This window comes from Pseudovibrio denitrificans JCM 12308 (genome assembly GCF_001310815.1).
GTDB classification, from domain to species: Bacteria; Pseudomonadota; Alphaproteobacteria; order Rhizobiales; family Stappiaceae; genus Pseudovibrio; species Pseudovibrio denitrificans.
In genome coordinates this window covers 113631-228003 of the sequence record NZ_BAZK01000003.1, presented here as the reverse complement: position 1 = coordinate 228003, position 114373 = coordinate 113631, and the positions used below count along the sequence as shown (strand labels likewise).

General features: G+C 52.5%; 104 protein-coding genes, 3 tRNA genes and 12 pseudogenes (2 of these 119 only partly in view). 55 read left to right on the top strand and 64 right to left on the bottom strand.

What is annotated here, in order from left to right; translation table 11 throughout:
• On the top strand, positions 1–186 hold the 3' portion of the coding sequence (locus tag JCM12308_RS04620; RefSeq protein WP_054782983.1) for a GNAT family N-acetyltransferase. 366 nt of this gene lie to the left of the window's left edge; the window shows 186 of its 552 coding nt (coding positions 367–552); the start codon falls outside the window, past its left edge; the stop codon is at positions 184–186.
• A 49-nt stretch (positions 187–235) separates the two neighbouring features.
• On the opposite strand, the gene JCM12308_RS04615 is transcribed toward JCM12308_RS04620, so the two are convergent.
• The 4 genes from JCM12308_RS04615 to JCM12308_RS04600 form a co-directional block, all read right to left on the bottom strand.
• Positions 236–961, bottom strand: a complete 726-nt coding sequence (locus JCM12308_RS04615; protein ID WP_083416877.1) for a hypothetical protein — start codon at positions 959–961, stop codon at positions 236–238.
• A 109-nt stretch (positions 962–1070) separates the two neighbouring features.
• Entirely contained in the window at positions 1071–1658 is a 588-nt protein-coding gene (locus JCM12308_RS04610) for an OsmC family protein (protein ID WP_054782981.1), read from the bottom strand.
• Positions 1659–1759: 101 nt separating this feature from the next.
• The gene (locus JCM12308_RS04605) at positions 1760–2392 is read right to left on the bottom strand and encodes a TetR/AcrR family transcriptional regulator (RefSeq protein WP_054782980.1); all 633 of its coding nucleotides are present in this window, start codon (positions 2390–2392) and stop codon (positions 1760–1762) included.
• Positions 2393–2602: 210 nt separating this feature from the next.
• Positions 2603–2809: a cold-shock protein gene (locus JCM12308_RS04600; protein ID WP_008548532.1), complete on the bottom strand. Its 207-nt coding sequence runs from the start codon at positions 2807–2809 to the stop codon at positions 2603–2605.
• Between the two features lie 492 nt (positions 2810–3301).
• On the opposite strand from JCM12308_RS04600, the gene JCM12308_RS32125 reads away from it, so the two are divergent.
• From JCM12308_RS32125 to JCM12308_RS04540, 14 genes and pseudogenes are all read left to right on the top strand, one after another.
• On the top strand, positions 3302–3430 hold the full coding sequence (locus JCM12308_RS32125; RefSeq protein ID WP_280138355.1) for a hypothetical protein: 129 nt from the start codon (positions 3302–3304) through the stop codon (positions 3428–3430).
• Between the two features lie 246 nt (positions 3431–3676).
• Complete coding sequence (locus JCM12308_RS04595; protein ID WP_008548525.1) at positions 3677–4222, top strand: GNAT family N-acetyltransferase; 546 nt, start codon at positions 3677–3679, stop codon at positions 4220–4222.
• A gap of 301 nt (positions 4223–4523) precedes the next feature.
• Entirely contained in the window at positions 4524–5570 is a 1047-nt protein-coding gene (gene obgE / locus JCM12308_RS04590) for a GTPase ObgE (protein ID WP_008548573.1), read from the top strand.
• Positions 5570–6699: pseudogene (proB, locus tag JCM12308_RS04585) on the top strand (glutamate 5-kinase). The gene obgE and the pseudogene proB overlap by 1 nt, the downstream one beginning before the upstream one ends.
• Positions 6700–6745: 46 nt before the next feature.
• Positions 6746–8047, top strand: a complete 1302-nt coding sequence (locus JCM12308_RS04580) for a glutamate-5-semialdehyde dehydrogenase (protein WP_373282327.1) — start codon at positions 6746–6748, stop codon at positions 8045–8047.
• Positions 8044–8721 (top strand): nicotinate-nucleotide adenylyltransferase, encoded by a 678-nt coding sequence (locus JCM12308_RS04575; RefSeq protein WP_014283580.1) that lies wholly within the window; start codon positions 8044–8046, stop codon positions 8719–8721. Before JCM12308_RS04580 ends, JCM12308_RS04575 begins: the two co-directional genes overlap by 4 nt.
• Before the next feature lie 151 nt (positions 8722–8872).
• Entirely contained in the window at positions 8873–9280 is a 408-nt protein-coding gene (gene rsfS, locus JCM12308_RS04570; protein ID WP_014283579.1) for a ribosome silencing factor, read from the top strand.
• 155 nt (positions 9281–9435) lie between these two features.
• Positions 9436–9917 (top strand): annotated as a pseudogene (gene rlmH / locus JCM12308_RS04565) (23S rRNA (pseudouridine(1915)-N(3))-methyltransferase RlmH).
• 184 nt (positions 9918–10101) lie between these two features.
• Positions 10102–11283, top strand: a complete 1182-nt coding sequence (locus JCM12308_RS04560) for a hypothetical protein (RefSeq protein WP_054782978.1) — start codon at positions 10102–10104, stop codon at positions 11281–11283.
• Positions 11284–11721: 438 nt separating this feature from the next.
• Complete coding sequence (locus JCM12308_RS29010) at positions 11722–12459, top strand: murein hydrolase activator EnvC family protein (RefSeq protein WP_208978253.1); 738 nt, start codon at positions 11722–11724, stop codon at positions 12457–12459.
• Positions 12456–13046 (top strand): murein hydrolase activator EnvC family protein, encoded by a 591-nt coding sequence (locus JCM12308_RS29005; protein ID WP_208978252.1) that lies wholly within the window; start codon positions 12456–12458, stop codon positions 13044–13046. Before JCM12308_RS29010 ends, JCM12308_RS29005 begins: the two co-directional genes overlap by 4 nt.
• Positions 13043–14376: pseudogene (locus tag JCM12308_RS04550) on the top strand (S41 family peptidase). The gene JCM12308_RS29005 and the pseudogene JCM12308_RS04550 overlap by 4 nt, the downstream one beginning before the upstream one ends.
• A 175-nt stretch (positions 14377–14551) precedes the next feature.
• On the top strand, positions 14552–15775 hold the full coding sequence (locus JCM12308_RS04545) for a divergent polysaccharide deacetylase family protein (protein ID WP_208608927.1): 1224 nt from the start codon (positions 14552–14554) through the stop codon (positions 15773–15775).
• A gap of 204 nt (positions 15776–15979) precedes the next feature.
• Positions 15980–16480, top strand: a complete 501-nt coding sequence (locus JCM12308_RS04540; protein ID WP_054782977.1) for an RNA pyrophosphohydrolase — start codon at positions 15980–15982, stop codon at positions 16478–16480.
• A 27-nt stretch (positions 16481–16507) separates the two neighbouring features.
• Here the strand turns inward: JCM12308_RS04540 and JCM12308_RS04535 are convergent, their stop codons facing one another.
• A complete protein-coding gene (locus JCM12308_RS04535; protein WP_054782976.1) occupies positions 16508–16825 on the bottom strand; it encodes a DnaJ family domain-containing protein in 318 nt (105 codons plus the stop codon).
• Positions 16826–16941: 116 nt separating this feature from the next.
• Between JCM12308_RS04535 and JCM12308_RS04530 the strand changes: the two genes are divergently transcribed.
• The 3 genes from JCM12308_RS04530 to JCM12308_RS04520 all read left to right on the top strand — a co-directional run bounded on the left by JCM12308_RS04530 (position 16942) and on the right by JCM12308_RS04520 (position 19118).
• Positions 16942–17289, top strand: a complete 348-nt coding sequence (locus JCM12308_RS04530; RefSeq protein WP_208978251.1) for a MarR family winged helix-turn-helix transcriptional regulator — start codon at positions 16942–16944, stop codon at positions 17287–17289.
• 157 nt (positions 17290–17446) lie between these two features.
• Positions 17447–18502 (top strand): histidinol-phosphate transaminase, encoded by a 1056-nt coding sequence (gene hisC / locus JCM12308_RS04525; protein ID WP_054782975.1) that lies wholly within the window; start codon positions 17447–17449, stop codon positions 18500–18502.
• A gap of 133 nt (positions 18503–18635) precedes the next feature.
• Complete coding sequence (locus tag JCM12308_RS04520) at positions 18636–19118, top strand: helix-turn-helix domain-containing protein (protein ID WP_054783075.1); 483 nt, start codon at positions 18636–18638, stop codon at positions 19116–19118.
• Between the two features lie 9 nt (positions 19119–19127).
• Here the strand turns inward: JCM12308_RS04520 and JCM12308_RS04515 are convergent, their stop codons facing one another.
• Positions 19128–19817, bottom strand: a complete 690-nt coding sequence (locus JCM12308_RS04515) for a TetR/AcrR family transcriptional regulator (protein WP_054782974.1) — start codon at positions 19815–19817, stop codon at positions 19128–19130.
• A 118-nt stretch (positions 19818–19935) separates the two neighbouring features.
• On the opposite strand from JCM12308_RS04515, the gene JCM12308_RS04510 reads away from it, so the two are divergent.
• The gene (locus JCM12308_RS04510) at positions 19936–20850 is read left to right on the top strand and encodes an oxidoreductase (RefSeq protein ID WP_054782973.1); all 915 of its coding nucleotides are present in this window, start codon (positions 19936–19938) and stop codon (positions 20848–20850) included.
• A gap of 12 nt (positions 20851–20862) precedes the next feature.
• Here the strand turns inward: JCM12308_RS04510 and queG are convergent, their stop codons facing one another.
• Both queG and JCM12308_RS04500 read right to left on the bottom strand, forming a co-directional pair.
• Complete coding sequence (gene queG, locus JCM12308_RS04505; RefSeq protein WP_054782972.1) at positions 20863–21999, bottom strand: tRNA epoxyqueuosine(34) reductase QueG; 1137 nt, start codon at positions 21997–21999, stop codon at positions 20863–20865.
• Positions 22000–22019: 20 nt separating this feature from the next.
• Entirely contained in the window at positions 22020–22712 is a 693-nt protein-coding gene (locus JCM12308_RS04500) for a glutathione S-transferase family protein (protein ID WP_037036498.1), read from the bottom strand.
• A gap of 149 nt (positions 22713–22861) precedes the next feature.
• Between JCM12308_RS04500 and JCM12308_RS04495 the strand changes: the two are divergent.
• A pseudogene (locus JCM12308_RS04495) lies at positions 22862–23670 on the top strand (undecaprenyl-diphosphate phosphatase).
• Between the two features lie 52 nt (positions 23671–23722).
• Here JCM12308_RS04495 and JCM12308_RS04490 read toward each other — a convergent pair.
• The 3 genes from JCM12308_RS04490 to JCM12308_RS04485 form a co-directional block, all read right to left on the bottom strand.
• Positions 23723–24751: a DUF8038 domain-containing protein gene (locus JCM12308_RS04490; RefSeq protein WP_208978250.1), complete on the bottom strand. Its 1029-nt coding sequence runs from the start codon at positions 24749–24751 to the stop codon at positions 23723–23725.
• Positions 24741–25001, bottom strand: a complete 261-nt coding sequence (locus JCM12308_RS29000) for a hypothetical protein (RefSeq protein ID WP_208978249.1) — start codon at positions 24999–25001, stop codon at positions 24741–24743. The genes JCM12308_RS04490 and JCM12308_RS29000 overlap by 11 nt, the downstream gene beginning before the upstream one ends.
• Positions 25002–25191: 190 nt before the next feature.
• Complete coding sequence (locus JCM12308_RS04485) at positions 25192–26178, bottom strand: complex I NDUFA9 subunit family protein (protein WP_083416871.1); 987 nt, start codon at positions 26176–26178, stop codon at positions 25192–25194.
• 233 nt (positions 26179–26411) lie between these two features.
• Between JCM12308_RS04485 and JCM12308_RS04480 the strand changes: the two genes are divergently transcribed.
• The 8 genes from JCM12308_RS04480 to ptsN all read left to right on the top strand — a co-directional run bounded on the left by JCM12308_RS04480 (position 26412) and on the right by ptsN (position 32496).
• Positions 26412–26498: transfer RNA gene (locus JCM12308_RS04480), tRNA-Leu, on the top strand.
• Between the two features lie 115 nt (positions 26499–26613).
• The gene (locus JCM12308_RS04475; protein WP_008548393.1) at positions 26614–27234 is read left to right on the top strand and encodes a ribonuclease D; all 621 of its coding nucleotides are present in this window, start codon (positions 26614–26616) and stop codon (positions 27232–27234) included.
• 254 nt (positions 27235–27488) lie between these two features.
• Positions 27489–28151: an LPS export ABC transporter periplasmic protein LptC gene (gene lptC, locus JCM12308_RS04470; RefSeq protein ID WP_128647333.1), complete on the top strand. Its 663-nt coding sequence runs from the start codon at positions 27489–27491 to the stop codon at positions 28149–28151.
• 56 nt (positions 28152–28207) lie between these two features.
• Positions 28208–28717, top strand: a complete 510-nt coding sequence (lptA, locus tag JCM12308_RS04465; RefSeq protein ID WP_208608925.1) for a lipopolysaccharide transport periplasmic protein LptA — start codon at positions 28208–28210, stop codon at positions 28715–28717.
• 70 nt (positions 28718–28787) lie between these two features.
• Positions 28788–29531, top strand: a complete 744-nt coding sequence (gene lptB / locus JCM12308_RS04460) for an LPS export ABC transporter ATP-binding protein (RefSeq protein ID WP_235861774.1) — start codon at positions 28788–28790, stop codon at positions 29529–29531.
• A 74-nt stretch (positions 29532–29605) separates the two neighbouring features.
• The gene (gene rpoN / locus JCM12308_RS04455; protein WP_054782970.1) at positions 29606–31144 is read left to right on the top strand and encodes an RNA polymerase factor sigma-54; all 1539 of its coding nucleotides are present in this window, start codon (positions 29606–29608) and stop codon (positions 31142–31144) included.
• Between the two features lie 218 nt (positions 31145–31362).
• Complete coding sequence (gene hpf, locus JCM12308_RS04450; RefSeq protein WP_083416869.1) at positions 31363–31953, top strand: ribosome hibernation-promoting factor, HPF/YfiA family; 591 nt, start codon at positions 31363–31365, stop codon at positions 31951–31953.
• Positions 31954–32028: 75 nt separating this feature from the next.
• On the top strand, positions 32029–32496 hold the full coding sequence (gene ptsN, locus JCM12308_RS04445) for a PTS IIA-like nitrogen regulatory protein PtsN (RefSeq protein ID WP_008548629.1): 468 nt from the start codon (positions 32029–32031) through the stop codon (positions 32494–32496).
• Positions 32497–32664: 168 nt separating this feature from the next.
• On the opposite strand, the gene JCM12308_RS04440 is transcribed toward ptsN, so the two are convergent.
• Both JCM12308_RS04440 and JCM12308_RS04435 read right to left on the bottom strand, forming a co-directional pair.
• Complete coding sequence (locus tag JCM12308_RS04440; protein ID WP_008548441.1) at positions 32665–32925, bottom strand: BQ00720 family protein; 261 nt, start codon at positions 32923–32925, stop codon at positions 32665–32667.
• A gap of 167 nt (positions 32926–33092) precedes the next feature.
• A complete protein-coding gene (locus tag JCM12308_RS04435) occupies positions 33093–33521 on the bottom strand; it encodes an Hsp20 family protein (protein WP_008548831.1) in 429 nt (142 codons plus the stop codon).
• Between the two features lie 335 nt (positions 33522–33856).
• Between JCM12308_RS04435 and JCM12308_RS04430 the strand changes: the two genes are divergently transcribed.
• Positions 33857–34423, top strand: coding sequence for an MAPEG family protein (locus JCM12308_RS04430; protein ID WP_054782969.1), 567 nt, complete (start codon positions 33857–33859; stop codon positions 34421–34423).
• Between the two features lie 91 nt (positions 34424–34514).
• On the opposite strand, the gene hutX is transcribed toward JCM12308_RS04430, so the two are convergent.
• The 11 genes and pseudogenes from hutX to JCM12308_RS04375 all read right to left on the bottom strand — a co-directional run bounded on the left by hutX (position 34515) and on the right by JCM12308_RS04375 (position 44497).
• A complete protein-coding gene (gene hutX / locus JCM12308_RS04425) occupies positions 34515–35009 on the bottom strand; it encodes a heme utilization cystosolic carrier protein HutX (protein WP_008548800.1) in 495 nt (164 codons plus the stop codon).
• A gap of 20 nt (positions 35010–35029) precedes the next feature.
• Positions 35030–36379, bottom strand: a complete 1350-nt coding sequence (gene hutW, locus JCM12308_RS04420) for a heme anaerobic degradation radical SAM methyltransferase ChuW/HutW (RefSeq protein WP_054782968.1) — start codon at positions 36377–36379, stop codon at positions 35030–35032.
• Between the two features lie 198 nt (positions 36380–36577).
• On the bottom strand, positions 36578–37681 hold the full coding sequence (locus JCM12308_RS04415; RefSeq protein ID WP_014283556.1) for a sn-glycerol-3-phosphate import ATP-binding protein UgpC: 1104 nt from the start codon (positions 37679–37681) through the stop codon (positions 36578–36580).
• Positions 37682–37683: 2 nt separating this feature from the next.
• Positions 37684–38525 (bottom strand): annotated as a pseudogene (gene ugpE, locus JCM12308_RS04410) (sn-glycerol-3-phosphate ABC transporter permease UgpE).
• A 10-nt stretch (positions 38526–38535) separates the two neighbouring features.
• Positions 38536–39415 (bottom strand): annotated as a pseudogene (locus JCM12308_RS04405) (ABC transporter permease subunit).
• Positions 39416–39593: 178 nt separating this feature from the next.
• Entirely contained in the window at positions 39594–40901 is a 1308-nt protein-coding gene (locus JCM12308_RS04400) for an extracellular solute-binding protein (protein ID WP_008548196.1), read from the bottom strand.
• A 685-nt stretch (positions 40902–41586) separates the two neighbouring features.
• Positions 41587–42075, bottom strand: coding sequence for a fasciclin domain-containing protein (locus JCM12308_RS04395; RefSeq protein WP_054782967.1), 489 nt, complete (start codon positions 42073–42075; stop codon positions 41587–41589).
• Positions 42076–42195: 120 nt separating this feature from the next.
• Positions 42196–43611, bottom strand: coding sequence for a cryptochrome/photolyase family protein (locus JCM12308_RS04390; protein WP_054782966.1), 1416 nt, complete (start codon positions 43609–43611; stop codon positions 42196–42198).
• Positions 43612–43776: 165 nt separating this feature from the next.
• Positions 43777–43851, bottom strand: a tRNA-Ala gene (locus tag JCM12308_RS04385).
• Positions 43852–43916: 65 nt separating this feature from the next.
• A tRNA-Ala gene (locus JCM12308_RS04380) sits at positions 43917–43992 on the bottom strand.
• A 129-nt stretch (positions 43993–44121) separates the two neighbouring features.
• Positions 44122–44497 (bottom strand): annotated as a pseudogene (locus tag JCM12308_RS04375) (TIGR02300 family protein).
• 205 nt (positions 44498–44702) lie between these two features.
• On the opposite strand from JCM12308_RS04375, the gene aroA reads away from it, so the two are divergent.
• The 3 genes from aroA (at position 44703) to rpsA (ending at position 48580) form a co-directional block, all read left to right on the top strand.
• Complete coding sequence (aroA, locus tag JCM12308_RS04370) at positions 44703–46058, top strand: 3-phosphoshikimate 1-carboxyvinyltransferase (RefSeq protein ID WP_054783073.1); 1356 nt, start codon at positions 44703–44705, stop codon at positions 46056–46058.
• Entirely contained in the window at positions 46055–46690 is a 636-nt protein-coding gene (gene cmk / locus JCM12308_RS04365) for a (d)CMP kinase (RefSeq protein ID WP_054782965.1), read from the top strand. Before aroA ends, cmk begins: the two co-directional genes overlap by 4 nt.
• Before the next feature lie 195 nt (positions 46691–46885).
• Positions 46886–48580: a 30S ribosomal protein S1 gene (rpsA, locus tag JCM12308_RS04360; RefSeq protein WP_008548461.1), complete on the top strand. Its 1695-nt coding sequence runs from the start codon at positions 46886–46888 to the stop codon at positions 48578–48580.
• A 138-nt stretch (positions 48581–48718) separates the two neighbouring features.
• Here the strand turns inward: rpsA and JCM12308_RS04355 are convergent, their stop codons facing one another.
• Together JCM12308_RS04355 and JCM12308_RS04350 are read right to left on the bottom strand one after the other, a co-directional pair.
• Positions 48719–49084, bottom strand: a complete 366-nt coding sequence (locus tag JCM12308_RS04355; protein ID WP_054783072.1) for a hypothetical protein — start codon at positions 49082–49084, stop codon at positions 48719–48721.
• 94 nt (positions 49085–49178) lie between these two features.
• Complete coding sequence (locus JCM12308_RS04350; protein WP_208608924.1) at positions 49179–50381, bottom strand: GNAT family N-acetyltransferase; 1203 nt, start codon at positions 50379–50381, stop codon at positions 49179–49181.
• A 343-nt stretch (positions 50382–50724) separates the two neighbouring features.
• Here JCM12308_RS04350 and JCM12308_RS04345 point away from each other — a divergent pair, with 343 nt between their 5' ends.
• The 6 genes and pseudogenes from JCM12308_RS04345 to lhpI all read left to right on the top strand — a co-directional run bounded on the left by JCM12308_RS04345 (position 50725) and on the right by lhpI (position 55504).
• Positions 50725–51429, top strand: a complete 705-nt coding sequence (locus JCM12308_RS04345; protein WP_014283545.1) for an SDR family oxidoreductase — start codon at positions 50725–50727, stop codon at positions 51427–51429.
• Positions 51430–52298: 869 nt separating this feature from the next.
• Positions 52299–52610: a chorismate mutase gene (locus JCM12308_RS04340; RefSeq protein ID WP_008548209.1), complete on the top strand. Its 312-nt coding sequence runs from the start codon at positions 52299–52301 to the stop codon at positions 52608–52610.
• 222 nt (positions 52611–52832) lie between these two features.
• Positions 52833–53837 (top strand): signal peptide peptidase SppA, encoded by a 1005-nt coding sequence (sppA, locus tag JCM12308_RS04335; RefSeq protein WP_054782963.1) that lies wholly within the window; start codon positions 52833–52835, stop codon positions 53835–53837.
• Positions 53834–54133 (top strand): integration host factor subunit beta, encoded by a 300-nt coding sequence (locus tag JCM12308_RS04330; RefSeq protein WP_008548293.1) that lies wholly within the window; start codon positions 53834–53836, stop codon positions 54131–54133. The genes sppA and JCM12308_RS04330 overlap by 4 nt, the downstream gene beginning before the upstream one ends.
• Positions 54134–54148: 15 nt before the next feature.
• Entirely contained in the window at positions 54149–54499 is a 351-nt protein-coding gene (locus tag JCM12308_RS04325; protein ID WP_208608922.1) for a lipopolysaccharide assembly protein LapA domain-containing protein, read from the top strand.
• Between the two features lie 43 nt (positions 54500–54542).
• Positions 54543–55504 (top strand): annotated as a pseudogene (lhpI, locus tag JCM12308_RS04320) (bifunctional Delta(1)-pyrroline-2-carboxylate/Delta(1)-piperideine-2-carboxylate reductase).
• Between the two features lie 21 nt (positions 55505–55525).
• On the opposite strand, the gene JCM12308_RS04315 reads toward lhpI, so the two are convergent.
• Both JCM12308_RS04315 and JCM12308_RS04310 read right to left on the bottom strand, forming a co-directional pair.
• Complete coding sequence (locus tag JCM12308_RS04315; protein ID WP_054782962.1) at positions 55526–56164, bottom strand: trimeric intracellular cation channel family protein; 639 nt, start codon at positions 56162–56164, stop codon at positions 55526–55528.
• A gap of 86 nt (positions 56165–56250) precedes the next feature.
• The gene (locus tag JCM12308_RS04310) at positions 56251–56904 is read right to left on the bottom strand and encodes a TetR/AcrR family transcriptional regulator (protein WP_208978247.1); all 654 of its coding nucleotides are present in this window, start codon (positions 56902–56904) and stop codon (positions 56251–56253) included.
• Positions 56905–57062: 158 nt separating this feature from the next.
• Between JCM12308_RS04310 and JCM12308_RS28990 the strand changes: the two genes are divergently transcribed.
• On the top strand, positions 57063–57479 hold the full coding sequence (locus tag JCM12308_RS28990) for an alpha/beta hydrolase (protein ID WP_208978246.1): 417 nt from the start codon (positions 57063–57065) through the stop codon (positions 57477–57479).
• Complete coding sequence (locus tag JCM12308_RS28985; RefSeq protein ID WP_208978245.1) at positions 57428–58006, top strand: alpha/beta hydrolase family protein; 579 nt, start codon at positions 57428–57430, stop codon at positions 58004–58006. The genes JCM12308_RS28990 and JCM12308_RS28985 overlap by 52 nt, the downstream gene beginning before the upstream one ends.
• Before the next feature lie 93 nt (positions 58007–58099).
• Here the strand turns inward: JCM12308_RS28985 and grpE are convergent, their stop codons facing one another.
• The 7 genes from grpE to JCM12308_RS04265 all read right to left on the bottom strand — a co-directional run bounded on the left by grpE (position 58100) and on the right by JCM12308_RS04265 (position 68668).
• Complete coding sequence (grpE, locus tag JCM12308_RS04300; protein WP_037036490.1) at positions 58100–58744, bottom strand: nucleotide exchange factor GrpE; 645 nt, start codon at positions 58742–58744, stop codon at positions 58100–58102.
• A gap of 198 nt (positions 58745–58942) precedes the next feature.
• Positions 58943–59263: a thioredoxin gene (gene trxA, locus JCM12308_RS04295; protein ID WP_008548703.1), complete on the bottom strand. Its 321-nt coding sequence runs from the start codon at positions 59261–59263 to the stop codon at positions 58943–58945.
• Between the two features lie 113 nt (positions 59264–59376).
• Positions 59377–62847: a double-strand break repair helicase AddA gene (gene addA, locus JCM12308_RS04290; RefSeq protein ID WP_054782961.1), complete on the bottom strand. Its 3471-nt coding sequence runs from the start codon at positions 62845–62847 to the stop codon at positions 59377–59379.
• Positions 62847–65969 (bottom strand): double-strand break repair protein AddB, encoded by a 3123-nt coding sequence (gene addB / locus JCM12308_RS04285; protein WP_054782960.1) that lies wholly within the window; start codon positions 65967–65969, stop codon positions 62847–62849. The genes addA and addB overlap by 1 nt, the downstream gene beginning before the upstream one ends.
• Positions 65970–66119: 150 nt before the next feature.
• Positions 66120–66566, bottom strand: a complete 447-nt coding sequence (locus JCM12308_RS04280) for a GNAT family N-acetyltransferase (RefSeq protein WP_054782959.1) — start codon at positions 66564–66566, stop codon at positions 66120–66122.
• Positions 66567–66639: 73 nt separating this feature from the next.
• A complete protein-coding gene (locus tag JCM12308_RS04275) occupies positions 66640–67305 on the bottom strand; it encodes a hypothetical protein (RefSeq protein ID WP_164845259.1) in 666 nt (221 codons plus the stop codon).
• Positions 67306–68131: 826 nt separating this feature from the next.
• Positions 68132–68668 (bottom strand): winged helix-turn-helix transcriptional regulator, encoded by a 537-nt coding sequence (locus JCM12308_RS04265; protein WP_054782956.1) that lies wholly within the window; start codon positions 68666–68668, stop codon positions 68132–68134.
• Positions 68669–68708: 40 nt separating this feature from the next.
• Between JCM12308_RS04265 and JCM12308_RS04260 the strand changes: the two genes are divergently transcribed.
• Positions 68709–69086 carry a VOC family protein gene (locus tag JCM12308_RS04260; RefSeq protein WP_174519175.1) on the top strand — a complete coding sequence of 126 codons (378 nt, stop codon included), beginning with the start codon at positions 68709–68711 and terminating at the stop codon, positions 69084–69086.
• Between the two features lie 212 nt (positions 69087–69298).
• On the opposite strand, the pseudogene JCM12308_RS04255 reads toward JCM12308_RS04260, so the two are convergent.
• From JCM12308_RS04255 to JCM12308_RS04210, 12 genes and pseudogenes are all read right to left on the bottom strand, one after another.
• Positions 69299–70032, bottom strand: a pseudogene (locus JCM12308_RS04255) (nucleotidyltransferase family protein).
• Positions 70033–70063: 31 nt separating this feature from the next.
• Positions 70064–71575, bottom strand: coding sequence for a tRNA (adenosine(37)-N6)-threonylcarbamoyltransferase complex ATPase subunit type 1 TsaE (gene tsaE, locus JCM12308_RS04250; protein WP_054782955.1), 1512 nt, complete (start codon positions 71573–71575; stop codon positions 70064–70066).
• A 250-nt stretch (positions 71576–71825) separates the two neighbouring features.
• Positions 71826–73481 (bottom strand): sensor histidine kinase, encoded by a 1656-nt coding sequence (locus tag JCM12308_RS04245; RefSeq protein ID WP_208978244.1) that lies wholly within the window; start codon positions 73479–73481, stop codon positions 71826–71828.
• Positions 73481–73837: a hypothetical protein gene (locus JCM12308_RS28980; protein ID WP_208978243.1), complete on the bottom strand. Its 357-nt coding sequence runs from the start codon at positions 73835–73837 to the stop codon at positions 73481–73483. The genes JCM12308_RS04245 and JCM12308_RS28980 overlap by 1 nt, the downstream gene beginning before the upstream one ends.
• Complete coding sequence (locus tag JCM12308_RS28975) at positions 73807–74340, bottom strand: hypothetical protein (RefSeq protein WP_208978242.1); 534 nt, start codon at positions 74338–74340, stop codon at positions 73807–73809. The genes JCM12308_RS28980 and JCM12308_RS28975 overlap by 31 nt, the downstream gene beginning before the upstream one ends.
• 317 nt (positions 74341–74657) lie before the next feature.
• A pseudogene (ahcY, locus tag JCM12308_RS04240) lies at positions 74658–76057 on the bottom strand (adenosylhomocysteinase).
• 177 nt (positions 76058–76234) lie between these two features.
• Positions 76235–76687, bottom strand: coding sequence for an NUDIX hydrolase (locus tag JCM12308_RS04235; protein WP_054782954.1), 453 nt, complete (start codon positions 76685–76687; stop codon positions 76235–76237).
• Between the two features lie 25 nt (positions 76688–76712).
• The gene (locus tag JCM12308_RS04230; RefSeq protein ID WP_014283527.1) at positions 76713–76997 is read right to left on the bottom strand and encodes an HPr family phosphocarrier protein; all 285 of its coding nucleotides are present in this window, start codon (positions 76995–76997) and stop codon (positions 76713–76715) included.
• Between the two features lie 6 nt (positions 76998–77003).
• Complete coding sequence (locus JCM12308_RS04225; protein WP_008548522.1) at positions 77004–77408, bottom strand: PTS sugar transporter subunit IIA; 405 nt, start codon at positions 77406–77408, stop codon at positions 77004–77006.
• A gap of 108 nt (positions 77409–77516) precedes the next feature.
• Positions 77517–78011, bottom strand: a complete 495-nt coding sequence (locus JCM12308_RS04220) for an HPr kinase/phosphorylase (protein ID WP_008548390.1) — start codon at positions 78009–78011, stop codon at positions 77517–77519.
• On the bottom strand, positions 78008–79837 hold the full coding sequence (locus tag JCM12308_RS04215; protein ID WP_008548424.1) for a sensor histidine kinase: 1830 nt from the start codon (positions 79835–79837) through the stop codon (positions 78008–78010). Before JCM12308_RS04215 ends, JCM12308_RS04220 begins: the two co-directional genes overlap by 4 nt.
• A gap of 82 nt (positions 79838–79919) precedes the next feature.
• A complete protein-coding gene (locus JCM12308_RS04210) occupies positions 79920–80618 on the bottom strand; it encodes a response regulator transcription factor (protein ID WP_037036395.1) in 699 nt (232 codons plus the stop codon).
• A gap of 424 nt (positions 80619–81042) precedes the next feature.
• On the opposite strand from JCM12308_RS04210, the gene JCM12308_RS04205 reads away from it, so the two are divergent.
• From JCM12308_RS04205 to JCM12308_RS04190, 5 genes are all read left to right on the top strand, one after another.
• On the top strand, positions 81043–82653 hold the full coding sequence (locus JCM12308_RS04205) for a phosphoenolpyruvate carboxykinase (protein WP_054782953.1): 1611 nt from the start codon (positions 81043–81045) through the stop codon (positions 82651–82653).
• Positions 82654–82848: 195 nt separating this feature from the next.
• Complete coding sequence (locus JCM12308_RS04200; protein WP_054782952.1) at positions 82849–83907, top strand: XdhC family protein; 1059 nt, start codon at positions 82849–82851, stop codon at positions 83905–83907.
• Position 83908: 1 nt separating this feature from the next.
• The gene (locus JCM12308_RS04195) at positions 83909–85000 is read left to right on the top strand and encodes a molybdopterin-binding protein (RefSeq protein WP_208978241.1); all 1092 of its coding nucleotides are present in this window, start codon (positions 83909–83911) and stop codon (positions 84998–85000) included.
• Positions 84970–85536 (top strand): nucleotidyltransferase family protein, encoded by a 567-nt coding sequence (locus tag JCM12308_RS28970; RefSeq protein WP_208978240.1) that lies wholly within the window; start codon positions 84970–84972, stop codon positions 85534–85536. Before JCM12308_RS04195 ends, JCM12308_RS28970 begins: the two co-directional genes overlap by 31 nt.
• A gap of 381 nt (positions 85537–85917) precedes the next feature.
• Complete coding sequence (locus JCM12308_RS04190; RefSeq protein ID WP_014283520.1) at positions 85918–86133, top strand: hypothetical protein; 216 nt, start codon at positions 85918–85920, stop codon at positions 86131–86133.
• A 137-nt stretch (positions 86134–86270) separates the two neighbouring features.
• On the opposite strand, the gene JCM12308_RS04185 is transcribed toward JCM12308_RS04190, so the two are convergent.
• The 6 genes and pseudogenes from JCM12308_RS04185 to JCM12308_RS04160 all read right to left on the bottom strand — a co-directional run bounded on the left by JCM12308_RS04185 (position 86271) and on the right by JCM12308_RS04160 (position 93611).
• A complete protein-coding gene (locus JCM12308_RS04185) occupies positions 86271–86678 on the bottom strand; it encodes a F0F1 ATP synthase subunit epsilon (RefSeq protein ID WP_008548358.1) in 408 nt (135 codons plus the stop codon).
• 81 nt (positions 86679–86759) lie between these two features.
• Positions 86760–88183 (bottom strand): annotated as a pseudogene (gene atpD, locus JCM12308_RS04180) (F0F1 ATP synthase subunit beta).
• Between the two features lie 25 nt (positions 88184–88208).
• Positions 88209–89096, bottom strand: coding sequence for a F0F1 ATP synthase subunit gamma (locus tag JCM12308_RS04175; protein ID WP_054782951.1), 888 nt, complete (start codon positions 89094–89096; stop codon positions 88209–88211).
• Between the two features lie 33 nt (positions 89097–89129).
• On the bottom strand, positions 89130–90659 hold the full coding sequence (atpA, locus tag JCM12308_RS04170; RefSeq protein WP_008548515.1) for a F0F1 ATP synthase subunit alpha: 1530 nt from the start codon (positions 90657–90659) through the stop codon (positions 89130–89132).
• The gene (locus JCM12308_RS04165) at positions 90659–91219 is read right to left on the bottom strand and encodes a F0F1 ATP synthase subunit delta (RefSeq protein WP_008548376.1); all 561 of its coding nucleotides are present in this window, start codon (positions 91217–91219) and stop codon (positions 90659–90661) included. The genes atpA and JCM12308_RS04165 overlap by 1 nt, the downstream gene beginning before the upstream one ends.
• A gap of 214 nt (positions 91220–91433) precedes the next feature.
• Positions 91434–93611: a primosomal protein N' gene (locus JCM12308_RS04160; RefSeq protein WP_054782950.1), complete on the bottom strand. Its 2178-nt coding sequence runs from the start codon at positions 93609–93611 to the stop codon at positions 91434–91436.
• 238 nt (positions 93612–93849) lie between these two features.
• On the opposite strand from JCM12308_RS04160, the pseudogene fsa reads away from it, so the two are divergent.
• Positions 93850–94502 (top strand): annotated as a pseudogene (gene fsa, locus JCM12308_RS04155) (fructose-6-phosphate aldolase).
• A gap of 119 nt (positions 94503–94621) precedes the next feature.
• Complete coding sequence (locus tag JCM12308_RS04150) at positions 94622–95110, top strand: 2-thiouracil desulfurase family protein (RefSeq protein WP_054782949.1); 489 nt, start codon at positions 94622–94624, stop codon at positions 95108–95110.
• A gap of 49 nt (positions 95111–95159) precedes the next feature.
• Here the strand turns inward: JCM12308_RS04150 and JCM12308_RS04145 are convergent, their stop codons facing one another.
• On the bottom strand, positions 95160–95714 hold the full coding sequence (locus tag JCM12308_RS04145) for a transglutaminase domain-containing protein (RefSeq protein ID WP_054782948.1): 555 nt from the start codon (positions 95712–95714) through the stop codon (positions 95160–95162).
• Between the two features lie 341 nt (positions 95715–96055).
• On the opposite strand from JCM12308_RS04145, the gene JCM12308_RS04140 reads away from it, so the two are divergent.
• The 6 genes from JCM12308_RS04140 (at position 96056) to JCM12308_RS04115 (ending at position 101280) form a co-directional block, all read left to right on the top strand.
• Positions 96056–96790 (top strand): endonuclease, encoded by a 735-nt coding sequence (locus JCM12308_RS04140; RefSeq protein WP_054782947.1) that lies wholly within the window; start codon positions 96056–96058, stop codon positions 96788–96790.
• Between the two features lie 90 nt (positions 96791–96880).
• Positions 96881–97966 (top strand): phospholipase D-like domain-containing protein, encoded by a 1086-nt coding sequence (locus JCM12308_RS04135; RefSeq protein WP_054782946.1) that lies wholly within the window; start codon positions 96881–96883, stop codon positions 97964–97966.
• A gap of 81 nt (positions 97967–98047) precedes the next feature.
• The gene (locus JCM12308_RS04130) at positions 98048–99007 is read left to right on the top strand and encodes a tyrosine recombinase XerC (protein ID WP_008548504.1); all 960 of its coding nucleotides are present in this window, start codon (positions 98048–98050) and stop codon (positions 99005–99007) included.
• A 91-nt stretch (positions 99008–99098) separates the two neighbouring features.
• Positions 99099–100055, top strand: a complete 957-nt coding sequence (thiM, locus tag JCM12308_RS04125) for a hydroxyethylthiazole kinase (RefSeq protein ID WP_425287920.1) — start codon at positions 99099–99101, stop codon at positions 100053–100055.
• Positions 100039–100680 carry a thiamine phosphate synthase gene (thiE, locus tag JCM12308_RS04120; protein ID WP_054782945.1) on the top strand — a complete coding sequence of 214 codons (642 nt, stop codon included), beginning with the start codon at positions 100039–100041 and terminating at the stop codon, positions 100678–100680. The genes thiM and thiE overlap by 17 nt, the downstream gene beginning before the upstream one ends.
• Before the next feature lie 168 nt (positions 100681–100848).
• Positions 100849–101280, top strand: a complete 432-nt coding sequence (locus JCM12308_RS04115) for a hypothetical protein (protein ID WP_008548639.1) — start codon at positions 100849–100851, stop codon at positions 101278–101280.
• Positions 101281–101357: 77 nt separating this feature from the next.
• Here the strand turns inward: JCM12308_RS04115 and lpdA are convergent, their stop codons facing one another.
• The 9 genes from lpdA to JCM12308_RS04070 all read right to left on the bottom strand — a co-directional run bounded on the left by lpdA (position 101358) and on the right by JCM12308_RS04070 (position 113544).
• A complete protein-coding gene (gene lpdA, locus JCM12308_RS04110) occupies positions 101358–102761 on the bottom strand; it encodes a dihydrolipoyl dehydrogenase (RefSeq protein ID WP_054782944.1) in 1404 nt (467 codons plus the stop codon).
• A 101-nt stretch (positions 102762–102862) separates the two neighbouring features.
• Positions 102863–104380, bottom strand: a complete 1518-nt coding sequence (gene odhB / locus JCM12308_RS04105; protein ID WP_014283508.1) for a 2-oxoglutarate dehydrogenase complex dihydrolipoyllysine-residue succinyltransferase — start codon at positions 104378–104380, stop codon at positions 102863–102865.
• A gap of 67 nt (positions 104381–104447) precedes the next feature.
• Positions 104448–107417 carry a 2-oxoglutarate dehydrogenase E1 component gene (locus tag JCM12308_RS04100; protein ID WP_008548523.1) on the bottom strand — a complete coding sequence of 990 codons (2970 nt, stop codon included), beginning with the start codon at positions 107415–107417 and terminating at the stop codon, positions 104448–104450.
• A 184-nt stretch (positions 107418–107601) separates the two neighbouring features.
• A complete protein-coding gene (gene sucD / locus JCM12308_RS04095; RefSeq protein ID WP_014283507.1) occupies positions 107602–108525 on the bottom strand; it encodes a succinate--CoA ligase subunit alpha in 924 nt (307 codons plus the stop codon).
• Positions 108525–109724, bottom strand: a complete 1200-nt coding sequence (sucC, locus tag JCM12308_RS04090) for an ADP-forming succinate--CoA ligase subunit beta (RefSeq protein WP_054782943.1) — start codon at positions 109722–109724, stop codon at positions 108525–108527. Before sucC ends, sucD begins: the two co-directional genes overlap by 1 nt.
• Before the next feature lie 92 nt (positions 109725–109816).
• Complete coding sequence (gene mdh / locus JCM12308_RS04085) at positions 109817–110779, bottom strand: malate dehydrogenase (protein WP_008548788.1); 963 nt, start codon at positions 110777–110779, stop codon at positions 109817–109819.
• A gap of 194 nt (positions 110780–110973) precedes the next feature.
• A complete protein-coding gene (gene zapE, locus JCM12308_RS04080; RefSeq protein WP_054783069.1) occupies positions 110974–112125 on the bottom strand; it encodes a cell division protein ZapE in 1152 nt (383 codons plus the stop codon).
• A 232-nt stretch (positions 112126–112357) separates the two neighbouring features.
• Positions 112358–112897 (bottom strand): AprI/Inh family metalloprotease inhibitor, encoded by a 540-nt coding sequence (locus tag JCM12308_RS04075; RefSeq protein WP_008548619.1) that lies wholly within the window; start codon positions 112895–112897, stop codon positions 112358–112360.
• Positions 112898–113085: 188 nt separating this feature from the next.
• Positions 113086–113544, bottom strand: coding sequence for an arsenate-mycothiol transferase ArsC (locus JCM12308_RS04070; protein WP_054782942.1), 459 nt, complete (start codon positions 113542–113544; stop codon positions 113086–113088).
• A gap of 263 nt (positions 113545–113807) precedes the next feature.
• On the opposite strand from JCM12308_RS04070, the gene JCM12308_RS04065 reads away from it, so the two are divergent.
• The gene (locus JCM12308_RS04065; RefSeq protein WP_054782941.1) at positions 113808–114185 is read left to right on the top strand and encodes an MAPEG family protein; all 378 of its coding nucleotides are present in this window, start codon (positions 113808–113810) and stop codon (positions 114183–114185) included.
• Positions 114186–114327: 142 nt separating this feature from the next.
• Here the strand turns inward: JCM12308_RS04065 and JCM12308_RS28965 are convergent, their stop codons facing one another.
• Positions 114328–114373 carry the 3' portion of a hypothetical protein gene (locus tag JCM12308_RS28965; RefSeq protein WP_208978239.1) on the bottom strand. It continues 203 nt past the right edge of the window, so only the last 46 of its 249 coding nucleotides appear in the window; its start codon lies beyond the right edge, outside the window; its stop codon occupies positions 114328–114330.

Here is a 114373-nt window from a genome sequence, read left to right as displayed (position 1 = left end):
GAGCGGATCACTTGTGGGGCCTTCGACGAAAATCATGGCTCTCTTCGCGTACAAGAAAAGAATGGTTTTCAACGCACCGGTTTGCGACGAGATAAGTGTCGTGCACGTGGAAATGAAGCAGTGACCTTGATTGAGACGGAGCTCACCCGCTACCTCTGGGAAGCCAAGCGGGCGGTGGCTGTTTGAGGCAAGTTGCGTGTCGCGTGCCGACGGCCGCACGCGACACGTTTTGTGATCAGTTAAACAGCAGCGGTATCATTATGTGCATTGAGGCATGCATAAAAATGACGAAACCCGGCCCAAGGAGGAAAAACAGGCTGCCCATTATCAGCCCCGGCACAAGCATGCGGGTGGCTATCAAGTTCCACATCAGTGTGTGGTCAGTTTCGCCCAGCTCGTGAAAGATAACAAAGGCAATCGCAGCGATGAGAACCGCAGTTAATGCCGACCAAAACACACGATAGGTGTGCTTTACTCCTGCCAGCAGCCTGAACATGCCGAAAAAGACAGGCGCACTGATTAGCATGCGGAACAATAGTTCCTCACCGTATCCGGCAACCATACCAAAGAGAAAGCCAGGGCGAGAGCTTTCTTCGGCTGGAACAAAGTCCGGCAGTTTGCTTCCGAAGATGCTCCAAATTATGCAGGTCACGATGACCGCTGTACCTGCCCCGGCAATGATCTGCGTGACAGGTGTATGCCTTTTCAAACCTGTGCAGCCAAGCTTTTTGAAGCAATACCAGCCCAAGAGCAGAGACGTGAGAATGACAAGCCAGGTCGAGGCATAGATTGGTATGATCTTGATGAATGGATCAGCCCAGAACACATGACTTTCATTCTGCGTGCTGAAGGCCAGAAGCGTGATGCAATAGAGAACGAAGAGCTGGGCCCAGACAATTGTCGCCATCAGCTGGTTACAGAATATGGTGGGATAGTAGGTGGGATTTTTCGAGGACATCATTGTGTTTCCCCCGCCCTTCTCTGCTTCAAGTTTAAGAAGGTGAGTTGGAGAAGAGGGCTGCCTCTTAAACTATTTCATTTTACAGACAGCCCAGCGCATCAGGTCTGGCTCAGAGTTTCTGGCCATTGTTGATGATTGTGGTCGATGACGGAATTGCATTTACGACGGTTTGAAGCGCCATGCAGGCCTTCTCACTTGCCTCCACGAGTAAAGCGATCAGCGATGGGTCTTCTTGCGACTCGATAATGATGACGGTCTCAATGCCTTTTGAGACACCAAGCATTTCCGAGCCCTCTTCAGCCGTCATTCCCGGAATTTTGGATTGGAACTTCATCTTCTGCTCCAGCTTGATGGAGGAGATGTTCAGCTTCCGGGACTGGGCCAGCCCATGCACATGGGTCAGCAGGCAGAAGCCAATACCAGCTGCGAGGTAGGACAGTGGAGCTGGGGCGGTATCTGCTCCGCCAATGGATGAGCCTTCATCGCAAAGGAGTTCAAAAGCACCGAAACCGGGAACGTTGGGCTGCACCACGCCACTCTTGACCAGGCCATCGCCTGTGAGTTCAGCGATCAAATCAACCTCAAGCTCCAGACCGTCTTTTGACTTTCTGATTTTGTTCAGGCTGATGTGCTGCGGCGTTGGCATGACCTCGGCGCGGGTTACGATGGAATGTGCAACAGTGTTATTGTCAAGCATCTCTACCTCCATAAGTGTACGATACTGTACCGTACACTTATCAGATAAAAATTGCTTTCGTCAAGCTTCACAGGTTTCGTACTGTCTCCAAGTGAGTGCAGCTAGGCCCTGTGAGCTTTCATGAAGTCGCATACGCATTGGCGAACATGAGAAGAAATCTCTTCCTCACTGGGTGCTGACTGAACGCCCAATAGCAACGCAAGATGCGTGTCTTCGCGCAGCATGCCCATAAAAATGCTCGCTGCCTTTTCGGCGTGCTCAACTGAGATAATTCCAAGCTCATTGGCGAGTTGCAGTTGCTGTGCGATGCTGGAGCTGGCGCGCTTGGGGCCGAGCTGGAAGAAAGACTTCGTGATATGCTGCGCGCGACAGCCCTCTCCGATAAGCATGCGCCAAAGTCCTAAGGTTCTGTCATCATAGATGAGGGTCAACACCGCTTTGCCAAAGACAAAGAGTGTCTCTTCCAGCTCCTGAAGAGATCCGCCGTCAGCATGAGAATCCAGAGGCTTGATCGAGAGAACTGGCCCTTCGGACAGGTTGCTGACAATCTCTGCCAGCATTGCTTCTTTGTTTTTGAAATGTCTATAGACCGTGGTTTTGGAGGCGCGGGCACGCCTGACGATCTCATCCATCGAGGTGTTGGCATAGCCAAGCTCGATAATCGTGTCAGTTGCTATTTCCAGAAGCTCATTTCTGCGCTTTTCGCCACGTGACACCTTTTTTTCCGTTTCCATGCAATGCTTCCAACTCTCAGGCAAGTACGATACCGTACCTTACACTAGCTTCTGAGTGGATTGGCAAGAAGAAACGAAGTGGGCTGGTTGGGATCCCATGAGCAACTCAATTGATGCTCTCAAGATTGGCGCGTAAAGTTCGGAGTGAACTCCAAACAAAAAAAGAGAGCGTATTGCTACGCTCTCTTTTTAGAAACTGTGTCGCTCGAATTATACGGTTTCGAGGTTTACAGCGCTCTGGCGGCCGTCGCGGCCTGTTTCCAGTTCAAAAGTCACTTCCTGGCCGTCTGCCAGAGTGGAAAGACCGGAGCGCTCTACAGCTGAGATGTGAACGAATACGTCTTTGCTTCCATCTTCAGGTGCGATGAAACCGAAACCTTTGGTGGTGTTGAACCATTTCACGGTGCCTTTAGCCATCGTGATATCTCCTGTTGGATATGCTGTTGCGACATGCAAGCAGCTTTAGCGTCAGGGCAAAATCGAGTGCACTGACGCCATAAGGAGACAGGGAGTCGATAGTCTTAACGTACAGAGGGCATTCCATATATTTACCCTCAAGTAAAGCCCGGCATTTCATAAAGAGCGAAGCTCACGCATTTTTCATACGCACAATGTGGGTGTGCTGAACTCTTTCCTAAGATTTTCTTTGGGGTTTTCACTAAGGTCTTGATCTTCACACACAAGGCCTGTAGGCGGTTTCTCTTCTTTGAGAGATGCAGGGATGCGCATCGTCATACTCAAATAATCCTCACTCAGTGAAAAAATTTCCAAAAACGCGCTCTAAGAGCTTGCAATCAGGTTCTGTCCGAGATACTGACCGCCCCCAAGCTTTTAAAGTTCCTCTCGGATTTTGAAATCTCCAAGATACTGTTACCTGGCCGGTTTCCTTCAGTTTGAAGTGAAGCGCAGGTGTTGATCACCTTCAGTTTCCTGCTGTTTCCTTATGGATCAGAGAGATTGAAGATGGGTCTTGCTCTTTCTGTACTGGCTGGCGCGACAGTTTATGCGTTCCGCGACTTTCGGCAGATGGCAGGATAAGGGTCTTGAGCAAGGTTGCGGCAACAGCCTTTTGCTCCCTCGTCCATCTGGTTGATCATCCACCAGTTTTTTGGCTGTGTATCGCACTCAGAGATTTGAAGTTCAGGAACTTGAAGCGTGGTTTGGATAGCACCGGCGCGTTGCAGGCATGTGGACTGACGGGCTTGACGCTATCTTCGTGTACTTGAATTAAGAGCGCCAGCAAAAATAAGCCAAGCGCTCCAAGAAGAATAAGAAGAGTTTGTCATGTTCCCGGAGTTGCAATCCGAGCGCTTGATCCTACGCGATTTTCGCGAGGGTGATTTTGATATTCATAACGAGTTTCTGAACGATTTCGACGTGAGCAAGATGCTGACCGTGGTTCCGCATCCTTACACCAAGGATGATGGTGATTGGTGGTTTGACCACTGCCGCACCACGCCGCATAGCGAAGAAATCAACTGGGTCATCGACAACGGTGAAGGTCTGGTCGGCGTGATCGGCATTCGCAATGTATCGACAGTGCCTCACCTCGGTTACTGGTTGGCAAAGTCTCACTGGGGCAAGGGCTACGCCAGTGAAGCAACCAATCTGGTTTGTGATTATGTGTTCAACCAGCTGAAAGCAGGTGCAATGAACACCGGTCTGTTCACCATCAACCCGAAGTCTCTGAATGTGCTTCAGAAGAACGGGTTTGAGGTTACCGGAGAGACCAAAGAAAAGAACCGCGCACGCGGCGACATCGAAATGGATTATACGACGGTCACACTGACCCGGGACAGATGGGCATCCATGCAGGCGATTGCAGCCTAAAACTCTCCCATCTCAGCTTATCTTCATTTCGAAAGGCTCGTGAATTGATGTTCGCGAGCCTTTTGGCTGTTTCAGCGCGTACTTTGAAACACCCAGCGTACTCTTGTCCGAAAACCGCAAAACACTTTTCGGGAGTACGCTTTTTCAAGTTGCGTACCCTTGTCCGAAAACCTCATGGCACTTTTCGGGGGTACGCAGAGCAACAAAATTAGCCAGATTTGCTGTTCCACCCTTGGCGGGAGCGCAATAGGGCTTTATGACGTCCTCCAAAGAACGTCACAGGTGGACGAAAGAGAATAAAATGAAATTCCTCGATCAGGCAAAGATCTTTGTAAAGTCTGGCGATGGTGGCGCGGGTAGCGTCAGCTTCCGCCGAGAGAAATATGTTGCCGAAGGTGGTCCCGACGGTGGTGATGGTGGCCGTGGTGGTGATGTGTGGGTTGAGTGCGTTGAAGGCCTCAACACGCTGATCGACTATCGCTATGCGCAGCACTACAAAGCGAAAATCGGCATGCATGGCATGGGCCGCAACAGAACCGGCGCTAAAGGCGACGATGTTGTGCTGCGCGTGCCAGTGGGCACCCAAATTCTGGAAGAAGACAACGAAACCGTTGTTGCTGATCTGACCGAAAAAGGTCAGCGCCTGCTGCTGATGCGCGGCGGTAACGGTGGCTTTGGTAACGCGCACTTCAAAACCTCTACCAACCAGGCACCGCGTCACGCGAACCCTGGTCAGGAAGGTGAAGAGAAATGGATCTGGCTGCGCCTGAAGCTGATTGCGGATGCTGGCCTTGTTGGTCTGCCAAACGCAGGTAAGTCTACCTTCCTTTCTGCTGTATCTGCGGCACGTCCGAAGATTGCGGACTATCCGTTCACCACACTGCATCCAAACCTTGGTGTTTGTGAGCTGGACGGTCGTGGCTTTGTGCTGGCTGACATTCCAGGTCTTATCCGTGGTGCTCATGAAGGGCATGGTCTGGGTGACCGCTTCCTTGGTCACGTAGAGCGTACCCGTGTGCTGCTGCATCTGGTGGACGGCTCTGGCGAGGAAGATCCGGGCGATGCATACCGCACCATTCGTGGTGAGCTGGAAGCTTACGGCCATGGTCTGGACGAAAAGCCTGAAATTGTTTGCCTTTCCAAAGCAGATGCTTTGACGGATGAGCTGCGTGAAGAGCGCTTTAAGTCACTGGAAGAGGCTTGCGGGCAGAAACCATTGATTATTTCTTCGGCCAGTGGTGAGAACATCGACACTGCGCAGCGAATGATCATTCGTGCCATTGACAAGGATAAGCAAGAAGAGGCTAATTCCGTTCCTTCTGATGGAATCGAGGAGTGGCGCCCATAATGGCCCGAAGTCTGAGCGACTATAAGCGCATCACCGTAAAAATCGGCTCTGCCCTGCTGGTGGAAAATGGCCGGTTGAAGCGGGAGTGGCTGGAATCTCTGGCGGATGATCTGCAGGCTCTTTCCGAAGCTGGGAAAGAGGTTCTGGTGGTCTCCTCCGGTTCTATTGCTCTTGGTCGTGGTGTTCTTGGTTTGCCCGCTGGCCCCTTGAAGCTGGAGCAGGCGCAAGCCGCCGCTTCCGTGGGCCAGATTGCACTTGCTCAGGCTTACTCTGAAATTCTCGGTGCGCGTGGTCTGACGGCGGGTCAGATTCTGCTGACCCTTGGCGATACCGAAGAGCGCCGCCGTTATCTCAACGCGCGCGAGACAATCAGCACCCTGCTCAAGATGGGTGCTGTGCCGATCATCAACGAGAACGACAGCGTCGCGACCTCTGAAATCCGGTATGGTGACAACGACCGTCTGGGCGCCCGTGTGGCGACCATGGCAAGTGCGGACCTGCTGGTGCTGCTTTCTGACGTGGACGGGCTTTACACTGCCGCTCCGCAGACCGATCCGAAGGCGATCTTCCTGCCTGAGGTTCCTCAGGTCACGCAAGAGATTGAGGCGATGGCTGGTGCACCTGGCTCAGCGTTCTCATCCGGCGGCATGAAGACCAAGATCGATGCGGCCAAAATTGCGCAAAGCGCTGGCACCACGATGATCATCGCCAGCGGCAAGACGTTGAACCCGCTGGACGCGATTGAGAACGGCGCACGGGCCACTTGGTTCCCTGCCCCCTCTTCTCCATCCCGCGCCCGCAAAACGTGGATCAGCGGCCATCTGAAACCGCATGGCACCATCCAACTGGATGCAGGTGCGCTGAAGGCCGTGAAGGCTGGCAAGAGCTTATTGCCAGCTGGTGTGACTAAGGTGGACGGCACTTTCACCCGTGGTGATGCGGTGCGCATTGTTGATGCGGACGGCCATGATGTGGGACGCGGTCTTGTTGCCTATGATTATGGTGAGGCCTCTCTCATCATCGGACGCAACAGCAAGGAAATTGAAGCCATTGTTGCTACCCGGGACGCGCCGAGATGATACATACGGACGACCTTGTGCTCTCTACATCTGATTTGGACAATTCATAGAAACTGTTTAGGTTGAGCAAGTTCAACCAGTGATGACTTAAGGGTTTTGCAGATGCTGAATACTTCTGAAGTGGCAAATGCGGACAACACCGATGTTCGCGACCTGATGGCAACCATTGGCAAGAAAGCGCGCGCTGCTGCACGTGTTCTTGCAATTGCCCCCACAAGCCAGAAGAACAAAGGCCTGGAAGCGATGGCTGCTGCCGTTCGCGCTGCAACCCCGGACATCCTGAAAGCGAATGCTGTCGATCTGGAGACCATGAAAGCCAACGGCCAGCTGGCTTCCTTCATTGATCGCGGTACGCTGAATGAAGAGCGCATTGAGGCAATCGCCTGCGCACTGGAAGACATTGCAAAGCTAGACGATCCTGTTGGCTCCACCATTGCTGAGTGGAAGCGTCCGAATGGTCTGGACATTTCCCGCGTGCGCACGCCACTTGGTGTGATAGGCGTGATTTATGAAAGCCGCCCAAACGTGACAGCAGATGCTGGTGCCCTGTGCTTGAAGGCTGGCAATGCGGTTGTACTACGTGGCGGTTCTGACACCATCAACTCCAATCTTGCGATCTACAAAGCCTTGCAGGCTGGCCTCGCTGATGCAGGATTACCAGTTGATGCAATCCAGATTGTGCCAGTGAAAGACCGTGCGGCTGTTGGTGAGATGCTGAAGGGTTTGGATGGTAATCTGGACGTGATCATTCCACGTGGTGGCAAGAGCCTTGTTGCCCGCGTTCAGGATGAAGCCCGCGTGCCGGTGTTTGCGCACCTTGAAGGTCTGGTTCACATCTTCATCGACAAGAAGGCCGATCTGGACAAGGCGATCGACATTGTCGTCAATTCCAAGATGCGCCGAACAGGTATCTGCGGCGCTGCTGAGACCCTTCTTGTTGACGAAGCTGTCGCGGCAACCATTCTGCCGCCAATTCTAGCGGCGCTTCAGGAGAAGCGCTGTCAGATCCGCGGTGATGAAGAAGTCATGATGCTTTGTCCAACCGCTTCTGAGGCAACAGAGGACGATTGGTCAACCGAATATCTGGACGCAATCATCTCCGTGAAGATTGTTGGTGGTCTGGAAGAAGCGATCGAGCATATCGGTACCTATGGTTCCAACCACACCGACTGCATCATCACTGAAGATCAGATTGCAGCCCGCAAATTCTTTGCTCAGGTGGACTCAGCGATTGTTCTTCACAATGCATCCACACAGTTTGCGGATGGCGGTGAGTTTGGCATGGGTGCTGAAATTGGCATCGCAACAGGCCGCATGCATGCACGCGGCCCAGTTGGTGTTGAGCAGCTGACCAGCTTCAAATACGTTGTGCGCGGGAACGGCCAAACACGTCCATGACGAACACCAAACCGCACGCGATAGAAAATCACGGTAAGCTTTGGGGCAAGTTGGGGAACGTGCAGCCGGACTGGATGCGCCTTCCCTATGCGGCTGATGGAAATCGCATTGGTTTGTTTGGGGGATCATTCAATCCCCCGCATCCCGGCCACTTGCTTGTGGCAGAAACAGCTCTGCGGCGCTTGAAGCTGCATCAGGTCTGGTGGCTGGTTACTCCGGGCAACCCGCTCAAATCTCATCGTGATTTGGCACCCTTGGAAGAGCGCGTTGCTGCGGTTAAAGACCTTGCGCGGCACCCACAGATGAAGGTGACCGCCTTTGAAAAAGTGCTGGGCACCTCCTACACTGCAAGTACGGTACAGCAACTGCAGGTGCGGCGGCCGCATCTCAAGTTTGTCTGGTTGATGGGTGCGGACAATCTCTCCAATTTTCACCATTGGCAAAACTGGCAGAGCATTATAGAAGGGGTGCCGGTGGCAATTGTTGACCGGCCCAAAGCGACCCTTTCGTCGCTTTCCGCTCAAGTTTGCCAACGGTATGCCTTTGCTCAACTAAAAGAAAAAAGTGCAGACCAACTGCCTGAGTGCAAAGCCCCGTGCTGGACCATTTTACGCGGTCCGCTGGACGAAACCTCTTCCACTCTACTGAGGAATAGAGGACACACCCCAGGGTAACTTTGCGCTTTTTGCGGAAACTAGTGTCTTGAAAATGCCATAGGGACCTGAGTATTCTTCTTGACGGAAGGCTTGAGTTTGTGCATTTCAAGCTTTCTCTAACAGCAGGCTACTGCTTTCTCTAACCATGGCGAGGGCTCTTAAGCTGACCATGACAACTCAACATGAAGGGACGGACACCATCGCTCCTCTTCAATCGCACGATCCCACCAAGGATGGGGATGTGCTTGCACTGATCCTCAACAGTCTGGAAGATTCCAAGGCTGAGGACATCGTATCACTCGATCTTGCTGGCAAGTCTGCATTGGCTGATCACATGGTTGTGGCTTCTGGCCGCTCTCACCGCCATGTGGGCGCTGTTGCTGACCACTTGCTCCGTGATCTGAAAAATGCTGGCTACGGTAACGCTCGCGTAGAGGGTATGCCGCATTGTGACTGGGTGCTCATCGATATCGGTGATGCAATCATTCACATTTTCCGCCCAGAAGTCCGCAGTTTCTACAATGTAGAAAAGATGTGGTCTGCGGATAGCTCTGCACCAACGCAGTTCATCGGATAGTATCAGTGCTTCTTTGAAGCACTGAGTATTGCAGTATTCAGTTTCTCTGCCCTTTCAGGGAATGAGGGAGTCTGGACAATTGCCGCTGATGCAGGTGTTGAACCATCTGCATGAGATCTTCTTGCGGGCAACTCTGAACTAAACCCGGAGACTTTATGAAAGTCACGATTGCCTGCGTCGGCAAAATGAAAGCTGGCGCGGAAAAGGACATGTACGAACGCTATCTGGACCGGGCTCGCAAAGCTGGCCGTTCTGTTGGCATCACCTCTGTGTCCGTGGTTGAATTTTCAGAGAGCCGGGCTTCCCGCACGCAAGACAGAAAAGACGAAGAGGCGCAACTTCTGCTCAATGCGCTTCCTTCCGGCGCGATCCTTATCGCACTGGATGAGCACGGCAAGACACTTTCCAGTGAGGCCTTTGCCAAAAAGGTTGGCGGCTGGGCTGATCAGGCATCTCCGACGTGGTTCTCGCCATTGGTGGTGCAGACGGGCACGGACAGGCGCTGCTGCAGCGTGCAGACCTGAAGCTGGCCCTCGGCTCCATGACATGGCCCCACCAGCTGGTCCGCATTATGTGCGGCGAACAAATCTACCGCGCCATCACAATTTTAACTGGACATCCCTACCACCGCGCCTGATTGGCGTGGAGCGCTTCAAATAGGCTGATAAGCATCTTTCAGCTGTGAGGCTTGCAATAGTGTCACAGTTTTTTTCTTAGTGCCTGAATCCCCATGTGCCTGACAGGATTTTTCTACCGACTGTGACGAAGCACAGTTAGAAGTGAGCAACTTCAAACTCGCTTATAGATTTAAAGATTTCTCTATGTTGACTTACCTGACTGACTGCGTTGTGCAGCTGGAAGCCTTCGGCCTAAAACGTATCTTTCCAACACATAAAAAACATAGAGAAGAAGATTTCAAAGACAAATTTGATGCTTCGACCTTGTTTTACGATGTCTTCCGCTCCTTTGATGGCGCTCATATCATTCTCATCGGTCCAAAACCTTTAGGATATGAAGCAGAACTTGCGAAAGCATCATTTGCAATCGGATCTCAGAAGCTAAAGGCCAAGCATCGTAAGTTAAAGCAAATTCACGAGATCTGGATCCGAGTTTCTCCAGATCAGGCAATCGATAAGATCGACATGACGCTGAATGGCGTTCAAGTTCAGATCAATGTTAGCCCAAGCGCATGCAAGCGTTTCAAAGGCAAATACGCACTTTCGACTTTATGTAAGGACACCCCAGTTCCATGGATTTTGGATTGGGTGCGGTTTAATGTTGTAAACCATGGGGTAGATGCTCTGGTTCTCTTCGAGAACAGCGAAAGTCCAAAGCGTGCGCAAGACATTCACGATGCACTTGAGCAATCAGGCCTCGATATCGAATTTGAGGTGGTGCATGCACCGTTTAAGTACGGACCGCCAAAGATGCGTGAAATCAAGTTCCTTCAGCGCTCCATTCTCCAGTTGCTACGCTGGAAGTATGTTCAAACAACTGAAGCGCTGCTGTTCTGTGACGTTGATGAGTTTGTTGTCTGCGAGAAAGGTGTATCTGTATTCTCCGGTTTGAAAGATAGTTTTCTGGGCTACTTTCTCATTCCGGGTATCTGGGTTGAGCCAGTTACCAATGCTGACCTAAGTAAGCTTAAGTCTCTCGACGAGCGCCGGCACCATATGTTTCAACACACAACCAACCCACCAGCTGTAACGCATCGCAAATGGGTGGCAGTTCCTTCGCGCATTCCAAAAAACATCCAGTTCAAAGCTCATGGTGTCCGGCCTGAGCCGAAGCATGCTGCGTGGCTGCATCCTTTCTTTACCCGCATGAAGCCATTTTTGCGCAGTGCAACGCTCTGTCACTTCAATGCCATCAGCACAAGCTGGAAAACAGATCGGGATGAGATCAAGCAAGTAGACACAAGCGAGCACATTGTTCACGAAGAGCTTCAGAATGCGTGTGCAGCAGCTTTCTCTCATAAAATCAGAGAAACTGAGCTCTCATAGCTGTTGAACAACACTGCCAAATCTGTAACTGCCTTGTTTCTTCCTCTTTTGGCTTCTTCACTGCAACGCGTTCGATAGATGTGCCTGAACATTACAATTTAGGCGCAGATATTGATGTTTTTACTGGAAGTCGCTAAGCCTGCAACGTGGTTGACACTTCCTTAACGCTGTGTGGAGCATTATCCTCGGCGTTAACTTTGAGGCCGTGTGCCTGTTTTCTGCAGGATTGGTCTGCGTCGACGTTTAGAGCGAGCTGCGCTCGTGCATCATGCTCTAACACTTTGTTAAAGCGTATTCTTGCCCGAAAACCGGGACTACTTTTCGGGAATACGCCATAGTATTGAAGAAAGTCAGCGTTTTGCTCGGCGCTGCACTTTGGGAGTTCAGTTGTTGCGTTTTAGGGGAAATCTGCTCCTCCAATTGCTGACAAGCTTTGCCTTGTTTTTTGTGGCTGCCTTTGCGTTGCCGCTGCAAAGTACTGCGCAAAAACTGACGAACGTCTCCTTTAAAATTGAGAAGGATGCGATTGATCCTGAAGATCCGGCTGCTGAGGCATTGCGTCAGAAGCAGGCACGGGAGAAAGAGCTTCGTGATCTGAACCAGAATATCTCGCTTTCCAAAGAAAAGCGGGAGGAGATTCAGCGGTCTATTCGTGCGTTGGAGCGGGATGGTGAGAGCCTGAGTGGTGAGTTGATCCGCACTGGTGAGCGCATGAAGAAGCTTGAAAACCAGCTGGAAGCTACTGAAGCCCGGCTGGGTCGTCACAGAAAAAACGAACAATCTGTACGTGCGTCATTGAATGAACGTAAAGATGTTTTAGCTGAAGTTTTAAGTGCTTTGCAAAGGATCGGGCATCGCCCGCCGCCAGCCATGGTCGTGCGTCCGCAGGATGCTCTTGGCGCGGTACGCAGTGCGATCCTGCTGAACTCAATCATGCCGGAAGTGCGGATTGAAGCGGAAGCACTGGCAAGTGATCTTGCTGAATTGTCTCGGCTTCGAGCAAAAATTGAAGCAGAGCGGAACAGGGTTCGAAGTGGTGCAATACAGATGGCGGAGGAGCGCCATCGTGTTGAATTGCTTTTAGAAAAGAAGAAGGCAGCACGGCAGGAGAGCCTTGCAGCGCTGGAAGCCGAGAAGCTCGCGCCAGGGAACTTGCTGAAAAGGCAACCTCTTTGAAAGAGTTGCTTGCTAACCTTGAGCGAGAAGTGGAAAGCAGCCGCCGGGCAGCAGAAGCAGCGCGGCTTGCGGACATTGAGCGGCAGAACCGGATTGCTTCCGGGGATCCGTTTGCTGATCCGAGCCGGTTGAAACCGGCTGTTGCTTTTTCGGAGACTCTTGGGCTGTTGCCTGATCCGGTTTCCGGCACGCTCCTGCAAGACTTTGGGGTTGCAGATGGATTTGGTAACGTAACCACTGGCCAATCCATTGCGACACGCCCGAATGCCCAGGTCACCTCCCCCACTGATGGTTGGGTGGTGTATGCAGGGGATTTCCGCTCATACGGGCAGATGGTAATTGTTAATGCAGGCGGCGGATACCATGTGCTTTTGTCCGGTCTGGACAACGTCATGGTGGAGTTAGGGCAGTTTATTCTAGCTGGAGAGCCAATCGCTAAAATGGGAGAAACGCGCCTTGCAAGCGCTAATAACCTTAATTTTAGTTTGGACCAGCCGGTTTTATATGTAGAATTCAGGAAAGACGGCACTGCAATCGACCCCAACCCATGGTGGTCACGCGCCGAAAACGAAAAGGTTCGCGGATGATACGGAAAGCATCGCTTTTGCTGGTTGGCGTGGTCATGGGGGCTACGGCGGTCGTAACATACTCTCAGGCCCCATTCAGATTTACTGAACCAGCTTCAGCTGCGTCTGCTGATACGTACAATCAGCTTAATCTGTTTGGCGATGTGTTTGAGCGTGTACGCTCTGATTATGTTGAGGAGCCAGCAGACTCCAAACTGATCGAAACCGCCATCAACGGCATGCTCACAAGCCTTGATCCGCATTCCAGCTATCTGCCACCAAAGAGCTTCCGCGATATGCAGGTGCAGACTCGCGGTGAGTTTGGCGGGCTTGGCATTGAAGTGACCATGGAAGACGGCCTCGTGAAGGTTGTCGCTCCAATTGATGACACTCCGGCATTTAAAGCTGGCGTTCAGGCAGGTGACCTGATTACCCATCTTGATGGGGAACAGGTTATGGGCCTTACCTTGAACGAAGCTGTCGAGAAGATGCGCGGGCTGGTTAATACAGACATTACCATCACCGTACGTCGTGAAGGCTTGAATGAGCCTACCGATATTACAATCACTCGTGATGTGATCCGCATTCGCTCTGTTCGCTGGAACAAAGAGGAAGACATCGGTTACATCCGCATCACCCAGTTCAACGAACAGACCTTTGATGGTCTGGAAACCGCTGTTGATGAGCTGACCGCTGAAATCGGCGAGGACAACCTGAAGGGCTTTGTGCTGGATCTGCGCAACAACCCGGGTGGTCTGCTGGATCAGGCGATTGCTGTTTCTGACGCGTTCCTGAACCGTGGTGAAATCGTTTCTACCGTGGCCGTAATGCCGAGGAAACCCAGCGCTACAACGCTCGCAATGGTGACCTGACAGAAGGTGCGCCTGTGATCGTTCTGGTCAACGGCGGTTCTGCTTCAGCCTCCGAGATTGTGGCTGGTGCACTGCAGGATCATCGCCGCGCAACCATTCTGGGCACCCGTTCCTTCGGTAAGGGTTCCGTTCAGACCATTATTCCACTGGGTGCAAATGGCGCTATCCGCCTGACAACTGCACGCTACTACACGCCTTCCGGCAACTCTATTCAGGCGAAGGGTATCCGCCCTGACATCGTCTCCTTGCAGGAACTGCCAGACGAGCTGAAGGGCCGTGCAGAAACCAAAGGCGAAGCTGGTCTTCGTGGTCACCTTCAGGCTGAAGAAGGTGATGAAGGCTCTGGTAGCCAGGCTTACGTGCCGCAGGACAAAGACAAAGACGTGCAGCTGAACCTGGCGAAAGCCCTGCTCCGCGGTGAGAAGACTGATGCAGCCTTCCCACCAAGTGCAGACAGTGCAGCAAACACATCTAAATGATTTAGGACCCCGGGCAGTTCATCTGGATTGCCCGGGGCCTAACTGTTTGTTCTCAGGCATATGACGCTCCGAAAACCGGTAGCTACATTTCAGGGATATGCTATAAAGTGATATTGTACGCCGCGCTGAACCTTCGTTTGGCGCGGCGGAATTTTATGACAGGGTGGGGGCACCAATGGTTAGGAGCGATTTGACAGCTCCGCTTGGAATGAACAAGCGTCGGAGCATCGGGCGGCTGCCGCTCGGCCTGATTGGCGTCGCCATCATGACTGTCATTTTCACCACCGGCTTCATCTGGATTGGCATTGTTGATGATCCCAATGGCGGCGAGCCAATGGCAACTATCGAGCTTTCCAGCGCACTTGACGGCGTTGCTCCCAGCGACATTGAAATTGTTGATCTTCCTGATGGCTCTCAGCTGGATCTGATTGAAGCTGAACAATTTGATGCCAACGGTGTTGGTCCTGACGGCAGCTATCGCCCTTCCCGCCAGCTTGGATCTGCACTGAAAGATCAGGCCAGTGGGCCGACATCTCTCGTCGATCTGGCACGTCGTGTTGATTATGAGGGGCTGGATGGCGGTTTCTCCAGCGAGTCTCTGTCTACCGAACCAATTGAGCAGCTTCTTGAGCCGAATAAGTTCGGATCTCTTCCAAAGATCTCCCCTGAAGGGGTGCGTCCGCTGGATGCTTATGCGCGGCGGCCTAATCCGGCGACGCTGACGCAGGCGCGGATTGCTATTCTGATCAACGGTATCGGCCTCAATTCCGATATGACAATCAAGGCCATTGAGGATCTTCCTGCTGACATTTCGCTGGGGCTCTCTCCTTATGGGGACGACGTTAACAGCTGGATGGAATCTGCACGCCTTTCCGGCCATGAAGTGCTGCTTCAGGCACCGATGGAGCCCTTTGATTACCCGGATAATGATGCCGGACCGCAGAGTCTGTTGACCAATCTGGACCAGAAGCAGAATGATGAGCGCCTTTCCTGGGTTCTTGGGCAGACCAGCAACTATGTTGGGCTTGTGAACTTCATGGGCGATCGCTTCACCTCAAATGAGACCCGCATGAGCGAGTTTTTGAGCAAGGTGCGGGACCGTGGTCTGATGTATGTTGACGATGGCTCCTCCCCTCGTTCCAAAGCTGGCCAAGTGGCTGGAACGCAGAAAGTGCCGTTTGTGCAGGCTGATCTGGTGTTGGACCAAAACCTGAGCGCTGAAGCCATTGGTACGCAGCTGCTGGAGTTGGAAACCATTGCACGCCAGCGCGGCATTGCTGTTGCGACTGCGACAGCCTTTCCGGTGACACTGAACGCTTTGGAAGCGTGGTCTCAGCGACTGGAAGAGCGAGGACTTTCTCTCGTTCCGGTTAGCTCTGCCATCAATTCAACACGTTAAGTCTGCAGCGTTGTAGCTCACTCAAACACAGCTTTGAGTGAACACTGCACAGCAAACCAAGATCACTTTTCGGGGATACACCAACGAGCGGGCTGCGCTGAGGCCTGAACGTGGTTTATGCTCATTCCTCATCTATCCGCCTCTCTTTGCTTGCACTGTTTGCATCTGGAGACGGCCCAAAGATATTCGCATATTGGACCGGACATGACTGATTATAGTTCTCTTCCTTTTCGCCCTTGCGTTGGCATTATGCTTATCAACCGGGATGGGCTTGTCTGGGCCGGCAAACGTTATGGCGACAAACAGCCTATTCCTGAAGAGTATGCCTGGCAGATGCCGCAGGGTGGACTGGATAAGGGAGAAGACCCTTTAGAGGCTGCCAAACGCGAGCTTTTTGAAGAAACTTCCGTCAACTCCATCAGCCTCCTTGCAGAAGCGCCGGATTGGTTCTCCTATGACTTTCCCGATGAGATTCAGCGCAAGGTGCGCAAGGCGAAATATCGCGGCCAGACCCAGCGCTGGTTTGCTTTCCGCTTTGATGGTGATGACAGTGAGATCAACATTCTTACTCCTCCGGATGGCCATGCCCAGGAGTTTTGTGAATGGCGCTGGGAGAAGGCAGAAAACTTGCCAGGACTGGTGATCCCCTTCAAGCATCAGGTTTATGTTGATGTGGTTGAGGCGTTTGCTGAGTTTACGGCTTAACGCAGGTTTTCGCGGTTGCAGTCGCAATCAGGTGAAGAACCGCTTTCTAGCTTCTTGCTCAACGGCGTGGCGGAGTTGCAAGTCTGCAAGCTTCGCCATTTCTTTTTTCCAGTTCGGCGTGCCTTCAGCTTCCTTAACCACCTTACGCTGAATGTCGATTTCCTTCTTCAGCTCAATCTCTTTCGGAACAGCGCCAGCGTCTGCCATGATCCGCATGCCGGCTGCCGTGTCATAGGCCCCCGGTGCATGGGCTGGAAGAGGTTTGCCTTCCCCTTCCAGATTGCTCATCTGCCCTTCAGCTTGTGCTTTCAGGATCTGGCGCTCAGCAAGACTTTTAAAACTCATCGTTCTCACCCTATTTTTCTGTCGGGCTGTCTGAAAAAGTGTAGGTTAGGCCTAAATCATGACCTCTAATTTGTCAACATAATTGACAAATACAGATATTAAGCAAGATAAATCATATGCTTAAGAAACCAGAATCAAAGACCGAGCTGCTCTATGCAGGCATTCAGATGACACGGCCGTTGCTGCGGACAATCAGCATGTGTGTGGAGGCGGATCTGGAAGGCACGGATCTTACACTCGGGCAACGGGCTGTGATGGAAGCAGCTTTGGTGCTTGAACAGGCAACGGCGCCTGAACTGACCGACTTTCTGCAGTTGAAGCGGCAGTTTGTGGCCAAGATGCTCAAAGAATTGCTGGACAAGAAGATGGTGGAGCAGCTGAGCAACCCTCGACATAAACGCTCGGTGTTTTATCGCCTGACACCTGATGGCAAAGCGCTGATTAAAAAAGTTACGCACCGCTGAGATGAACAAGGTAGAAGAGTTCGCACAGTCATTTTCTGACGAAGAAGTTGAGACTTACTACCGTATGCAATGCGTGCTGAATGACGCATTGGCTAAACGGTCTTAGGTTTGCTCTTTAGCGATTGCCGTTGTTTTTTGCATGAGATTGGATTGAGAAATGAGCAGGTTTTGGAGCCCTATTGTCCACGCGTTGGAGCCATACACACCGGGTGAGCAGCCAAAGCATCAATCCTTTATCAAGCTGAATACCAATGAGAACCCATGGGGGCCTTCTCCACGCGCGCTGGAAGCGATCAAGGATGCTTCGGGTGATGCCCTGCGGCTCTATCCGGACCCTATTGCTTCTGATCTTCGGGAAAGCATTGCTTCTACCTTTCAGCTGAGTGCGGACCACATCTTTGCGGGCAATGGCAGTGATGAGGTGCTGGCGCATGCGTTTAATGCGTTTTTCTGCGGCAAAGACCCGGTGCTGTTTCCCGAGATCACCTATGCGTTCTACCCAACCTACTGCAAGCTCTATTCTATTGAGCATCGGATGGTGGCGCTGACAGATGATTTCCGTATCAATCTTGATCAGCTTCAGGGGCCATGCGGTGGTGTTATCATTGCCAACCCGAATGCACCGACAGGCATCGCGCTGCCGCTTGAGGATATTGAGCGCGTTCTGAAAGCCAACCCCGATGTGGTGGTTCTGGTTGATGAGGCTTATGTCGACTTTGGCGCTGAAAGTGCCGTTGCACTGGTGCCACAATACGACAACTTGCTGGTGGTGCAGACCTTTTCTAAATCCCGTAGTCTCGCCGGGATGCGTGTTGGCTTTGCCGTTGGGCAGCCGCATCTGATTGAAGGGCTGAACCGGGTCAAAGACAGTTTCAACTCCTACCCGCTTGGGCGCCTCTCTTTGGTTGGTGCCTTAGCTGCTTGGGACGATACAGCCTGGTTTGAGAAAACACGCAATCAGATTGTGGCGGATCGAGAACGCCTTACTGAAAGGATGCAGGGACTTGGGTTTACGGTACTGCCGTCCTCTACCAACTTCATCTTTGCCTCTCATGAGAGTGTTCCTGCAGAGCAACTGTTGGCTGGGCTTCGGGAGAAAGGCATTCTGGTTCGGCATTTCAAGAAAGAGCGCATCCGCAACTGGCTGCGTATTTCCATCGGGACCACTGAAGAGTGCGATGCTTTGCTAAACACGCTAGAGGCGCTACTCTGACTGAAACTCCGGCGTTTATCCGGTTGATTGGCTGGCCTGTCACGGCGATGTCGTGCAGGTGTCGGCTTGCTGTCGTGGTGTTTAGTTTAAGAAACTTCCAGATTGCTTCCTATTGAAAAACAGGAATTTGTCCGTGATTGTCAGAAAACTACGCATTGAAAAAGGGCTTTCTCAAGAGCAGCTCGCGCATATGGCTGGGATCAGCACACGCACATTGCAGCGCATTGAACGTGGTGCGAATGCCAGCCCTGAAACTCTGAAATGCATTGCCTCTGCTCTGGACACGGATTTTGGTGATCTCAGGAAGGACCAGAACATGCCATCAGGAACACACGGGATTTTGCCCCAACTCTCTCAAAAGGAGCAGGAAGCCATGGAGTACGTGCGGGACATCCGCTCGTTCTATATGCACCTGATCCAGTATGCCGTCATGATTTCAGCTTTGGCGGTGCTGAACCTTTTCACCTCGCCGGGGTATCTTTGGTTTCTCTGGGTCGCCGCGGGCTGGGGTATTGGTGTCGTTGGCCATGGCCTGAGCGTGTTTGAGATATTCAATCCGTTTGGTGATGACTGGGAGAAACGTCAGATCGAAAAGCGGATGAGCAGACGGCACTAACTGCCGCTGCTATTTCAGCTCAGGCACCCAGTTCTGCTCTTTTGCCAGAACACCCAGCAGGCAGAGCTCGATTGAGCCTGCCAGACTGTCCTCAAAGTTCACCTTCAGATGGCTGAGATCAGGATGTTCCAGAGCTGCCAGCGTGTTTTTTCTTTCCGCCTTCATCGGCCAAAGCCCGGCAACCACCGTGAACACGAACTGAACGGCTGTAAGCGCGCCAGTTTCGCTTAGCTTGGGTAACACAGCGCCCAATATCCCTGCCATTTTTCGGTGACGGCGCAAAAACTCCTGCTTGGCCTCAACAATGCGTTCGGTTGAGAGGTTATGTTCCAGAATAGGTGAGAGCTGACTGACCAAAAGGCAGAGGCGCGGATGATCGCAACAGACCTTTGCCCAGATGCCTGCAATAGTCTTCAAGTCTGTGTCGCCGTTCAGTGTGCCCAAAGCTTTCTGGAGGCTTGCGAGCATGTGGTCAGAATCTTCCAGCAGCAAAGCGACTAAGATTTGCTCCCGGCTTTCGTAGTAACGGTAGAGGCTGGATTTTGCGAGGCCAACTTCGCGCGCGACGGCGGAAAGACTCGTGTTTTCAATACCTTCCCTATCCATCAGTGTTCGCGTGGCGGTCAGGATCATCTTTTCGCGCTCCGCAAAATGTTCTGCGGTTCTCGCACGCTGATAAGCTTTTGTTTTTTCGCTCATATCTCTTCTCACCTTTCCGCGCACCACATAAACGACCATCAGTCGGTTATTGACTCTCCAGAAGCCTGCAAATAAGCTACCGTCGTTCTGTTATTTTGACAATCTCAGGAGAGATGCTTTGCAACAGCAGCCAAATAATAAAAACAGTCAAGACCTTGCAGGAAAAACGGCTGTGGTTACAGGCGGAAACATAGGCCTTGGTTTTCAATCCACGCTGGAACTGGCCCAGCGTGGCGCGCACGTGGTGATTGCCTGCCGATCCGTCGAGAAGGGTGAAGCCGCGATGGCACGTGTGCGCCAACAGGCCAGCTCTGCGTCGTTGGAAGTACTCCCGCTGGATCTGACTGACCGCGATAGTATTCATCAGTTTGCTCAGAGCTTTGCGGCAAAGCATCAGCGACTGGATATTCTTCTCAGCAATGCAGGTGTGGTGAACCTGAAGGAGCTGGCACGCACCAAAGAGGGTTGGGAAATGCATATGGCGACCAACCATCTGGGGCATTTTCTTTTGACCGGCCTCCTGTTTGAAACACTGCTGGCAACGCCAGACGCTCGTGTGGTGACGGTTTCCAGTGGTGCTTACAAAGCTGCTAAGATGAACTTTGATGACTTGCACTGGGAAAAGCGCCCGTATGCCCGCGTTGGCAGCTATGCGGAGAGTAAGCTTGCAAACCTGCTGTTTATGTTCGCCTTGCAGCGCAGGTTTGATGCTGCCGGCTCTTCTGCAAAATCCATGTCCGCTCATCCCGGTCTTGCGGCGACGGAGCGGCAGCAGTCTATCGGCATTGGTGGCTGGCTGTCTCGCGCGATGGCACGACCGGTCGAGTTTGGTGCCCGCCCACAGATGATGGCAGCGACAGATACAAGCCTGCCGGCCTGCTCCTTCCTGGGGCCACGCTTTGGCATTTGGGGCAATCCAAGCCCGATCAAACTTTCCGGGTTGGCAGTTGATGAGGGCGTTCAGGAGAAGCTTTGGGCTGTTTCTGAAGAGCTGACTGGCTTTCAGTATCCGCAGACAGAAAAAGCAGCCTGATTTGCGGGCACCTTAAGATGAGGTGCCCTGCTCCCATTCCGCTCTAACCACCTCACTTGGCTCATCTGCGATTACCGCTGATTTGTGCATTTCGAAGTCAGCTTCAGAGACGAGCTGAGCCAAGGCCCAAACGGCGGTTGCACGGACGGTTTCATCTTCATCTTGCAAGTGTTCCAGCACACGAGGAATAAGTTTTTCTTCTGCACTGTTGCCTGCTGCGATGAGGCAGTTGCGGATGAAGCGGTTGCGGCCAATGCGTTTGACTGGTGAACCTGAGAAGAACTTGCGGAAAGATGGATCATCCATTTGCAACAGATCTGCAAGGGCTGGTTCCATCAGATCTTCCCGCGCCTGCAGCTTGGCTTCACTGGCAGATTGGGCAAACTTGTTCCATGGGCACACGGAGAGGCAATCATCACAGCCATAGATGCGATTGCCGATAGGCTTGCGGAACTCAAGCGGAATTGGACCATGATGCTCAATGGTCAAGTAGGAGATGCAGCGGTTTGCATCCACTTGATAGGGTGCGGGAAACGCTTTGGTTGGGCAAACCGTGAGGCAACGTTTGCAGTTGCCACAGTGATCAACTTCCGGCTCATCCAGCGGCAGGTCCAGTGTAGAGAAGATTGCAGCAAGAAAGAACCAGGACCCCAGCTCCCGTGAAACGAGATTGGAGTGTTTGCCCTGCCAACCAAGCCCAGCGGAATATGCCAATGGCTTTTCCATAACCGGCGCGGTGTCGACAAACACCTTTACATCCCCGCCGCCTTTAGAAACCAATAGGCTGGCAAGTTCCTTCATCTTGCCTTTCATGATGTCGTGGTAGTCACGATTGCGGGCATAGACGGAGATATGCGCCTTGTCTGGTTTTTCCCGCATCTCCATTGGGTCAATATCTGGCCCGTAGTTCATCGCCAACATGATGACAGATCGTGCTTCCGGCCAGAGTTCAAGCGGACTGGAACGTCGAAGTTCGGTTTCCGGCATCCACTCCATGGTGGCGTGGTAACCTTGTTCGATAAAGTGGTGTAGGCGTTCGGGTGCCAGCGGGATTGCATCCGCTGTGGTGATGCGGATGTCATCAAACCCAATTGCACGCGCGCGTTTGATCAGATCTGCCTTAACGCGCGCAGCCTGTTTTTCCGTCAACTGTGTGTCTGAGTGAAGTTTTAGAAGTCGAGATCCGCGTAGGTCTTCGCTGCTGGCATGCCGAGCATCTTGTCCGTCAGAATTGGGCGGAAGCTCGGACGAGATTTCATCCGCGCGTACCAGCTCTTCACGTTTTCGTCCTCGGACCATGGAACTTCACCAAGATAGTCTGCACAGGAGAGAAGACTTGCCGCGGCCAGATCAGCGAATGTGAGCCGATCACCAGCCAGCCACTTTCGTGTGGCAGCAAGGTATCCGATGTAGCGCATGTGGTTCAGCATATTGGCACGAGCGACCCGAAGGATGCTTGAGTCTGGTTGTCCGCCACCCTGGCTATCCGGCATCTCCTGTTTGTAAATGCGTTCTTGCACGATGTAGCCAATAACCTCAGAGAGGAATTTTTGCAAAAACCAAGAGACGAGACGACGAGTTTCTGCACGTGCTTCGGGATGATCCGGTAGCAAACGGTTGTTGGGGATCGCATAGCCGCGAGTTTCGTCCAAGTATTCCATGATAACGGTGGCTCCGCACACAGCAGGGCCATCATTTTCCTTCAGAACGGGAAGTGTGCCCGCTGGGTTCATCATAAGGAAGTCATGGCGGCGTGCCCAAGGGTACTCCGTCTGGGTTTCAAACGGAGTTCCATATTCTCCGAGCGCCAAGCGAACGAAGCGCGATTCAGGAGAGAAAGGATGATGATAGAGCTTGAGCATTGTTCTGATTTATGAGCAAACCTGTAACCAAAAGGTTGCTATAGGAATGTAATTTGTCTCAAAAGAGTCTTGAGACCGTAAACCATACGAAAACACGGGGACAACCTCACCAATGACATCTGGGGAAAATTCGTGGAGACAACTGTTTAATGACAACTGATAGTATCGTCGGCGCTCTCGTGCTCGGCATCATTGAAGGCCTGACTGAATTTATTCCAGTTTCCTCAACGGGCCACCTGCTGCTAATCGGGCATTTCATCGGGTTTAAAAGTGAGGGTCGCGCCTTTGAGGTGATGATCCAGCTTGGAGCTATTGCCGCGATCCTGAGTGTCTACTTCACACGGCTCACCAGAATTGCGGTCGCACTTCCCACAAGTGCAAAAGCGCGGCATTTCACGATTGGCGTTTTGCTTGCCTTCCTGCCTGCAGCAGCGATTGGCGCACTGGCCTATGATTTCATCAAGGCTGTGTTGTTTGAAACCCCAGCCCTCGTTTGTGTCACGCTCATCTTTGGCGGCATCATTATGCTGCTGGTTGATAAAATGCCGTTGCAGGCACGCTACACCAACGTGGAAGACTATCCGCTGTCGCTTTACATCAAGATCGGCTTTGCCCAGTGCATGGCGATGATCCCGGGTGTTTCCCGCAGCGGGGCAACAATCGTTGCTTCTTTGCTGATGGGAACAGACAAGAGATCTGCAGCGGAGTTCTCATTCTTCCTTGCCATGCCAACCATGGTTGGGGCGTTTGTTTTTGACTTTCTGAAGAACAAAGATGCTTTGGGGCAGGATGACTGGACCTGATCATCATCGGGCTGGTGTCTTCCTTCATTGCGGGCTTCTTTGTGGTGCGCAGCTTGCTGGATTACGTCTCCAAACACGGCTTTGCCTTGTTTGGTTGGTGGCGCATCATTGTTGGCGGGCTTGGGCTGCTGGGCCTCATCCTGACACAGAGCTAATCAACCTAAAGCACAGATTACCTTTGAAGCGTCGCAGCCATGCGGCGCTTTTTTATTTCAGGTCAGAGGCCGGGGTGTGCTTGAAGCTAAATCCCTGATCAAGCCATCCTTGGAACCGGCTTTGCGTGTCAGGGTCACTCAATTCGTAATGGGTCACCAAACCAACCTTTGGTATATTTTGACCTTTAGCAAGTAATGCCAAGTCCAAGGTCTGGCAGTTCGCGTGATAAATTTCCAAAGTGTTTTTGTCAGTTTTTTGCAGATACGCAGTATGTGAAATCTGACCTGTTGCATCATCAACGAAGTTAAGAATGCCAGATTCCTCTATCTTGGAATGATCAAACTTCTTTTCTACCGTTTCCGCAGTTACTCCCATAAGCTTCTTAAAACCGGCAGGGTACCCGTTGACCTTCTTCTCTTTGATGAGACTTTGGCGCATAAACTCTGGAAGGTTTCCCTCAATAACACCAACTTTCATGGCTGCATTGTAGCAAACTTGTGGCTGCCAGCTTTCCTTTTTCTTGCTATAGTCAGACGTTAAGCCTTCGTGTAGTTTTTCATCCGATAACCGCTTTGCTGCAGGCTTAGTAGACACAGCGTCTTCCAACTTATCCACTTCCTGCCTTAGTCGCTGCAGATTCTTAGTCCCTGCCTTCAACACCTGTTGCAAAAGATCAATTTTCTTTTGACGAATGCAAGAGTCAGCATTGTTCAAATCCTTACCAAGGGCTTCGCAAACAGCGACGAACTTATTTAGTTTCTTTGCTGCCGCTTTACTAAAATAGCATCGCCGTACAAAATCTTCTCGCCGATCTGCAAGGACTGCCCATTCATCTCTCACACCTACAACCTCCGAGCTTAACTCTTGCAGGATTCGTTCTCCGTCATTAATCAGATTAGAGAATTCAGAAATGCATCTTTGAAGAATATTCATAGCAGAAGCCATAGTTTCTTCATTTCTGTCATGGATTGCAGCGACGACAGTTTTCAGAGAAGACTGAATGGCCTTGTCGATTTTTTTGTAATTCGAACTCAAACTCTTATCATTTTTGACCACTTCACTTTTTGAGTTAAAGTTCATCAATCTGATCTTCTAGCCTCTCAAATCCGGGTGGATAAGTAACTTCGAGTTCTCCACTTCCTTCCTGCGTAACCTCTCCGCCCTCAGTTGGGGCTTCGCTGCCTACATTAATGTGCAGGAGTTTGAACATTTCCTCCGTCCATTGATGCTCTTCCGGCGTCAATTCAAAAATTGGCAAGTCAATCAAAGGCATGGTCTCATTCCAATCTTGAAGGCTCAGCTTCCACGGGGACGCCTCATTATCGAGCATTATGCGTTACTCTTATGAAGGCAGGCGGGCTTTTAAAACTGGTGGTGAACATATGCTTATGCAAAGCAACTGAGCTTAGATCAAACTTGAACGAGCTTTTCCGACAATCCGTTTCGCCGGATTGCAAAGGAGCTATAATTACAAAAAACCCCGCCAAAAGCGGGGCTTTGTCTCTCAAAACGCGAAGAAATTATGACTTCGCTGCGTTTTGGGAATCGTATTGTCCGCGCGGGCGGAACTTATCGAGGTAAGTTGGCAGGATTGCTTCCATTGAATGCGGCTCGATGCCCAGTCCCTCAAATGTCCGCTTTTCAGCCTGAGCTTCCTTGCTCACCACGTTGTCGCTCTTGAGCAAGTTTACCTGATCGACAGTCAGCATTGGCTTAGGCAGCATCTGCAGGAACTTAGCCTGAATGCGAGCCATCAAGAATGGTAGAGAAACCAGCATACGCTTGCGGAGAATGACATTCATCATCAGCTGCAAACATTCTTTAAAGGTCGCAACCTGCGGTCCGCCGAGCTCGTAGATTTTGCCGGTTTCAACCTTGTTTTCAGCGGCATTTGCAATAGCAAGTGCAACATCACCAACATAGACTGGCTGGAACCTGGTGTGACCACCACCGATGAGCGGCAGAGCCGGGAAGAGCTGAGCCATGCTGCCGAAGCGGTTGAAGAAATCATCTTCAGGACCGAATACGATGGATGGGCGGAAGATCACTGCGTTTGGCATCGCTTCCAGAACAGCTTTTTCACCAGCAGCTTTGGTTTTTGCGTAAACAGCCGGGCTGTTTTCATCTGCGCCAATTGCAGAAACATGCACAAATGTGTCGATGCCCTGCTCTTTACAGACTTCAGCAACAACACCAGGGCCTTTTGCCTGCACGCTATCAAACTTCTGGGCGCCAGTTTCGTAAAGAATACCCACAAGGTTGATGACTGCACATGCGCCTTCCACAGCACGCTCTACAGATTTTTTGTTTCGCACGCTTGCTGCCACAGGCATGATCTGGCCCACAGCCCCCAGCGGCTGCAAATGCTCTGCAAGTTCAGGACGACGCACAGCTGCGCGGATGCTGTATCCACGTTCTGCTAAGATCCTGATGACGTGACGACCAATAAATCCTGACCCGCCGAAAACGGTTATAAGTTTCCCGTTAAGCGCTTGCGCCATTTTCATCCACCTTTGCCAAATTTTTGCAGGTACGCGTATTAGTGCGCATAACCCTCAAAAAAGCTATAATTCATGGGACGTTAATACGCCCAAGGTTTGGGGTTGTGAAGGCGCTCTGTGGAGAAATTAAAACTCTTTGCAAATGTGTGATTGACAATCCCCGTCCAGATCACTAGAACCCCTCCTCACAGAGCGGCGCTGCCAAGCAGCAACCCTCTGAAAGAAAAAGATGAATATGTGCCCAGATGGCGGAATTGGTAGACGCGCTAGCTTCAGGTGCTAGTGCCCGCATGGGCGTGGAGGTTCGAGTCCTCTTCTGGGCACCATCTTTTCTTCACAAAGCTCTCCCTAAAAATTGCAGAGTAACTTGACCGGTTGGTGTAGACGCGACAAAACACGTCTCATATACCAAACCGCGCGTATACTTCTTCGAGAGCAACAATGACAATCAGATATCACAAAAACGATCTTCCAGACCTTTCCAACTACTCCTCTGCGGATGCAGTTGCAGTGGACACTGAAACTTTAGGTCTGAACCCACACCGTGATCGGTTGTGTGTTGTACAGCTTTCTTCCGGTGATGGTTCTGCTGATGTTGTGCAGATTGAACGCGGCCAGCTGGCTGCTCCTAACCTGCAAGCGCTGTTTGAAGATGCAAGCAAGCCAAAGATTTTTCACTTTGCCCGCTTTGATGTTGCCATATTGAAAGAGTATCTGGACATTTCCGTTTCGCCGGTCTGGTGCACTAAAATTGCGTCCAAGCTTGTGCGCACTTATACGGATCGTCACGGACTTAAAGATATTTGCCGCGAGTTGATTGGTGTTGACCTTTCCAAGCAGCAGCAAAGCTCTGATTGGGCAGCTGAAAAACTGACAGATGCACAGCTTGCCTATGCTGCATCAGATGTTCTTCATCTTCATAAGCTTAAAGAGCGTCTTGAATTTATGCTTGAGCGTGAAGAACGCACAGAGATTGCACAGAAGTGCTTCGATTTTCTGCCGACACGTGCGCAGCTTGACCTTGCAGGATGGCCCGAAACTGACATTTTCGCACATTCTTAAGCGAAAACTCGAGTTTTCTACCAGTATTTGCGGTTTATTGTACTTCAACATTTGTAATTTGTTGAAGCACCCCCATTTAGGCAGCTAGTGTGTGCTTACCGCTTCCTTTTCAGGTTTTACCTGAAAATTTGCGTATCAACGGAAGCGGTTTGTGCCTTTAAGATACTGGTTACTCACTGTGAGACAGACCGGAAAATGGCAACCGGATTGCGATCCCCCATGTGTATCGCTTCCAGAATGTTCCAGGACTACGAATGACAACAATGGAGAACATGCCAAAAGAGTTTGCGAGTGAAGCGCAAACACGGCTGGAGAAAGCGCGTAAAGCTGCGCGTCGACATTCCATTCTTGTTCGTTTGCTCCGGTTTGCACTTCCAGCCGGCGGATTGCTGATCGCTGCCGGCGTGATTGCCATGGTCGTTTTCCAGAATATTCTTGCCGGACTGAGCATCGGGGATATCAGCCTGACCACTGAAGGGCTTGTGATGTCCAACCCGCACCTGTCGGGTAACGATGGTGATCGTTCATACAACGTTCAGGCAGACCGGGCTATTCAGCGCATTACGAACCCGCAAGTGATTGATTTGGAGAATATTGTGGCCGAGATCACAATAGCTCCCGGGGAAACTGTTAGTATCACCTCCCGAAACGGGACGTTTGATACCGAGATGGAAACCCTGAATCTGACCAACGGGATCACGGTCGCATACAGCAAAGGTTATTCCGCAGAATTTGAGTATCTCGATATCGATATGAAGACAGGTACAATCCAGACCAACGATACAGTTGATGTCACATCTGAAGGTGGCTATATCGATGCTGGATCTATGGAATTTGATCAGAAAAACAATGTTTTGAATTTTCGCCGGGGCGTAAAGATGAAGCTTCTGCCCTGGGCACTGGAGAACGGTCAATGATTAACCGGATGAGGATATTCTCTCTATCTTGTATTATGGCACTCGGGCTGGCTGGAATGGCCCATGCGCAAACGTTCTCCGATTCATTTGCAGGTTTCGGTTCTGACAATAAAGAACCTATCGAGATTGAAGCTGCTAACCTTCAGGTTCGTGACAAAGACAAAAGCGCTATTTTCAGCGGCAATGTTGTCGTCACCCAGGGTGAAGCGAAGTTGGAAGCTCAGCGTTTGATCGTGTTTTACAGCGGCTCTATGGCCAATGGCAACGCAGACGGACAGCCTGTTCAGCAGTCTATCTCCCGCCTTGAAGCTAAAGGCGATGTGCTTGTTTCCTCCAAGGATCAGGTTGCCACTGGTGATGATGCCAGCTTTGACATGGAAAAGCAGGTCGTTGTAATGACCGGCAAGCGCGTGACCCTGAGCCAGGGACCGAACGTGATTGTGGGCAAGCGCCTTGTGATCAATCTGGAAACTGGCAAAGCAAATCTGGATTCCAGTGGAACCGGTAGCAACACCGGTCGTGTGCGGATGCTTTTGCAGCCAAACAGCCTTGAAAATAAGAACTAAAGCAAAATAGGCCACGCCCTTGAGTGCACACCCAATTGATCCTCAGATCCCAACGCATCAGCCAGAAGGCATCAAGTATGCTGATCCTTCCGAAGCGGTGCTGGAAGTTGATGGCATCGGTAAGAGTTATGGACGTCGTCAGGTTGTAAAACACGTTAGCCTGAATGTGCGTCGCGGCGAAGCTGTTGGACTGCTGGGACCAAACGGTGCTGGTAAGACCACCTGCTTTTACATGATCACAGGCCTTATCCGCCCGGATCACGGCGCTATTCGTCTCGATAACTTCGATATGACACAGCTGCCGATGTATCGTCGTGCACGATTGGGCGTTGGCTATCTTCCTCAGGAAGCTTCTATTTTCCGCGGACTGTCTGTTGAAGACAACATTCGTGCTGTGCTGGAAGTGGTGGAGCCGAACAAGAAGCGCCGCGAAGAGGATCTGGATTCTCTGCTGACTGAGTTTGGTGTTACGCACCTGCGCAAATCACCAAGTATCGCGCTCAGTGGTGGTGAACGTCGCCGCGTGGAGATTGCGCGTGCGCTTGCCTCTCGTCCTTCCTTTATGCTGCTTGATGAGCCATTTGCGGGTATTGACCCGATTGCTGTGGGCGACATCCAGCAGCTTGTGCGCCACCTGACACAGCGTGGCATTGGTGTCCTCATCACAGACCATAATGTGCGTGAAACACTTGGCCTGATTGACCGCGCTTACATTATCGCGGCGGGTGAAGTTCTGACGGAAGGCAAACCGCATCAGATCGTTGCAGATCCGGATGTAAGGCGTTTGTATCTCGGGGAACAGTTCACTCTTTGATTTCCAACCTATGCCGAATTGCGTAGAAGAGTGTTGCAAGTTAGCTTGCGACACTTGGAGGATGAAATAACTCTATGGCAATCGGTCCAAAATTAGAATTCAGACAAAGCCAACAGCTTGTCATGACGCCGCAACTGATGCAGGCGATCAAGCTGTTGCAGCTGTCGAATGTGGACCTCATTGCACATATCAATAGTGAGTTGGAAAGTAACCCGTTTTTGGAACGGGATGACAGCCCGGATGGAGCTGGTCCAACTACTGAAACCTCCACCCCTGAAAGCTCTTCTGATAACGAGGCTGGTTCTGCTGAAATGCAGGAAGGTGATTGGCTCAACAATGAGCTTGAGACAACACCTGAAGCCATTTCAAGCAATCTGGACTCCGAGCTCTCAAACGTCTTTCCTGATGACAATGGCGAGAGCCAGTCCGTTGATCCTGTGCAGCAGAAGGCCGACAACTGGCAGGCACCTAGCCACAATGCATCCTCAGGCGCTTCTGACTACAATCTGGAAGCCTTTGTTGCTGCAGAAGTTTCGCTCAGTGAGCACTTACAGGAGCAGCTGGGTTTTGCTGTTTCCAACCCTACTGACATTCTGATTGCGCAACAGCTTATCGATTGCCTTGATGAGAGCGGATATCTGCGCATTGATGCTGATGAAATGTCTGCGCGTCTGGGTGTGACTGAGCAAGATCTGGAACGGGTTATTCTTGCACTGCAGGGTCTTGATCCTGTTGGGGTATTTGCACGCGACCTTTCTGAGTGTCTGAAACTGCAGCTCAAAGAAAAAGACCGGTATGATCCTGCCATGCAGGCTCTGGTCGAGAACATCGAGTTGCTGGCACTACATGATCTGACAAAGCTGAAGCGGCTTTGTAGGGTAGATGATGAGGATCTCAAGGACATGATCCTTGAGATTAAAGAGCTCAATCCCAAACCCGGTGCAGCGTTCAACACTGAAGTTGCACAGCCAATTGTTCCTGATGCGTTTGTTCGCCCCGCTTCTGATGGCGGCTGGACTGTTGAGCTTAACACTGAAAGTTTGCCGAAGGTTCTGGTGAACCAGAGTTATTACTCCGAGATCTCCCAGAGCTCCAAGAAGGATAAGGAGCTGGCATACTTCACGGATAGCCTGCAGACCGCGAACTGGCTTGTGAAGAGCCTGGATCAGCGCGCACGGACAATCCTGAAGGTCTCTTCGGAAATTGTGCGGCAGCAGGATGGTTTTCTCACTTATGGTGTACAACATCTGCGTCCGATGAATCTGCGTGTGGTCGCAGACGCCATTGGTATGCATGAATCCACTGTGAGCCGTGTGACCTCCAATAAATACATCGCCACACCGCGCGGAATTTTTGAGCTTAAGTACTTCTTTTCTGCCGCAATTGCGTCTTCTGAAGGTGGTGAATCGCACTCAGCGGAATCAGTACGCTACCGGATAAAGCAGCTGATTGATGCCGAAGATCCTAAGAAGATTCTCTCAGATGACGCTCTTGTGAAAATTCTGAAAGATGACGGTGTGGATATAGCGCGACGAACTGTAGCTAAGTATCGGGAAGCATTAAGGATTCCCAGCTCCGTGCAGCGACGCAGAGAAAAGAAAAGCCTCACCTAAACCACTGATATTTCTCATAGTTTCAAAGAGAGATAATAGGGTCTGTATCGGTTAATAACCTCTATAGGATGTTTTTCTGTTCTCATAGATTTTTCTAAGAACTCGAAAACAGTAGCACTTTAAACTTAGCTGGTCCAAACTACATGTGTTGAAGGGTTCTTTGCTCTTTAGCTGAAGAACCTGTCAGCGATTAAGTCGACACAACATAAGAGGTTCCCATGACAATTAGAATTTCGGGGAGGAACGTGGACATTGGTGATGCAACCAGAACTCACGTTGAAGACCGGATTTCCGATGCACTGGATAAATATTTCCCAGGCGCATATACGGGTCATGTGACAATCGCGCGCGAAGGCTCTGGCTTCCGTTCCGAATGCACAGTCCACCTCAGTACAGGTGTGGTGCTTCAGGTTTCGGGTGATAGCCAGGATCCACGCCAAAGTTTCGACAAAGCAGCCGAACGCATTGAGAAAAGGCTAAGGCGCTATAACAGAAAGTTAAACGACCACCACACAAATGGTCTCCCTGCAGAGTGGGAAACGTACGGTGCAACATCGTATGTTCTTGCTGATCCTGAGCAGGAAGAAGAGGTACCCGCCGATTACAGCCCACTTGTGGTTGCAGAAACCGAAGCGAAGGTGAAAACACTGACTGTTGGTATGGCAGTTATGGAGCTAGATTTAAGTGAAGCTCCCGTTGTAGTGTTCCGCAACGCTGGTAATGGTGAGGTAAATGTCGTATTCCGTCGTCACGATGGAAACGTTGGCTGGATTGATCCAAATCTTTCCAACGGGGCTGCCCCTAACTAATAATCATGGTCATCGTGACCCTGTACAAAGCCGGTGTTAACCGGCTTTGTATTTTGCATGAACACGGATCAAGGAATGGATCTGAACGAACTTCTTCGTCCTGAAGCTGTCATTGCCAATCTCAAGGCAAACAGCAAGAAACAAGCCCTGCAGGAACTTGCAGAACGGGCCTCTGAGATTTGCGGAGAAACTGAGCGCGATATCTTTGATACGCTGCTGCAACGCGAACGTCTCGGCTCTACAGGTGTCGGAAACGGCATTGCAATTCCGCATGGAAAAATCGTGAACCTGGACGGGTTGCACGGTTTGTTTGCGCGACTGGACAAACCGATCGAGTTCGACAGCTTGGATGACCAGCCTGTTGATCTGATCTTTGTATTGCTGGCACCAGAAGGCGCTGGAGCGGACCATCTGAAAGCTCTGGCACGTGTTGCGCGACTTCTGAGAGATGCTGATGTTGCGAGCAAGCTGCGCGCGACCACAGATGCTGCTGCAATTTACTCTATTCTGACCCACCCACAGGCTTCGCCAAGCGCAGCTTGAGGCCGGTTGGCTCATAAAAACAGAAAAGCCTGGATCGGACGCATTCCAATCCAGGCTTTTTCTTTGCCTAATTCACTGGTTTTGAAGAGTATTTCTATGCGCCGCAGCAGCTTTTCTGCGCGTATACCTCTCTTTTAACCTCACCCTTCGGTGAGTGCAGGAACAGGGTTAGTGGACGCTCAGAGCTTCCAGATCGTTCTCAATCGCGTTTGCAATTGCAGCGTTGCGGGTGTCTGTCAGAACCAGCGGTGTTCCATCAGCAGCGAGTAGTGCCCATGCTGGCAAATCAGCATCCTGCAGCTCAGCATCCGGGAACATCTTCTTAAGGTCATTTGGAGAAACGCGCCTTACATAAGCGACTTCACCAGCTCCAAGTTCTTCAAAATTTTCGTACGGGTCGTCGGCCAGCACAGAAGGGGCGCGTGTCATCGCCTTCTCCTTGGAAGTTATCAGAGCATGTCACGGTCTTTTGCAATCACATGTCAGGCTCTAAGTCTTTATTTTATCACGCATCTTTACCCGAAAGCTGAGAGGTCAGATTTCAGCGATACGCTTCAATATTCAGATCAGCGCGAAGGTAGGAATGTTCCTTTACCTCAGTCCCCCGCCGAGATTTCAATTCGGCGAACGATGCGCTCTGGCTCTGGACGAGCAAGATCAATAGACAACAGACCATCACGCAGGTCTGCCCCCAAAATCTCAATGCCCTCAGCCAAAACAAAAGCGCGTTGGAACTGACGTGCAGCTATACCCCTGTGAAGGTATTGGCGAGTTTTGTCTTCTTGTTGGCGACCACGAATTACCAGTTGGCTTTCCTCAACAGAAACATCCAGTTGGTCACGTGTGAAACCCGCTACGGCGAGCGTAATGCGGATAACTTCACCTTTTTCGTCGGTGGCAGCTAAGCGTTCGATATTGTAGGGCGGATAGCCATCGTTGGCTGCTTTGCTCACCCTATCCAATACACGCTCGATATCGTCGAAACCCAACATAAATGGGCTCGAAAACGCAGATACTCGCGTCATAATCCAAGTCCTTCTTCAAAGCGACCCAGCTCCAGACCCTCAATAGGCATCCGGTGGGAGGGCATCTCGCCCTCGGTCTTTCCTCTGGAATATGGCGGTTAGCGGCGAAGGTTTCAAGTTAACTTAATGATACTCAATTAATTCTCTCGGGTACTGACAAGTTTTGCAGACCTCAAAACAAGCAGGGGTGGTAAACCCGCAGAATTTTCAACAGTCCCCCATTACAGTCCAGCTCATTACCACATGTTGGGAATGACAGGTTTACGGTTTCCCTCAAAAATCGTAGCGTTTACCCTAGGGTAACTTTCAGGGAATGCGCTAGGGGGAGCGGTACTATGGACATTGCTGAGGTGAATAACTCGCGAGCAACGTTGATGGTGAAAGCCTATCCCTTTTCATTGGTCGGTTTCAGTTTGCTCATCAATCTACTCGTTTTTGGCGTTGAGCCGCTTGTCATTGCGCTGCCCTCCCCTGAAGTCGTTGATGCAGTGATCATTGCTGCGGTGCTGCTTCTCGGTAATCACAGTTGGCTGATGACTATGACCGAACTTACGCGAGCCAAGCATGATCTGGCGGCGACACCTGAAGAGTGGGAGGAGAAAGGTGGGCGTCCTCAGTCTATTGCTCAGGAAGCTCGTGATGCGTTGGAGCGGCGGCACAATGCGCATCGAAACACGACCGAGAACTCCATCTACTTCGCGCTTCTGGCTGTAATTATTGCAGTGGTTTCACCAGTCGCGCTGATGGCACAGGTCTGGATTATTGGCTTTGCAGTTTCACGCCTTGGCTACACCTACAGCTATCTTTCAGCACAAACCGGATTGCGCGGCCTGTTCATGAGCCTGAGTTTGCTGTGCTTGTATGGAATGGCGAGTTATCTGATTGTCGCAATGTTTGTGTAAACAGAAAAGCCGGAGCGATGCCCCGGCTTCTGTTTTTCATAGGCTCACAGTGAGAGAGGTCGTGGACCTATGATTTGGATGTCTCGCAGGTTCACCAGCTCGCGAGTTCATCGAATTTTTCAAGCTGATCTTCTTTGATCTGACCTTCCTCATCACGGCCAAGGAAGATCTTCAGGTAGCAATCGCCATCTGCATTCAGGAAGTTGATGGATACTGCCAGCTTGGAGAAGAATGGGCGCTTTAGGAACAGGATGGAATGGCACGCATCGGCTTTGATGTGACCAGAGAATCCACCTTCTGTCTGCTTGAGATTATAGAAACCACGCGCGTAAGAACCTTCCGGGAATGGCCCCTTCACTTCGAAGATCATGTCGCCAGTGTTTGCGATGCTGGTGACGTTGCCCCATGATGGGATCGCTTTGATCACCTCATCAAAACGCTCACCAGAATGCTCACGCCACATTTCTTCCGGCAGGCAACGGATTGTGTCAGCCATTGAGAGACCATGCTCCTTGGCAATGCTCTCCAGAATGCCAGCTGGGTTTTCTGCAAGTTTCTCTTTCAGCTCTGTGATTTGTGCGGTCATGCTGTCTCTTCTTGATGGTTTCAGGTTACTGGCTGCAAGCTGGCGGAGTGCAACTTAAAAGCAGCCTTGAGATAAGTGAGAAGGGTCTGGTGCCAGAAACGGCCTGCCGTTGTGAGCGAGATGATCTCCTCACCCGCAATCAGGCCCGTGCTGCGCCAGTTGCTCAACAGTGGGTCGATTGAACTACGGAATCCGTTAGCTTTGGGATCTGCACGCTCCAGACGAGCAAAGTCGAGGCGCATCTCCTCAATGCCGGCTGCCAGGAAATTGAGGGGAGAAGACAATGGGTCGGTTCTGTGTAACCGCGACAGAGGCTTCTCCCCATCCTCCAGACACCTCATGTAGTCCACGATTCCTCCATGGATGCCGTAGGAATAACCATTGATGTTTCCACCTGCCCCAGATCCAAAGGCCAGACAGTCTGCGCCGGACTTAATTAGCGTGTTGTAAAGATTACGCTCGCGGGTTTGTCGGCCCCAGTGACTGGAAGAGATCTGTTTCCAGCCATACTGACGCATGTACTCCAATCCCTCGCCATACATACCTCCTTGTTGCGGAAGCGGCGCTGCGGGGTCGCAGGAGCCTTTTGCGATAGCTTTTGAGAGGAGACTGCCGGGAAACACGGCGAGCGTGTAAAGATCGACGCCATCGAGCTCCAGATCCACCACGGTTTTGAGATCCTGCCGCCAGACGTCTTCGCTTTGATACGGCAGACCCAATATCAGATCACAAACGATAGCAGCGCGATTTCTATCTCGGAGCCCCTCAAAGAAGCGAATGGCTTCTTCACCGGTTGCTTTGCGCCCCTGCCGTTTGCGGACCTTGGTGTTGAAGGACTGGACACCGGTTGAAAAGCGGTTCGCTCCGGCATCCAGACAGGCATCAATCTTTTCATCATCAAAATGGAAGATGCGGCCTTCGACAGTGATCTCGCAATCAGCTGAGAGCGGATATAGCTCGCGGATGCGACGGATGACGCGGGCAAGGTCGTTTGCGTGAAGCGCTGTTGGAGTTCCTCCGCCAAAATAGACTGCATTGATTGGTGCACTTTGGGAAGCAGGGGAGGACGCTTCCAGCTCCAGCTCTTTGATCAACGCATCGGCATAAGGAGCGGAGTGCTCTTCTTGCCACTTGTTGCGATAGAAGCCGCAGAACAGGCAATGATTGGCGCAGAATGGCACATGCAAGTACATGACCGCCATGCCTGAACGACTGGAGCGCTGGATTTCGTGCCAGACTTGCTGTTGAGCATCTTCAGCAACGGCTTCTCCGGCTGATCCGGGCATATGTGCACCCCGTCGCTGGAAAGCGTAACGGAGGGGATCATCTGTTTCCTGAGCGAAGAATTGCTCCAGCGCTGCTGCTTGCATCGGTCAACCTAGTTTTGAATTCGTGGTTGGCTTGCTGGCGCTGGCTAAATATGAGTATTTACATCAAGTTTAAATCTTAGGAAGGGCTGATTGCGTAGCTGCGATAAAATGGCACAGCTTTTGGACTGCATCCGTGCACAGTTCCAACAAAAAAGGCCCGGCAATGCCGGGCCCTCTAAAGCTTTGTCAGAGCAGGCTTTAAGCTGCTTCGAGTGCGCCCTGCACTTCAATACGCTTGCCGGTTTTGGTGTCAAACGTATGCAGTTTCTCAGGCTTTGCAGTCACTTTCAGGATCTGGCCTGGTTCGAAGTGCAGCTTGCCAGGCGCGCGCACAACAACGTCTACGCTGCCTTCACCAATAGTGCCGTGAACATAACTCTCAGCACCAACAGGCTCCACGACATTTACGGTCAGAGCGGTGTGAAGGCCGGTGTCGAACTTCTCGCTGAGCTCTTCGATCACCAGATCTTCCGGACGGACGCCGAGGATCAGGTCAGACAGATCGGTGTTTAGCTTCACGTCAACAGTTGCGCCGTTGTCGAGTTTCCAGTCGCTGCCCTGTTTGGTCAGTGGCAGCAGGTTCATTGCTGGAGAACCGATGAAGGTTGCAACGAAGGTGGATGCTGGCTTCTCATAGACGTCGATCGGAGAACCGATCTGCTCTACTTCACCACCGCTGAGAACAACCAGGCGGTCTGCCAGTGTCATCGCTTCCAGCTGATCGTGGGTCACGTAAAGGCTGGTGGTGCCCAGTTCTTTCTGAAGCTTCTTAATCTCCATGCGCATCTGCACACGCAGTTTTGCATCAAGGTTGGATAGAGGCTCATCGAACAGGAACGCAGCAGGTTCGCGAACGATCGCACGACCCATTGCAACACGCTGACGCTGACCACCGGACAGCTGACGTGGCTTACGGTCGAGGAAGTCGCCGATCTCAAGGATCTCAGCAGCTTTGCGAACACGCTTTTCGATCTCATCCTTAGGGATGTTGCGGTTCTTCAAGCCGTACGCGAGGTTGTTGTAAACACTCATGTGCGGGTAGAGCGCGTAGTTCTGGAACACCATTGCGATGTCACGGTCTGCTGGCTCTACGTTGTTTACAAGGCGGTCGCCGATGAACAGCTCACCGTCGGTGATGGTTTCGAGACCAGCCACCATGCGCAGCAGAGTAGACTTACCGCAACCGGAAGGGCCGACGAGAACAATGAACTCACCATCCTGAATGTCGATGGAGATGCCTTTAACCGCTTCTACGTTGCCCGCGTAGATCTTGCGAAGGGTGTTAAGTTTAATGCCTGCCATTTTTATTTCTCGCTTTCCACGAGCCCTTTTACAAACCAAGACTGGAAGATCACCACGATGAGAACCGGTGGAAGCATTGCGAGAACCGCAAGCGCCATTGCCTGGTTCGTATCCGGGATCTGAGCACCAATCCACACCTGAAGAATCTGCTTCATACCACGCACCAGCGTGAAGAGGCTTTCATCTGTGGTGATGAGTGTTGGCCAGAGGTATTGGTTCCAACCGAAAACAAACATGATGATGAAGATTGCAGCAATCATGGTTTTGGAGAGTGGAACAAGAATGTCGATGAAGAACTTCAGCGGTCCTGCACCATCGATACGCGCTGCTTCAACCAGTTCATCCGGTACGGACTTGAAGAACTGACGGAAGTAGAAAGTGCCTGTTGCAGACGCAATCAGCGGAACGATCAAACCGGTGTAGGTGTTCGCCATGCCCAGTCCCTGCACGATCTCGTAGGATGGCAGAATACGCACTTCCAGAGGAAGCAGGAGCGTGGAGAAGATGATCCAGAAGAAGAACGTTCCAAGTGGGAAGCGGAAGTACACGATCGCGTAAGCCGCCAACATGGAAATTACGATCTTACCAATGGCGAAGCCAAGGCCGAGGATCAAGGAGTTCCACAGCATGGTCAGGCCAGTCACGGACTTCGTGAAACCACCAGCTTCAGTCAGAACCTGCTTATAGGTGTCTGTGAAGTGACCGCCCGGGGTCAACTGTAGACCATGCTTGTAAATGGACACCGCATCATACTGGAGGTCATGAGAGCGTAAACGACTGGCACCAGCATAAAGAGAGCGCCGAGGACGAGGATCGTATGATCCCAAAACTGTGAGCGTTTCATTGATCCCTCCTTAACTGTAGTGCACACGACGTTCAATCATACGGAACTGGAAGACCGTAAGAGCGAACACGAGGATCATAAGGATCACAGACTGTGCTGAAGACCCACCAAGGTCGTTTCCGCGGAAGCCATCGAGGAACACCTTGTAAACGAGCGTTACAGGGTTGTTGCCTGGCTCACCCTTAAGCACCAGATCGATAATACCGAAGGTATCGAAGAGCGCATAAGTGATGTTGATGATCAGCAGGAAGAAGCTGGTTGGAGCCAGCAGTGGGAACGTTACAGTCCAGAAACGACGGGATGAAGATTTACAATCGACCGCAGCTGCTTCCTGAACGGATTTCGGAACACTCTGGAGACCAGAGAGGAAGAAGATGAAGTTGATTGGGATTTGCTTCCAGACCGCGATCACGGTCATAGCAAATGCAGTATCAAAGTAGTTCACACCGATCTGCATATTCCAGCCGAGGGCATGCGCCAGATCGTTGAGTGGACCAATGTGCTGGTCAAACAGCATAACGCCTACGAGCCTGCGACGGGAGGGGCAATCGCATAAACCCACATCAGCAAGGTGCGGTAAGTGGAGGCACCTTTGATGACGTTATCGGCTTTTACTGCCAGCAGAAGAGCGATGCTGAGAGAAAAGAAAGTAACTGCAGCGGAGAAGATGAGCGTGAACCAGGCAGTTCTGCCGTATTCACTCGCAGTGACAACATCTTTGAAGTTATCTAGCCAACAAATGTCGAGCCGAAACCAAACGGGTCTTCAAGGTAGAAAGACGCTCTGATTGCTTCTGCCGCTGGCCACAGAAAGAAGACGCCAACAATCAGCAGCTGCGGGAGCAGCAGCATGTAGGGCATCAATGGATGTGAGAATTGAACTCGTTTCATGGACTGGCCTAGTCGCTGTTTTCGTTGTGGTGGCCGGTTGCCTAGCAAGCCTGACCGCTTGTTTTAAAAATGCTGCTCGAACAAACTGCCGTTCGGGAACATTTTATTTCTAAAACAACCTGAGACCGGAGGCACTTGATAGCGTCTCCGGCCCTAGCGAAAATCTAAGTGCTAAGTCTTAGTTAGCGGTCTTAGCAAAACGAGCCAGAAGCTTGTTTGCTTCGTCTTCGATGGTCTGGAACGCGTCGTCTACAGACTTTTCACCGGAGAAGATTTTGCCGTATTCACGGTTCATTACGTCACGCACCTGAACGTAGAAGCCCATGCGGTAACCTTTGGTGTTGTCGCCACCTGGCAGTGTCAGCTGCTTAATTCCAACTTCAGCTGCTGGAAGACGGTCGTAGTGGCCATCTTTCTTCGCAAGGTCGTATGCAGCGTTGGTGATTGGCACATAACCAGTTTCTTTGTGCCAGTAGTACTGCATCTCAGAGGAAGTCAGGAAGGAGTAGAAGTTTGCAACACAGTCGTTTTCGCCTTTTGGCTTGCCAGCCATTGCGAAGAGCGCTGCACCACCGATGAAGGTGTTGGTACCGGTTTCGTTAACAGAAGCCCAGTAAGGCAGGTTGGTTGCGGAGAATTTGAAGTCTGTGGACTTCATCAGACCGCCGAAGGAACCTGAAGAACCGAGCCACATTGCAGCGGAACCGTCCTGGAATACCTTCTGGTTGTCACCCCAGCCAGTGCCGTAGTAGCCGAACAGCTCAGCATCAAGCCAGCCTTTAACCTTTGTGAAGTGCATTTTGATCGCATCGTTGTTTACGAGGATCTTGGTGCCTTTCGCGCCGTCGTAACCGTTGTTGTTGGTTGCGAATGGCAGGTTGTGGCGGGACATGAAGTTTTCGGTGAAGATCCATGGCAGGTGAGACTGTGCCAGAGGAACGTAACCAGCTGCTTTCAGCTTAGGAGCGATTGCTTCAAACTCTTCCCAAGTCTTAGGAGCTTCAACGCCTGCTTTCGCCAGTGCTTCTACGTTGTAGTAGAGGATTGGAGTAGAGGAGTTGAACGGCATGCCGATCATTTTGCCAGCTGCATCTGCGTAGAAGTAGCGTACGCCAGCAATGTAGTCTTCGATGTTGAACTCAACACCTGCATCTTTCAGAAGGTCTTCAGCTGGAACAACTGCGCCCTTTGCACCGATGATGGTAGCGGAACCTGCATCAAATACCTGCAAGATGTTTGGCTGTTCGCCAGCGCGGAATGCTGCGATACCTGCGGTCAAGGTTTCTTCGTAGTTACCTTTGTAAACCGGGGTCAGGTTACAGACATCCTGAGATGCATTGTATTTGGTGGAGATTTCGTTGACAACTTCACCCAGACGGCCGCCCATTGCGTGCCACCAGTTGATTTCTGTCGCAGCGAAAGACGCTGTTGAAGACATTGCGAGTGCTGCAAAGGTTGCTACACCAGCTGCTTTACGAAGAGTCATTTTTGTTGCCCCCCAGTGGGAAAGTTGAAAAAATCTAACATGCGAAGCGGAGTGAACACCTGATCCATCGCCTTGGCGATCCATCCCCTACGCCTCATCTGCGATATCACTTAGGTGTTTCACACTAGGATGACAGTTTCTTGAAGTTTCGATGAATTGCAATTGGATCTTCGTTTTTTTTCATAATTATCATGAGATTGTCATGTTTCGGAAAAACGAAACCCACCTAAGCAGACTGTTTTTTATGCCAAATTTTCGACCTTTCAGCATGGTTGAAGTGTCTAAAATTGGAAGTTTTGTTTCGGAAAAATTCGATACGAAATAATACGAACATTGAGATTTACAGAAAGATTTGGCGGCTAATCACTTGATATATCGGGGAAATACCTAGACGGCGAACAAATTCAAATTTTGCACCTTGCACGTTTATGCCGATGAGCTGTCTTAATGCTTGCACGCGCAAATTTTCGAAGACAAAACAGGCCTGAACTTATCCACAGGCGCACTGTGTGCAACTCTCGAAATACAACTTCTAATGCAAAAACTTGCATTCTTGAGCAGGTGAAATGCATTCATTTCAATCAAATAGAGTCACCCGACTCCGTTTTATGACAGTTCAAAGGGCGCAGATCGGATGCTCCACGCCCTCTGGCAGAAACTCATAATGAGCTATGTCGCTCCCCGTTTAGTTTGAGGGCAGCAACACTTTATCGACGACATGAATGATCCCGTTGTCAGCTGGAATGTCCGCGCTGATGACGTTTGCATTATCTACAGTCACGCCAGACGTATTTTTCGAAACGGAGAGTGTCTTATCTCCTGATCCCTTAATCGTCTTCACGTGAATGGTGCGGCCTGGCAGATCAGTGGACGCCAGTTTGCGTGGGAGCACGTGGTAGCTAAGTACCGCAACGAGTTGATCTTTGTTCTCTGGCTTCAGAAGCGTTTCAATCGTTCCGTCCGGAAGCTCCGCAAAGGCTTCATCAGTCGGAGCGAACACGGTGAGGTTCTCACCATTGGCCAGTGCTCCATCCAAGCCCGCAGCCTGAGCGGCAGCAATAAGGGTGTTAAACTGCCCTGCCCCTTGAGCTACTTCTACAATAGTTCCTGCATTTGCATTTACTGAACCAGCAAGAACCAGTGAACTTACAAGTGAAATCATAGATAAACGCATAGAAGCCTCCACTCCCCAGAGATGTAACGAGGGAATTACATAAGGATTGACTGCGACAGACTGCCGCGCACAAAGCCTTATACTGATCAGGTCTGAAGGCAGATCACCTGAGTGCGAATTTTATTTCATCTCCTCAAAAGCACGCAGCGCTTCATCTCGAGATTTCTTGAGATCCACGATTGGAAGCGGGTAGTTTTCTCCCAGCGTGACACAAGCACTCTGCAGGATGTCCTTAGGCGCTTCCCAAGGCTTGAAGAGATACTTATCCGGCAGATCCTTTAGTTCAGGCAGGAACCGGCGTGTGTAATCGCCATGAGCATCAAACTTTTCGCCCTGCAGGATTGGATTGAAGATGCGGAAGTAAGGAGCTGCATCTGCACCGCATCCGGCGATCCATTGCCAACTGGCGCTGTTGTTGGCGAGATCAGCATCAACCAGACAATCCCAAAACCATTCTTCTCCCAACCGCCAATCCAGCAGCAAGTTTTTGACGAGAAACGACCCGACAATCATGCGCAGGCGATTGTGCATGTAACCGGTCTGCCAGAGCTCTCGCATGCCAGCATCGACAATCGGAATGCCTGTTTGACCTTTCTGCCATGCAAAAAGGCGCTGATCATCTGAGAGCCACGGGAAGTTGTCGAACTTTTCGTTCAGATTACTCTTTGGAAGAGTCGGGTTATTGAATAGCAGAGAATAAGAGAACTCACGCCAGCCCAGCTCACTGCGGAAATGGTCTATGTCTCGTGTTTCCTCATGTGAGCCTAATGCCCTCCAGATTTGGTTGGGAGAGATCTCACCAAAGTGCAGATGAGGCGACAGGCGGGAAGTATGGGTCAGAGCCGGGAAGTTTCGGCCATCTTTGTAATCGGAGAGCCCATCTTCAAAAAATGCATAGAGACGGTTTTGGGCAGCTTTTTCGCCATGCTCCCAGTGACTGCTCACTTGAGCTGACCACGGCCGTTCTTCGAGCAAGTTGAGCTCATCGATTGAGAGAGCCCCTTCTGTATTCAAAGGATGAATGCGCAATTGGCCAGGAACAGGCAAGGGCTTTCTGGGTTCCTGCGCCTGAAGGCAGCCTTTGCGATAGAAGGGAGTGAACACCTTATAAGGGCTGCCGTCCGGTTTACCTACCTGCCAGGGTTCCCAGAGGAGTGAGCCGTTGAAGCTCTTGGCTGTTACACCGTTTTCTTCAAGGTCAGATTTCAGCTGCGCATCGTGCTCTACTCGCCATGGCTCATAGCATCGGTTCCAGAAAACACCAGCTGCACCAGTCTCCTGAATGAGCGAGTTGATGATTACTGCCGGATCACCGCGCATTATCAACAGTTGCTCATTCAAGCTTTCATTGAGAGCTTTTAAAGAATAGTGCAGCCAGTTTTTGGTCGCGCCGCCGAGTTCTCGAGCACCGTACTCTTTATCATTCAGAACATAGAGAGGGATAACCTCTCCTGCATCGCAAGCCGCAGAGAGCGCAGGATTGTCGCTCAGGCGAAGATCCTGACGGAACCAATGGATTACGATGGATGCTGACATCGACGACCTCTGCACAAAAGAAACAGTTGCGGCAGATGTATAGCAATTTCCTTGCGTATCAATGGCTGCAGAACTTCAATTCTCTCATAGCATGAGATGCTGGAGACGAAGCTTCTGAAATAGATGATTTTGGGAGAAGTCAGCTATTTCTAGCTAAAGGGTAATTGGTGGAGCTAGGGGGATCGAACCCCTGACCTCTTCGCTGCCAGCGAAGCGCTCTCCCAGCTGAGCTAAGGCCCCATCTTTATCAGACAAATGGCATGTCCAATTTGGGAAGAAGATAGCCATTTCTTGCAAAATGGTTTTGGTGGAGCCTAGGGGGATCGAACCCCTGACCTCTTCGCTGCCAGCGAAGCGCTCTCCCAGCTGAGCTAAGGCCCCGTTCTTCTTCTAAGCACCGATACTTCAATGAAGTTTTTGTGCTGATGGAGGCGGAACATAGATGGGCCGCCCCCACATTTCAAGAGAATACTCTCATAACAGCCTGCGGTTTCACAGGCTGTGGAAATTTTAGCTTTCGTCGTCGTCGCGGCTCACAACGATGCCCGGAACGGAAGAGTCTTCGTCGTCTTCATCATCCAGGAATACGTCGGAGTCATCGCCACCGATGTCATCGCTGATGCCATCTTCGTCCAGATCAGGAATATCTTCACCAGCTGCTTCTGCATCAGCTTCTTCCAGAGATACCAATTCTGCATCGTCTTTTACCAATGCGTCCTCAGCTTCTTCTTTCTGAACAGCTTTTACAGCTTTTGCAGTCTTCGCTGTCATGCCCAGATCAAACATATCGCCACACTTAGCAGATGATTGGGTCACGGTTCAAATCATAGTATTTAGCGCCACACGCCGCGCACAGGCGCTTGGTTCCGAGTTCCGGTCTTGCCACGGTTCTCACCTTTGTTTGTATCTCGTTGACGGCCCCCTTAGCCTCAGGTTGGCCATCATGTCAAAGATAAATCTTAGAAATCTACCCGAAGTCGTACATTCACTGCCGAAATTTCGCAATAGTTCAATGCGCCCTAGGGTGACTGTCTTTTTCTTCCGTGTTAGGAGGAACTAGTTTTTTCAGTCTCGCAACCCCGGAAATGAACATGTCCCATAATTCGTCACCGCAAATTGTGACCGCTCACAGTGGCTCTCCGCTTAACGGCCAGATCAAAGTTCCAGGTGACAAGTCTATCTCCCACCGTTCCCTCATGTTTGGTGCATTGGCACTCGGCAAAACCACCATCTCTGGTCTGCTCGAATCAGAAGATGTGATTGGTACTGCAAACGCAATGAATGCAGTCGGTGCCAAGTGTGTTCGCCAGGAAGATGGTACGTGGACGGTTGATGGCGTTGGACTGGGTAGCCTGTTGGAGCCGGAAGCTCCAATCGACTTCGGAAATGCGGGTACTGGTGTACGTTTGGCAATGGGCATCTTTGCGAGCCATCCTATTGCCGTCACCATGACTGGTGATGCCTCCCTGTCTGGACGCCCAATGGGCCGCGTCCTTAACCCACTGCGCGAGATGGGTGTTCAGGTTGTGGCACGTAATGGCGATCGCCTGCCAGCGTCTATCCGCGGCAGCGACACTCCTATTCCGATCACGTATCGTGTGCCAATGGCCTCTGCACAGGTTAAGTCTGCAGTGCTGCTGGCTGGTTTGAACACTGCTGGTACAACAACCGTTATCGAGCCTGTGGCAACTCGTGACCACACTGAAAAGATGCTGATTGGTTTTGGTGCAGAGCTGAACGTTGAGATCAACGAAAGTGGTGAGCGCGTGATCACCCTGCAGGGTCAGCCAAAGCTGCAGCCGCAGGACATCACTGTTCCTGGTGATCCATCCTCAGCTGCCTTCCCGATTGTTGCTGCGTTGATCACACCGGGTTCTGATGTGACCGTTGAAGGCGTGCTTCTGAACGAGCATCGTATTGGACTTATTACTAGTCTGCTTGAAATGGGCGCTGATATTACCATCTCGAATGAACGGGAAAGTGGTGGAGAGAAGATTGGTGACATTCGCGCCAAGTATTCGAAACTGAAGGGTATTACGGTTCCAGCGGACCGCGCGCCTTCCATGATTGATGAATATCCAATTCTGTCTGTTGCCGCTGCCTTTGCTCAGGGTGAGACCGTTATGCTCGGTCTTGAAGAGCTGCGCGTGAAGGAGTCAGATCGTCTGGCTGCTGTTGCTCGTGGTTTGGAAGCAAACGGTATTCCGTGCGTCGAAAAACAGGACAGTCTGACTGTCACTGGTGGTGCTAACAATATTGGCGGTGGTACTGTTGCTACACATCTGGATCACCGGATCGCAATGAGCTTCCTTATTCTGGGGCTCGCTGCTCACAAGCCGGTTCAAGTTGATGATGCAGCACCAATCGCAACAAGCTTCCCGACCTTCCTCTCCATGTTTGGTGAGCTGGGTGGCAAGCTTGAAAATAAGAATGAGGAAGCTGCATGATTATTGCTCTGGATGGACCAGCGGCATCTGGCAAGGGAACACTCGCACGCCAGCTCGCTGAGCATTTTGGACTTCGCCATCTGGATACCGGTTTGACGTATCGTGCTGTTGCCGCTGCGCTGCTTGCGCGCGGCCTACCACTTGGTGATGAAGCTGTTGCTATCTCCGTTGCTCAGAACCTTGATCTGGGCAATCTGGATCGCAATCAGCTCTCCGCTCATGAGATTGGAGAAGCGGCGTCTCGCATTGCTGTTCTTTCTGGTCTTCGTGAGGAACTGGTGCGCCTTCAGCGTGCGTTTGCTGAGCAGGAGCCAGGTGCTGTTCTGGATGGCCGTGACATCGGCACTGTTGTGTGCCCGGATGCGACTGCAAAACTGTTTGTAACAGCCTCTCCGGCAGCGCGAGCAAAGCGCCGTACGGACGAGTTGAACAGCAAGGGAATTCCAGCTGATTTTAATGAAATCCTAGTGGATCTGGAGCGCCGCGACGAGCGTGACAGCACCCGCAAAGACAGCCCATTAAAACCCGCTGAAAATGCACACTTGCTTGATACGACAGAAATGGATATAGACTCCGCATTTCGTGCGGCTGTGGATATCGTCGAACGCGCCCGGAAAACGGCTGTTTCATAACAGCCATCGGAGTTCGCGTTTGTCGTTTCTAGCGACTGTCATGATACCGAATTTGGACAAGTGCGACCGCTTTCGCCGGCCCACTTACTTGTAAGTGGTTGTTTTTCAACGCGAGTTGAGAACCGGAAGCTCTTGTCCTTTAGTGTTAACACAAACCCGCCGGCGAGCGCCATTCTTATGGCACCAGGAGATTTCATGGAAAATCAGAACTTTGCTGCTGAAGACTTTGCAGCTCTGTTGGAAGAATCTTTTGCGACTTCCGACCTTTACGAAGGCACCGTTGTAAAAGGCACCGTTGTTGCTATCGAAAAAGACCTCGCAGTAATCGACGTAGGTCTGAAGGTTGAAGGTCGCGTTCCTCTGAAGGAATTCGGCGCTAAAGGCCGTGACGGCGAAATGTCCGTTGGTGACGAAGTAGAAGTTTACCTTGAGCGCGTTGAAAACGCGATGGGTGAAGCTGTTCTGTCCCGCGACAAAGCACGCCGCGAAGAAAGCTGGGTTCGCTTGGAAGTTGCTTTCGAAGCTGGCGAAAAAGTTACTGGTCAGATCTTCAACCAGGTCAAAGGTGGTTTCACCGTCGATCTGGATGGCGCAGTAGCATTCCTGCCACGCTCTCAGGTAGACATCCGTCCAGTACGCGACGTTACTCCTCTGATGCACACTCCACAGCCTTTCCAGATCCTGAAAATGGACAAGCGCCGTGGCAACATCGTTGTATCTCGCCGTACCGTTCTGGAAGAAACACGCGCAGAACAGCGTTCTGAACTCGTTCAGAGCCTGGAAGAAGGTCAGACCGTTGAGGGTGTTGTTAAGAACATCACCGACTACGGTGCATTCGTTGACCTGGGCGGCATCGACGGCCTCCTGCACGTTACCGACATTGCATGGCGTCGTATCAACCACCCAAGCGAAGTACTGACCATCGGTCAGACCGTGAAGGTGCAGATCGTTCGTGTGAACCAGGAAACACACCGCATCAGCCTCGGCATGAAGCAGCTGGAAACCGATCCATGGGATGGCATCGAAGCCAAATACCCACTGGACGCGAAGTTCTCCGGTCGTGTTACCAACATCACCGACTACGGTGCATTCGTAGAACTGGAGCCAGGTATCGAAGGCCTGATCCACGTCTCCGAAATGTCCTGGACCAAGAAGAACGTACACCCAGGCAAGATCGTTTCTACTTCTCAGGAAGTTGAAGTGGTTATCCTGGAAGTTGACGCTTCTAAGCGCCGTATCTCCCTGGGCCTCAAGCAGACTCTGCAGAACCCATGGGAAGCATTCGCTCAGCAGTACCCAATTAACGCAACCGTTGAAGGTGAAGTTAAGAACAAGACCGAATTCGGTCTGTTCATCGGTCTCGAAGGCGATGTTGACGGCATGGTTCACCTGTCCGATCTGGACTGGAACCGTCCGGGCGAGCAGGTCATCGAAGAGTACAAGAAGGGCGACGTTGTTAAAGCAGTCGTTCTTGACGTTGACGTTGAGAAAGAGCGCATCTCTCTCGGCATCAAACAGCTCGACGCTGATCCGTTCGAATCCGCTGGCGACGTTCGCAAGGGCGCAATCGTTAAGTGTGAAGTGACTGAAATCAAAGACGGTGGTCTCGACGTTAAACTCGTAGACGGCGACCTCTCTGCATTCATCCGTCGCGCTGACCTGTCCCGTGAACGTGGTGAGCAGGATCCAACACGCTTTAACGTTGGCGACGTAATCGAAGCTCGCGTTACTCAGTTCGACAAGAAGACCCGCCGCGTTGGTGTATCCATCAAGGCACTGGAAATTGCTGAAGAAAAAGAAGCAGTTGCACAGTACGGCTCTTCCGACGCTTCCTCTTCTCTCGGCGACATCCTCGCTGCAGCTATGAAGAAGCAGTCCGACGACGAATAAGATCTAGCAATAGATTTTGCGAAAAAGCCCGCTCATTTGAGCGGGCTTTTTTGTTGCGCTGATGAATGCGTTCGTTTGCGTTACTTCGTGTTTTTTTTTGCGCGCTTATGTCAGAGAAGCACCCTAAACCTGCTCAGATTACGGGAGCGGTGCATATTTGGGCTTCTCTGCCTGTTTGGCGCGAATGGCGTCCACCTTGGTCCAGATTTCATCCAGCTCCACTTCACCGCAATCGTGCATGTCGATGTGATGGGCGAGGCAGAGGGCGGCGAGTGTTACCATGACACCACCGGCTTCCTGTTTGAGCTCTCCAGCTTCCCGATTGAAAACGAAGTCGACAAGCTGATGTGCTTCGCTGGCAGTGCAGCCTGCGGACTGGACCAGTTCGAGAGCCTCTTCCAAAAAGCGATGGTTGCGTTCTGTCTTATCCGTGGCAATTTCCTTGCCGAAGCACTCCAATAGCCATGGGGCTACTCGTTCCTGAAAGCTTTCAGTCTTGCTCACGTTCAAATCTCCAGCCTGCGAGGATAATCCGGCTTTGCATTATCACAGGTCTTGGGAAATTGAGAGTGGAGACCAGCGACGGATCCCGACTGCGTTAGCCGATGATTTTCTTGACGGTGCTCATCAGGAGGGCTCGTGGGCCTTTTGGCAGGGCGAGGACGATGCGTTTTGCCAGAGGGCGCAGGTTCTTGAGCCAGAGGCTGGCATAGAGTTGGCCTTTGAAAGAGAGCGGACTGACGGCATCGAAGACGCTGGCGACTTCTGAGGTCCATGTCATCTTGTAGCGGGACGCTGGCTTGAGGAAGTCGATCCTATCAATCCCAAGCGCAAAGCAGGCTTCAACGACATCCATCTGATGGAGTTTGCCGGGGCTGGATTGCTCGTAGTCCGGGTTCCAGTCTGCCATGTAGGCGGAGTAACAGCCTTCAAAGAGGAAACCCCATTCGGTTGAAATCGGGAGATCACCATGTTTCAGCTCGAATGCAATGAGTTCGCAGCCTTTTGCGGGGCCTTTGCCCAAAGCCAGCAGGAGTTGCTGCAGGCCGTCACCTTCCAGAGCGCGGGAGGCGTATCCCATGGCTTCCACCCAGTTCTCACGGCCTTTCATAGTGCGCAGAACCATGGTCTCCAGCTCTGAGTCTCCCTGACGGATCACGCGGTGCGTCAGGCCTGCTGATTTGTGCAGGCGGTTGCGCTGGTTGCGGATGGTTTTGCGGGACCGGGTGGAGATGGACTTGAGATACTCCTCGAAGCTGTCCCAGTGGTTCAGCTCCAGCCATGGCGCGCCGTCTGTTTCTCCAACTTCCGTAAACTGAGCGCTGGCGTAATCGTAGAGAGCGCCGCCTTCTCTGATCTGGCGCAGGTGGATAATATCCGCTCCGGCCTTTTGCAGATGTGGCTTCAGGAGGTTGAGCACTTCGGCTGGTTTGTAGCCGGGTTCCAGCAGCATCTCGGAGTACTGTTGGAAGGGTTCTCCCAGGCCTGTTAGCGCTTTCAGGGATTTTTGCTTTTCAATGCGCAGCGGCAAAATCGCAATCAGGTTTTGCTGATCATAGACCGCGAAGATCTTGGTGGATTGGACCACTGAAGGATTTTCAAGCATCGCCATGGTCCAGGCATAACTTTGGAAGACCGGATTGCCCTTGGCGGATTGCTCCAGCTTGCGCCAGTGCTGCTGGATGTCAGCGACTTCTACAGGAGACTGCAGCACGCGCACCGATGGGTTCTGGAGTGCTTTTGTTGCTGAGCTTTGCTTTACAGCACCAAGCTCTTCCGATGTGACAACATCTGCCTGCAACAAATTTCTCCCTTACCGATGCTTTAAACGACTTTAACTCAAGCAGTTTGCGTAGCTTCATCCGAAAACCGGTGTCCTGTTTTCGGCGATAGGCTTTAAATCACTGAATCTCACGGCATGTGCCTGTACTCGCGATTTTTATACATAGTTATTTTCAACCAGTTAAAAGTAGAAGTATTTTATTGAAATCAGAGCAATTGAGTTCCTCACGTTTCCGTTAGGAACGCAAATGACAGAATTACTATGCCCTTCGCCCGGTTTCTCTCAGGGTGATGACAAATCGTCACTTGATTTCTTGCCCCGCAGAAAATGGAATGGTCCTGAATAATTTCAGGAGGGTTTCATGAGTGATTTGAAAGTCGCGCTTGTTGTTGCTGGTGGCAGTGGCATGGGTGCAGCAGCTGCACGCAAGCTGGCAGAGGACGGATACAAGGTTGCTATCCTCTCTTCCTCAGGCAAAGGCGAGAAGCTGGCTGAAGAGCTGGGCGGCGTTGGCGTGACCGGCTCCAACCTTGAAACAGCCGACCTGCAGCGCCTTGTTGATGCGGCCATGGAAAAATGGGGCCGCATCGATACTGTTGTGAGCAGTGCTGGCCATGGCCCTAAAGGACCGATCCTTGAGCTGACAGATGAAGACTGGGCTAGAGGCATGGACTTCTATCTGATGAACGTTGTCCGCATCACCCGCCTTGTAACGCCAATCATGGAAGCGCAGGGCAAAGGCAGTTTTGTCAACATTTCCACCTATGCGCTGTTTGAGCCTGAAGAACTGTTCCCTACCTCTGGCGTGTTCAGAGCGGGCCTCGCCGCTTTCACGAAGCTGTTTGCGGACAAATATGCGGCTTCAAACATCCGCATGAATAACGTGCTGCCGGGCTTCATTGATAGTTTGCCGGAGAAAGAAGAGCGCCGAAATCGCATTCCAATGGGCCGCTATGGCACCTCTCAGGAAGTGGCTGATCTGATTTCGTTCCTTGCCGGAGACACCTCCAGCTACATGACAGGGCAAAATATCCGCATAGATGGCGGTATTACGCGTTCAATCTAGGTTGGATAATTCTGTCAGGGTTGGCTTCGCATTTTGCGGAGACTGACTTTGTGATGATTAAGCAGGAAGGTCTTAAAGTAGCGAGACCTAAAAGGGGCGGAAATGCCCCTTTTTTAATGCAGCAACGCATTCCCCTAAGGTAAGAATAAAGCAAATTCTGTGATCCACAGCATTTACATGCCTTCAATTTTAATTAATGTAAATATGAATTCACTTTAATCAAAATAAATATAATAGATAAGCAATAGTAAATTGATGGTTATTTTTAGTATCAACTTTTAATTTGCTATATACCACCTAAGATCGAGTCATATTTCGAAATTTTCTATTTCTGATTTCTATTTATTTTCAAGTAACGTCTGTATATTACTTTACACAGCGAGCAAGAGAGTATCCCATTCTCTCAAACTCTACTGTGCTGTTTGTCTTGGAACACGAGCGAGACCAATAACAATAATAAGGTCCGTTCTGGTTCAGGACTTCGGAATGCCCTCGCGGTCCGCCCGAAACCGCAGGGCTAACTGGAAACCCGTTTTACGCCGTCCTTGCAGCAATCGGCTTTGGGTTTCCAACAGCGCGCGATGAACTATGCCCCTAGTTCTCGCGTCAAGAATTAAGATCACTGAACCTGTCGGTTTTCAGAGCAACCGATGAAACAGTGGCCCAAAAAAGACGAAAAGTCCAACTGGCCCCATGGCCGATAAGATCCCGTTCCGTTCTCAGCTCCCCCCCACCTCCTGATGAACGGAACGGATTTTTTATGCGATAATCATATGCCGGTTGCGACCCGGTAATTATTTCGGGTATGACATTTCAAAAGGTGGCATTTCCCAGCCGCTTCATTCAATTCGATAGGCAGCAAAAAACTAATGAAAACCTCTGCTCGTGAATGTCAGAACATGGCTCAGATCCGCGCTGAAATTGATCGCCTGGATTCCGAGCTTATCACCCTGTTTGCAGAGCGCTGGACGTACATTACCCGCGCTGCGGAAATCAAAAAACCGATTGGCCTTGCTGCCCGCATTGAAAGCCGCGTTGAAGAGGTGGCCAGCAATGTGAAGGCGCATGCCCGCGAAGCCGGACTGAACGAGAAAACCTACGAGACGATGTGGCGGCACCTGATGGAAAGTGCAATTGCGCACGAAGAAGACCTGATGGAAGCAGAGGAAAACGTAAAATAACATAGTATCGCCATTTTCTCTGGCATCTTAGTCGATTAGCATTGCAACCAGAAATTTCGGAGATTTGACAGGCTGTGTCCCCCAAATTAACCGTTTGGCAGTGACAAAGCCTAATTTATGGTCGTGTTTTTACCGCCTGCAGAGAAAGAACACTTGGCTTATTCAAAAGCTTAGGTATTGTTTCCCTATAGTCGCTTAATTGAGTTTGACCGGGAAGACCCCATGAGTCTAGACAGTGACGTTCTTATTGATCGTAGGCGCCTGAGACGTAAAGTTTCATTCTGGCGTGTCGTTAGTTTTTTAGCACTGGCAGCATTGCTGTTGTGGGGTGGCGCTGAGGCAACCGGCCTTGGAGAGCTCGCCCGATCCGAAAATCATATTGCTCGCATCGAAATCAGCGGACCGATCACCTATGATCGCCGCCAGCTGGAAATGCTTGAAGCAATTGCCAAGGATGACACCGTGCAGGGCGTCATCGTTTCCATTAATTCCCCAGGTGGCACTACATCCGGCGGTGAAGCGCTGTACAATGCGCTGCGCAAGATTGCCGAGAAGAAGCCTGTGACAGCGTCCATCACGACGCTTGGCGCTTCCGCTGCTTATCTTTCTGCTATCGCCAGTGACCACCTTGTTGCTCAATACACCTCTTTGACCGGCTCAATTGGTGTTCTCTTCCAATACGGTAACGCGAAGGGCCTGCTCGACAAGATTGGTGTTGAGATGGATGCGATCAAAAGCGCGCCATTGAAAGCTGAACCAAACTTTTATGAGCCAGCCACACCTGAAGTGAAGGAAGCCTTGCAAGACATCATCGACGATACCTATATGTGGTTCGTTGGGCTGGTTGCAGAACGCAGAGGCCTTTCCCAGGAGCGTGCGCTTCAGCTTGCCAATGGTCAGGTTTATACCGGACATCAGGCAAAAGGGCTGGAGCTGATCGACGAGATTGGTGGCGAACAGGCTGCGCATCAGTGGCTTATTGAGAAAAAAGGGCTTTCCAGTGATTTGAAAATTATCGACTGGAAACCAGAATCAGACGAACGGACACTCCCGTTCCCTGCAAATTTATTAGGCTTTTTGGGTAGTGAGAACCAGAATTTGATACACTCACTTCTCAAAACAGCAAAAAGTGTCGTAGATTCAAGCCTACCGCTTGACGGTCTCGTGTCTGTTTGGCAGGCTCCGGATGCGGCAACAGTCTCAGCACGTTGGGGGGGCAAAGCATGATTAAATCGGAATTAGTTCAGACTATCGCGGAGCGTAATCCGCATCTCTATCAGCGTGATGTAGAGAATATCGTAAACGCCATTCTTGATGAAGTTACCGAAGCGCTGATGCGCGGTGACCGCGTTGAGCTGCGTGGCTTTGGTGCGTTCTCCGTGAAGAACCGCCCTGCTCGCGTAGGACGCAACCCAAGAACTGGCCAGAAAGTTGAAGTTGGCGAAAAGTTCGTTCCGTTCTTCAAAACCGGCAAAGAAATGCGCGAACGGCTGAACGACGGCACGGATCACGGCGAAGACTGATCCTGGAGTAATAAATTGGCTCGTTTCCTTCGGAACCTGCTGCTTATCCCTATAGCAGCTCTACTTGTTGTACTCGCGGTTGCGAACCGGCATTCCACGCTGATTTCGCTTAACCCCTTTAATCCAGAGGATCCGATGTTGACCTTCAACATCCCGGTGTTCTGGTTACTGTTTGGCGCTGTTGGACTGGGCGTGGTGCTCGGCGGTGTGGCGACCTGGATGCGACAAGGCCGTTTCCGCAAGGAAGCTCGCGTACAGCGGCGGGAAGCGAACCAGCTTAAACATGAAGCGGATTCACTGCGTAAGGTGGCACAGGGTGACATTGCACCTGGCTTGCCATCACCAGACCATAAAAAGGCAGCCTAACCGCTTTATTACTCTGCCTGAACGCTGAAAACGGGGATTGCGAATGCGGATCATCACTGCTCAGGAAATTGAGGAGGTGATGAACTTTCGTGATCTTCTTGAAACGCTGAGACGTGCTTTTCGTGTTGGTGCGGTGGCCCCTTCCCCGCTCACACAAAGAATTGCACGTCCTACCGGCCTCGATGACGGCTCTCTCACCATTTCCTCCGCATGGCATGACTTTGCAGCTCAGGACACCATTGAGCGCGGGTTTATCGGGACGCGGATCGAAAGCTCGCTTCCGGGCTCTCAGGAACATCAATCCCCCAGTGTTGCAGGTGTTTACCTCTTGCAGTCCGGCAAGACCGGGACGCCGCTTGCATTGCTCGATGGCAAAGCACTGGTGAACTGGCGCACGGCGGCCACATCGGCGCTGGCTTCCTCCTACCTGTCCCGAGAAGATTCCTCCCGCCTGCTGATGGTGGGGGCTGGCAGTCTTGCGCCGTATCTGATTGAAGCGCATGCCTCTGTGCGGCCTATCAAGGAGGTTCTCGTGTGGAACCGGAGCCTGCCGGGGCTCAGCAGCTGGTGGAGGCCATGCAGGGCCAGGCCTTTACGATTTCGGCCACAACGGATCTGGGCGGGGCTGTTCGTGGGGCGGATATCGTTTGCTGCGCCACGAGTACGCATAGGCCGCTCATCAAAGGCGAATGGCTTCAGGAAGGCACGCATCTGGATCTGGTGGGCTCGACCCATGCGGATCAACGTGAGTGCGATAATGAGGTGATTTCGCAGGCGCGGCTGTTTCTCGACAGCTATGACACGACGCCGACGACTGCTGGAGAGCTGAAGGAGCCGCTGGCGGATGGGGTGTTGAGCCTGCAGGACATTGCGTCTGATCTGGCAGAGCTGTGTCAGGGAGACCGGGCAGGCCGTCGGTTTTACGAGCAGATCACGCTGTTCAAGTCCACGGGCACCGCACTGGCTGATCTGGCCGCTGCGGGGCACGTTTATCTTCGCGTTTAACTCGGCTTTTCCGGCTGAGGCCTAGTCGAGGTCCTCAAGATCTTTCTTTCTTGGCGGTGCGTAGCTCGGCAGGTGCCAGTCTTTCGCGATAGCACCACCGCGCAGTATCATCGCAACAGCAAAGCCAAGAGCTGCTGCAAGGTTGCTGCCTCCTGTTACCATGAGCACAGCGGTGTACGTGGTCGCGCCTGCCAGAGCAGCTGCGAGATAAATCTCTCTTTGCAGGAGGGCAGATGGTTGGCCGGCGATGATATCTCGCAAAATTCCGCCGAATGTGGCGCTCGCAACCCCCATGAGAACAGCGATAGCAGCCGTATCACCCAGTGAGATTGCCTTCGCAGCACCCATCACAGAGTAGGCAGCAACGCCAACCGCATCGAGCCAACGCAAAGGGCGGCCCCATGCTTCAACTCTATGAGCAAAGAACCACATGCCGATGGAGACGATAAGGCAGACATAGAGGTAGCTCTCATCTTCGATCCAGAATACTGGCACATCAAGCAGGGTATCGCGCAGGGTTCCGCCACCGATGCCCGTTAAGGAGCAGAAGAACAGAAACGCGATAAAATCCTGACGCAGACGTGCAGCGACCAGTCCGCCCGTCACGGCAAACACGGCCACGCCCAAAAAGTCCAGATACTGCCAGATCTCAGAATGCATCTACGTCATGCCCGCAAATTCGTTGGTTTCAAGATTGGTGGTTTTAGTCAGCCATCTTAAAAAAGCAACCGGAGAACTACACTACTTCATTTGTTGGATTTAAATAGCCCAAGATCCTGTGAAGGTTTTGGGGACAGTGACAAGAACCTCAGATCAGCCTGCGTTTCTTGCAGAGCTTCCGGCAGCATCAGGCCTTCCAGCGTCTCCTTGATCAGCTTCTCCATGGCCTGCTTTTCGTCCTTCTCTTCGGGAGAGAGATGCATCACGCGCATCATGGCATCAAGGCCAAACAGGAAGGCGATGACAAGGATCGAGCGGAGTTTCGCATCATCACCTTTGATGCTGTCGCTGAGTTCATCCACCACCTTATTGCCCAGAGCCTCGCGGATCATGGGGGCCACCGTCTCGTTACCCATAGACCGCAGGATCGCCTGCGTCGGGTCCAGCGTCATCGGACCATCGAGGTTCTTGGTGGTCATGTAGTGTGCGATGCGGGCGGGGATGTTTTCCATATCCCCGATCATCAGCGGCGCCATGGTCATGCCCGGCAGCACGGCTTCGCGGAACAGGTTTTCCTTGGAGCCGAAGTAACGTGTCACCAAAGCGATGTTGGCTTCGGCGAGATCTGCGATCTCTCTCGTTCCCGCACTATCATAGCCTTTTTGGGAGAACTTGGCGCCCGCCGCTTGCAGGATGCGGTCTTTGGTTTGCGCGGCATCTCGTTGTTTATTCTGGGACATTCAGGTTGCTCCGGCACTTGTAAGCTACCGCTTACATTTATTCTTGACTCTAAAGTAATCCATCGCTTACTTTTCTGTCAACAATGTAAGCGACTGCTTACTAAAACCAAGTACGTCCCGACAGATCGTCATGAACCACGTTAGAATGGAGAGACCAGATGATCACGATTGACCAGAGCACATTCAAGCCCGGCAAGAACTCAATCAGCTTCACAACAAAGGGCTACCGGATTGCCGCAGATCTGTACCTGCCAGAGGGTTTTGAGACTGCCCCTTGCCCTGCCATCATCTTTGCCCGTCCGGCAACGCAGGTGAAGGAGCAGGCCAGCGTTGTCTATGGTGAGAAGGTATCCGCCCGTGGCTATGCTCTGCTGGCCGTGGATCACATTGGCTTTGGTGAGAGTGAAGGTGAGATCCGCAATTACGAGAACACTGAGAACATCATCGCTGTGCTGACAGACGGCATCACCGTACTGCGTCATCTGGATTGCATTGATGAAAACCGGGTTTACGGCATGGGGCTTTGCATGGGCGGTGCTACATCACCCGTCTTGCCTTCCTTGATAAGCGCCTGAAAGCCATCGCCACCATGTCTGCATACTTTGACTGCGCGACAGCCTTTGCACAGATGATGGATGAGGAAACACGCGGCCAAGCGATCCTTGGAGCAAATCTGGCGATGGAGAAATACCTGCAGACTGGTGAAGTGGATCGGTATCCCGTCCTCGGCGCCATGAAACCGGGTGAGATTCCAGAGGGTACACCTCGTTATTACGCTGATGCCGTTGATTATTACATGACATCCCGCGGCGCGCTGGAGCATGCACCAAACTACTCCAACATGCTGCCAGCCTTCCAGCTGCCAATCGACCCGGCCCTGAACCACTCCCCTTATGGAGACCAGCTGACCTTGCCAAAGCTCTTCATTCGCGGATCAGATGCAGCTATCACCGGTCCACTGACTGATCTGTTCTACCCAAATGCAGCAGAACCTAAGGAACTGATGGTGGTGGAAGGTGCCGAGCACTTCGACCTTTACGACATTGACCAGTACGTCGATCAGGTCATTGACCGCGTTGATACCTTCTTCCAGGCCAACTGAGCTGTCACTGACACAACAAAAACGGAGGCCATGTAACGGCCTCAGTTTTGGAATTCTTTTGAGAAGCCCTCATTTGTGTGAGGGCTTTCTTTTTTAGGCTTCTTTGTCGATTGTGGAGCCTGGCTCTGCTGCTTTGTCGGCAACTGGGGCTACTTTTGGGCCACCTTTGGAAACGCCGACCATTGCAGGGCGCAGGACGCGCTCGCCGATGACGTAGCCAGCCTGAACAACCTGAACAACGGTGTTGTTTGGAACTTCAGTGTTCGGCACTTCAAACATCGCCTGATGGAAGTGTGGGTTGAACTTTTCACCTTCTGGAGACAGGCGCTTCACGCCGTGCTTTTCCAGGTGGTTGAGCATTTCACGCTCGACCAATTCAACGCCTTCAACCAGCGCCTTCAGGTTATCGTCGTTCTCACGCGCATCATCAGGCAGTGCTTCGATTGCACGGCCAAGGTTGTCGTTTACAACCAGCATGTCGCGGGCAAAGCTTGCCACTGCGTATGCTTTTGCGTCTTTGACTTCTTTTTCGGTCCGGCGGCGCAGGTTTTCCATTTCCGCCATGGTGCGCAGAGCGCGGTCTTTCAGGGCAGCGTTTTCAGCCTGCAGTGCTTCGATTGGATCTACTTCCACAGCAGCTTCTGCCTGCTCAGCGCCATTGGCACTCGCAGCTTCCTCAACCACAGCTTCCGGATTCATCTGCTCTTCTGCCTGCGGAGTTTTGTCTTGATCGCTCATCGTCATCCCGTCTTTCAAACTTGCTCTTATTCACCGAAGAGCAAAGCAGGGCTGCCAACAGGCGCCCGTGCCAAAACTTTATTCGGTCCTTATTTAGTCACTGTTTGCCAAAAACAAAAGACCTCCGGCCACTTCCGTGACCGGAGATCCTCAGAATGCCCGATTTTACTCAGCATTTCGTTGCAGATACCCTCAAAATTATGAGTACTGCTTGATCCAATCAGCAATTTTGCCCTTTGGCTGTGCACCAACGAGGGTCGCAGCAGGCTGACCATCCTTGAAAAGGATCATGGTTGGGATTGAACGAACGCCGTAGTTCATTGCGCTCTGCTGGTTGCTGTCGATGTCCAGCTTAGCAATCTTAACCTGACCAGCCATTTCCTCGGAGATTTCTTCCAGAGAAGGCGCAATCATCTTACAAGGACCGCACCAGGTCGCCCAGAAGTCTACGAGAACAGGGGTAGAGCTCTGGAGTACTTCAGCTTCGAAGTTACCGTCTTCAACATTCACAGTGGCCATTTTTGCCTCTTTTCATAATCCAGTTTGAGTCGCCCCCAACTGAGCAAACTCTGTTGTCCTGAAAGTAAGAACGCAAGTGCCGAGCGTCAAGCGAACGAATTCTCAACATTCGGCTAGAATTTAAAAGATTTCATCAGTTCCACTGGTATTTCTATCAGCCGGGGACCTGACGTATAGAGGAGCAGTGCTCTTATTCTCTTATCCGGATAAAGCTCAGAAAGCAGTTTTCTGTAAACAGCCAGCTGCGCAACATACGTTTCGGAGACGTCCTGCACGCTTCTTGGCACATAGGCATTTGTCTTGAAGTCGAGAATGATCACTTCTTCGTCATTGACCAGCAGTCGGTCAATCAGGCCGAAGATTTCGACTGGTTTGCCATCCTCTCCCGTGAGCATGCCCTGAATAGGAACTTCGGCTCGACCATTGGCACTGAACAGCTCAGCAAACTCCGGTGTGCCCAGCGTGCCCAGCACATCATCCAGCAGGCGTTCCCGTTTATCCTCAAAGCGCTCCGGCAGAGAACTGGCGAGGAACCGTTCCGCAGAGACTATGCGTTGATCTTCCGGTAGATCCGGCAGGAACTCTAGCAAGCGGTGGACGATACGACCGCGGACCAGAGGCCAGTCTTCCGGTTGGCGGGCGGCTTCCAGAGCGTCTTTCGGGTCTTGTTGCTCGATGCTTTCCTTTGCTTCCATCTCCTCAAACGCAGCAGATGGCTTCAGGCGGCGGATACGTTCGGGGGCGCTGACGTTTTTGGAAATCCACTCGGGCATTGCTGCCTGTTGTTGGCTTTCTGCCTTTTCGGACTGCGGCAGCACCGGTTCTGGCTTTTCGATGCCGCCCTTGGTCCAGATCCATGCGGATACTTCACCACTGGCAGCTGTTTGTTCGCGCGCTTCCTCAATCAATCCGTTGCGGGTGAGTGTGTACCAGCATTCATCATGAGGACCGCGCTTTGGTGACCAACCACAGACAACGAGGCGGTCTTTTGCGCGGGTAAGTGCCACATAGAGTAGGCGGCGGTATTCTTCTTTCTGCTCATCCGCCAGTAGCTCCAGCGCTTCCTCATGCCAAGCGGTGCGCTGTGCTTTATTGGGCAGCCAGACGAGAGCGGGGGCAGCTTCCGTATCCCCTGCCCGCTGCTTTTCAACCATCACCGGCGCATGCAGGCTGGAGACGGGCGCATTACAGCCATCAGCGAGGATAACATAGGGCGCTTCCAGACCTTTGGAGCCGTGGACCGTCATGATGCGGACCATGCCTTTGGCGGCGTTCAGCTCTCGCTTGATCTCGGTTGGCGCTTCCGCCAGCCAAGCGAGGAAGCCTTCCATGCCGGGTGTGCCGCTCTTCTCATAGGTGAGCGTTAATGAAAGGAACTCATCAAGCACATCATCGACCTCAGTGCCGAGACGTTCACGGAACTTCTGGCGGTAGCCGTCTGTGCCCATGATTTTGGCGTAGAACTCGAACGGCGGCACGAAGTCGGCGCGGTCACGCCAGGTTTCCAGCTGCTTGCGGACGATTTGCCACTTCTCGCTGTTTTCTGATTTTCTCAGTAGCTCATGCCAGAGAGTGCCCGGTCTTAGAACGCCCGGTGTTTCGTGGGCGATCTCGAAGAGGTCGTCATCCAGCAGGCCGAAAAGTGGGCTTTTGAGAACGCAGGCGAGAGACAGGTCATCTTCCGGCAGCAGGATAAAGCGGCCCAGCGCGACGAGGTCTTTGACGGCGATGTGGTCTGTGAGGACAAGGCGGTCAGAGCCTGCGGCAGGCACATCCAAGCGTTTGAGTTCGCGGTTGAGTGCTTCCACAAACGGACCACGCTTGCGGACGAGGACGAGAACATCTCCCGGTCCAGCGATGTTGCGCTCATCCCAGTCCCTGATCTGCTCAGCAATGCGGGTGGCGAGGCGCAGCATTGGGTTGCCGGTGCCGATGGCGTCAATCGGCTGCGTCCAGTCATCCGGTTCGAGCGTTTCAACGGCTTCTTCCAGAGGCCAGATTTCTACCCGACCCGGATCATTGTGGCGGATGGCTTCGTGAACTGGCGCGACGTTGTCCTGCGACAGGCCTTTGTAGGTTTCCGGCGTGTCGAACACCTTATCAACTGCGCCCAGCACATCTGGCGTGGAGCGGAAGGAGAGGTTGAGCTCGATACCCTCGAAGTTCTTCTGCGCTTCCTCAGCTCTGCGGGCGAAGAACTTGCGCATTTCGGCGAAGTAAGCCGGGACGGCACCCTGGAAGGAGTAGATGGACTGCTTCTCATCTCCCACCGCGAAGATGGTGCGGACTTTCTCTCGTGCACCATCACCAGCGAAGAATTCTTCGGCCAGTGCGCGGATCACCTCCCACTGGCGGGGGCTGGTGTCCTGTGCTTCATCCACGAGAATGTGGTCGAGGCCCTGATCCAGTTTGTACTGCACCCATTGGGCGGCTTCAGCTCGAGACAGGAGCTGCGCAGATTTTACCACCAGATCTTCAAAGTCGAGGTAGCCGCGACGGAGTTTTTCCGTCTCGTAGTAGCGCAAAACCGCATCTGAGAGGGTGAGGATCGCTTTTGTACCGGAAACCGTTATGACGGCATTCTGGTGTTGCAAAGCTTCCAGCACGCGCATTTGCTCGGCGAACAAGCGCTCGACAACTTCCGGGAAGGCGGTTTGCACCTTCTTGGTGGCGAGGGATTTGCGAGGGCCTAGGGTACCTGTGAGGAAGATCTTCAGCCATGCAATGCGCCAGGCTTCGTCGCTTTTGAGTGTGATTGCCTGATCCAGAGCATTGGCGCGGTCCTGATCTGTCTTGGAGCCAACGCGTAAGGCTTCTGCAAACGCTTTTACTTCGTCATCACTGAGAGAACAATTCCGTCGCAACGCAGATGCAAAGCCAGATATATCATCTTCCGGCATGACGGAGAAATCAGCGTATAGCGCGGAAATGGCGCTCTCCAGATCGCCGTAAGGAGCAACCCAGCGGTAGAACGCATCACGGCGGCTGATCAGCTCTGAGAGAGCTTTTTCGACGCCAGAATCCGGTAATAGCTCGATAAGCTGGGACAGGGCTGACCCGATATCTGACTCAGGCTCAATCTCTGCACGGTGCAGGATGCTAGCGCGGGCTTCGTTGAGCAGCTCTTCGGCCAAGCGGTCATCCAGCACGGAGAAGTGGCCGGCGACGTTGGCTTCCAGCGGGAACTGGTGGAGCAGCGCTTCACAGAACGCGTGGATGGTCTGGATCTTCAGACCGCCCGGCGTTTCCAGCGCTTTTGCGAAGAGGCGGCGGGCATTTGCCAGTTGCTTGGGCGAGGTTGGACGACCTTCGATGTCCTCAATCTCGGCGGCCAGCTCTGCATCGCTCAGCTGTGTCCACTTGGCGAGGGAATCGAATACGCGGGTTGCCATCTCCGCCGCTGCTGCCTTGGTGAAAGTGAGGCAGAGGATGCGAGACGGGTCAGTGCCGGACAGGAGCAAGCGGACCACGCGTCGGGCGAGCACGAAGGTTTTACCGGAGCCTGCGTTGGCGCTCACCCACGCTGAGTTTTCAGGATGCGCGGCGCGTTGCTGGCTATCGAGGGTTTTTGCTGGGATATCCATTATGCGTCCTCCCCGTCTTCTCCGAGGGACCATTCCTGCACGCGGGCGAGATGATCATAGGAGGCGGCCCATTCCCTCTCCTTCAGCACACGCGCTCTGGAGAGGTAGCCTTTGCGCGGGTTTTCATAGGCGGCGACCAGCTGTTCCAGACGTTTCCATGCTTCTTCTGAGAGTTCTTCGGCGGTGCTTTCCTTTGGCACGCGGCTTTCCAGCTTCACGGCATCACTGCCGCCTTTCAGTTGAATATAGAGCATGTCAGAGATTGGCATGTCGTGGGGTAGATCCTCAAAGCCTTTGCGGCGGATCATGGCGACTTCCAGCGGCAACTGCGGTGAGAGCAGCGCTTCCACTTGTTTGGCAGAGGGTGGCTGGCCGGTTTTGTAGTCTACCACGCGTAGGGTGTTGTCTTTCATCTGGTCGATGCGGTCGGCACGGCCTGTGAGGGTGAAGTTGCGTTCCGGGCGTGGCATTTCTACTTTGCCGTACTCTTCCAGAAAGCGGTCATAGATTTTTGGCGCGACTTCGCCTTCATAGGCGACGAACTCTTCTGCAATGCGCTCAAAGCGCGGCCACCACAGGGCGCGGATGGCCGGGAACGCATCCAGCGGGCGAAACAGGCGGCCTCCCTCGGTCAGCAGGGCGCGGACGGCTTTTTCATCAAACGGGCCATCCCAATCCTCAAGGAAGTTGGCCAGCGCATCATGGATGATGTTGCCTTTGTCGGCAGCTCCCGGTTCTCCGCCAATCGGGTCCACTTCATCCAGCTTGAGCACGTGCCTGGCGTAGATGAGGTATGGATCGCGGATCAGGTTTTCGATGGCTGTTACAGAGAGTTGTACCGGACGAGCTTCCACTGGTGGCTTTGGTTCCGGGCGCTTGGCTGGGCGCACTGGTGTTTCGGAACGGTCCAGCACGTGGGCCATTTCCGTGTAGCGTTTGCCTTTGGCGCGCATCTGCTGCTCAACGCTCTGACCAGCCAGCGTCACGATGCGCTGGAGCCAGCGGGAAGCCACAGTTGGGGAGCCATCGACACGCTCAGAACGAGAAAGCACCACTTCCGGCGCACCGAGGTTCCAGAGGAAATCGTGGGCGGAGGTGCCGATTTTGCGTTCTGGCGGATCGAGGCCGATCTGGCCTTTCATAGGACGGTTGAGCCATGGATCGTTGCGGGTGCGCTGCGGCCATGTGCCTTCGTTCAGGCCGCCAAGGACGACGAGGTCGTAACGCTGCAGGCGGGCTTCCATAGGGCCAAGCAGGTGGATGCGTGGATCAGCTGGTGTGCGGGAGCGGACAGCTCCACCGGTAATCAGCGCGCCAAACACACCGGGCCATTCATTGGCAGGCACGCAGAGGCCAGCGGCATCAGCTTCTAGCAGGGCCGTCAGAGTTTCGGCCAGTGCCTTACCATTTTCCTTTTCAAACAGCTCTGCCGTAGAGCCGTTTTCATCAGCCCCGAGGAGCAGGACTGCATCCACATGGGTCTTGATCAGCTCTTCAACCGGGATTTCATTGGGATTTTGCAGCAGAGCTTCCAGTGGGCCAAGGGCTTGCTCCAGACGGTCCAGCAGGGTGTTGATGGCGTCCCAGTCCTCCTCCACCAGCTTGCGCCAGCGGGCCACGGGTCTATCAGCTTTCTCCATGGCCTGATCGTGGGCTGCTTCCACGGCTTCACGCAGGCCGCTCAGGCCCGGTCTTGGGTGCGGGCCACGCAGTACGCCGCGTTCCAGAGCACGGGCGGCAGAGCGGACTTCTTTAGCCTTCATGCCGAGGAAGGCGAGTGGGTGTTTGAGCAAGGCCAGCAGGTTGACTGGATCGAGACCCTGCAAAGCAAGCTTTGCCGTAAGAATGGCAAGCACCATAGGCGGTGTTTGTTCCAGCGGGCGACCTGCCGTGTCATCAACGATGATACCCCAACGGGTTAGTTCTGAAGCGACACGGCGCGCCAGTGTTCTGTCTGGTGAGATCAACGCAGTGGTTTTGCCTGCTTCCACCGCTTCACGCAGCAGTAGAGCGATGGAGAGGGCTTCTTCCGCTTCATTGCGCGCTGTGATCAGCTGCGTTCCTGCGAAGGCGGTTTCTCGGTGCTCTGCCAGTTCTGAAGTGAAGAAGCTCTGCCACTCTTCCGTTGTTTCAGCCGGGCGAAGCGCTTCGTTGACGATCTCGCAGCGCAGGCGCAAAGCTTCGCTTTCCGGTGCACCGAGCTGGGTGACGTCTTCGCGCTTTACGCCCAGCGCCAGGAGCAACTGGCGGAGGCTGTATTGCGGGTGTCCCGGCACGCGCTGTGGTTCTGACGGGCTGCCAAGTGCCTCCCAGCTTTCTGCGTCCATGCCACTATCGAGCGCTGGCAGCACCAGTGCACCGTTTTCAAGGCTGAGTACGGCTTTCATCAGCTCAGCAGTGGCCGGGAATGAACCGGTTGCCCCTGCCACAATCACCGGACCACGTGGCCGGGTAGTGCGCAGGCGAGCAGCTTCTGCCCGAATGAGGGCTGAGCGGCGCTCCTTCGGGTCCATCATGCCGATGGTCTTCAGGTGCTCAGGCCATAGATCGGTGACGATCTTGAGGAACTCAAGTGTGATCTTCCAGTACTCGGCATGATCTTCAGGAACAAGACTGTCCAGTTCTGCCCAGCTGGCTTCTTCTGTCTGCACCTCATCCATCAGCGTCAGCAGATTGCCTGCGAGCCATGCGGCATCCGCGGAGGACGCTGGAACGCGGGCTGGGTCATCTTCTTTAAGCTGCAGGATCTGACGGCGGAGCTGGCCCTTCCATGCCCAGACAAGACGGGTCATGGCCAGTTTGCGTTCCATGGTGGACATGGCAGGCGGCAGTGCCTCACCATCTCCGTGGCCTTTCAGGATGTGCTCTTCCTCATCCACGTCGCCCAGCGGCAGGATTTTGGGCAGCAGCGCAGCTTTAGCACCCAAAGCTTTGCGCAGGACATCCGGCAGGGTTCTGGCAGCACGGCGTGTGGGCACATAGATGGTGACATCGGCCAGCGCCATCGGATCATCATCCGCCTGAAAACCCGGAATCAGCTGGCCTGAAAGCAACGCTTCCACAGTTGCTTGCAGAAATGGCGTGGATGGAGAAACGCTGAAAATATTTGGGGTGGCCGCCACCGGAGCCTCCTGAAAAGAACCGAATGCTCCTTTTTAATAGAGTTTTTCGCGGAGCACACAGCAAAAAGCGTGGTGAGTTTTTATATCCCCGCGAGATTGGTGATGAACCTGACTGCTTTTGTTTTTGACGGTGCATCCGCTTGCATCATCTCAAAGCTGGTCTTCCTGAACCAGTGGCTCCAATGCTTTGCTCAGAACTGAGTTGCCTTCTTTTGTTTCGAGAAGTTCCCAGGAACAGCCGGTGTAAAGGGTTGCGTATTCTGTATAAACAAACAGCTTGGTTATGCTCTGCAAAGCAGCTGCCCTTTCGGCTGCTCTTATCAGTTTTGAAGCAATGCCTTGCCCCCGGTGCTCTGGAGCAACCAGCAACGCGTTGATCCAGATAGAGTTCGTCGTGTTCTGAGGTTCTGGGGCTATTGTAAACGCCAGTCCACCGATGAGCTTCCCCTCTTCGCTTATTGCCAGCAAGGGGGCTGGAGCTTCAAGACCGTTCAGCCTGAGGTCAACCGGGTCCATCTCCCCCCATTCCTGAGCAAACCAATCGCACAGCTGAGACAGAAAATGGGGTGCATCATCGGAACTCAGAATTAATGTCATTTATGTCTCCGATGAGGATCATGATGCCTGACAGATAACAAAAGCACGGTGTGCTTTTAAATCCCCGCGAGTTTCATATTGTGGCTGATTTCTTATGCGCCCGATAAACCAATAGGGCGTACAAAATCACAAATATAGGTGTTGCCAGCAAAGACAGGGTGCTTATGACAACCATGATCATATAGGCAGTATCATTTGATGTTTCATCTCGCAGGCCGCCCATAATCTCGAATACAGCGTGTTCCAGATTGAGTGCGACAAGCGCTGTCACGATCAATGTAAGAGGCAAAACTGTAGCCACAAAAACAGTTCGCCCACTAAGTTTTGCGCTCCTTTGCAAGAAGACTGCAAACAGCGCGACTCGCCAACCCGCAACAATGGCGAGAAACAACATGTTGGCGATTTGTGCATTTTGAAGCGACATAAAGCGCTCAACAGGAATGGCGTAAAAAGCGGCAGGAAGGGAGGTTAAACTAATGAAGAGAAGGATGTTTTTGTAACTAAAGTTCTTTGGCTTCAAAGGTTGAGTGATCGCCCACACCAGACCAGCTAAAACAAAGATATATAGAACAGAACCAAAGCCTGCGTACTGCCACAGCTGCGCGGAAGGATGATCCCAATATCTTCCGATCCCAACCAGCCAGGTTACGAGCAGCCCCCACGCCAGATAGGCTGAATAGTACTTGCCTAATGGTGGCTTGATGGGACGGAACAGAAGAAAATCGATCTGATCCTTCAATATTCGCCTGAAAACTGGCTGCATGCTTGTTCTCGTCAAAAACACATTCAACTAAATCGCTTGATTGCCCCTGTCTGAGAGGCTGTAATCTCATCATGTTGCAACGGGAGATCGGAGACAAGCAACCGAGTTGTTGCTTTTCATGCCCTTGCATTTTTGGGGATGCGAGTGGCATCCAAGCTAAAGCGGCCTTATCCTCGCTTATTGCCAGCAAAGGGGATGGCCCTTTCAGATCGTTGTGCCCGAGGTCAACCGGTCCATCTCCCTCCATTCCTGAACAAACCAGTCACACAGCTGTTTCAGAAAATGAGGTGCATCATCGGAACTCAGGATCAAGGTCATTTATGTCTCCGGTGAGGTTCATGTCATATGCCGACAAACCATTTGGTTTCTGCGAGGCGGGACACTCATTTACAGCACACTTTCAGACTATTTCTCCATTTTTGAAGGGATACCCCCAGTCAGTTAACAACGCTAAACTGGTAACATGACAAAGAAGACAAATCTGATCCTTCTGAAAGTCTCATTTGCATTCACTATGGTCTGGCTTCTGGCCTTCTCTATCAATGAGAGTAAAACGGTATTCGGAATTCTGACGGCCTTAGGGCTCGCAGGCTTCGCCACTCTATTCTTCAGCATATTTTCGTATTTATTATCTGCCAGCTACATACACATAACCAGCAGAGACAAATACATCGTCGAGCGAACCAAGAGCTATCCCTTAGCAAACATGCTCTGGACGGATATAGACGACTATCTTCCTCCAGATCGGAAGCGTGGCTAGTCTTACAAAGCGTTGTTTGTCTGATTGCTCTGGTGGCCTCACTCACACCTGCAAATCAATTGCGCGGTTGATTTGGATGCCGGTGTTGGCGGCGCAGTAGGTGGGGAATGGGACGCGTTGGGTTGTGTTGATGTCCCGCCTGATCCATTCCCTCTCTTCCAGCCTGACCAGTGAAGCTGACAGTGCGCGGTCCGTGATCGTTGCCAGATCTGTCCGGATTGATGAGAAGCGTTGCGGTGTGGCTGTTAGGGCCAGAATTGGCACTGTCCAGCTTTTGCGCAGCAGGGAGAACTCATTGTCATTGGGGACGGCGTTCACGATCCTGCTGGCGATTTCAGCGGCGCGAACACCTTTTGGCGTCAGGCGAAATTCCGGGCGCAACGGGTGACCATGACCGGGATTTCGCTCCAACAGGCCGAGTCCTACAAGATGCTCAAGACTTGCAGCGAACGATGTACGGCTCGCCCCTGACGCAGCCAGCAGCGGAGCCTGCCTGCCGGGAACACCAGCGTGCAAGTGAGCCAGAATATTTAGAGACCAAGCCCGAGATGTGAGCTTGACAAGCGTCGCAATGTCCATAAAGTATAGTTACTTTATTTTTTACTGAAAGGGAAGTTTCATGTCGCTTGTTTCTTTGGAAAATACGATCACATTGTCAATCTCTGTGCGTGACCGCCACGCGAGCGCGGAATGGTACAGCTCCATGCTTGGTTTTGAGCTGAAGCATCACATTGATGAAGCTGGCTGGAGCGAAATGCATACCAAAACCCTAGGCGTTACACTGGGTCTGGGCGAGCAGACCGAGCCGAAGCCGGGCAACACTGTGCCAGTGTTTGGCGTTGCCGACATTGAAAGTGCACGCGGAGCCATGGAAGGTGCTGGCGTGAAGTTCGATGGCCCTACTGAGACCATCGAAGGCATGGTCAGCATTGCGACCTTCTACGATCCAGACGGAAACGCGATGATGTTGGCGCAGGATCTGACAGTCTTTGCCTGATAACGAAGGATACTGCCCGTTTCGCGGTGTCCTATCGTTTTTAATGCATGCGCTGTGGTTTGGATGACTGAGCCGCAGCGTTTCGCGTGCCCGTATCGTGGACGCGTCGCATCCTCACTGCATGGCAGGCCATGCGGTGGTTTTAGCACTTCAGTTTTGGAAAGTGAGCTGAGGCGGCCCGCGTGGGTTTGCGGGCCTATCCTTTAAAGAGGTTAGTTGGCGCTGTTTGCGATTGCTCGTTCAGCGTCGTCGAGGCCTTGAGGCGTTCCAACGTGCAACCAGAGGCCATCGCCTTCAACACCAAAGAGGCGACCACTCTCAATTGCTTTATCGAACAGCACATTAAGGGAGAATGGACCTTCCGGCGTGTTTTGGAAGAGGCGCGGATGGATCATGGCAGTGCCTGAGTAGATGAAAGGCGCTACGGAGCGCTCATCGCGGCGTTCCAGTCTGCCTTCGTTGTCCATCAGGAAGTCGCCTTTGCCGTCATAGCAACAGCATTCACTGTTGGGGCAAGCAGCATCAGCATATCCATGTTCTCGTCATCCCAGGTCTCTACCAGCAGGTCGAGATTTGGCTTAACGCCTTCCAGCCAGAAGCTGTCGGAGTTTTTGAGGATGAACGGATCGGTTCCGAGCATTGGCAGGGCTTTTTTGATGCCGCCGCCCGTGTCCAGTAGCTCATCGCGCTCGTCGGAGATCTTGACGTCCAGCCCTTCAAACTTGCGGGCGTGGCTTTCAACCAGATCTGCCAGGTAGTGCACGTTGACAACGCATGTTTCGAGGCCAGCTTCCTTCAAACGGGATGCTGCGCGCGCAAACATCGACTTACCGTCCACCTCGATGAGGGGTTTTGGTGTGGTCGCCGTCAGGGGCCGCATGCGTTTGCCCAGCCCTGCGGACAAAACCATAGCCGCTTTAGGATGGAAGGAGATTTCTTTAGGCATCGAGTTGTCTCTGTCGTTTTGTTCTCTTGTATCAGCTGTCACTTTGCCTCGTCTCATTTGACGAGAGTATGACGTTGAACATTGGTTTGAGGCTTACTTCCCCTAATTGTGCAAAGCACTGCCGCACGTAATTGCGGATGCGAGGAAGCATCTCCATGTATTTAGGTTTTCCGAGCTGCTTATCAAGACGTACAAAAGCCCCGAGGATTTTGGCATTGCGCTGCAAGGCCAACACAGCAACAGCATTCCGAAACGCCATTTCATCAAAAATGGGTTTATTCTTTCTTGCCAAGTCGCAATATCGTTGCAGCAAATGCTCCTGAAGGTCCTCCGGCATATCAACGCGGGCGTCGTATACGAGAGAAGCAACGTCGTAGGCGGCAGGGCCCACCATTGCATCTTGGTAGTCAATTAAACCTAGCTTATTGAGCCCGGTTTCTTCTGGCAACCACATGATATTCGGGCTGTGGTAATCCCGCAGAAGCAATGTTGGCTCACTTTGGAGGACTAGCTCCAACAGCTCCTTCCATGCTTCCACGTAGTCTTTGCTTTCCTGCTCCGTTGCCGGTTTGCCGTTGGCGTAAGGCAGATACCATTGCAGATAGAGGTCTGCTTCAGTGATCAGCACTTCAAAGTCGCAGGACTTGAGCTGATGGGTTTTGCCGTCAGCGTGCAGTTCGGTCTTCCAATCACAGCTGTGCAGGCGAGCGATGTCGTCAATGGCCAGCTCATAGCGTTCTTTTACGGCCTCACCGTTTTCGGTGATGATTTGGTCGCCAAAGTCTTCCAGCAATGCGAGGCCGTTTTCCGGATCAGCTGCCAGACGCTTTGGAACGCGAAATCCTTGCTCGGCCAAGGCGTTGCCAATGGCGAAGAATGCGGTCACATCCTTGGCGCGATGCACGGTTTCGCCGTATGTCTTGCCGGAGGGCAGAAGCGGCTCTGCCCCTGTTGGCGGACTATCCATAAAGACGACTGTCTCACCCTCTTTGTGAAGGCGAAAATAGGTGCGCATAGAAGCATCGCCCTGTACATGCTCGCGCTCTGCGTCGATCCAGCCTGCGTCTTTCAGCAGGGCACGACGGGCGGCGAGGCGATCAAGGCGGTTCTGCCAGCTTTCTGAGTTGGCTGTGAGGGTGATTTCGCGGGTATCCGGCTCAGTGCCTTCGATCAGCTTCAGATCCAGCGCTTCTGGCCAGTAGGATGGATCTCCCATTTCAGGCCATTCGATCAGCGCGACGCCGGTTTCCAGATATTCATCGAGGCCTAGTTCTTCCAGCTCTTCCGGCTCTTCAATGCGGTAGAGGTCAAAATGCGCGACGGGCATTCTGGTAAGATCATAGGTTTGGACCAGCGTGAAGGTTGGGCTTGGGACTTCCAGATGAGGATCAGCTGCCAGATGGCGCAGGAGTGCCCTGCTGAGCGTGGATTTGCCTGTGCCCAGATCTCCGGAAAGAGCGAGCACGTCTCCCTCTTTCAGCAGTTCAGCCAGATCCGCAGCAAAAAGCTCAGTCGCTCTCTGGTCTTCGAGAAGTACCTTCATTCAGTTCGCCTCACGAGCAGCTGCAGCAATCACATTCACGCAGGCTGCTCTCACCCTTTATCTTTACGCATGCACCTGAGTGAGCTTTAGCGCCGACCTCTCAAGATTACGTAGTCATCTGATAGAATGCATTGCGCCCTTCTGCAAAGGCGTGACGCATCCGGAATTCTTCAAGAGTAAGCACTTGCCAAAACCAGCAAGGGAACTCAAGCCCCAGAGGCCTTTATCTTTCTGAAAACTGAAGGATGAGTTATTCCGCCGCTTCCAGCGAATGGATGTGCGGCTCCAATGGGAAGGTGCAATCCACTGTGGTGCCCTGCCCTTCCTCAGAGGTGATATCAACCGTACCACCGTGTAGTTCGACGAAGCTCTTCACGATGGAAAGGCCAAGGCCCACGCCCTGACGGTTTCCGCCTGCTCCGCGGCCCACAAAGCGGGAGAAGACCTGCTCCAGCATCTCCTGAGGGATGCCGGCGCCGTGGTCTTTGATGCGGAAGCGGATTTCGTTCTCTTCACGCTGACAGCTGATGTCGACCAGACCGCCTTTGTCGGAATACCGGATCGCGTTGGAGAGCAGGTTGAAGAGGACCTGACGGAGACGGCGTTCATCGGCTTTGAGGATGCCAATGTCATCCGGCATGTGCGTGCGCAGAGTGATATCGGATTCGACCAGACGATCTTTCAGGCCTTCAACTGCCTCGGATACGGTCTGCGCCACATCGACTTCGGAGATCTCCAGCTCCATGATGCCTGCATCAACGGTCGCCAGATCAAGGATGTCGTTGATGATGTGCAGTAGTGCGGAAGACGACGACAGAATGTAGTCGGTGTATTCTTCCTGCTTTGGAGACAGATCGCCGAACTTGGCATCACCCAGCAACTGCGCAAAGCCGATGATGGTGGTCAGAGGCGAGCGCAGCTCGTAGGACACGTGCTGAATGAACGCGTTCTTGAGCTGGTCGGCTTCCTGCAACGCATCGTTGGTTGCGTGCAGGGCGCGCTCTACGTTGACGGTGTCGGTAACATTCACGAAGGTGAGCAGCGTGCCGCCATCTGGTAGTGGGACGGTGACGTAGTCGATGACCGATCCGTCGATGCGTTCCATACGGCCCGAGACGCTGGTGCGGTTATCGGACAGGCCTGTCACACCGCGCGCAAGCTCTTGCCAGCGATCGGAATCGCCCATCAGCTCTCTGCAGTTATCCAGTAGGTCATTGACGTGTGGAGCGCCTTCCAAGAACTCTTGAGAGAGTCCCCAAATCTCAGCAAAGGCTGGGTTGGAGAGGCGCATGCGTCCGTTGGAGCCGAACACGGCGACAGCTTCGGTCAGGTGGTCGAGCGTTTCACGCTGGACGCGGGTGAGCGCGTTGAAGCGGCTTTCCAGATCAAGCTGCTCAGTGACGTTCTCATAGAAGTACGTCACACCACCTTGCGGATGCGGGCTGGCGATCACGCGGAGAGTCCGTCCATCCGGCAGGTGCCACCAGAAAGCCTGTGCATCCAAGGCCTGGTAACATTCCAGATGTTTGGTTCTCCAACCGCGATAGTCAGCCTGCTCTGGCAGTTTGCGAGCTGCGCGAAGGGCGTCGAGCAGCTCGCCTTCTTCCGGCTTGGTCTCCAGGAAGCTCTGATCGATATCCCAGAGGGAGCGATAGGCTGCGTTGTAGAACTGGAGACGATGATCAGCACCAAACACGGCCACAGGTGTTTGAAGCTGATCGAGCGTACGCGTATGGGACTCAAGTGTGCGGCGAAGCTGGCCCTGTACGCGTTCAAGCTCGGAAATGTCCTGAGCAAGGCCGGCATTGCCATGCTCAGAGTTTACGTCGGTCAACTCAAAGACACGCCGCTCGCCCGCTGCCACAACTGGCATCGGTGAGTGATAGACACCATCTGTCTGGCGCATCATGTTGAGTTTGTTGCGACCTTTTGCTTCCAACAGCTCAATCTGATCATCAACACTGTGCGGGTGCTTTCGGCCTCGACGGCATCCACATAAGCGGTGTTGACCCAGACAAGCTGGCCATGGTGATCGCGCTGCCATGCAGGCCCCGGCAGAGCGTCCAACAAGCTGTGAAGCGAGGAGATCTGTTCGCGCAGCTCTTTGTTCTGCTCCGAAAGGCGCGCGCTGAGTTGACGATCTCCTGTGAGGTCACGCAGACGGAGGACTGCCAATCCACCAGCTGTGTGACCGGATGCTTCCAGATAAACCCCATCGATGGTTGTTAAGGTTAACCGGAAGACTTCGCCGTGGCCGCGCAAATGCTCGAGAAAAGCGCGCAGGGCCTCGGCAGATTTGACATCAAGCCAGGTTTCGAACTCAACCAGTTGCGAAAGACCGCCTGAGAGTTCCAGATTTTCTGGCAGATGTCCGGCAACGCGGGATGTTTGGCCTCACCATCCCAGACCAAAAGCAGGCTATCTTCGGTCTCCAGCAAGCTTTCAAGGCGATCGATGCGCGCCATTGCGTCGGCTCTGTCCTGGCGAAGTTGCAGAATGGAGTGTGAGTCATTTCTGCGTATGCGCACGAGCACGACGGAGGCTGCGACAGCGTACAAGGCGATACCGGCCGTTGCCGCGACCCAGACAACCTTGAAGGCGTCAACCGAACTGCCTGAAAGAGCTGGCAGAATATCCATAGCCTGAGAAAAACCAGCGGCACCCAGAAGAGCAAACACAGCAACGCCTAGCAGGTTCAGCACGAGCCTAAACCTTCTCCGCCACTGCACGCTAACACGCGCGTGTTTATGCCAGGATGCTGGCATGTTGTGCCCCTTTCTTCGCCGCCTCAGATTCATGACACACGCCGCATTGGTGTCACGAATCGCGAACAAGTCGCTCAACTGCCTAACTTAACGACTGATTCGACAATCAATGTAACCTGATTGAATTTTCGGAAGAAGAGGATCTTTACAAAAAGTAAACAAATTCTGTGGGCGAAATAATCATCCACTACAATTTATAGTAAGCCCAGCAAGCGCACCCCCAATATATTGAAAGTGAGCTCACTGGGCCTAGTAGAATTCATGGAGTTGTTAACGCTAAGTCCCTTAGCGTTAACAGCAAATGCGGACTGCCTGAATCAGTACTTGTAGTGCTCTGCCTTGAATGGGCCAGTTTTGTCGATGCCAAGGTAGTTGGCCTGATCATCGGTCAGTTCAGACAGGGTTGCACCGAGTTTCTTAAGGTGCAGACGTGCAACCTTCTCATCCAGATGCTTCGGCAGAACGTAAACTTCATTCTTGTAGTCTTCGCCTTTGGTGTGCAGCTCGATCTGAGCCAAAACCTGGTTGGTGAAGCTGGCAGACATTACGAAGGATGGGTGACCCGTTGCGTTGCCGAGGTTCACCAGACGACCTTCAGAGAGAAGGATCAGGCGTTTACCATCCGGATACTCGATCATGTCGACCTGAGGCTTCACATTGCGCCACTTGAAGTTACGCAGTGCAGCAACCTGAATCTCGTTGTCGAAGTGGCCGATGTTACAGACGATCGCCATGTCCTTCATGTCGCGCATGTGGTCAGCGGTGATGACGTCTTTGTTGCCGGTGGTGGTTACAAAGATGTCGCCTTCGCCAATTGCCTGCTCCATGGTTTTGACTTCAAAACCATCCATAGCAGCCTGCAGGGCACAAATTGGGTCGATCTCAGTGACAATCACGCGGGCACCCGCGCCAGACAGGGACTGAGCAGAGCCTTTACCAACGTCGCCATAACCAGCGACAACAGCCACTTTACCAGCCATCATCACATCGGTACCGCGGCGGATGCCGTCTACCAGTGATTCACGACAGCCATAGCGGTTGTCGAACTTGGACTTGGTGACGGAGTCATTCACGTTGATTGCAGGGAATGGCAGGTCGCCCTTCTTCTGCATTTCGTAAAGACGCAGAACGCCTGTCGTCGTTTCTTCAGAAACACCACGGATGTTGGCTTTAACTTTGGAGTAGAAGCCTGGGTCTTTTTCGAGGCGGCGCTTGATCGCAGCGAAGAGAGCTGTTTCTTCTTCGTTGGATGGGTTGTCGAGAACGGATGGGTCTTTCTCAGCTTTTGCGCCGAGAAGAATCATCAGCGTTGCGTCGCCGCCATCATCGAGGATGAGGTTTGCGGTTTCACCGTTGCCCCAGTCGAAGATCTTGTCGGCATAGGACCAGTATTCGTCGAGGGTTTCGCCTTTTTCAGCAAAGACAGGAATACCAGCAGCAGCGATTGCAGCAGCGGCCTGATCCTGCGTGGAGAAGATGTTACAAGACGCCCAGCGGACTTCTGCACCCAGTGCAACGAGGGTTTCAATCAGAACCGCTGTCTGAATGGTCATGTGCAGGGAGCCAGCGATGCGTGCGCCTTTGAGGGGCTTGCTCGCACCAAACTCCTCGCGGCAAGCCATCAGCCTGGCATCTCGGTTTCGGCAATTTCAATTTCAGTACGACCCCACTCTGCAAGTGAGATGTCTTTGACGTAGTAATCTTTAGACGCAGTCATTAAATCTTCCTGAATGCCCGGGCCCATAGTCCCCTCCCGCATGGTTGATGAGCGCTCGCGAAATGAGCGATCACTGCACGCAGTTATACATCACAGAGGAAGTAGAAAGCAATAAAGATATAAAGGTTTCTTTATATCCGACTAAAATGCAAGCGTCCTGCAGATGAGCAGAGAGACTCAGACCTTCACTGGAAGATAAGGCTCTAGAATTTCAAGGATATTTTCAGGGAATACAGTCAGAGAGGTGGTTTCCAACTCTTCGCGAGTCCACCAGCGATGGTTTCTCATCACCTGCGTTTCCAACTCAGTATGATTGGAATAGTCGATTTTCGAGTGGGATACGGTGACGAGGAAGAAGTGCTCTTCGGCATCGACAGTTTCGCCGGAGGGCGTCTGAAAGACGGCTCTTCCGATGTGAATCTTCTCACCGACGGGCTCGGTGATTCCGGTCTCTTCCAGAAGTTCACGGCGGGCGGCTTCTTCAAAGCTCTCGCCCGGCTCTATGCCACCTCCAACGGTGGCCCAGTAATCCTGCCCTTTGAGAGGGCCTTTATCGAACTTGAAATTGAAGAGCAGAATTCGGTTTTGAGGATCAACTACCAACAGACGTGCGGCTGGACGTTTTTTCATCGGACCCTCGAAACGCTCGAATTGCTTAGTCTCTCTCGCCGAAGCCGTCTTCTACCAGATGCGTGATCGCGGAGAGGGCTTCTTCTTTCTGATTGCCGGTGACGACAACGTGGATAGAGCACCCCGGGCTGGCCGCAAGCATCATCAGGCCCATAATGGAGGTTCCACCTACTGTCTGTCCGTCTTTGGAGACTTTAACATCGGCATCAAAAGTCTCAACCAGCTTGACCAGCTTGGCTGAGGCGCGCGCGTGCAAACCACGGGTGTTCACGATGGTCAGGTCGCGAGCTAGCACTGTGCATTCATCCATATTTTCTTAGCCTTGCCCGGACAGGACCTGCGAAGCTACGGAGATGTACTTCTGTCCTGCGCTGCGGGCTTCTTCTACCGCTTCGGCAAGCGATTTCTCGTTGCGAACGCTTGCCAGTTTTATGAGCATCGGCAGGTTTACACCAGCTACGACCTCTACGCTACCACCATCCATTACAGAGATAGCGAGATTAGAAGGTGTACCGCCAAACATGTCGGTAAGAAGGACGACGCCAGAGCCATCGTTGACAGCCTCTACTGAACGCAGGATATCCTGACGACGTTGTTCCATATCGTCATCGGGGCCGATGCAGATGGTTGCTACCCGGTCCTGTGGACCTACAACATGCTCAAGAGCCGATTTGAACTCTTCTGCCAACCGACCATGGGTGACAAGAACTAGACCAATCATATATTTCCCGCGAACTAACAGAGTGTCTACTCTATGGTTATTCCAATCCTACTTTGTTGAAGGACACGCTGCAGTGCAAGAAAAATCAGCATGCTCATACACAGAGGGCTAATAGTTGTGCACTGGATTAGTAAAAATAAGTGCATTTGCGAGCCGAAGAGCCGCTAAATGATCTTCCTTTGGTACTTGCTGTCGAATTAATTTGACTGAGCAAAGTTCACAGGTTAGCGCCTGCTCCTCCGGCAACCTGTCGATTTCCTCTCGGGCTTCCAGATCCAAAACCATATGGATTACTGCCGTATCAAGATAGGGAACTTCGACAATGCCGAAACCGCGCAGCTCGGCCTTTCCCTTAATTGAATTTGGGCAAGAGCCTATTAAGCGACCATTTTTCTCAGCAATATAGACGCGATCATCCGCCACAAGGGCTGCAAAGCTGCCTTTCAGGTGGGCACGCTGTATCAGTTCCAGCGCCAAAGCGGACTTGCCGGTTGCTGAAGGGCCACGGATCAGAATGCCTTTCGTGCCAACCACCAGACAGGTGGCGTGTATCGCCTGACCTTCTGCTGCTTGTACACTTTGCTTCTGATCCAGTGTGGTCATGAGGTTGTCTTCGCCCTCAGTTTGATTACGAAGCGGGCGCCAAGCACTTTCTGCTCCTGCCCTGCTTCCTCAGAGGTTCGGTTCATCACCGAGATCTCACCTCTGTGAGCTTCGATGATCTGGCGGCAAATTGAAAGCCCCAGACCAGAATTATTGCCGAAGCCTTCGTTTTCAGGCCGGTCTGTATAGAAGCGCTCAAACACACGTTCGCGGAGCTCTTCCTTGATGCCTGGACCGCAATCCTCAACCCAGATGATGATCTGGTTGCTCTTGCGTTTGGCCGTGATCGTGACCGGGGTGCCTTCTGGCGCGAATGAACGGGCGTTGTCGATCAGGTTATTGATGACCTGACCGAGGCGCTGATCATTGCCGTGGATCTGGAACTTGTTCTCTGGCTTGGCAGGATCAAACTTCAGGTCCACATGGGCAACTTCATCACATGCACGTTCGTTGGCGATAGAGACAACGGCATTCAGCAAGGTCGCGATGTCTACATCATGGGATTCTGCGCGGGACATTTCAGCATCGATACGAGAAGCCTCAGAGATATCGGTGATGAGTCGATCCAGTCGCTTCACGTCATGCTGGATGACGTCCAGCAAGCGTTCGCGGGATTGTTCTGTTTTCGCCAGAGGCAGCGTTTCAACTGCACTTCGGAGCGAAGTCAACGGGTTTTTCAGCTCGTGGGCAACGTCTGCGGCGAAGCTTTCGATGGCGTCCATGCGGCCATATAGAGCCTTTGTCATGTTTCGCAGTGCACGCGCCAGATGGCCGATTTCGTCGTAGCGATCTTCGAACTCCGGAATCTCTTCACGCGTGTTGATGGCGGACTGCACCTTCTGCGCGGCTTCTGACAGACGGCGGACCGGGCCAGCGATGGTGCCTGCGAGCAGAACGGAGAGGATCATCACCACAACGGCGGCGACGATAAAGATCTTCAGGATCGCGTTGCGCTCTGCAGCGACGATGTCGTCGATATCACCGCCCTGCGTCGACAGGAGGAGCGCGCCCAGAACACCGCGGAAGCGCTGAATTGGCACAGCAACGGCGACAACCATCTCACCTTTGGCACCAACGCGCACCACGGAAGCTGGAGAACCAGCCAACGCTGCCTCTACTTCAGGGTACTCGCGGCCTTCGGTGCGGCCTACTTCTTTATAAGGCGGGTATTCACCACGACGGATCCAAAGCTTCAGCTCCTCCCACATCTTCTGGAAGAAGGGATCGGTGCTTTCATCCGGTGGTGGCAGATCGAAGCGGAAAATCTGATTTTGGGCGTGGAGCTGGCGTGAATCCAGCATCAACATGCCCTCAGGGTCATAGATCCGCGCTCGTGTTTTCGTGGGCGATATCAGTCGCCTGAGGATAGGGCCTACGATCTCAGGGTTGATTGGAAAGTCAAGGCTTCCGAGCGTAGAGCGGGCACTGGTTGATTCTCCAGCTTCCAGACGCAGCAGCTGCTCCGGATCGACCATGAGAGAATCACCGTCACTTGTCGTTGAAGCCGCAATGGCGCCTGCAATGATCTCACCTTGAACCAACAGTGACTGAACGCGTGCATCGATCAGTCCGGCCTGAAACTGGTTCAAATACAGAATGGAGATCACCATCGCCAGAAGACCGACGAGGTTGAGCACCAGAATACGGCGGGTCAAAGAAGAAAAGACATAGGTGCCCGCAAGCGAGATCCAGCGCGTGAAGACGCGTTGGCGCACTTGCCTGCGTCCCAACCATCGGAACGCACCTGTATGTTGCGGATCAAGAGTTTCAGAAGCTTCTGCAGCTTCGATGTCTTCCCGCTCTTGTTCTTCTTTTTTGTCCGACATTCGCTCTTATCGAATTCTCAGGAACGCTTGCTCTTGAGCTTTTTCCAACTCTGAGACAGCCCGGCCAACGGGCCGCGTGCGATTAGTTTTCGCGGAAGCGATAACCTACACCGTAGAGTGTTTCGATCATATCAAAGTCATCATCAACCACTTTGAACTTCTTGCGAAGACGCTTGATATGGCTGTCGATGGTGCGATCGTCAACATAGACCTGATCGTCATAGGCCGCATCCATGAGAGCATTACGGCTTTTCACAACGCCCGGACGCTGAGCAAGAGCAAAGAGAATCAGGAACTCGGTCACAGTCAGAGTGACTGGCTTGGCGAGCCATGTGCAGGTGTGACGCTCTTTATCCATCACCAGATTGCCACGCTCCAGCAGCTTGGAGGTTTCGGTGGCAGCACTTGCAGCATCACGTGGAGCAGCGCGGCGCAGAACTGCTTTTACGCGCTCAACCAGCAAACGCTGTGAGAATGGCTTACGGATAAAGTCGTCTGCGCCCATCTTCAGGCCAAACAGCTCATCGATCTCATCATCTTTGGATGTGAGGAAGATCACTGGCAGATCAGACATCTGACGGAAACGGCGCAGCAGCTCCATACCGTCCATGCGAGGCATTTTGATATCAAAAATGGCAAGGTCCGGTGGATCAGCCTGGAGCCCTTCCAGTGCTACTGTTCCATCCGTATAGGTTTGGACCCGATATCCTTCGGCTTCCAACGCAATCGAGACGGATGTCAAAATGTTACGGTCATCATCGACCAGAGCAATCGTTGGCATATCAGAGACCTTATTCCTCTCTTGCACGCTTCGCTACATTGTTTGGATTTGAGATTAACTTGCGCGATCCCTAATCCTGAAATGCGGCAAAACCCTGTTATAGCAAGGTATTTGGAAAATTTCCTTATTTAGCGCCACTTTTGACAAAGTTTCGCCTGCCAAGTGCCACGTGTTCTTCATGAAGTGTATCGTTAAACGCTTAAAAGTGAAAACCAAGTTTGCCGCGAGTTTATTTTTATAAGCAAAATAAATCTATGCCAGCAAAAGGTCTTATTTCAATCGGTTTAATAGAAAAACGCAGGATTTCTGGTCTTGCTTTTCTAAGTATGACTGCCCCATCCAAGGGGCGTTATCGCTAAATTCACTGGCGCGATGCCATTGAATGACGCAAGGTAAATTGTGAGCCGATTAAGGACTACTGAACATGAAAGAGTTCGGACTACGGAATTCCGCGTTTGGGTGTGACACCTTCGGACTGAAGGGCCTCAAGAGTGTGTATTGGAACCTGACCGAAGCTGAACTTTATGAGCATGCTATCAGGAATGGTGAAGCACAGATCGCCGCGGGCGGCGCACTTTGTGCAGAAACAGGTACTCACACAGGACGTTCTCCTAAAGACAAGTTTGTTGTTCGCGACGCCAAGACCGAAGATACGATCTGGTGGGACAACAGCGGTGCAATGAGCACCGAGCACTTCGACGTGCTTTTGAACGACATGCTGTCCCATGCTGAAGGTATGGAGCTGTATGTTCAGGACCTTTATGGAGGCGCTGACCCTGCGCATCAGCTGAACGTTCGCGTTTATAACGAGCTGGCTTGGCACAACCACTTTATCCGCAACATGCTTCTTCGCCCGTCCCGCGAAGACCTGAAGAGCTTTGAAGCAGAGATGACCATCATCGATCTGCCAAGCTTCAAGGCTGATCCAGAGCGTCATGGTTGCCGGAGTGAAACGGTTATTGCCTGTGATCTGACCAACAAGATCGTTCTGATCGCCGGTACTGCTTATGCTGGTGAGATGAAGAAGTCCGTCTTCTCCATGCTGAACTACATGTTGCCAGAGGATGGTGTGATGCCGATGCATTGCTCCGCGAACGTTGGCGATAACGATGATGCAGCTGTCTTCTTCGGCCTTTCCGGCACCGGTAAGACCACTCTTTCCGCTGATCCGTCCCGTACGCTGATCGGTGATGATGAGCATGGCTGGGGCCCGGATGGCATCTTCAACTTTGAAGGTGGCTGCTACGCGAAGACCATTCGTCTTTCTGCAGAAGCTGAACCAGAGATTTTTGCGACCACGCAGCGCTTCGGCACCATTCTTGAGAATGTTGTACTGGATGAAGCTCGTGTTCCTGACTTTGATGATGGTTCCAAGACAGAAAACACGCGCTGCTCTTACCCAATCCACTTCATCCCGAATGCGAGTGAGACTGGACGCGCAGCGCATCCTAAAAACATCATCATGCTGACTGCTGATGCGTTTGGTGTTCTACCTCCAATTGCAAAGCTTTCCGGCGCGCAGGCGATGTACCACTTCCTTTCCGGTTACACCGCGAAGGTTGCTGGCACAGAGCGTGGTGTGACTGAGCCGCAGGCGACATTCTCCACCTGCTTCGGTGCGCCGTTCATGCCGCGTCATCCATCAGAGTATGGTGCTCTGCTGAAGGATCTGATCCGTGAGCACGATGTTGACTGCTGGCTTGTAAACACCGGCTGGACCGGCGGCGCGTATGGTGTTGGTCACCGTATGCCAATCAAAGAGACCCGTGCACTGCTTCGCGCTGCATTGGACGGCTCTTTGAACGCTGCCCAGTTCCGTAAGGACGAAAACTTCGGCTTTATGGTTCCTGTTGCAGTCCCAGGCGTTGATACCAGCATTATGGATCCACGGAGCACCTGGAGTAATCCATCCGAGTATGACGTACAGGCTGCAAAGCTGGTCGACATGTTCGCTGCGAACTTCCAGATCTTCCAGGATCACGTTGATGATCTGGTCCTGAATGCAGGTCCAATTACCAAGATTGCTGCTGAGTAATCAGCATCAATCCCCCGAAGGAGCGCTGGAGCGAAAGTTCCGGCGCTTTTTTGTTTTAATGAACACTGTTCTGTTGTTGCATCCCCTTGAAGAAGCAGGCTAGGCTCCTCACTCTATTAAGGCGTATTCTACTGGGAAGTCAGTTTTCCCTTTCCCGGAATGCGTCGAGAGACCCTAATTATTCGCGAGCCTGCCATGTCTGTTGCTACCCTGCCTCAAGAACTAGCCCAAAATCTCGATGTCCTTGGTGTTGCTGAACGCTGGCAGGATGAAGGCCGTCAGTTGGTTCTCGCGACTGTTATCGAAACCTGGGGCTCTGCACCGCGCCCGGTGGGCAGTCATCTCATCATCGATGGCAATGGTGAGTTTGAAGGCTCGGTTTCAGGCGGCTGTGTGGAAGGCGCTGTGGTAGCTGAAGCCATGGAAGTGCTGGAAGACGGCAAAGCGCGCAAGATTGAGTTTGGCGTGGCCGATGAGACAGCATGGCGTGTGGGACTTTCCTGCGGTGGGAAGATCGGTGTTTATCTGCAGCCGCTGACCTCTGAAGCTGATCATGGTCATATCCGCCTGCTGAACGCCTCCAAAGCTCAGCGCCAACCCGTTGCGCTGCTGACCAATCTGGAAACCGGATTGTCCTCTGTGATGCTTTATGGAGATGATGCGGAGGATTCTGCGCTGGCGGATGCTTTTGAAAATGGTGTTCGCAGTGGCAAATCCGGTCAGGTTCAGTCGGCAGCTGGTGAGGAGTACTTCCTGAGCATGCAGGTGCCGGCGACGCGTATTGTGGTAGTCGGTGCTGTTCATATTACACAGGCGCTGGTTCCGATTGCGCAGACAGCCGGGTTTGACATCACCATCGTTGACCCTCGCACTGCTTTCGCCTCTGAAGAACGGTTCCCGCATGTGCCGTTGCTGGCTGAGTGGCCGGAAGAGGTGATGGATCAGTTGAAGCTGGATCCCTTCACGGCGGTTGCTGCTGTAACCCATGACCCGAAGATTGATGATTTGCCGCTGATGGAAGCGCTCAAAGCAGGCTGCTTCTATGTGGGTGCTCTTGGGAGCCGGAAGACCCATGCAAAGCGGTGTGAGCGTTTTCTGGCAGCTGGCCTGAGTGAAGATGACCTTGCCCGCATCAAGGCGCCGATTGGGCTTGATATTGGGGCTGCGAACCCTGCCGAGATTGCCGTAGCTGTGCTGGCAGAGATTATCGTGACCCTGCGTGGCACCAAAGCAGAGCAGAAGAAGGCGGGCTGACGTGAAATTTGGAAGCAGAGCAGCCGAAGAGAGCATTGGGTGTTACCTCGCCCATTCCATCAAACATAATGGCCTTTCCTTCTCCAAGGGACACCAACTGACTGCGGAAGACGTGAATCAGCTGATTGCGGCTGGGTTTGCTGACGTAACCGTTGCTCAGGTAGAGGACACGGACCTGCATGAGGATGAGGCGGCGGCGCTGCTGGCCAATCATGCCTGCGGGGATGCTGTTTCTGCTTCTACCCCGTTTACCGGACGTGCGAACCTTTACGCTACACACAGCGGCGTGTTGCAGGTTGATGCGGATAAGGTGACGGAAGCCAATCTGATTGATCCTGCCATCACCTTTGCCTGCCTACCGCCTTTCACGGAAGTCCGTGAAGGACGGATGCTGGCGACGGCGAAGATCATTCCGCTGGCAGTTGATCAGAAACTAGCAAAAGAAGCGGCGGAGAAGATCTCTGCTGCGATTTCTGTTGCTGCGTATTCTCCGAAGTCGGTTGCCGTGATTTCAACGACGCTGCCGCATCTGAAAGAGACAACAATCACGAAGAGCCTGCGTGTGTTGCAGGAACGGCTGGACATTGCGGAGAGCACGATCTCTGCTGATCTTCGCGTGCCTCATGATGAGGCGGCTCTGATCAACGTGTTGAACACGGAGCAGGTTCGGGATGCGGATCTGGTGGTTGTGTTTGGGGCTTCCGCTGTCGTGGATCAGGGAGACGTTATCCCGGCGGCTATTCAGGCAGCTGGGGGAGAGCTGATTCATTTCGGGATGCCAGTTGATCCGGGCAATCTGCTTGTGCTTGGCGACCTTAACGGCACGCCGGTGATTGGTGCGCCGGGGTGCGCGCGTAGTCCGCAGGAGAACGGCTTTGACTGGGTCCTGCAGCGGTTGCTGGCTGATATCAGCGTCACACGCCGGGATATCATGTCTATGGGCGTGGGTGGGCTTTTGAAAGAGATTCATAGCCGTCCGCAGCGAGAGACCATCCTCTTTCTGAAGACCCAGATAAAACCGTTTGCAGCGGTGTGTTGCTTGCGGCGGGTAATTCTTCTCGCATGGGACAGCACAACAAGCTGTTGGCTCTGATTGATGGGAAGCCGGTGGTGAGACACGTTGCAGAACATGCGCTTGCCAGTGATTTGAGTGAGTTGATTGTGGTGACCGGTGCGATGGCCTCCAAGGTGGAAGAAGCGCTTTCCGGTCTCCCTATCCGATTCCGCCATAACGCTGACTTCGATGAGGGCATTTCATCCTCCATCAAGAAGGGCATCGAAGGCGTGGCTGAGCAGTCGAATTCTGCACTCATCCTGCTTGGTGACATGCCGTTTATCTCGACTGAGGACATCAACACGCTGCTTAAGAGCCGAAGTGTGACGCAGGATCAGCTGATTGGCGTTTCAACAACACAGGGAAAGCGTGGCAATCCGGTGCTGTGGGATCGGGCCTTCTTTGAGGATTTGCTTTGCTTGCGCGGGGACATTGGCGGCAAGCCAATCATCCAGCAGAACCCCTCTGTGGTGTACACCGTAGAAGTTGGCGAAGCAGCGCGGCGTGATCTGGATGACCCGGAGGCACTTCACAGTGCCGGTGGCATACTTGGCAAACACTCCGAAAAGCCATAATTCGCCACAATTGATGAATCAATTTGGCGCAGAAACCACAATGTTTCCGTAGAACTTTCGCGGTGGTTAATATTGGTGCATACACATGCCATTTGCTATCTGATTGTTTTACTTGCAAATTTCAAAATCAGAAAAATTTTCTATCCAGATTTTCTTGTGTAAGCATTTTTACACAGCTAAAAATATCTGGCTATTTGGAAAGGGGAGAGATAATCTTTTTCCCGTCCGGTAAATTTGTCTGCTTTTAATGCAGCAAAAGAAAATTCCGGTGATCCCATAATCAAAAATGGTTCCATTGATCCAACGGCGAGCATGGCTTTCACGCTCCTCCCGCGTGCATGCAGGCTTTGATCTATGGCTCCAAAGAACAAGGGTAGGTAGATGAAAGCACCAGTTATGCCGAAAGCGGGCCAGTGCAAGTGGACTGAAGGCGACAGCGGAAGTTACACTTTCCCATGCACCAACCGCGCTGAAAATGGTTCTTACTGCGAGTATCATCGCACGATTGTTTATGAAACACCTGAGCAGCGTAAAGCGCGTGCTGAGGAAATGCGCGCAGCAAATGCGGCAGCTAATAAAAAGCGGATCGCAGCCTAATCAACTGGGCTGTGTACCCCTTCCCTGCGCTCTTATGCATTTTGCTATAAATCGCAGGCCCTGTTTAATCTGCACTGCAGATACAAAAAAGCCTCGGCACTGCCGAGGCTTTTGTTTTTCTTGGCATCGAAATGCAATCAGGAAGCTTTGAGGGCTGCCTGCAGCTCCTGCAGCTGGGAAAGTACCAGCCGTGCAGCCTGACGTGCATCTTCGTCCTTTGCATCAGCTACATCTTCACTCGCATCTTGAATCTGCTGTGCGATGTAACCTGCATCAAGATCGGCCATCGGGATCGCCTGTTCCGCCAGAACAGTCATGCCAGACGCGGAAACGTCAGCAAAACCACCCCGCACGAAGTAATCGTGCTTGGAACCATCTTCGCTGAGCGCTTTAACAACACCCGGACGCATGGTTGACAAGAACGGCGAGTGACCAGCGCCAACACCAAACTCACCTTCAGAACCAGGTACGGTTACATCAGTAACCTTCGCTGAGAGCAGAAGGCGCTCTGGTGATACCAGCTCAAACTGAAATGCTTCAGCCATTTAGCTCATCCTCTATCCGTTTCTAAGAGTGACGCAGGTTATGCGTCACCCAAAGAAGTCACCGGTTCAAAAGAACCGAGATTAAGCAGCGTCCTCAGCCAGTTTCGCAGCTTTCTCGATTGCCTCATCCATAGAGCCAACCATGTAGAATGCAGCTTCTGGCAGGTGGTCGTATTCACCAGCAACGAGGCCTTTAAAGCCTTTGATGGTGTCCTCGAGCGCAACCAGTTTACCTGGGGAACCAGTGAAGACCTCAGCAACAAAGAACGGCTGGGACATGAAGCGCTCGATCTTACGTGCGCGAGCAACAACCAGCTTATCTTCTTCAGAAAGTTCGTCCATACCAAGGATGGCGATGATGTCCTGAAGTGACTTGTAGCGCTGAAGTGTTTCCTGAACAGCTGTCGCAACTTCGTAGTGCTCGTCACCGATAATGCGCGGGTCAAGCATACGAGAGGAAGAGTCCAGTGGATCCACAGCAGGGTAGATGCCTTTTTCAGCGATCGCACGGTTAAGAACCGTTGTCGCGTCCAAGTGAGCAAATGTGGAAGCAGGTGCAGGGTCAGTCAAGTCATCCGCAGGAACGTAAACGGCCTGTACGGAAGTAATAGAACCCTTGGAAGTGGTCGTAATACGCTCCTGCATGCCGCCCATGTCGGTAGCAAGTGTAGGCTGATAGCCCACAGCAGAAGGAATACGGCCGAGAAGTGCGGACACCTCAGCACCAGCCTGGGTAAAGCGGAAGATGTTGTCCACGAAGAACAGAACGTCCTGGCCTTTATCACGGAAGTCTTCCGCGATGGTCAGACCGGTCAGAGCAACACGTGCACGTGCTCCTGGAGGTTCGTTCATCTGACCGTAAACAAGAGCAGCTTTAGAACCTTCGCCGCCTTTTTCCTTGTTAACGCCGGACTCGATCATTTCCCAGTAAAGGTCGTTACCTTCACGAGTACGCTCACCAACACCAGCGAATACAGAGTAACCGCCGTGTGCTTTAGCAACGTTGTTGATCAATTCCATGATGAGAACTGTTTTACCAACACCCGCACCACCGAACAGGCCGATCTTACCACCCTTTGCGTAAGGAGCGATAAGGTCAACAACCTTAATACCGGTTGGAAGGATCTCAGCTTCTGTAGACTGCTCTACGAAAGCAGGAGCTTCCTGGTGGATGCCGCGCTTGGCATCATGTTCAATTGGACCAGCTTCATCAACAGGCTCACCAATCACGTTCATGATGCGGCCCAGAGTGCCGTCACCAACTGGAACTGCGATAGGTTCGCCAGTGTCACGTACTTCCTGACCGCGGACGAGACCTTCGGAAGCTCCATGCAGATTGTACGTACTGTGTTTTCGCCCAGGTGCTGAGCAACTTCGAGAACCAGACGGTTACCGCCGTTGTCAGTTTCCAGAGCGTTCAGAATTGCAGGGAGTTCACCATCGAAGTGAACGTCGACAACAGCGCCGATTACCTGCGTGATCTGTCCGACTTTCGTGTCAGCCATCACTTAAATCCTCGTCTCAACTCGGTCAGAGCGCTTCCGCGCCCGCAATAATTTCAATCAGTTCCGTCGTGATCTGTGCCTGACGCTGACGGTTGTATGTCGTTGTCAGTTTGTCGATCATCTCGCCGGCGTTGCGCGTTGCGTTGTCCATTGCGGCCATACGCGCGCCCTGCTCGGAGGCACCGTTTTCAAGGATTGCGCTGAAGATCTGAATACCGATGTTGCGTGGCAAGAGAGTCTCAAGGATCTCCTGTTCACCCGGCTCGTATTCGTACAGTGCATCCTCAGAGGAACCGTTATCAGCGTCATCACCAGCGTCGAACTGAGCTGGAATAAGCTGTTTTGCGGTCGGAACCTGACTGATTACCGATTGGAATTGCGCGTAGAACAGTGTGCAGACATCGAATTTTTCGTCATAGAACATTTCCATAACGAGGTCAGCGATGTGCTTGACGTCACCGTACTCGATCGATTTCAGACCGCGCAGTTCGATATTCTCTACAATGTGCTGGTTGTAACCACGCTTCAGGGCGTCGTAGCCCTTCTTACCAACGGTGACGATCTTAACCGTCTTACCTTCAGCAAGGAGTTTATCAGCGTGTTCACGTGCCAGACGTGCGATTGACGAGTTGAAACCACCGCAGAGGCCACGCTCTGCTGTGCAGACGAGGAGCAGATGTGTCTGATCCTGTCCGGTACCCGTCATCAGCTTCGGCGCATCATCTCGACCTTCGAACCCAGCTGCAAGATTGCCAAGTACTGTCGCCATGCGTTCAGCATAGGGACGACCGGCTTCTGCAGCATCCTGGGCACGACGCAGTTTCGCCGCGGCCACCATTTTCATGGCCTTGGTGATTTTCTGCGTCGCTTTGACCGAAGCGATGCGGTTTTTTAGGTCCTTGAGGCTCGCCATGGGCGCTCTCGTTCCTTATCCCGTTGCTTCGAATTAACCGAGGGTCTTGACGTAAGCGTCCAGTGCAGCTTTCAGCTTGTCAGTCAAATCGGCGTCGAGTGCCTTCTTCTCCCAGATAGTGGAGAGAAGGTCAGCATGTTCTGCACGCAGGAAGCGCAGCAGGCCAGCTTCAAATTCGCGGACGTCGCTTACTGGACGGTCGTCCAGGTAGCCGTTCACACCTGCGAAGATAACTGCAACCTGTTCTTCCGTCTTAAGCGGGGAGAACTGAGGCTGTTTCAGCAGTTCGGTCAGGCGTGCACCACGGTTCAGAAGCTTCTGAGTGGTTGCATCCAGATCAGAACCAAACTGCGCGAACGCAGCCATTTCACGGTACTGAGCCAGCTCACCCTTAATCGGGCCAGCAACCTGCTTCATAGCTTTAACCTGAGCGGAAGAGCCCACGCGAGAAACTGAGAGACCCACGTTAACCGCAGGACGGATGCCCTGGAAGAACAGGTCAGTTTCAAGGAAGATCTGACCGTCGGTGATGGAGATCACGTTGGTCGGAATGTACGCGGACACGTCGTTTGCCTGAGTTTCGATCACTGGCAGCGCGGTCAGAGAACCGAGGCCGTGGTCTTCGTTCAGCTTCGCAGAACGCTCGAGCAGACGGGAGTGCAGGTAGAACACGTCACCTGGGTACGCTTCACGTCCTGGTGGACGACGGAGCAGCAGGGACATCTGACGGTAAGCAACAGCCTGTTTGGACAGGTCATCGTAACCGATCACAGCGTGCATGGAGTTGTCGCGGAAGTACTCACCCATTGTGGTACCTGCGAACGGCGCCAGATACTGCAGAGGTGCAGGATCGGATGCTGTTGCAGCAACAACGATGGAGTATTCCAGAGCACCAGCGTCTTCCAGAGCTTTAACGAACTGAGCAACAGTTGAGCGCTTCTGGCCAACTGCAACGTAGATGCAGTACAGCTTGTCGTGCTCGTTGTCAGATGCGTGCAAAGGCTTCTGGTTCAGGAAGGTGTCGAGGATGATTGCGGTTTTACCGGTCTGACGGTCACCAATCACCAATTCGCGCTGACCACGTCCGATCGGGATCAAAGCGTCAATCGCTTTCAGACCCGTGGACATTGGCTCGTGAACGGACTTACGAGGCAGAATGCCTGGTGCCTTCACGTCAACGCGGCGACGTTCAGTAGCTTCGATCGGACCTTTGCCGTCGATTGGGTTACCGAGTGGATCGACAACGCGACCCAGCAGACCCTTACCTACTGGAACTTCCACAATAGCGCCGGTACGTTTTACCGTGTCGCCTTCTTTAATGTCACGGTCGTTACCGAAGATAACAACACCGACATTGTCAGTTTCAAGGTTCAATGCCATTCCCCGGATACCACCTGGGAATTCAACCATTTCACCTGCCTGGACGTTGTCCAGACCGTAAACGCGGGCAATGCCGTCGCCTACGGACAGAACTTGACCAACTTCAGTCACTTCAGCTTCTTGGCCGAAGTTCTTGATCTGGTCCTTGAGGATAGCGGAAATTTCCGCGGCCCGAATATCCATCAGCCGACCTCTTTCATCGCGAACTTAAGAGAGTTAAGCTTGGTACGCAGTGACGTATCAATCATCCGGCTGCCGATCTTCACGATCAGACCACCTAGAATGGATGAGTCCACCTTCACTACAATCTTCACGTTCTTGCCCGTAGAAGCGTTGAGTGCTTCTTGGAGAGCAGCGACATGCTCAGCAGTCAGTTCCGTTGCAGAGGTTACTTGAGCAGTAACTTCTCCACGTTTTGCAGCGAGCTGCGCACGGAAAGCCTGGATCATGCCTGGAACGGCGAAGAGGCGCCTGTTTTGGGCAACCAACTTCACAAAATTTGCGGTCAGGCCAGAAATTCCGGCCTTTTCCAAAATAGCAGAGATCGCCTTTGTTTGGGCGTCTGCACTAAAAACGGGGCTCTTGATAAGACGATCAAGATCAGCACTCTCGTTTAAGAGTGCCTCAAACTGGTCGAGACCCTTCTCCACCTCTGCCGTCGCACCCTGCTCCTCAGCAAGGTCCAACAGCGCAGAAGCATAACGCAAGGCCACGCCTGAAATGAGAGATACGTTGTCAGTCACTGGATCCGTGCTCTCCCGCGCATTCAAGATTCTGGCGGCTGGCTCGCCGGAAATCCAAATCCTTGATAAGTCGCGTCTAATTCAATTTGAATGGCACAATCTGAGATAACTGTGCCGATAAAGCCGCGCTTCGCATAGCACACGCGTGACCGCCTTGCAACATGGCGTAGGTATTCCAACGCATACATTGAGGTGCCAAACTTTCTGCGCAGCACTACATGAAACTTTGGGGGTCAACATCAACCTGCACTCTGATACCGCCGGTTGGCTTGGGTGCAACAGACAACCAGTTTCTCAGAAAGCCTTGTAAATCAACACTCCGGGGCGCGATTGCCAGCAAACGGAAGCGATATCTGCCCCTCACAAGAGCCATTGCAGCCTCTGCCGGACCGAGGATTTGGACGCCTTCTGAACTAGGACTATTTACTGCAAGAGATTTAGAAAATTTTTCGGTGAGCGATCTGTCGGGCCCCGAAATAATCAAAGCAGCGAGTCTGCCGAACGGGGGCAAGCCAGCGTTTTCACGCGACTCGATTTCCGCAGCGTAAAATTCCTCGGGATTTCCCGAAAGAAGTGCCTTAATCACGGGCTGGTCAGGGTTGTAAGTCTGAAGCAAACCGCGGCCTTTTCCGTGTATTCGGCCTGCACGTCCTGTCACCTGCGCGAGAAGTTGGAAAGTGCGCTCTGCTGCTCTTGGATCGCCATTTGCGAGGCCCAAATCGGCATCAACGACCCCTACAAGCGTCATTAGTGGAAAGTTATGCCCTTTTGCGACTAATTGGGTGCCGATAACAATGTCGACTTCCCCCTCTTCAACCAGCTTCATTTCGCGATTTATACGCTCTGTGCCGCCCGGTAAGTCAGAGGAGAGAACGAGCACCCGCGCTTCGGGAAATAACGCTGAGACATCTTCAGCAATTCGCTCCACTCCAGGACCGCATGCAACAAGTGAATCGGAGTTGCTACATTCAGGGCATTTATCCGGTATAGGCTGTGAATAGCCGCAATGATGGCATACGAGCTTGCCCTTAAAGCGGTGCTCTACAAGCCAAGCTGAGCAGTTTTCACAATGGAACCGATGGCCGCAGGTTCTGCACAGGGTCAGTGGGGCATAACCCCTACGGTTCAGAAACAGCAAAACCTGATTACCATTGGTCAGCGTTTGCTGGATTTCGTTGACCAATGCGGGAGCCAGCCACTTGCCTCGTTCAGGCCCATCACAGCGCATATCGATGCCTTTAATGGTCGGCATTTCCGCACCGGAAGCACGCTCTGGGAGCACGATTTTCGTGTATCTGCCCAGTTTCGCATTTACCTGACTTTCCACAGATGGTGTTGCACTGGCAAGCACCACAGGAAAACCAGAGATATGCCCCCGGACAACGGCCATATCCCTAGCGTTGTAGGGAACGCGGTCGTCTTGCTTGTAGGCTGTATCATGCTCCTCATCCACGACGAGCAAACCAAGCCTGTGAAAAGGAAGGAAAAGTGCCGAGCGCGCGCCGACAACGACCTTCACTTCGCCATTTGCGACTCCGCGCCATGTTCTTGCGCGTCGTTTTGGGGGCACTTGAGAGTGCCATTCGGCGGGTCTGACGCCAAATCGGTCTTCAAATCGATTCAGAAATTGGTTGGTGAGTGCGATTTCCGGGATGAGGATCAGCGCCTGCTCATTGTTTTTGAGGGTCTCAGCGACGGCTTCGAAGTAGACTTCGGTTTTCCCCGATCCTGTCACCCCATCAATAAGAAAGGCCTTGAACCCTTTGCCGATGGCTTCGCACAACTGATTCGCGGCACCTTGCTGAAGATCTGTCAGCTTTCGGCCCGGCAAAGTTGGGTCAGGATCCGGCAATGGCGGTGTTGCCGGCAGCATTGCTTCTTCCAAAACACCCTGCTTTTTGAGCCCGTCGATCACCGAGGAACTCACACCAGCTGCACCAGCTAGGCCGGGGCGTGTCCACGCCATACCGTTTTCGACCAGTTCCATGACCTTGGAACGGGCCGGTGTCATGCGATCCGGCTGCATGCCGTCGATGTAACGAACACCGGAGAGCAGCGGTTCCGGTTCCAGAGCTTCTTCTGAACGCAACACCATGCGCAACACCATGCCGGGTGCGCCCAGCGTCCAGGCGGCAACCCAGTCGATGTATTTCCTAAGATCTTCAGCAATTGGAGGCGTGTCGTACACATGCAGGATGCTTTTCAGCTTCTTGGGATTAACCTTTGTATCCGGTTCGCCATCCCAAACCGCGCCGATCACTTCACGCGGGCCAAGGGGCACTCGCACGATGGAACCGGGGCGCACATCCAAATCTGCCGGCACTTTATAGGAATAAGCACCTGCGACAGCGACGGGAACCAGTACAGGGACTATCACCTCAGGCTCGCACATCTGGCTGGTGCCGAAAAACTCGTGTTGCTGACTCACGAAACTCTATTCCTTGTTGAGCATCTGCGGGTTTTAAGGCGCATTCTTATCCGAAAACGAAAGAGCGTGTTTTCTGAATACGCTTTAGCGGGTTTTACTCTTGTTGTTTCTATGCACTCTGGGCTAAACACATACCGGAATTCACCCCCTAGGCCTCCGATACCCTACGAGAGGCTGCTATGAAATCAGGAGCCTTTCTGGCATGAAATTCTTCGTTGATACAGCTGACACCAACGAAATTAAAGAGCTGGCTGCAACCGGTCTTCTCGATGGTGTTACCACTAACCCATCTCTTATCATGAAATCCGGTCGTCCAATGAAAGAAGTCATCGCAGAGATCTGCGAGCTTGTGGATGGCCCTGTTTCTGCTGAAGTTGTTGCGACAGACGCAGAAGGCATGCTGAAAGAGGCTGAAGAGCTGATCGCGATTGCAGACAACATCTGCATCAAGCTGCCTCTGACTCTTGAAGGCCTGAAGGCTTGCCGCGTGCTGGCGAACAAAGGTGTTCAGACCAACGTGACCCTGTGCTTCTCTGCAAACCAGGCTCTTCTGGCTGCAAAAGCTGGCGCAACCTTCATTTCTCCATTCATCGGCCGTCTGGACGACATCAATGTTGAAGTCTGGACCTGATCGCTGAAATCCGTCAGATCTACGACAACTACGGCTTTGGCACCGAAATTCTTGCAGCTTCCATCCGTACTGCAAACCACGTGAAAGACTGTGCGCTGATCGGCGCTGACGTTGCAACCATTCCACCAGCGACCCTGAAGGGCCTCGTGAAGCACCCACTGACCGACAAAGGTCTGGAAGCATTCATGAAAGACTGGGCAGCAACCGGTCAGAGCATCGTATAAGCTCTTTATTCGTCGCACATAGCGATGATATTAAGCGCAGGCCTTCCGGTCTGCGCTTTTTTTGTTTTATTTTGCCAGCAAATCAGCCAAGCCCATCAAAAATTCAAGTTTTCGATAATATGCCCGAGAAGATCCTGATAAGCGCGTGTTTGCTGGGTGAACCAGTTCGCTACAATGGCACTGGCTTATCCCTTGAAAATACCCTGCTCTCTGAATGGAAGACTGCTGGCATTCTGGTACCGCTGTGTCCTGAAGTCGCCGCAGGCTTTCAAACTCCACGACCTCCAGCAGAAATCGAAGCAGGTCAGTTGGGCACGGATGTATTTGCCGGAAACGGCAGCATTTATGAAAACACCGGGCGTGATGTCTCCGAGCAGTTTCGGTTTGGAGCTGACTTAGCCGTAAAGACCGCCATTGAAGCAGGTTGCCGTTTTGCTTTGCTGACAGATGGCAGCCCATCCTGCGGGAGCTCATTTATCTATAGTGGCCATCACGATGGGCAGACGCGTTCCGGTATGGGTGTTGTAACTGCTGCTTTGCGTCATCATGGCGTTGAGGTGTTTGCTCAGCATCAGATTCATGAGTTAGCCGAGCAGTTGCGCCGCTAAACGTTCGGCAAATGAATTAAGAGCGCAGTTAACTCACTCTTTTCCCGCTCTACGATGCATGTGTTGCAATCCATTCTGTCACAAGCCGGAAGTACTTTGCGCGTAAATCACGCTGGTCTTGAGGCAGGCTCGAGACAAGATCTGTTTTCAAATCAATTATGTTCTCCGTAGCCGGGTATTCACGCTCAGCAACTGATGCAAGCGCGGTATGATTTGAGCCACTCCAATCGTGGTTCACCTTAAAACCGAAGTTCGCAAGTTCATCATGCCAGGTCGCATCCAGATTGAGCCATATCCCCTGCTCTAACACCCGTACATAGTGGTGAAAGTCCGGTACGCGTTCATGAGTAGCGATTGTTTTGAGCTCTTCCGGAAAACTTCCATGAATAGGTGTGCTCTCGTTGAAGTACGTGAACATCGTGATGATCTCGGCCTGATATCCAGCTTCACGGAGAAAGTCTCTCAGCAGAATATGCTTCCCCGAGCAGGAACCAACGTTGCTTGTATAAACAGCCTCTGGATCTCGGTTGCCAGTTGAACCGTATGGGATGCTGCGCACGTGGTGATAAATCTGCGGAAGAGACCCTAAGCTATTCTCCCACATAATTTTCTGCAGAAATTCTTTGTATTTCCTCACTTAGCTGTCATTGCTCCCTATTCAAAATGAGAAGCAACTAGTATTTCCCGAAAAGCCTCACAAGCAAAGCCTTAGGCTCTGCATTTTCGCTAAGGACTGTTTCCCTCCCCTTCATCACCCTCGGCAAGGTTCACACCCATTCATTCGGTCAGAGTGGAACGGCACAAACCAGTATCCACCGCGTCAAACAGTGTTGGCAGGAGTTTTTTAACGCTCCCTCGCCAGCTTCTGATGGTGACATTAAATGCGTATCCTGATCTGAAAATCCGTGGCCACTTTTCAGGGATACGCTTTAGAAAGACTTCTTCATGCGTAAACTCATCGTACTCTTTGCTGCCCTTTTAACTTGTTTCTGGGCTGCTTCAGCCTTTTCAGCACCACCAACCAGTTTCTCTCAGGCCAAGCGCTTGCTGGAGAAGCATATTTATCCATCAGAAGAGTATCGTGAGACCTTCTATTGCGGTTGCTCCTATAATGGGGAGAAGCAAGTCGATGCAGACAGCTGCGGGTATGAGCCCCGTAAGAATGCCAAGCGTGGTAAGCGGATTGAATGGGAACACATTGTTCCTGCTTCCCGCTTTGGCAAAACGCGCGCTTGCTGGACGGAAGGTGATCCGGCCTGCACCACCAAGAAGGGCAAGGCTTACAAGGGTCGTCGATGCTGTTCCAAGGTAGATGAAGAGTTCAAACGTATGGAAGCCGACCTGCACAATCTGGTTCCAGCGGTTGGCGAGTTGAATGGTGACCGCTCCAACTTCCGCCTCGCTGTGATTGAAGGGGAAGACCGGACTTACGGCGCCTGTGATTTTGAGATTGACCGGGAACGAAAAGTTGCCGAACCAATGGCTGAGACACGCGGGGATATCGCACGGATCTATCTCTACATGCAGGAGACCTATGGCATGCCGCTGACAGAGACAGAGGTGGAGATGTTCAACCAGTGGATGGTTGAGGATCCGGTGTCAGAAGAAGAGCAACTGCGTGACACTCGCATTTTAGAAATTCAGGGCAACACCAACCCGCTTATCTCGGTAGGTTTCTAACCCGCCACCAATTTCACTTCCTACCGTCATAATTGTGTACCGACACATCATCTACCCTAGGGTAAGATGTTATGACGGTGGGAGGGTACAATGGCAGTTCAAACCGAGAATCTGAAATTCCTCGTTGGTCCGAAAACAGTCCTCGATCATTTGCCGGATAATCCGCTGGATGATCTGGAGGGCGAGATTATTGCGTTTATCGATGCTGCAGTGCGAAGTCTCGACATAGCAATTCAAGAAATAGACAATAAACGCATAACCAACGCAATAATTAACGCAAAACGGCGCGGCGTGCGGGTGCGAGTGGTATCCGAGGCGGATTACCTAAGCGTGGATGAGCCTGCGGATGACCCGCATACCAGTGATCCGCGTGTTGAGAACGAGGTGAACCGCCAGCTTCATGCGGCGCTACTGCGTTCTAAGGTGTGGGTACGGACGGATTTTAACCCACGGATATTCCATCAGAAATTCATCATTCGCGACGGCAATGCTGTTCTGACTGGCTCGACAAACTTCACGGAGACCGGCACGCATCGCAATCTGAACCACCTTCTTATCATCAAGGATGAGAAGGTCGCTGACATCTTTGAGCGGGAATTCAGGGAGATTAAACGCGGGAGATTTGGCCGCTACAGCGTGGATGAGAACGAGTCCGAAAACACACCGAAAGAGGTGGTGGTTGACGACATCCGTGTAAAGGTTTGCTTTGCGCCAGACCATGCGCCGGAGATGGAAGTCACCAAACAGATGACAAAAGCTAAGGAACGGGTGGACTTTGCGATCTTCACCTTCTCCAAGAGCTCTGGCATTGATGATGCCATGTTGCTGCTGATGGAAGCAGGAAGACGGGTGCGCGGCGCTCTTGATGCCCGGCAAGGTGGGCAGGACTGGGCCGCGACGCAGCCACTTGCAGAAGCAGGCGCTGACTTGCATTTCGTTCGCGGATCAAGCCGGATTGGCAAGCTACATCATAAGCTTATGGTGATTGACGATAGCATCATGATTGTTGGCAGCTTCAACTACACTGGCCCTGCGAACCGGTTTAATGACGAGAACATCGTTGTTCTGGGAGATTCTGTTGCCCCGACGGAGAACCAGAAGCGGTTTGCGATGGCGGCACGGCAGGAGATTGACAGGATCATCAGCGACCACGGGGAACCAATCGTGATCGACTAAATCTGCTCAGCCATTTCGTAAAGGCGTGAATGTTTATCTTTTGGTAACCATTCAGCCAGATTTGGCGCTTACACTTGGCGAATGGCAAATTCCCTGGATAGCGGCGAAGACTTACTCATCATCTGCAAACCAGATGTTACCGCAGCGATTGAAGACTGGATTGATCATCTTGGCTCCGAACGGCGACTGGCTGAACGGACACTGGAAGCGTATGAGCGCGACACGCGTCAATTCCTGCGTTTCATGACCAGCTATGAGGGTGAGCCAGTTGCTCTGCGGCACCTGGAGTCATTGAAACCAAAAGACTTTCGCGGTTTCCTGGCAACGCGCAGGAAAGACGGCGCGCAGACGCGGACGCTTGCTCGCGGACTAGCTGGTATTCGCTCGTTCCTCTCGTTTCTGGAGGAGCGCGGTGAGGTGAATGCGGCTGGCGCTGCAGCTGTGCGAACACCAAGACTTCCCCGCAGCCTGCCCAAGCCTATCCCCGTTGAGGAAGCCAAAGCGATTGTCAGCAGTGATCTGGCTTTCGAGGACACGCCTTGGGTTGAAGCGCGCAATGCTGCGGTGTTTACTCTCCTCTACGGTTGCGGACTTCGTATCTCCGAAGCGTTGTCTCTGACACCTGCTACGGCACCGAAAGAGGGCGATAAGTCTTTGAAAGTGCGAGGTAAAGGCAACAAGGAACGGCTTGTTCCGGTTTTGCCTGTGGTCGTTGAAGCTATCGAAGCTTACAAAGATCAATGCCCCTATGACCTTTCGGCGAACTCCCCCCTGTTCCGTGGTGTTCGCGGTGGCGCACTCAACGCTCGCATGATCCAGCTGGCTATGCAAAAAATCCGTAGCGCACTCGGGCTTCCGGATACGGCTACTCCCCATGCTTTGCGCCATTCCTTTGCAACGCATTTGCTCTCTGAAGGCGGGGATTTGAGGAGCATTCAGGAGCTTCTGGGCCACGCAAGCCTTTCTACCACGCAGATTTATACGGAAGTGAACAGTGCACAGCTGTTGGATGCCTACGACAAAGCGCATCCACGCCGTTGATAGGTTGTCCCCCTCCTCCACATCGCCTTGATCTCCTCCGGCAGACCCCTTAGGTTCAGAGCTGTGAAACGGGGTGCCCGGCACTTGTGTCGTGGCTGAGATCATACTCGATGAACCTGATCTGGATAATTCCAGCGAAGGGAGCACTCACACCGTGTTGGGGGACAGTTTCTTCTGGCAGCATGCCAAGGCCCTGACACCAGCTCTCTTTCGCACAACAAGACCGAGGATAAAAATGGGTCGTGTCGAAAGCGCTTGCGCAACTCTTTCCGCAATTCGTGAAAACAGTCCACTCGTCCATAACATGACGAACATCGTGGTGGCGAACACTACAGCCAACGCCTTGTTGGCGATTGGCGCTTCCCCTGCCATGGTAGATGGACCAGAAGAAGCCCCTGAACTTGCAAGTGTTGCAGGGGCATTAGTGGTCAATGTGGGCACCGTTACGCCTGCGCAAGCAGAGGCGATGAAGCTGGCAACAGCTGCGGCTCACAAGGCAGGTCGTCCATGGGTGCTGGACCCGGTGGCTGTTGGTGCCCTCACCTTCCGCACGAAGCTTGCTGCTGAGTTGCTGGAGAATAAGCCGAGCGTTATTCGCGGTAATGCCTCTGAAATCATGGCACTTGCCGGTCAGGGTGCAGGCGGAAAAGGCGTTGATAGCACGGATAGCTCTGAGACTGCTCTGGCTGGTGCCAAAGAGCTGGCGAAGCAGACTGGTGCTGTGGTGGTCGTCTCTGGCCCGATTGATTTCATCACTGACGGCACACGCACGGCAGAAGTCGCCAACGGGGATAAAATGATGCCATACGTGACTGGCCTCGGCTGTACGGCAACGGCCCTCACCGGCGCAACGCTCGCAGTTTGCGATGATCCGTTTGACGCTGCAGTCGATGCGATGGTTTTCCTTGGTGTAACTGGTGAGATTGCTGCGAAAGGTTCTGCAGGGCCTGCAAGTTTGCAGTTGGATATCATCAATGGTCTCTATCAGCTGAACGGTGATATCCTCAATGCAACAGCTCGGGTTGAGATGCATGAAGCCGTTGCTTGATCTTTCCGTTTATCTGGTGCTGGGGCCGCAAGACTGCCCTGGCCAGGATCCCGTCGGCATCGCAGTCGCCGCCGCTCAAAACGGTGCTACTGTGGTGCAATTGCGCGATAAAACCGGCAGCACCAAAGAGCAGATTGAGCTGGCGGAACGGCTGATGCAGGCGCTCAAACCGTTCAATGTGCCTTTGATCGTCAATGACCGTGTAGATGTTGCACTAGCCGTTGATGCTGATGGTGTGCATGTTGGACAAGATGACATGACTGCCACCAAAGCGCGGGAATTGATCGGGCCAGATAAGCTGCTCGGTCTTTCGGTAAGCACTCAGGATGAACTGGATACTGCAGACATTGCTGCCTGCGATTACCTTGGCATCGGCGCATGCTTCCCAACCAACAGCAAGGATGATGCAGCTGACGTAGGCATGCAGAACTTTGCTGGCTTAACTGCTCAATCGCAGCTGCCTGTTGTTGGGATTGGCGGAATTTCTCTTGCCAATGCGGATCAGGTGATCAAAGCTGGGGCTGATGGTGTTGCTGTCATTTCAGCAATCTGTGGGGCACCCAGTGCTGCGGAAGCTACGCGCAAGCTTCAGGAAATCGTCAAAAGCGTAAAAGACCTAGGGTGATAGGATAAAACACGCATTTACTCCTCACAGAGCCCATCTACATTGATATATGAGAGAACTGAAGCTTGGTGCATTCATTGAGTTCATGCAAATCGCTCCAAGCTTTTGTTTTAAACGCATCGCCAGTGTTTTCCTCTGGGGTGCGTTTCTGGCGGGGGGCCGTTCGTCATGAAGCTTAGTCAAACAACGTTCATGTGCACGCTGTTCAGCACATTCGCTTTCTTTGCCTCTGAAGGACAAGCCCAAACCGCCTGTGAGGTCCGCAAATCTGAAATGGCAGAGCTCGGCAACTGGGAGAACCCAAAGGCACGGCTGAAAGAGCTTTCTCAGATTGAGGTGGAAGGCGAGTGTATTGATAACCAGCTGGTGGTCCGCGCCCGTGCTTTTACAAGCTGCTCTCCCCGGGACTGCAAATGGGGCTGGGCTGCGGGGCAGTTGAGTTTCTCTGGTGTATTGACGTTTCGGTTCGGTGGGTTCTTTAAGGCTCAATATATTGAACTACGGCCAATGGGTCAGCGTATTCAGGCTTATGTGCGGACCGAAAACCATGACCCGACCATTCCCAACAAGACGCGCAGTTACATCCTGATCCGTCAGTAAAGCCGCTTTCTTTACAGCGATAAAAAAAGCCGCCTCAGTTTCCTGAAGCGGCCTTCTCTTCATCTGATCAGCTCAGATTACATATGAATTGGCTTTGCAAATGTCGCCATAGCAGCTTCTTTCACTGCTTCGGACATTGTTGGGTGCGCATGACAGGTGCGACCCAGATCTTCTGAAGATCCGCCGAATTCCATCAGAACACATGCTTCGTGGATCATCTCGCCAGCACCGAAGCCAACGATGTGAACGCCGAGAACACGATCTGTTTCTGCGTCTGCCAGAACTTTCACGAAACCGTCGGTGTGCAGCATTGCTTTTGCACGACCGTTTGCAGAGAACGGGAACTTGCCAGACTTGTACTTGATGCCTTCAGCTTTCAGCTCTTCTTCGGTTTTACCAACGCTGGCAACCTCTGGAGAGGTGTAAACAACGCCTGGGATGACGTCATAGTTTACGTGACCAGCCTGACCGGAGAGCATCTCAGCGACTGCAACACCTTCGTCCTCAGCTTTGTGAGCAAGCATTGGGCCTGCAATCACATCACCGATCGCATAGATGCCATCAACGTTGGTTTTGTAGTGGTTGTCTGTCTTCACGCGGCCGCGCTCGTCCAGCTCAACGCCTGCTTCTGCAAGGCCGAGGCCTTCGGTGTAAGGGCGGCGACCGATTGCAACGAGAACCACATCAGCATCCAGAGTTTCAGCTGCTGCTTCACCAGCTGCAGGCTCTACAGTCACTTCTAGAGAGCGACCTTTTTTCTGAACGGCTGTTACCTTGGAGGACAGCTTGAACTTCAGGCCCTGCTTTTTCAGCATACGCATGAACTGCTTGGAAACGTCTGCGTCCATTGGGCCAAGGATCTTGTCCATGAACTCAACAACAGTCACTTCAGCACCGAGACGTGCGTAAACGGAACCAAGTTCGAGGCCGATCACGCCTGCACCAACGACGGTCATGCGGTTAGGCACTTTTTCCAGAGACAGAGCACCAGTTGAAGATACGATGGTCTTCTCATCGATCTCGATGCCTGGCAGAGGCATCACGTCAGAGCCAGTTGCGATAACGATGTTCTTGGTCTCAACGATGGAAGTGGAGCCGTCTTCAGCTTTCACTTCTACGCGGCCAGCGCCGAGCACACGGCCAACACCGCTGTGAACGTCGATCTTGTTCTTTTTGAAGAGGTAATCGATGCCGGTTACGTTGCCATCGATGACTTTGTCTTTGTGTGCCTGCATTGCCTTCCAGTCCACTTTTGGCTTGGAAGTTTTAATGCCGAGGGCTTCAAAGCTGTGGCTTGCTTCCTCAAACATTTCAGAGGCATGCAGCAGAGCTTTGGACGGAATACAACCGATGTTCAGGCAAGTACCACCATGGGTCTTACGTTTCTCAACAACGGCGACTTTCATGCCGAGCTGAGCTGCCTTGATTGCACAAACATAACCACCTGGGCCTGTTCCGATGACAACGAGATCGTAGGACATTTGCTAATCCCTGTAAGTAGTCGGGGGAAGGCAGCGACGAGATAAGTGCGCCAATCACCCTTTAAAGCAAATGTGCCCGGACAGTGCCGGGCACGCTTATATTAGAGGTCCAGAACCAGACGCTGTGGATCTTCAAGGCTCTCTTTAACGCGAACCAGGAAGGTCACTGCCTCTTTGCCGTCAACGATACGGTGATCGTAGGACAGAGCCAGGTACATCATCGGACGGATTTCGACCTGACCGTTGATTGCAACCGGACGCTCCTGAATTTTGTGCATGCCGAGGATACCGGACTGCGGTGCATTCAGGATTGGAGAGGACATCAGGGAACCGTAAACACCACCGTTGGAGATGGTGAAGGTGCCACCCTGCATGTCTGCCATGGAGAGCTTGCCGTCACGGCCCTTACGGCCGAGATTGCCGATCTCTTTTTCGATCTCAGCGATGGACATCTGGTCAGCATCACGAACCACAGGAACAACGAGACCCTTCGGTGTGCCAACCGCAACGCCGATGTGTGCAAAGTTCTTGTAGATGATGTCGGTGCCATCGATCTCAGCGTTTACAGCTGGGATTTCTTTGAGAGCGTGGGTCACTGCTTTGGTGAAGAAACCCATGAAGCCAAGCTTAACGCCGTGCTTCTTCTCGAAGATATCCTTGTACTGCTTACGCAGATCCATGATCGGCTTCATGTCCACTTCGTTGTAAGTGGTCAGCATAGCCGCGGTGTTCTGAGCATCTTTCAGGCGGCGCGCAATGGTCTGGCGCAGCTTGGTCATGCGAACACGTTCTTCACGAACTTCATCAGCCGGAGCAGATGGTGCGCGAACAGCAACAGGAGCCGGTGCAGCTGCTGCTGCAGGAGCAGCGGTTACGCCAGCAGCTACAGCTGCGAGAACATCACCTTTGAGAACCTGACCGCGCTTGCCAGAGCCTGCAACCTGATCAGCGGAGAGGCCTTTTTCAGCCATCATCTTTGCTGCAGATGGTGCAGGAGGCATGCTGGAACCGGATACTGCTGGTGCAGGAGCAGCGGCAGCCTGAGCTGCTGCAGCAGCAACTGCTGCACCTTCGCCTTTAGCGATCTTGCAGAGCAGGTTGCCTGGCTCAACAGTTGCGCCAGTTGCCTGAGCAATCTCAACAACAGTACCAGCAACTGGGCTAGGTACTTCCTGAGCAGCTTTGTCAGTTTCCAGTTCAACGAGAATGTCGTCTGCTTTGACAACATCCCCCACCTTCACGGACCACTCGCCAACTTCAGCTTCGGTGACACTTTCACCAGCGGAAGGTACGAGCACTTCAATTGTCTCAGCAGCGGCAGCAGGTGCTGCAGATGCAGCCGGTTCAGCCTTAGCTGCCGGAGCAGCTGCTGCGCCAGCAGCGCCTTCAGCAATCGCGCCAAGAAGTGCGCCAACTTCAACGGTGTCGCCTTCTTTCACGTCGATGCTTTCCAGCTTGCCAGCAACAGGAGCAGGCACTTCAACGGTTACCTTGTCTGTTTCCAGCTCAACGATTGGTTCGTCTGCATTCACCGCATCGCCCGGCTTTTTGAACCATTGAGCGATTGTTGCCTCGGTTACGGATTCACCCAGAGTGGGTACTCGAATTTCCGTCGCCATTGTCTCTATCTCTTTTCGTTTCAGGGCCCCTGAAAGGCCTCTCGGACTTTACCTGATTACGAGGTACTTACTCGGCGAATGCATCGTCGAGGAAAGCTTGTAGCTGAGCCAAGTGCTTTGACATCAAGCCGGTTGCTGTTGCAGCAGCTGGTGGACGGCCAACGTAACGTGGGCGATGCACTTTTGCATTCACATGCTCCAGAACCCATTCAATGTACTGCTGAATGAAGAACCAGGAGCCCATGTTCTTTGGCTCTTCCTGACACCAGACTACGTCTGCATTCTTGAAGCGCGCCATCTCTACACATAGGGATTTGGTAGGGAATGGGTAGAGCTGCTCAACGCGGAGGATGTAAACATCGTTGATGTTACGCTTCTCACGCTCTTCGAGCAGGTCATAGTAGACCTTACCAGTACAGAGGATCACACGACGGATGTCTTCATCCTTCTTCAGCTCAACAGTTGAACCTGGGTTCGTCTGAGCATCATCATGAAGGAGACGGTGGAAGCTCTCGTCTGCGCCAAAGTCTTCCAGTTTGGAAACTGCACGCTTGTGGCGGAGCAGAGACTTCGGTGTCATCAGAACGAGCGGCTTACGAATGTCACGCTTCAGCTGACGGCGAAGGATGTGGAAGTAGTTTGCAGGCGTTGTACAGTTCGCAACCTGCATGTTGTCTTCAGCGCACATCTGCAAGAAGCGCTCAAGGCGTGCAGAGGAGTGCTCTGGGCCCTGGCCTTCGTAGCCGTGTGGCAACAAGCAAACTAAACCGGACATACGCAACCATTTACGTTCACCAGATGAGATGAACTGGTCGAACAGCACCTGCGCACCGTTTGCGAAGTCACCGAACTGTGCTTCCCACATGGTCAGCGCGTTTGGCTCAGTCAGGGAGTAACCGTATTCGAAGCCCAACACTGCTTCTTCAGAAAGCATCGAGTTGATTACTTCGTAACGGCCCTGCTTTTCACCAACGTGGTTAAGCGGGATGTAGCGGCCTTCGTCTTCCTGATCGTAAAGAACGGAGTGACGCTGAGAGAAAGTACCACGCTCACAGTCCTGACCGGACAGACGAACGGAATGGCCTTCTTTCAGAAGAGAACCGAATGCGAGCGCTTCACCCATTGCCCAATCGATACCTTCACCGGTTTCGATCATTTTGGCACGGTTGCTCATAAAGCGACGGATGGTGCGGTGTGCGTTGAAGTCGTCCGGCACGGAAGAGAGCTTCTCGCCGATAGCCTTCAGATCTTCAAAAGGCATGCCAGTAGAACCACGGCGTGGCTCATCGACTTCCTTAGCGACCTTCATCTTGGACCAGCGACCGTCCAACCAGTCAGCCTTGTTTGGCTTGTAGGTCTGGCCAGTTTCGAACTCACGGTCCAGATGCGCACGCCAGTCAGCTTTTGCCTTCTCAACGTCTTCAGCGGACATCAGGCCTTCTTTGACCAGCTTGTCAGCGTAGATCTGCAGAGTTGTCGCGTGCTTACGGATCTTGCGGTACATGATTGGCTGCGTGAACGCAGGCTCGTCACCTTCGTTGTGGCCGAAGCGACGGTAACAGATCATGTCGATCACAACCGGACGACCGAACTTCTGACGGTACTCAATCGCAATCTTCGCAGCGTAGGTAACAGCTTCTGGATCGTCGCCGTTTACGTGGAAGATTGGCGCTTCAATCACTTTCGCCACATCAGAAGGATATGGAGAAGAGCGGGAGAAGCGTGGATTGGTTGTGAAGCCAATCTGGTTGTTGATGATGAAGTGGATGGAACCACCGGTGCGGTGACCGCGCAGAGCGGACAGACCGAAACATTCAGCAACAACACCTTGACCAGCGAATGCAGCATCGCCGTGCAGAAGCAGCGGAAGAACGTTGTCACGCTCAACTTCCGTTGTTTCTTTCCAGTCAGCCAGCTGGTCCTGTTTTGCGCGTACCTTACCCAGAACAACCGGGTTTACGATCTCAAGGTGAGACGGGTTCGCAGTCAAAGACAGGTGAACGTTGTTGTTGTCGAAAGAGCGGTCAGAAGATGCACCGAGGTGGTACTTCACGTCGCCGGAGCCTTCCACATCATCAGGAGCGTAGGAACCGCCCTTGAACTCGTGGAAGATTGCGCGGTGAGGCTTGCCCATCACCTGAGACAGAACGTTCAGGCGGCCACGGTGTGCCATGCCCAGAACGATGTCCTGTACGCCAAGAGCACCACCACGTTTGATGATCTGCTCCAGCGCAGGGATCAGCGCTTCACCACCGTCCAGACCAAAACGTTTGGTACCGGTGTATTTTACGTCGAGGAATTTCTCGAAGCCTTCAGCCTCAACCAGTTTGTTGAGGATCGCCTTTTTACCTTCCGGGGTGAAGGCAACATGCTTGTCCGGACCTTCGATGCGCTCCTGAAGCCATGCTTTTGCAGCAGGATCAGAGATGTGCATGAACTCAACACCAAGGGTGGAGCAATAGGTCCGTTTCAGAATGTCCAACATCTCACGGATGGTGGCGAATTCCATGCCCAGAACGTTGTCCAGGAAGATCTTCCGATCCCAGTCCTGTTCAGAGAAGCCATAGGTCGCGGGATGCAACTCTTCGTGGTCACCAGGAACAGCCAGACGGAGCGGGTCAAGATCAGCATGCAAGTGGCCGCGCATACGGTATGCACGGATCATCATGATAGCGCGAACACTGTCACGTGTTGCCTGCAGCACCTGATCTTCGGTTAGCTCGACGCCATTTTTCTTGGCTGTGGACTTGATCTTCTTGCTGACTTCTTTCTCAGCAGGCCAATCGCCATCAAGAGCTGAAACCAGTTCACCGTTTGCTGGAACTGGCCAGTCAGAACGCTTCCAGGTCGCTCCGCGAGCTTCCTTGATTACGTCCTCTGGATTGTCCTGAAGCGAAGAAAAGAATTCTTTCCACTCGGGATCGAGTGAATTCGGGTTTTCCTGATATTGAGCATAGAGCTCTTCAATATAAGGAGCGTTGGCGCCGTATAGAAACGACGTCAGCGCGAATACGTTGTTCGCGTCCTGCCGAGCCATCGTTTTTAAGCGGACTTTTGATCCGCCCTACTTTCTTTGGGCGGGTGTCACACACCACATACCCTTGGGTCCCGCGACTGACAGTAAGCCTGGGGACTTACTGCCTCCTCAAGGACTGTCGATGAAAGTGATTCACCGACAGTCGATTTAGTATGCCTCCTAAATAGTATAGGAGGTGTAATTTTTAAGCGCCTTGCTTCAATTCTTCGAGAAGAGCAACAAGGGTTTTGCCAAGCTTCGCAGGGGATGGAGATACACGGATGCCCGCATCTTCCATTGCTGCGATCTTGTCATCAGCACCACCTTTACCGCCAGAGATCACAGCACCTGCATGACCCATGGTACGGCCTGGAGGCGCTGTACGACCTGCGATGAAGCCAACCATTGGCTTCTTGCGGCCTTTAGCAGCCTGTTCTTTCAGCCACTCAGCAGCTTCTTCTTCAGCAGAACCACCGATCTCACCGATCATGATGATGGATTCTGTTTCTGGGTCGTCCAGGAACAGGTCCAGCATGTCGATGAACTCGGTGCCCTTAACCGGGTCACCACCGATGCCAACAGCAGTGGTCTGGCCGAGGCCTTCCTGAGAAGTCTGGAACACAGCTTCATAAGTCAGGGTACCTGAGCGGGACACGATGCCAACATTACCCTTTTTGAAGATAGAACCAGGCATGATGCCGATTTTACATTCTTCAGGGGTCAGAACGCCTGGGCAGTTCGGGCCAAGCAGACGGCTGTTGGAGTTATCGAGGCGAGCTTTCACCTTCACCATGTCTGCAACTGGGATACCCTCAGTGATACAAACGATGAATGGGATTTCTGCGTCGATTGCTTCGATGATTGCAGCTGCTGCACCTGCTGGTGGAACGTAAACTACAGAAGCGTTTGCACCGGTTGCCTCTTTAGCTTCTTTAACGGAAGCGAAGATTGGCAGTTCAGCTGCGGAATCGAGGCCAGAAGACCAGGTTTCGCCGCCTTTTTTAGGGTGTACGCCAGCAACCATTTTGGTGCCGAAGTATGCCAGTGCCTGCTCAGTGTGGAATGTGCCGGTTTTACCGGTCAGACCCTGAACGATTACTTTGGTGTCTTTATCTACGAGGATGGACATTATGCGACCTCCTTCACAGCAGCTACGATTTTCTGAGCTGCGTCATCGAGATCGTCAGCAGGAATAACATTCATGCCGCTCTCGTTGATGATCTTCTTGCCAAGCTCAACGTTGGTGCCTTCAAGACGCACAACGAGTGGAACCTGCAGGCCAACTTCTTTAACAGCAGCCAGCACGCCTTCTGCGATAACGTCACAGCGCATGATGCCACCGAAGATGTTAACCAGAATGCCCTGTACGTTTGGATCAGACGTGATGATCTTGAACGCAGAGGTTACTTTCTCTTTGGTAGCGCCGCCACCAACGTCGAGGAAGTTTGCAGGCTCAGCACCATACAGCTTGATGATGTCCATGGTCGCCATTGCGAGACCAGCACCGTTCACCATACAGCCGATGTTACCGTCAAGAGCAACGTAAGCGAGGTCGTGCTTGGAAGCTTCGATCTCTTTTTCGTCTTCTTCGGTTTTATCGCGCAGAGCAACGATGTCTTCGTGGCGGAACAGTGCGTTGCCGTCGAAGGATACTTTCGCATCCAGAACGCGCAGACGACCGTTTTCCATGACGATCAGCGGGTTGATTTCGAGAAGCGCCATATCCTTTTCTACAAATGCTTTGTAGAGGATCGGGAACAGCTTCATGCCGTCTTCGCGTGCTTCACCTTCAAGCTTGAGGGTGTCGCAAAGCGCAGCAGCTTTCTCTTCAGTCACACCTTCCAATGGATTGATTGGCAGGGTGAGGATCTTTTCAGGAGTTGCGTGTGCAACTTCTTCGATGTCCATGCCGCCTTCGGTGGATGCTACGAAAGCAACCTGACCACAAGTACGGTCTACCAGAAGGGAGAGGTACAGTTCGCGATCGATGTCTGCACCGTCTTCAATGTAAAGACGGTTTACAACTTTACCTGCGTCACCGGTCTGAGCGGTTACGAGGGTGTTGCCAAGCATCTCATTCGCGTGGGACTCAACTTCGTCCTTGCTGAATGCCAAGCGAACGCCGCCCTTTGCGTCTGGGCCGAGTTCCTTGAACTTACCTTTACCACGGCCACCGGCGTGGATCTGGGACTTCACAACCCAAAGCGGGCCAGGAAGTTTATCTGCCGCAGCTTTTGCTTCGTCTGCGGAGAAAATTGCGACACCTTCAGCAACCGGTGCGCCGTATTCTTTCAGGACTGCTTTAGCCTGATACTCATGAATGTTCATCTGCACTTCCCATTCTAAGGGCCCTGCCGGAGCAGGAAGCTAGACTGGCAACGACAATTGCTGCCAGCCTTTCAGATCAAAGCTTGCCTGGCTTATGCCAGAGCAGGCTGGATTTTCTTACAAGCGTCAACGAGACCGTTTACGGAAGCAACGGACTTGTCGAACATAGCTTTTTCATCGCTATTGAGATCGATTTCAATGATACGTTCGATGCCATTTGCGCCGATAACGGTTGGCACGCCAACGTACATATCTTTCTGACCGTACTGACCATCAAGATGAGCCGCACATGGAAGAACGCGCTTTTTATCTTTCAGGTAGCTCTCAGCCATCTGGATAGCAGAAGCAGCTGGTGCGTAGAATGCGGAACCAGTTTTCAGCAGACCTACGATCTCTGCGCCACCATCACGGGTGCGCTGTACGATTTCTTCCAGACGCTCTGCAGTGAGCCAGCCCATCTTAACCAGATCGGTCAGAGGCACACCTGCAACGGTGGAGTAACGTGTCAGCGGAACCATGGTGTCGCCGTGACCGCCAAGAACGAATGCGGTTACGTCTTCTACGGATACGTTGAATTCTTCAGCGAGGAAGTAGCGGAAGCGCGCGCTGTCCAGAACACCAGCCATGCCGACAACTTTGTTAGCTGGCAGACCAGAGAACTTCTGGAGAGCCCAAACCATTGCGTCGAGTGGGTTGGTGATGCAGATAACGAATGCGTCTGGTGCGTACTTCTTAATACCAGCACCAACCTGCTCCATAACCTTCAGGTTGATTTCAAGCAGGTCATCACGGCTCATGCCAGGTTTACGAGGAACACCTGCGGTCACGATGACGACATCAGCGCCTTCGATACCTTCATAGGTGTTGGTGCCAGACAGACCTGAGTCAAAGCCATCAACCGGAGAAGATTCTGCCAGGTCCAAAGCCTTACCCTGAGGCATACCTTCAGCAATATCGAACAGAACGATATCACCCAGTTCTTTCAGACCAGCGAGGTGTGCAAGTGTGCCACCAATCTGACCAGATCCAATCAAAGCAATCTTGTTGCGCGCCATGAGGAGCTCCCCTTTACGTAACATAGAACCATGATATATGGTGCCTATTTGTCGCAGTGGGTAGCGTTTTTGACGCATGTGCGCAACCCAAATGAAGCACACATCCGCGTTATTTTCCGTAAAATGACGTTTTTTAAGCAGTTTGGATAAGCTCTCAATACGTCATTTCTGAAAATATTTAAATTTTTTCAGTTTTAGGTATTCTGCTCATGCATCAAGTACTCTTCCGAACGCATTTCAATGAGCCGCGAAGCAGTGCGATCGAACTCAAAAGCTTCCGTTCCAGAAGAGGCAACATAGAGGTCTTGCGGCTCTGCGCCTGCCTGAATCACGAGATGGACGTGATTGTCATATAGCGTATCGATCAGATTAATGAATCGCTTAGCCTCATTCCGACGTGTCTTATCCAAGACGGGCACACCTTCGAGGAAAACTGTGTTGAAAGCATGTGCAATACGCAGATAATCGGACGGTCCCAGCGGGGTACAGCAGAGCTCCTGGAATGTGAACCAGGCAATCGCGCTACAAGTCCGGCTTACCGGGATTTTCCGGCCCTTGTTTTCCAGCTCAACTAGGTGGCATTGAAGGCCATAAGTCATGCTGCCCCAGAGCTTCTCCATGCGCTGCAGGCTTTCCGGGCCAAGTGGCTCCAGGTACGTGTCTGAGCCGGAGAGCTTTTCAAGGCGATAATCAGTAGGGGCATCAAGGTGCAGAATATTCATCCGCTCGTTCAGAGAACGGATGAATGGAAGAATGTGATTTCTATTCAGTCCGTCCTTATAGAGCTCGTCTGGCACCACGTTTGAGGTGCACACGACGACAACACCGGCTTCGAACAACTTGCCAAACAAACGTCCTAGCAACATAGCGTCAGCAATGTCCGTGACAGTGAACTCGTCAAAACAAAGGAGACGCATTTCGCTGGCGATCTGCTCAGCAATCGGGATGATTGGGTCACGATCCTTGATAGTGCCAGCGCTAATCTGCTTTCGGACGATAAACACGCGGTCATGAACTTCTTCCATGAACTCGTGAAAGTGAGAGCGATGCTTCTTAGGCTCTGGGCTTAGATCGAAGAACAGATCCATGAGCATGGTCTTGCCGCGTCCAACGGAACCCCAGACATAGAGCCCCTTGGTGAACTCCTGCTCTTCCTTGCCTTTGCTAAACAAGCGTCCCAGCAGGCCCTTCTTCTCTTCCGGCTTTCGCTGTGCCATTTCGGCTGTCAAAGCATCAAGAGACTTTGCCACCTGAATCTGCGCTGGGTCTGCTTCCAGATCGCCCCGCGCGACCATTGCTTCATAGTTGGCAAGGACGGTTGTTAGGTTAGACGTATTCTCAAGCACGGAGCTCACATTCCTTAAGCTGATTTTTTGAAGGGCAAATCACCCACCTATTGGGCATATTTGCCCATGGCATAATGGAGAGCGCTACCCAGACGCAAGTACAATAGGGTTTATTCGTAAAACCAATGCCTCACATCTCATCAAAATCTACGGCGCACTTGCACAAACACAAAAAGCGCTGCGCCTGATGCCAGCGCAACGCTTCTAAACTTATAAGATTATCAACTGATGATTAGCGGGCGAAGTTGATTGGAGCGCCGTTTGCTGTCTGGCCGGAAAAGTTGGTTCCGCCACCAGAAAGAGTCGCTACGTTTCCGCCGCCAGCGTCTTTCAGGACAACCTGATTGCCATTCAGATTCCATGCGGAGATCTGAGAGAGTGTTGCATCGCTACAGCCGCGGGTGTTCGCGCGGTAGCCGCCACTCCATTTGGTCAGGGTCATGAAGAGCTTACAGTTGTCGCCGCCAGAAGAAACGCTCCAGCCGCCCAGCAGGTCAGTCCGGCCTACGGAACCGCCTGTTGCGTTTACGTTTGGAGCAGGTGGCGCAGAAACAACCTGAGAGTTAGCGTTTGCGTCCTGACCATCAACCAGGATCTGGCCTTCAGAGCCTGGCTGACCAGGTGTGATCGGCGACAGTGTCTGGCCTTCGATTGGTGAGATCGGGGAAGCAGGCAACGGAGAGACATAGCTACGGGTATACGTCGTCCGTTGGCACGCCATAGTGGAAAGTGCAATTACAGAAACAAATGCAATCGTCAAACTACGATTCATAGTGGTGTCATCCCAGCCTTGTGAATTAAGGCGTATTAACCATAAAGACCTTAAGAAACTGCCCCTAAAACATGGCAGGTGAAAGGTTTAGCACTCAAAAAAATGTGAGTTTCCCACTGAAACCCCTGTTTCCTAGGGGAAATATGCGAAAATCTGACAACTACGATAAAGCATTGGGACAGTGAAGCTTAACAAGCGGCACGCCAATTCAGAGAATCACTAGAAAATACCTTAGATGAGATTGCGAGATCTATAGATTCTTTAATTTTGCGGAATGCATCTGTAGCCTCTTTTATGTTCCGCGGCATGTTTTCATCTAGGCAGATGTTCCAGTTCATCTTCACAGGGTGCCCAGGCCACATTGGTTGCTTGTCAAGGAGCACGCTTGTCTGAAGGCTTATTATGTAATCAGGCTGAGGTGCGTGCGGCAGCGAAAAAATGGTCCACGGCTTGGGATGAAGACCACTCTCGTCCATTCCATTGGTGAAAAGAACTTTCTGCGTCAACGAAACCATCTCTTCCCGAGGCAAGGGGCCTGCTGAGAAGGCGCGCAACTCACCCATGGATGTGTGATTCAAATAGGCCTCAGCCGCCAGGCTCAGGAACGAGTTATCTACACATACAAACAGTACATTTGCCTTGGTCATAGGCACGCCTCCACTGGAGCGCCGGACAGTGTCCAATCATTCGGTGTCATACGGTTCGAGCACTTCATAGTGCCCTTTTTCTTCGGATCGATGACAACCGAACGGTGCGCTTAAAATAAATGCGATTGATTTTGGATTGAGCGAAGCCAAGGCACAGAAATATTCGCCATATTGACTTCAAACCTAAGTGAACTCAGTTCACTTTGCTTCTCCACGCCTGTATAAAGGCTCCGATTTTCTTGATCTTGTTTGGAGCTTGCACAATGTCTTTTCCTTTATGGACAATTTTGATTGCCGGTCTGATGCCATGGCTATCTGTTCTTCCTGCCAAATTTTCGCGCAAATTCGACAATGCCAATCCAAGAGATCCTGAGTACTGGAAAGAAGGTTTTCGCCTGCGCGCCCGCTCTGCTGAGGTCAACGGCTACGAAGCATTTCCTCTTTTCGCAATTTCAGTTCTCGTTGCCCTTGCTTATGGCGGCAACCCAGACTGGATCGAAAGATTGTGCGGCCTGTTCATCGTGATGCGTCTTCTTTACATCGCCTGCTATTGGCTCAACCGCGCGACCTTGCGCTCTCTGGTCTGGTTCGTTGGATTGGTCTGTTGTGTTGCGCTGTTCACGTCTCCGGCGTGGTCTTAACAGCAAGCGCTGAGGGTCATAATCCCCGCGATTTCAAGGTATTGTGAGAAAGGTAAAGACCTTTCTCGCGCAAACTGGCGCAGTTCTGCAGTTTCCGCAGCTCAGTAATCGCGAGAAGTAAACAAGGGGCCTTATCAGCCCTTTAGTTTTTAGGGACGACTGCCCACTTCAGGAAGAATCTGTCTGCC

Coding starts and splice junctions, on each gene's coding strand:
- JCM12308_RS04130 (WP_008548504.1), top strand. CDS start 98,048: ATGGCAAATTCCCTGGATAGCGGCGAAGACTTACTCATCATCTGCAAA.
- JCM12308_RS04605 (WP_054782980.1), bottom strand. CDS start 2,392: ATGGAAACGGAAAAAAAGGTGTCACGTGGCGAAAAGCGCAGAAATGAG.
- JCM12308_RS04175 (WP_054782951.1), bottom strand. CDS start 89,096: ATGGCGAGCCTCAAGGACCTAAAAAACCGCATCGCTTCGGTCAAAGCG.
- thiE (WP_054782945.1), top strand. CDS start 100,039: ATGAAGCCGTTGCTTGATCTTTCCGTTTATCTGGTGCTGGGGCCGCAA.
- JCM12308_RS04595 (WP_008548525.1), top strand. CDS start 3,677: ATGTTCCCGGAGTTGCAATCCGAGCGCTTGATCCTACGCGATTTTCGC.
- addA (WP_054782961.1), bottom strand. CDS start 62,847: ATGGATATCCCAGCAAAAACCCTCGATAGCCAGCAACGCGCCGCGCAT.
- JCM12308_RS04485 (WP_083416871.1), bottom strand. CDS start 26,178: ATGAAAATGGCGCAAGCGCTTAACGGGAAACTTATAACCGTTTTCGGC.
- rpsA (WP_008548461.1), top strand. CDS start 46,886: ATGGAAAATCAGAACTTTGCTGCTGAAGACTTTGCAGCTCTGTTGGAA.
- JCM12308_RS04435 (WP_008548831.1), bottom strand. CDS start 33,521: ATGACGCGAGTATCTGCGTTTTCGAGCCCATTTATGTTGGGTTTCGAC.
- JCM12308_RS04415 (WP_014283556.1), bottom strand. CDS start 37,681: ATGGCAGGCATTAAACTTAACACCCTTCGCAAGATCTACGCGGGCAAC.
- JCM12308_RS04545 (WP_208608927.1), top strand. CDS start 14,552: ATGGTTAGGAGCGATTTGACAGCTCCGCTTGGAATGAACAAGCGTCGG.
- tsaE (WP_054782955.1), bottom strand. CDS start 71,575: ATGAAGGTACTTCTCGAAGACCAGAGAGCGACTGAGCTTTTTGCTGCG.
- JCM12308_RS04575 (WP_014283580.1), top strand. CDS start 8,044: ATGACGAACACCAAACCGCACGCGATAGAAAATCACGGTAAGCTTTGG.
- JCM12308_RS04100 (WP_008548523.1), bottom strand. CDS start 107,417: ATGGCTCGGCAGGACGCGAACAACGTATTCGCGCTGACGTCGTTTCTA.
- sucC (WP_054782943.1), bottom strand. CDS start 109,724: ATGAACATTCATGAGTATCAGGCTAAAGCAGTCCTGAAAGAATACGGC.
- lptA (WP_208608925.1), top strand. CDS start 28,208: ATGGCCCATGCGCAAACGTTCTCCGATTCATTTGCAGGTTTCGGTTCT.
- trxA (WP_008548703.1), bottom strand. CDS start 59,263: ATGGCCACTGTGAATGTTGAAGACGGTAACTTCGAAGCTGAAGTACTC.
- JCM12308_RS04390 (WP_054782966.1), bottom strand. CDS start 43,611: ATGTCAGCATCCATCGTAATCCATTGGTTCCGTCAGGATCTTCGCCTG.
- JCM12308_RS04145 (WP_054782948.1), bottom strand. CDS start 95,714: ATGTGGGAGAATAGCTTAGGGTCTCTTCCGCAGATTTATCACCACGTG.
- hutX (WP_008548800.1), bottom strand. CDS start 35,009: ATGACCGCACAAATCACAGAGCTGAAAGAGAAACTTGCAGAAAACCCA.
- JCM12308_RS04075 (WP_008548619.1), bottom strand. CDS start 112,897: ATGAATCGTAGTTTGACGATTGCATTTGTTTCTGTAATTGCACTTTCC.
- JCM12308_RS04220 (WP_008548390.1), bottom strand. CDS start 78,011: ATGACCACACTGGATCAGAAGCAAAGTGTACAAGCAGCAGAAGGTCAG.
- cmk (WP_054782965.1), top strand. CDS start 46,055: ATGATTATTGCTCTGGATGGACCAGCGGCATCTGGCAAGGGAACACTC.
- JCM12308_RS04225 (WP_008548522.1), bottom strand. CDS start 77,408: ATGATTGGTCTAGTTCTTGTCACCCATGGTCGGTTGGCAGAAGAGTTC.
- JCM12308_RS04475 (WP_008548393.1), top strand. CDS start 26,614: ATGACAATCAGATATCACAAAAACGATCTTCCAGACCTTTCCAACTAC.
- JCM12308_RS29000 (WP_208978249.1), bottom strand. CDS start 25,001: ATGCTCGATAATGAGGCGTCCCCGTGGAAGCTGAGCCTTCAAGATTGG.
- sppA (WP_054782963.1), top strand. CDS start 52,833: ATGAGTCTAGACAGTGACGTTCTTATTGATCGTAGGCGCCTGAGACGT.
- JCM12308_RS28970 (WP_208978240.1), top strand. CDS start 84,970: ATGGGACAGCACAACAAGCTGTTGGCTCTGATTGATGGGAAGCCGGTG.
- JCM12308_RS04185 (WP_008548358.1), bottom strand. CDS start 86,678: ATGGCTGAAGCATTTCAGTTTGAGCTGGTATCACCAGAGCGCCTTCTG.
- aroA (WP_054783073.1), top strand. CDS start 44,703: ATGTCCCATAATTCGTCACCGCAAATTGTGACCGCTCACAGTGGCTCT.
- JCM12308_RS04310 (WP_208978247.1), bottom strand. CDS start 56,904: ATGTCCCAGAATAAACAACGAGATGCCGCGCAAACCAAAGACCGCATC.
- JCM12308_RS04190 (WP_014283520.1), top strand. CDS start 85,918: ATGAAAGCACCAGTTATGCCGAAAGCGGGCCAGTGCAAGTGGACTGAA.
- JCM12308_RS04540 (WP_054782977.1), top strand. CDS start 15,980: ATGACTGATTATAGTTCTCTTCCTTTTCGCCCTTGCGTTGGCATTATG.
- JCM12308_RS04280 (WP_054782959.1), bottom strand. CDS start 66,566: ATGACATTAATTCTGAGTTCCGATGATGCACCCCATTTTCTGTCTCAG.
- JCM12308_RS04200 (WP_054782952.1), top strand. CDS start 82,849: ATGTCTGTTGCTACCCTGCCTCAAGAACTAGCCCAAAATCTCGATGTC.
- ptsN (WP_008548629.1), top strand. CDS start 32,029: ATGGATCTGAACGAACTTCTTCGTCCTGAAGCTGTCATTGCCAATCTC.
- JCM12308_RS04235 (WP_054782954.1), bottom strand. CDS start 76,687: ATGAAAAAACGTCCAGCCGCACGTCTGTTGGTAGTTGATCCTCAAAAC.
- lpdA (WP_054782944.1), bottom strand. CDS start 102,761: ATGTCCTACGATCTCGTTGTCATCGGAACAGGCCCAGGTGGTTATGTT.
- mdh (WP_008548788.1), bottom strand. CDS start 110,779: ATGGCGCGCAACAAGATTGCTTTGATTGGATCTGGTCAGATTGGTGGC.
- JCM12308_RS04230 (WP_014283527.1), bottom strand. CDS start 76,997: ATGGATGAATGCACAGTGCTAGCTCGCGACCTGACCATCGTGAACACC.
- JCM12308_RS04600 (WP_008548532.1), bottom strand. CDS start 2,809: ATGGCTAAAGGCACCGTGAAATGGTTCAACACCACCAAAGGTTTCGGT.
- lptC (WP_128647333.1), top strand. CDS start 27,489: ATGACAACAATGGAGAACATGCCAAAAGAGTTTGCGAGTGAAGCGCAA.
- obgE (WP_008548573.1), top strand. CDS start 4,524: ATGAAATTCCTCGATCAGGCAAAGATCTTTGTAAAGTCTGGCGATGGT.
- JCM12308_RS04615 (WP_083416877.1), bottom strand. CDS start 961: ATGATGTCCTCGAAAAATCCCACCTACTATCCCACCATATTCTGTAAC.
- JCM12308_RS04560 (WP_054782978.1), top strand. CDS start 10,102: ATGTTGACTTACCTGACTGACTGCGTTGTGCAGCTGGAAGCCTTCGGC.
- odhB (WP_014283508.1), bottom strand. CDS start 104,380: ATGGCGACGGAAATTCGAGTACCCACTCTGGGTGAATCCGTAACCGAG.
- JCM12308_RS04395 (WP_054782967.1), bottom strand. CDS start 42,075: ATGCGTTTATCTATGATTTCACTTGTAAGTTCACTGGTTCTTGCTGGT.
- JCM12308_RS04430 (WP_054782969.1), top strand. CDS start 33,857: ATGGACATTGCTGAGGTGAATAACTCGCGAGCAACGTTGATGGTGAAA.
- JCM12308_RS04160 (WP_054782950.1), bottom strand. CDS start 93,611: ATGTGCGAGCCTGAGGTGATAGTCCCTGTACTGGTTCCCGTCGCTGTC.
- JCM12308_RS04330 (WP_008548293.1), top strand. CDS start 53,834: ATGATTAAATCGGAATTAGTTCAGACTATCGCGGAGCGTAATCCGCAT.
- rsfS (WP_014283579.1), top strand. CDS start 8,873: ATGACAACTCAACATGAAGGGACGGACACCATCGCTCCTCTTCAATCG.
- JCM12308_RS04245 (WP_208978244.1), bottom strand. CDS start 73,481: ATGCGCCAGACAGATGGTGTCTATCACTCACCGATGCCAGTTGTGGCA.
- JCM12308_RS04150 (WP_054782949.1), top strand. CDS start 94,622: ATGCCCGAGAAGATCCTGATAAGCGCGTGTTTGCTGGGTGAACCAGTT.
- hisC (WP_054782975.1), top strand. CDS start 17,447: ATGAGCAGGTTTTGGAGCCCTATTGTCCACGCGTTGGAGCCATACACA.
- hpf (WP_083416869.1), top strand. CDS start 31,363: ATGACAATTAGAATTTCGGGGAGGAACGTGGACATTGGTGATGCAACC.
- atpA (WP_008548515.1), bottom strand. CDS start 90,659: ATGGATATTCGGGCCGCGGAAATTTCCGCTATCCTCAAGGACCAGATC.
- JCM12308_RS28990 (WP_208978246.1), top strand. CDS start 57,063: ATGATCACGATTGACCAGAGCACATTCAAGCCCGGCAAGAACTCAATC.
- rpoN (WP_054782970.1), top strand. CDS start 29,606: ATGGCAATCGGTCCAAAATTAGAATTCAGACAAAGCCAACAGCTTGTC.
- JCM12308_RS04135 (WP_054782946.1), top strand. CDS start 96,881: ATGGCAGTTCAAACCGAGAATCTGAAATTCCTCGTTGGTCCGAAAACA.
- JCM12308_RS04515 (WP_054782974.1), bottom strand. CDS start 19,817: ATGAGCGAAAAAACAAAAGCTTATCAGCGTGCGAGAACCGCAGAACAT.
- JCM12308_RS04530 (WP_208978251.1), top strand. CDS start 16,942: ATGCTTAAGAAACCAGAATCAAAGACCGAGCTGCTCTATGCAGGCATT.
- JCM12308_RS04490 (WP_208978250.1), bottom strand. CDS start 24,751: ATGAACTTTAACTCAAAAAGTGAAGTGGTCAAAAATGATAAGAGTTTG.
- JCM12308_RS04440 (WP_008548441.1), bottom strand. CDS start 32,925: ATGACACGCGCCCCTTCTGTGCTGGCCGACGACCCGTACGAAAATTTT.
- JCM12308_RS04400 (WP_008548196.1), bottom strand. CDS start 40,901: ATGACTCTTCGTAAAGCAGCTGGTGTAGCAACCTTTGCAGCACTCGCA.
- JCM12308_RS04070 (WP_054782942.1), bottom strand. CDS start 113,544: ATGACCAAGGCAAATGTACTGTTTGTATGTGTAGATAACTCGTTCCTG.
- JCM12308_RS04065 (WP_054782941.1), top strand. CDS start 113,808: ATGTCTTTTCCTTTATGGACAATTTTGATTGCCGGTCTGATGCCATGG.
- JCM12308_RS04215 (WP_008548424.1), bottom strand. CDS start 79,837: ATGTCGGACAAAAAAGAAGAACAAGAGCGGGAAGACATCGAAGCTGCA.
- JCM12308_RS04315 (WP_054782962.1), bottom strand. CDS start 56,164: ATGCATTCTGAGATCTGGCAGTATCTGGACTTTTTGGGCGTGGCCGTG.
- JCM12308_RS04610 (WP_054782981.1), bottom strand. CDS start 1,658: ATGCTTGACAATAACACTGTTGCACATTCCATCGTAACCCGCGCCGAG.
- grpE (WP_037036490.1), bottom strand. CDS start 58,744: ATGAGCGATCAAGACAAAACTCCGCAGGCAGAAGAGCAGATGAATCCG.
- sucD (WP_014283507.1), bottom strand. CDS start 108,525: ATGTCCATCCTCGTAGATAAAGACACCAAAGTAATCGTTCAGGGTCTG.
- JCM12308_RS04265 (WP_054782956.1), bottom strand. CDS start 68,668: ATGGACATTGCGACGCTTGTCAAGCTCACATCTCGGGCTTGGTCTCTA.
- JCM12308_RS04500 (WP_037036498.1), bottom strand. CDS start 22,712: ATGCTCAAGCTCTATCATCATCCTTTCTCTCCTGAATCGCGCTTCGTT.
- hutW (WP_054782968.1), bottom strand. CDS start 36,379: ATGCAAGCAGCAGCGCTGGAGCAATTCTTCGCTCAGGAAACAGATGAT.
- JCM12308_RS04115 (WP_008548639.1), top strand. CDS start 100,849: ATGAAGCTTAGTCAAACAACGTTCATGTGCACGCTGTTCAGCACATTC.
- JCM12308_RS04345 (WP_014283545.1), top strand. CDS start 50,725: ATGAGTGATTTGAAAGTCGCGCTTGTTGTTGCTGGTGGCAGTGGCATG.
- JCM12308_RS04140 (WP_054782947.1), top strand. CDS start 96,056: ATGCGTAAACTCATCGTACTCTTTGCTGCCCTTTTAACTTGTTTCTGG.
- JCM12308_RS04535 (WP_054782976.1), bottom strand. CDS start 16,825: ATGAGTTTTAAAAGTCTTGCTGAGCGCCAGATCCTGAAAGCACAAGCT.
- JCM12308_RS28975 (WP_208978242.1), bottom strand. CDS start 74,340: ATGCCAGCATCCTGGCATAAACACGCGCGTGTTAGCGTGCAGTGGCGG.
- JCM12308_RS04260 (WP_174519175.1), top strand. CDS start 68,709: ATGTCGCTTGTTTCTTTGGAAAATACGATCACATTGTCAATCTCTGTG.
- JCM12308_RS04340 (WP_008548209.1), top strand. CDS start 52,299: ATGAAAACCTCTGCTCGTGAATGTCAGAACATGGCTCAGATCCGCGCT.
- JCM12308_RS04210 (WP_037036395.1), bottom strand. CDS start 80,618: ATGCCAACGATTGCTCTGGTCGATGATGACCGTAACATTTTGACATCC.
- JCM12308_RS04205 (WP_054782953.1), top strand. CDS start 81,043: ATGAAAGAGTTCGGACTACGGAATTCCGCGTTTGGGTGTGACACCTTC.